The organism is Streptosporangium sp. NPDC051022, from assembly GCF_040683035.1.
Lineage (GTDB): Bacteria > Actinomycetota > Actinomycetes > Streptosporangiales > Streptosporangiaceae > Streptosporangium.
This window is the reverse complement of the sequence record NZ_JBFBCF010000010.1, coordinates 159,903-266,170: the sequence shown is the minus strand read 5'-3', so window position 1 is coordinate 266,170 and position 106,268 is coordinate 159,903. Positions and strand designations below refer to the sequence as shown.

The following is a 106,268-nucleotide window of genomic DNA, read 5'->3' as shown; positions in this document are numbered from 1 at the left end:
CCACCAACCCCTGGCTCGTCGGCCTGTCCCTCGCCTCCCTGGTCGGCGCGCTGGCCGTCGCCGTGTTCGCCGTCACGGGCGTCGTGTCCGGCGGGTGGGCGTCTTCCGTTTCCCGTGTTTCGCGTGGGGGTGAGTCCGATTACTGGTCCGATGTCTCAAGCTCGTTGTCGAGCATGTCGAACAGCTCGCTGGCGGTCGCCTCCTTCAGTTCCCGCTCGGCGTCGGCCTCGTCCACGGGCCGGTGGATCTCCGCCCACTTCGTGGCCAGTCCCCTGAGCCTGGCCCCGATCCTGGTGTACTCGGCCTCGTCCGGCGTCGCCTCGGCCAGTGCGGACTCCAGCTTGGCCAGTTCCTCGTCCAGCGAGGGGCCCGCCTTCTCCCCCGCCAGCTCCGCCCGGAAGTACTCCGCGATCGCGAGCGGTGTCGGGTAGTCGAAAATCAGCGTGGCGGGCAGACGCCGGCCCGTGACCCCGCCCAGCCGGTTGCGCAGCTCCAGCGCGGCCAGGGAGTCCAGGCCGAGCTCCAGGAAGCCCTTCTCCGGCCCCACGGACTCCGGTCCGCCGTGGCCGAGCACCGCGGCGACATGCGTGCGGACGAGGGTCAGCAGGACGCGGTCCCGCTCGTTCTCCGGCACCCCCGTCAGCAGCTGCTCCAGTGACGGCCCTGCCGGGACCGCGCCGCCGGCGGCGGCCGCGCGCCTGGCGGGAACGCGTACCAGCTCGCGGAAGAGCGGCGGCAGGGACTCGCCCTGCGCGCGCAGTCCCGCGGCGTCCAGCCGCATCGGCACCAGGAACGGCTCGGCGGCGGCACGTGCCGCGTCCAGCAGGACCAGTCCCTCCGCCGAGGACAGACCGGCCAGGCCGGATCGCGCCATCCGCGCCACGTCGGCCTCCGTCAGCTCGCCGCCCATTCCGGCCTCGGTCCACAGGCCCCAGGCCAGGGAGGTGGCGGCCAGTCCGTGGGAGGCGCGGTGGACGGCCAGCGCGTCGAGGAAGGCGTTGGCCGCACCGTAGTTGGCCTGCCCGGGGGCGCCCAGGACTCCGGCGACCGAGGAGAACAGCACGAACGCGGTCAGGTCCAGGTCTCGGGTGAGTTCGTGCAGGTGCCAGGCGGCGTCCGCCTTGGGCCGCAGTACGGTGTCCAGTCGTTCGGCGGTGAGGGAGGCGATCACACCGTCGTCCAGCACCCCTGCGGCGTGGACGACCCCGGTCAGGTCGGGGATGCCGGCCAGCAGGGCGGCCAGCGCCTCCCGGTCGGCCACGTCGCACGCCGCGACCTCGACCCGCGCGCCCAGTCCCTCCAGCTCCACGCGCAGTTCGGCGGCGCCCGGAGCGTCCAGGCCCCGGCGACCGGCCAGCACCAGACCCCGCACCCCGTGCTCGGCCACCAGGTGCCGGGCGACCAGCGCACCCAGGCCACCCGTACCGCCGGTGATCAGCACCGCACCCGCGCCCCAGACCGGACCGGCCGCCACGTCCACCGTATCCGCGGTCACCCGGACCAGGCGCGGCACCCGGAGCCCACCCTCGCGAACCGCCAGCTGGGCCTCCCCGGCGGCGATCCCGGAGAGCACCACGTCCAGGGAAAGGCCACGCTCGTCCAGGTCGACCAGGACGAACCGGCCGGGACTCTCCTCCTGTGCCGCCCGGACCAGACCCCACACGGCGGCCCCGGCCAGGTCGTCCACGTCCTCACCTACGGCGGAGACCGCGCCCCGGGTCACCACGACGAGCTTCGAACCGGCGAACCGCTCGTCGGCCAGCCACTCCTGGGACAGGGCCAGCATCCGGTGGGTGGCCGACCGGACGGCCTCGGGGGTGTCGCCGCCGCTTCCGGACAGGCCCGGCAGGAGCACCACGTCCGGCGGCGCCGTATCCTCGCCCAGCTCCGCCAGACCGGCGTGCACGCCGGCGACCTCCGGCAGCACGCTCAGCCCGAACGCGTCCTCCCCGACCAGCACGCACGAGACGGGCGCGACAACCGGACCGCCCGCGAACGACCGCCACTCGACCCGGAACAGTCCGTCACCGCGCGTTCCGGCCGCCAGCCGGTCGGCCGCCACCGGGCGGGAGACCAGCGACCCGACCGACGCGACCGGCGCGCCCACCTCGTCGGCGACCTCCAGGGACAGCCTCTCCGAGCCGACCCCGGAGATCCGTACCCGCAGCGCCGAGGCTCCCGCGGCGTACAGCGAGACATCGGTCCAGGCGAAGGGAAGAAGCGTCCGCCCCCGGTCGTCCCCGGCGAGCAGGTCGGCGTGCAGCGCCGCGTCCAGCAGCGCCGGGTGCAGGCCGAACCCGTCCACCTCGGTTCCCTCGGGAAGCGCGACCTCTGCGAAGATCTCGTCGCCGTTCCGCCATACCGCCCGCAGGCCCCTGAACACCGGGCCGTAGTCGTATCCCTGGTCTGCCAGCCGTTCGTAGGCTCCTGCCACGTCCACCGGGGTCGCGCCGGCCGGGGGCCACTCGGCCAGGCCGTACGAGACCTCGGGCCGATCCGCCGTCAGGACGCCCCGCGCGTGCCGGGTCCACGTGCCTTCCGAGGCCGCCTCTCCCGGGTGCGAGTACACCTCGACCGAGCGTCGTCCCGCCTGGTCTCCCGCTCCCACCTCGACCCGTATCGTGACGCCGCCCCGCTCCGGGAGCACCAGCGGCGCCTCCAGCGTCAGCTCCTCGACCACGGCGCAGCCGGCCTCGTCGCCCGCCCGGATCGCCAGTTCCACGAACGCGGTGCCCGGCAGCAGCACGCTGCCGAGGACGTCGTGGTCGGCGAGCCAGGGGTGGGTCTCCACCGACAGGCGGCCCGTCAGCACCACCCCGTCCGAGCCGGGCAGCGCCACCACCGCCGACAGCAGCGGGTGGTTCGCCGCGGCCAGGCCCGCCGCCGTCACGTCCCCGCGTACGGCGGGCGCCTCCAGCCAGTACCTCTTGCGCTGGAAGGCGTAGGTCGGCAGGTCCACCCGGCGGGCTCCCGCCCCGGTGAAGAACGCCGGCCAGTCCACCCGCCCGCCCCGGGCGTGCACACGCCCCAGGGCCGACAACACCTCACGGGCCTCGTCACGGTCGCGGCGCAGCACCGGAACGAAGGCGGCCGCGTCCGGATCGGCCAGGCACTCGGCACCCATGGCCGACAGCACCGCATCCGGCCCCAGCTCCAGGAACGTGGCGACCCCCTGGCCCTCCAGGAACCGCACCCCGTCGTAGAAGCGGACGGCCTCCCGCACGTGCTCGACCCAGTAGCCGGCCGAGAAGGTCTCAACGAGCCGCCCGGTGACGTTGGAGACCACCGGGATCTTCGGCGGGGCGTAGACCAGACCTTCGGCCACCTCACGGAAATCGGCCAGCATCGGGTCCATCAGCGGGGAGTGGAAGGCGTGCGAGACCCGCAGCCGCTTCGTCCGCTCGAACCGCGCCGCGATCTCCAGCACCTCGCCCTCGTCACCGGAGATCACCACCGACGTCGGCCCGTTGACGGCGGCGATGCTCACCCGGCCGGTGAGCAGGGGAAGGACCTCCTCCTCGGTGGCGGCGACGGCGACCATCGCGCCGCCTTCCGGAAGGGCCTGCATCAACCGGCCGCGTGCCGCGACCAGCGCGCACGCGTCCTCCAGCGTCAGGACCCCGGCCACGTGGGCGGCGGCCAGCTCACCGATCGAATGCCCCGCCAGGAAGTCCGGCCTGACACCCCAGGACTCGGCCAGCCGGAACAGCGCCACCTCCACCGCGAACAACGCGCACTGCGTGTAGGCCGTCTGGCTCAGCAGTTCGGCGTCCTCGGCGATCACCTCGGCCAGCGGACGCTCCAGGTGAACGTCCAGCCGCGCCACGACCTCGTCGAACGCCCCGGCGAAGACCGGGAAGGCCGCGTGCAGCTCCCGGCCCATCCCCAGACGCTGACTGCCCTGACCGGTGAACAGCACCGCCGTACGGCCTCCGGAGCGGGCGGGGGCCGACGGGCTCTCGGCGACCGCGCGCAGGCCGTCCAGCGACTCCTGCCGATCACCGGCGACCACCGTGGCGCGGTGCTCCAGCGTGGCCCTGGTCGTCACCAGTGAGAAGCCCACGTCGACGGGACGCGGCTCCGTGTCGGTCTCCAGCAGGGAGCGCAGGCGATCGGCCTGGGCCCGCAGCGCCTCCGCGCTTCTGGCCGAGATCACCAGCGGCACCACCGGAGGAAGAACGGCGGGCTCCGCCCCGTCCTGTGACGCGGGCTCCTCGGGCGCCTGCTCGACGATCACGTGGGCGTTGGTGCCGCTGATGCCGAAGGAGGACACCCCCGCCCGGCGGGGACGGCCGGTGACCGGCCACGCGACCGGCTCGGTCAGCAGCTCCACGGCCCCGGCCGACCAGTCCACCTGCGGGGTGCGCTCACCCAGATGGATCGTCTTGGGAAGCATGCCGTTCCGTATCGCGAGCACCATCTTGATCACGCCGCCGACACCCGCGGCGGCCTGGGTGTGACCCAGGTTCGACTTCAGCGAACCCAGCCAGAGCGGCCGCTCCCGCTCCTGCCCGTAGGCGGCGATCACCGCCTGCGCCTCGATCGGGTCACCGAGACGGGTTCCGGTGCCATGCGCCTCGACGACGTCCACCTCGACCGGAGCCAGTCCCGCCGAGGCGAGCGCCTGGCGGATCACCCGCTGCTGGGACGGGCCGTTCGGCGCCGTCATGCCGCTGCTGGCACCGTCCTGGTTGATCGCCGAACCGCGCACCACGGCCAGCACCCGGTGACCGTTGCGCCGGGCGTCCGACAGACGCTCCAGCACCAGCACACCCACACCCTCGGAGCATCCGGTGCCGTCGGCGTCGGCGGAGAACGACTTGCAGCGGCCGTCGGCGGCCATGCCCCGCTGGCCGCTGAAGTAGACGAACATCTCGGGGGTCGCCATCACGGTCACGCCGCCGGCGAGCGCCAGGGAGCACTCCCCCTTGCGCAGCGCCGTCACCGCCAGGTGCAGCGAGACCAGTGAGGACGAGCAGGCCGTGTCCACCGTCACCGCCGGACCCTCCAGGCCGAGCGTGTAGGCGACCCGCCCGGTGACCAGGCTGCCGTCGCTGCTGCCCACCCCGTAGTCGTGGTACATCACCCCGGCGAACACCCCGGTACGGCTGCCGCGCACCGTGGCCGGGTCGATTCCCGCACTCTCCAGCGCCTCCCAGGACGTCTGCAGCAGCAGCCGCTGCTGCGGGTCCATGGCCAGCGCCTCACGGGGGCTGATCCCGAAGAAGTCCGGGTCGAACTCCGCCGCGTCGTGGAGGAAGCCCCCCTCCTTGGCATAGGTCTTGCCCGGCGCGCCCGGCTCCGGGTCATAGACCCCCTCGACGTCCCAGCCGCGGTCCCTGGGGAACGGCGAGACCGCGTCGGTTCCCGCCATCACCAGCCGCCAGAGATCCTCCGGCGAGCTCACGCCTCCCGGATACTGGCAGGCCATTCCCACGATCGCGATCGGTTCGGTGGCCGCCGCGGTGAGCCGCCCGTTCTGCTGGCGCAGGCGCTCGTTCTCCAGCAGGGACTGGCGCAGGGCCTCGACGATCTTCTCGACAGACGTGTCCACGGTAGGTTCCCATCACCTGGTCGGGTCGGAGTCACTGTGCGCGAGGGCGGCCCGTACGAGATCGTCGATGTCCATCGCCTTGATCGCGTCACTCTGGTCCGCGCCGTGTTCGGTCGGCTGGCTGTCGTCGGGGGCCGCCGCGAGCCGGAGCAGCGCGTCCAGCAGCCCGGCCTCGCGCATCCGGGCCAGCGGGATCTCCTCCAGCGTCTTGCGGATCGACGCCTCCTCCGGGTCGACGGTGGGAGCGGGTCCCAGGTCCGGGAGCAGCTCGGCCAGGAGGAAGGCGGCCAGTGCGGCAGGTGTGGGGTAGTCGAACATGAGGGTGGCGGGCAGCCTGAGCCCGGTCGCCGCGCCGAGCCGGTTGCGGAGTTCGATCGCGGCCAGCGAGTCGAGTCCCAGCTCGGTGAAGCCCCTGCCGGGTTCGATGGCTCCGGGGTCGTCGTGGCGTACGGCCGCGACATGGGTGCGCACCAGATCCAGCAGGACGCCGTCGCGCTCGGTCTCGGACAGTCCGGCCAGCCGCCGTTCCAGCGCCGCCGAGTCGGAGACGGCGCCGCCGGCGGGCACGCCGCGCCTGGTGGTCGCGCTCACCGTCTGGCGGGCGGCCGCGGGGGCCACTCCGCGCAGCAGCGCGGGAACCTCGTCGGACGACGACCGCAGCGCCGCCGGTTCCAGCCGGGTCAGCACCTGTACGGCCTCGCCGACGCGCAGCGCCTCGTCGAACAGCGCCAGGCCCTCCGCGGGCGACATGGCCGGCATCCCCAGCCGCTTCATCCGCTGCAGGTCGGCCTCGACGACGCCGCCGCCCAGGCCGGTCTTCACGGTCCACAGGCCGAAGGCGAGCGAGGTCGCCGCGAGGCCCTGTGCCCCGCGGTTGACGGCGAGCGCGTCCAGGAAGCGGTTCGCCGCCGCGTAGTTGGCCTGCCCGGCGCCGACGACCATGCCCGCCACGGAGGAGAACAGTACGAAGGCGTCCAGGTTCAGGTCGCGGGTCAGCTCGTGCAGGTGCCAGGCGGCGTCCACCTTCGGCCCGAAGACCGCGCCGACCTGTTCGGGCGTCAGCGCCCCGACCAGCGCGTTGTCCATCACGCCCGCCGCGTGCACCACACCGGACAGCGGATGCTCGGCGGGGATCTCGGAGAGCAGGCCCGCCAGCGCCCGCCGGTCGGCCACGTCGCACGCGGCCACGGTGACGCCCGCACCCAGCTCGGTCAGCTCGGCGTGGAGTTCCACCGCCCCCGGCGCGGCCAGGCCCCGCCTGCTGGTCAGCACCAGGTGCCGGACCCCGTGCTCGGCGACCAGGTGCCGGGCGATCACGGCGCCCAGGCCGCTCGTGCCGCCGGTGATCAGCACGGTGCCGGTCGGGCTCCACGGGGAGGCCTTGTCCGTACCGGGTGCGGCGGGCGCGCCGGAGGCCGCCTTCACCAGCCTCGGCACGAGGAGTCCGCCGTCCCGCACCGCGATCTCCGGCTCGCCGGAGGCCAGCGCCGCGGGTAGCGGCGATCCGGCCGTCCCCGCCGAGCCGGGCAGGTCGACCAGCACGATCCGGCCCGGGTTCTCCTCCTGGGCCGAGCGCACCAGACCCCACACCGGCGCCTGGTCCGGATCGACGTGCTCGCCCGGCCGTACGGCGGCCGCGTCGCGGGTCACCACGATCAGACGTCCACCGGCGAACCGGTCGTCGCCCAGCCAGGCCCGCAGCGCGTCGAGCACCTTGTTCGTGACGGTCCGCGCCGAGGCGGGGAGAGTCTCGGCTCCGGCGCCCTCGACGGGGAGGACCACCACGTCGGGCCGTGCCGTGCCCGGTGCGGCCAGGTCGGGCAGACGCAGGACACCCGCGCCGAGCGTTCCGGCCAGGCCGTGTTCGTCGGCGCCGGCGACCGCCCAGGCGCCCGCGGCGGGAGCCGGCACGGAGGCGGGCGCGGCGAGCGCGCTCCACTCGACGTGGAACAGCGACTCCCGCTGCCCGCTGCCCGCGACGGCGGCGGCGTTGACCTTCTCCGCGGTGACCGCCCGCACCACCAGCGACTCCACCGAGGCCACCGGGATGCCCGTCGTGGCGTCGACCAGGTCCAGCGAGCACGCGTGCGAGTGCGCCGCCGGGTCCCTGCGCGCCGAGACGATCCGCACCCGCAGCGACGACGAGCCCGCGGCGTGCAGAGAGACCCGCTCCCAGGCGAAGGGGAGCTGCGTGCCCCCGGTCGCCTCGGGACCGGCCTCGTCGAGGAAGTCGGTGGCGCTCAGCGCGGCGTCCAGCAGGGAGGGGTGGAGCCCGAAGTGGCTCGCGTCGGACTTGGCCTCCTCGGGCAGCGAGACCTCGGCGAAGATCTCGTTGCCGCGCCGCCACACCTTCTTCAGGCCCATGAACATCGGGCCGTAGCCGTAGCCCTGGCTGGAGAGATACTCGTAGACGTTGGAGATGTCCACGCTCTCGGCGTCCCTCGGCGGCCAGGTGTCGATGCCGAGCGACTCCATCGTCACGGGGGGCTTGGCGCCGGTGGCCAGCACGCCGGTGGCGTGCAGCGTCCACGGCGCGTGCGCCGAGACCTCCTCCCAGCGGGAGTGGACCGTGAACGACCGCCTTCCCGACTCGTCGGCCGCCTCGACCGCGACCTGGATCGCCACTCCGCCGCTCGGGGGCAGCGGCATGACGGCCTCGATGGTGAGCTCCTCCAGCAGGTCGCAGCCGACCTCGTCACCGGCGCGCATCGCCAGCTCCACGTATCCGGTGCCGGGAAGCACGACCACGCCCAGCACGTCGTGGTCGGCGAGCCAGGGGTGGGTCTCCACCGACAGCCGGCCCGTCACCACGACTCCGTCCGAGCCGGGCAGCGCCACCACCGCCGACAGCAGCGGGTGGTTCGCCGGGCTCTGGCCCAGCCCGGACGGCTCACCCGGTACGGCCACCGGCACGTCCAGCCAGTACCTCTTGCGCTGGAAGGCGTAGGTGGGCAGGTCCACCCGGCGGGCACCGGAGCCGGTGAAGAACGCCGCCCAGTCCACCCGGCCACCCCGGGCGTGCACACGCCCCAGGGCCGACAGCACCTCACGGGCCTCGTCACGGTCACGGCGCAGCACCGGAACGAAGGCGGCCGCGTCCGGATCGGCCAGGCACTCGGCACCCATCGCCGACAACACCGCATCCGGCCCCAACTCCAAGAACGTGGCGACCCCCTGACCCTCCAGGAACCGCACCCCGTCACAGAACCGCACCGCCTGACGGACGTGCTCGACCCAGTAGCCGGCCGAGAAGTCCTCAACGAGCCGCCCGGTGACATTGGAGACCACCGGAATCTTCGGCGCCCCATACGACAGTCCCTCGGCCACCCGCCGGAACTCGGCCAGCATCGGATCCATCAGCGGCGAGTGGAAGGCGTGCGAGACCCGCAACCGCTTCGTCCGCTCGAACCGCGCCGCGATCTCGGCCACCGCGTCCTCGTCACCGGAGATCACCACCGACCCCGGACCGTTGACCGCCGCGACGCTCACCCGGCCGGTCAGGAACGGGACGACGTCCTCTTCGGGTGCGGCGACCGCGACCATCGCCCCACCCTCCGGAAGGGCCTGCATCAACCGGCCACGCGCTGCCACCAGCGCGCACGCGTCCTCCAGCGACAACACCCCCGCCACATGCGCGGCGGCCAGCTCACCGATCGAATGCCCCGCCAGGAAATCGGGACGCACACCCCACGACTCCACCAGCCGGAACAGCGCCACCTCCACCGCGAACAACGCGCACTGCGTATAGGCCGTCTGGCTCAGCAGTTCGGCGTCCTCAGCGATCACCTCGGCCAGCGGACGCTCCAGATGAGCATCCAGCCGCGCCACCACCTCGTCGAACGCCCGCGCGAAGACCGGGAAGGCCGCGTGCAGCTCCCGGCCCATCCCCAGACGCTGACTGCCCTGACCGGTGAACAGCACCGCCGTCCGTCCCTCGGCGCGGGTGGAGGCCTCCGTCGCCTCGGCGACCGCGCGCAGGCCGTTCAGTGCCTCCTGCCGATCGGCGGCGACCACCGTGGCGCGGTGCTCCAGCGCCGACCGGGACGTCACCAGCGAGTAGCCGACGTCCAGCACGTCCAGCTCGGGCCGCTCCTCGACGTACTCCAGCAGCCGCTCGGCCTGCGCGCGCAGCGCCTGGGCGCTCCTGCCGGAGATCGTCCACGGGACGACGCCGCGCACCGACGGCAGGTCCGGCTTCGGAGCCTCGGGGGCCTGCTCGATGATCACGTGAGCGTTGGTCCCGCTGAGCCCGAACGACGACACGCCCGCGCGGCGGGGGTGGCCGTTCTGCGCCCAGCCGACTGGCTCGGTCAGCAGCCGCACGTTCCCCGCCGACCAGTCGACGTGGGGAGAGGGCTCGTCCACGTGCAGCGTCCTGGGCAGCAGCTCGTTTCGCAGCGCCATGACCATCTTGATGACGCCGCTGACCCCGGCCGCGGCCTGGGTGTGGCCGATGTTGGACTTGATCGAGCCCAGCCAGAGCGGCCGGTCCCGCTCCTGCCCATAGGTCGCGATCACCGCCTGCGCCTCGATCGGGTCGCCGAGACGGGTACCGGTGCCGTGCGCCTCGACGGCGTCGATGTCGGCGGGGGTGAGTCCGGCACCGGCCAGCGCCTGGCGGATCACCCGCTGCTGGGAGGGGCCGTTGGGCGCGGTCAGGCCGTTCGAGGCGCCGTCCTGGTTGATCGCCGAACCGCGTACCACGGCCAGCACGGTGTGGCCGTTGCGCTGGGCGTCGGACAGGCGCTCCAGCACCAGCATGCCGACGCCCTCGCCCCAGCCGGTGCCGTCGGCCGCCGCGGCGAACGGCTTGCATCGGCCGTCGGGCGCCAGACCTCGTTGCAGGCTGAACTCCAGGAAGATGTCGGGCGTCGACATCACGGTGACACCGCCCGCCAGCGCCAGCGAGCACTCGCCCTGACGCAGCGCCTGGGCCGCCAGGTGCATCGCGACCAGCGACGACGAGCAGGCCGTGTCCACCGTCACCGCCGGGCCCTCCAGGCCGAAGGTGTAGGCCACCCGGCCCGACACGATGCTGCCCGCGCTGCCGTTGCCGACGTATCCGGCCACGTCCTCGGGGACCTGGCGCAGACGGGTGCCGTAGTCGTTGTACATGACCCCGGCGAACACGCCCGTCCTGCTGCCCCGCACCGAGGCCGGGGCGATGCCCGCGTGCTCCAGCGCCTCCCACGAGGCCTCCAGCACCAGCCGCTGCTGCGGGTCCATGGCGAGTGCCTCGCGTGGGCTGATCCCGAAGAAGTCCGGGTCGAAGTCGGCGGAGCCGTAGAGGAACCCGCCCTCACGCGCGTAAGTCTTGCCCGGCACACCCGGCTCCGGGTCGTACAGGCCCTCGACGTCCCAGCCACGGTCCGTGGGGAACGACAGGACCGCGTCGCCTCCTTCGGCGACCAGTCGCCACAGGTCCTCCGGGGAGGACACGCCTCCCGGATAGCGGCACGCCATGCCCACGATCGCGATCGCCTCGTCGGTCTGCGCCGCGGGGGCGGCGGCGACCGGTGCGGGAGCCTCCACCCCGGCCAGCCGCTCCCACACGTACTCCGCGACCGCGAGGGAGGTGGGGTAGTCGAAGACGAGCGTGGCCGGCAGGCGCAGCCCGGTGGCCGTGCCCAGCACGTTGCGCAGTTCCACCGCGGCCAGGGAGTCGAATCCCAGCTCCTTGAAGGCCCGTCCGGGGGCCACGGCGTCCATCCCGTCGTGGCCGAGCACGGCGGCGACGTGCGAGCGCACCAGGTCCAGCAGCTCCCGGTCGCGCTCGGTCTCGGGCAGACCGGCGAGCCGCCGCAGGAGCTCGGAGGCCCCGGGAGACTCGTCTGCCCGCGCCACTCGCCGGGCGGGAACGCGGACCAGACCGCGGAGCAGGGCCGGGATCTCGTCGGCCCTCGATCGCAGTGCCGCGAGGTCGAGCCGGAGCGGGGCGAGCACCGGTTCGTCCCCGGCCAGCGCCGCGTCGAACAGGGCGAGTCCCTCGGCGGCGGACAGCGCGGGCAGCCCCAGGCGGTTCATCCGCTGCAGGTCCGCCCCGCTCAGCTCACCGCCGAGGCCGGTGTTCTCGGCCCACATCCCGTACGCCAGGGATGTCGCGGGCAGGTCCCCCGCGGCACGGTGTACGGCCAGCGCGTCCAGGAACGTGTTGGCCGCCGCGTAGTTGGCCTGCCCCGCGCCGACCACCATTCCGGCGGCGGAGGAGAACAGGACGAACGCGGTCAGGTCCAGGTCGCGGGTGAGCTCGTGCAGGTGCCAGGCCGCGTCGACCTTGGGCCTCAGCACCTTGTCGAGCTGTTCCCCGGTCAGGGAGCCGACCAGGGCGCTGTCGACCACCGCAGCGGCGTGGACGACCCCGGTCAGGTCGGGGATGCCGGCCAGCAGGGCGGCCAGCGCCTGACGGTCGGCCACGTCGCAGGCCGCGATCTCGACCCGCGCGCCCAGTTCCTCCAGCTCCGCCCGCAACTCGGCCGCACCCGGAGCCTCCAGGCCCCGGCGACCGGCCAGCACCAGACCCCGCACCCCGTGCTCGGCCACCAGGTGCCGCGCCACCAGCGCACCCAGACCGCCGGTGCCGCCGGTGACCAGCACCGTGCCCGCCCCGCTCCACGGCGAGGTCCGTTCCCGCACCGCCGCCCTGGCCAGCCTCGGCACGACGAGCCTGCCTTCGACCACCGCCAGCTCGGACTCTCCGGCGGCGATCCCGGCGAGCACGTCCTCGACCGGCAGGGCGTGCTCGTCCAGGTCCACCAGGACGAACCGGCCGGGGTTCTCCTCCTTGGCCGCCCGGACCAGGCCCCACACGGCGGCACCGGCCAGGTCGGTGACGTCCTCGCCCACGACCGAGACCGCGCCCCGGGTCACGACCGCCAGCTTCGACCCGGCGAACCGCTCGTCGGCCAGCCATGCCTGCAAAACGGTGAGGACGCGGTTCGTCGTCCTTCTGACGGCCCCGGGAACGTCGTCGTCGGCCTCGGACCGGTCGGCGAAGAGCACCACCTCCGGCACGGCCGTACCGGCGGCGAGTTCGGCCAGCGCGTTTTCGGGCCGTCCGTCCGCGTCGAGGTCCAGCTCCGCCCACGAAGGCGACGCTCCGGCGTACGGCGACGGCGCCACCCACTCCACCTTGAGCAGCGACTCGTGGCGTCCGCCACCGGCCGCGTGGAGCTGCTCCGCGGAGACGGGGCGCGACACCAGCGTCTCCACCGACGCGACCGGCGCGCCCGTCGAGTCGGCGACCACGATCGAGGAGACCTCGTCGCCCTTCACCCGCTGAATTCTGACCCGCAGCGCGGAGGCGCCGACGGCGTGCAGCCTGACCCCGGTCCACACGAACGGCAGCAGCGTCTCCCCCTGCTCGGCGAGCAGGTCCGCGTGCATGGCCGCGTCCAGCAGTGCCGGGTGCAGGCCGAACAGGGCCGCGTCCGCCCTGGCCTGCTCGGGCAGGGCCACCTCGGCGAACACCTCGTCGCCGCGCCGCCAGGCCGCCCGCAGTCCCTGGAACACCGGACCGTAGGCGTAGCCCCTGGCCAGCAGTTTCTCGTAGGGGCCGTCCAGCTCGACGGCCTGTGCCCCTCGCGGCGGCCACTCCGTCAGCTCGGCCGCTTCCCGCTGTGCTCTGCCGGCAGCGGGCCGTACCACGCCACCGGCGTGGCGGGTCCAGACGTCGTCCGCCGCGCCCTCGGGCCGCGAGTACACGTTCACCGCGCAGGCGCCCGATCCGTCGGGCGCGCCCACCACGACCCGCAGCGCGACGCCGCCCCGCTCCGGGAGCACCAGCGGCGCCTCCAGCGTCAGCTCCTCCAGCAGGTCGCAGCCGACCTGGTCTCCCGCCCGGATCGCCATTTCCACGAACGCGGTGCCCGGCAGCAGCACGCGGCCGAGGACGTCGTGGTCGGCGAGCCAGGGGTGCGACCGGTTCGACAGGCGGCCCGTCAGCACCGCCCCGCCCGAACCCGGCAGCGTCACCACCGCCGACAGCAGCGGGTGGTCGGTGGCCACCTGGCCGAACTCGGAGGCGTCGCCCGCCGAGGCCGACGCCTCCAGCCAGTAGTGCCTGTGCTGGAAGGCGTAGGTGGGCAGGTCCACCCGGCGGGCACCGGACCCGGCGAAGAACGCCGGCCAGTCCACCCGCCCACCCCGGGCGTGCAGGCGGCCCAGGGCCGACAACACCTCACGGGCCTCGTCGCGATCGCGGCGCAGCACCGGAACGAAGGCGGCCGCGTCCGGATCGGCCAGACACTCGGCACCCATGGCCGACAACACCGCATCCGGCCCCAGCTCCAGGAACGTGGCGACCCCCTGACCCTCCAGGAACCGCACCCCGTCACAGAACCGCACCGCCTGGCGGACGTGCTCGACCCAGTAGCCGGCCGAGAAGGTCTCAACGAGCTGGCCGGTGACGTTGGAGACCACCGGGATCTTCGGCGCCCCATACGACAGTCCCTCGGCGACACGGCGGAAGTCGGCCAGCATGGGGTCCATCAGCGGGGAGTGGAAGGCGTGCGAGACCCGCAACCGCTTCGTCCGCTCGAACCGGGCCGCGATCTCCAGCACCGCGTCCTCGTCACCGGAGATCACCACCGACGTCGGCCCGTTGACCGCCGCGACGCTCACCCGGCCGGTCAGGAACGGGACGACGTCCTCCTCGGGTGCGGCGATCGCCACCATCGCCCCACCCTCCGGCAGGGCCTGCATCAACCGGCCGCGTGCCGCCACCAGGGCGCAGGCGTCCTCCAGCGACAGCACCCCCGCCACGTGGGCGGCGGCCAGCTCACCGATCGAATGCCCCGCCAGAAAGTCCGGCCTGACACCCCAGGACTCGGCCAGCCGGAACAGCGCCACCTCCACCGCGAACAACGCGCACTGCGTATAGGCCGTCTGGCTCAGCAGTTCGGCGTCGCCGGAGATCACCTCGGCCAGCGGACGCTCCAGGTGAGCATCCAGCCGCGCCACGACCTCGTCGAACGCCCGCGCGAAGACCGGGAAGGCCGCGTGCAGCTCCCGGCCCATCCCCAGACGCTGACTGCCCTGACCGGTGAACAGCACCGCCGTACGGCCACCGCCCTCCACCGGCCCCGGCAGCCCACTCCCCCCGGCCAGCGCACGCAACCCCCGCACCAGCTCCTCACGGTCGGCACCCACCACCACCGCACGGTGATCCAGCACCGCCCGCGACACCACCAGCGAATACCCGACGTCCACCGGACGCAGGTCGGGGTCGGTCTCCAGCAGAACATCCAGGCGTTCGGCCTGGGCCCGCAGCGCCTCCGCGCTCCTGGCCGAGATCACCAGCGGCACCACCTCGGGAACCGGCGCCGTGGCCGGCTCGCCCCGGTCTCCGATCTCTGGGGCCTCCTCGATGATGACGTGGGCGTTGGTGCCGCTGATCCCGAAGGAGGACACCCCCGCCCGGCGCGGATGACCGTTACGCGGCCACTCCACCGGCTCGGCCAGCAGTTCCACGGCCCCGGCCGACCAGTCCACCTGCGGCGACGGCTCGTCCACGTGCAACGTCTTCGGCAGCACACCGTGCCGCATCGCCTCCACCATCTTGATCACACCCGCCACACCCGCGGCGGCCTGCGTGTGCCCCAGATTCGACTTCACCGACCCCAGCCAGAGCGGCCGCTCCCGGTCCTGCCCATAGGTGGCGATCAGCGCCTGCGCCTCGATCGGGTCGCCCAGCGTGGTCCCGGTCCCGTGTCCTTCCACGGCGTCGACGTCGGCCGGGGTGAGCCCGGCTCCGGTCAGCGCCTGGCGGATCACCCGCTGCTGGGAGGGGCCGTTCGGCGCGGTCAGGCCGTTCGAGGCGCCGTCCTGGTTGACCGCCGAACCGCGCACCACGGCCAGCACCGTGTGGCCGTTGCGGCGGGCGTCGGACAGGCGCTCCAGCACCAGCACGCCGACGCCCTCGCCCCAGCCGGTGCCGTCGGCCGCCGCGGCGAACGACTTGCAGCGGCCGTCGGCCGCCAGGCCGCGCTGCCTGCTGAAGTCGACGAACGTGTCCGGGGTCGACATCACGGTCACGCCTCCGGCCAGCGCGAGCGAGCACTCGCCCCGGCGCAGCGCCTGCATGGCCCAGTGCATCGCGACCAGCGACGACGAGCAGGCCGTGTCCACCGTCACCGCCGGGCCCTCCAGGCCCAGCGCGTAGGCCACCCGGCCCGACACGACGCTGGCCAGGCTCCCGTTGCCGAGGTAGCCCGCCACGTCCTCGGGGACCTGCCCCAGGCGGGTTCCCCAGTCGTGGTACATCACTCCGGCGAAGACGCCCGTCGCGCTGCCCCTGACCGACGCGGGATCGATTCCGGCGCGCTCCAGTGCCTCCCACGAGGTCTCCAGCAGCAGTCGCTGCTGCGGGTCCATGGCCTGTGCCTCGCGCGGGCTGATCCCGAAGAAGTCCGGGTCGAACTCCGCCGCGTCGTAGAGGAAGCCGCCCTCGCGGGCGTAGCTCTTACCGGACTTTCCGGGCTCCGGGTCGTACAGTCCGTCGACGTCCCAGCCGCGGTCGCCGGGGAAGCCGGAGACCGCGTCCACTCCCTCGGCGACCAGCCGCCACAGGTCCTCCGGTGAGGTGACCCCGCCCGGGTAGTGGCAGGCCATTCCGACGATCACGATCGGCTCGTCGTCCGAGACGGTCACCGTGGTGGTTTCCGCCTCGGCCTGCCGCTCGCCGGTGAAGGCCTGGGCGAGGATGTGTCCGGCCAGTGCCTGCGGGGTGGGGTAGTCGAAGATCAGCGTCGCGGGCAGGCGCAGCCCGGTCGCCTGGTTGAGGCGGTTGCGGAGGTCGACGGCGGCGAGCGAGTCGAAGCCGATCTCGCTGAACGCGCGACGTGGGTCGATCGCGTCCGATCCGTCGTGGCCGAGGACGGCGGCGATGTGGGTGCGGACCCATTCCAGCACGATCCTGTCGCGCTCCGCCTCGGGCAGGCCGGCCAGTTCCCGCGCGAACGACGGCGTCGCCGAGGTGGCTCCGCCCGTGCGTGCGGTACGGCGGGCGGGGGCGCGCACCAGGCCGCGCAGCAGCGCGGGTACCCCGTCGGTCCTGGCGGCGAGGGCCGCGGGATCCACCTTGACGGGCACCAGCGCGGCCTCGTCGGTGCCGAGGGCCTCGTCGAACAGCGCGAGGTTGTCGGCGGGTGACAGCGGGGCCAGGCCGAGCCGGTCGATGCGGCGCAGATCGGCCTCGGCCAGCTCGCCTCCCATCCCCGCCCCGGTCCACAGCCCCCAGGCGAGGGAGGTGGCGGGCAGTCCGTGGGAGGCGCGGTGGACGGCCAGCGCGTCGAGGAAGGCGTTGGCCGCCGCGTAGTTGCCCTGTCCGGCGCCGTCGACCAGCCCCGCCGTGGAGGAGAACAGCACGAAGGCGTCCAGGTCCAGGTGGCGGGTGAGTTCGTGCAGGTGCCAGGCGGCGTCCGCCTTGGGCCGCAGTACGGTGTCGAGTCGTTCGGGGGTCAGCGCGGTGATCAGGCCGTCGTCCAGCACCCCTGCGGCGTGGACGACCCCGGTCAGGTCGGGAATGCCGGCCAGCAGCGCGGCCAGTGCCTCCCGGTCGGCCACGTCGCAGGCCGCGACCTCGACCCGCGCGCCCAGCTCCTCCAGCTCCGCCCGCAGTTCGGCAGCGCCCGGAGCGTCCAGGCCCCGGCGACCGGCCAGCACCAGACCCCGCACCCCGTGCTCGGCCACCAGGTGCCGCGCCACCAGCACGCCCAGGCCACCCGTACCGCCGGTGACCAGTACCGTGCCCATCCCGCTCCACGGCGAGATCCGCTCACCCGCCGCGACCCTGGCCAGCCTCGGCACGACCACCTCGCCCTCGCGCACCGCCAGCTCCGGCTCACCGGCGTTCACGCCCGCGAGGACCGCCTCCAGCGACACGCCCTTGCCGTCCAGGTCGACCAGGACGAACCGGCCCGGGTTCTCCGCCTGGGCCGAGCGCACCAGGCCCCGAACGGCCGCCGCGGCCAGGTCCTCGATGTCCTCGCCGTCGGTGGAGACCGCGCCGCGGGTCACCACGACGAGCTTCGAACCGGCGAACCGCTCGTCGGCCGGCCAGTCCCGCAGCAGGGCCAGCACCCGGCCCGTGATCGACCGCACCGCCTGGGGAACGCTCTCCCCCGGCGTCGCCGGACCCGACAGCAGCACCGTCTCCGGCACCGCCGTGCCCTCGCCCAGCTCCGCCAGACCGGCGTGCACGCCGGCGACCTCCGGCAGCACGCTCAGCCCGAACGCGTCCTCCCCGACCAGCACGCACGAGGCGGGCGCGGCAATCGGACCGCCCGTGAACGGCCGCCACTCGACCCGGAACAGTCCGTCACCGCGCGTTCCGGCCGCCAGCCGGTCGGCCGCCACCGGGCGGGAGACCAGCGACCCGATTGACGCGACCGGCGTGCCCGTCGCGTCGGCGAGTTCGAGGGAGTAGGTTTCCGTGCCCTCGGCCGAGATGCGCACCCGCAGCGCGGAGGCTCCGGCGGCGTGCAGTGATACCCCGGTCCACGCGAACGGGATCCAGGCCCGTCCGTCGTCCTGTCCGTCGCCCGCGGCGTGCAGTGCGGCGTCCAGCAGGGCCGGGTGCAGCCCGAAGCCCTCGGCGGCGGTTCCCTCGGGCAGGGCGACCTCGGCGAAGATCTCGTCGCCGCGCCGCCAGACCGCCCGCAGTCCCCGGAAGGCGGGGCCGTAGGCGTAACCCCGTGCGGCGAGGTCGTCGTAGAAACCGTCGACGTCCACGCTCCGCGCGCCCTGCGGTGGCCAGACCAGCGCTCCGGCGGGCTCGGGTGACACGTGGGGGCTCAGCACGCCCGAGGCGTGCCTGGTCCAGGTCTCCTCCTCTTCGGGCCGCGCGTAGAACTCGGCCGTCCGCCGTCCCGTTCCGTCCGCGGGGCCCACCACGGCCTGCAGCGCGACGCCGCCCCGCTCGGGCAGGACCAGCGGGGCCTCAAGGGTCAGTTCCTCCAGCAGGGCGCAGCCTGTCTCGTCTCCCGCGCGGATCGCCAGCTCCACGAACACCGTGCCGGGCAGTACGGTCACGCCGGAGATCACGTGGTCGGACAGCCAGGGGTGCGACGCGGGCGAGAGGCGGCCGGTCAGCACCACCCCGTCGGATCCGGGGCCGTCCGTGCCGGGCAGGGCGACCACCGCGGACAGCAACGGGTGGCCGGCCGCGACCTGTCCCAGCTCCGACACCTCGCCCCGCGAGACGGGCGCCTCCAGCCAGAACCTCTTGCGCTGGAAGGCGTAGGTGGGCAGGTCCACCCGGTGGGCACCGGACCCGGCGAAGAACGCCGGCCAGTCCACCCGCCCGCCCCGGGCGTGCAGGCGGCCCAGGGCCGACAGCACCTCGTGGACCTCGTCGCGATCGCGGCGCAGCACCGGAACGAAGGCGGCCGCGTCCGGGTCGGTCAGGCACTCGGCGCCCATCGCCGACAGCACGGCGTCGGGTCCCAGCTCCAGGAAAGTGGTGACCCCCCGTGCCTCCAGGAGGCGCACCGCGTCGTGGAAGCGCACGGCCTCGCGCGCGTGCCGGATCCAGTACTCCGGCGAGGTCAGTTCCTCGGCGGTGGCCGGCTCGCCGGTGACCGTCGAGACGATCGGGATCTTCGGCGCGGCGTAGGCCAGCGTCCGTGCGACGCGGCCGAACTCGGCGAGCATGGGATCCATCAGCGGGGAGTGGAAGGCGTGCGAGACCCGCAGCCTCTTGGTCCGCTCGAACCGGGCCGCGATCTCCAGCACCGCGTCCTCGTCACCGGAGATCACCACCGAGCTCGGCCCGTTGACCGCGGCGACGCTCACCCGGCCGGTCAGGAACGGGACGACGTCCTCCTCGGTGGCGGCGATCGCGACCATCGCGCCGCCCTCCGGCAGTTCCTGCATCAACCGGCCGCGTGCCGCGACCAGCGCGCACGCGTCCTCCAGCGTCAGAACCCCGGCCACGTGGGCGGCGGCCAGCTCACCGATCGAATGCCCGGCCAGGAAGTCGGGACGCACGCCCCAGGACTCCAGCAGCCGGAACAGCGCCACCTCCACGGCGAACAGCGCGCACTGCGTGTAGGCCGTCTGGCTCAGGGACTCCGCCTCGGCCGTGCCCTCCGCCGCGAACAGCACGTCCCACAGCGGAAGGTCGAGCTGAAGGTCCAGGTAGCCGGCGGCCTCGTCCAGCGCGCGGGCGAAGACGGGGAAGGCTCCGTACAGCTCACGCCCCATGGCCAGACGCTGGCTGCCCTGGCCGGTGAAGAGGAAGGCGAGTTCGCCGGGGGCCACGCCGGGCACGCCCTCGCCCTCGGTGATCGCGGCCAGGCCCAGGCGGGCGTTCTCGCGGTCACCGGCGATCACCACGGCGCGCCGCTCCAGCGCGGCCCGGGTGGTGGCCAGCGAATAGCCGACGTCGGTCAGGTCCAGTCCGGGGCTGTCGTCGAGGTGGGCGCTCAGCCGCCGGGCCTGCGCCCTGAGCGCCGAGTCGCTCCGCGCGGAGATCACCAGGGGGATCGCGGACGCCGGAGCCCGCTCCGGCCCGGGGTCGCCGGGCGACGTCGGCGGAGCCTGCTCGATGATGACGTGCGCGTTGGTGCCGCTGACCCCGAAGGAGGACACGCCCGCGCGCAGCGGGCGGTCGTCCCGTTCCCACGGCACCGCCTCGGTGAGCAGTTCCACCGCGCCCGCCGCCCAGTTGACGTGCGGGGAGGGCTCGTCCACATGCAGCGTCTTCGGCAGGACGCCGTGCCGCATCGCCATGACCATCTTGATGACACCGGCCGAGCCCGCGGCGGCCTGGGTGTGGCCGATGTTGGACTTGATCGAGCCCAGCCAGAGCGGCCGGTCCCGGTCCTGCCCGTAGGCGGCGATGAGGGCCTGCGCCTCGATCGGGTCGCCGAGGCGGGTGCCGGTGCCGTGCGCCTCGATCGCGTCGACCTCGTCCGGGGTCAGCCCGGCGTCGACCAGAGCGTGGCGGATCACCCGCTGCTGGGAGGGGCCGTTGGGGGCGGTCAGGCCGTTCGAGGCGCCGTCGTGGTTGATGGCGGAGCCGCGCAGTACGGCGAGCACGGGGTGCCCGTTGCGGCGCGCCTCGGAGAGACGCTCCAGTACGAACACGCCCACGCCCTCGGCGAAGCCGGTGCCGTCCGCCGCGGCGGCGAACGCCTTGCAGCGGCCGTCGGCCGCCAGGCCCCGCTGCCTGCTGAACGCGGTGAAGGTGCCGGGGCTGCCCATCACCGCCACCCCGCCGGCCAGCGCCAGCGAGCACTCGCCGCGCCGCAGGGCCGTCGCCGCCAGGTGAAGCGCGACCAGCGAGCCCGAGCAGGCCGTGTCCACCGTCAGGGTGGGTCCCTCGAGGCCGAGGGCGTAGGAGACGCGTCCCGAGACGACGCTGGGGGCGTTGCCGGTCAGCAGGTAGCCGTCGAGGCCGTCGGGGGCCTCGTGCAGGCGGACGCCGTACTCCTGGGGTTCGGCGCCGATGAACACCGCCGCCCTGCTGCCGCGCAGCGAGGCCGGGTCGATTCCGGCGCGCTCCAGCGCCTCCCAGGAGCTCTCCAGCACCAGCCGCTGCTGCGGGTCCATGGCGAGGGCCTCGCGCGGGCTGATCCCGAAGAAGTCGGCGTCGAAGTCGGCGGCGTCGGGCAGGAAGCCGCCCTCCCTGGCGTAGCTCGTGCCGGGGGTGTCCGGGTCCGGGCTGTAGAGCCGCTCGAGGTCCCAGCCCCGGTCGGTGGGGAAGCCGGAGATGACGTGGCGGCCCTCGGCCACCAGCTCCCACAGCTCCTCCGGCGAGGTCACCCCGCCCGGGTAGCGGCAGCCGATGCCGACGATGGCGACGGGCTCGTCCTCGACGGCCGTGGCCGGGACGGGGGCGGGGGCCTCGTCCGGCAGCCCCAGCAGCTCGGCCCGCAGGTAGGCGGCCAGCGCCGCCGGAGACGGGTAGTCGAATGCGACCGTGACGGGAAGCTCGACCCCGGTGACCGCGGTCACCCGGGTCTGCAGCTCGACCGCGGCGAGCGAGTCGAATCCCATTTTCTGGAAGGGCTGCTCCGCCTGGACCGAGGTGGTCGTGCCCGGCTGGACGACCCTCATCACGGCCAGGGTCTGCGCGCGCACCAGGTCGAGCAGGACACGGCCCTGCTCGGGGGCCGGCAGATCTTCGAGGCGCCGGATCAACGCCGATCTCTTGGTCATTTTCTCATTCGCTATGTTCGCGTTCTCAGAATCGAAGTTTCCGGACCCACTCATCCGCTTACTCCATTGCTCCGGCGGCCACAATTCGCATACGAAACCAGGTCCGAGCGTAAACCGGACGAAAAATCCGGCACCACCCCTGCGAATCCCCTATCAACCTTCCGGGAATTCCCCTAAATCGACTGGAGCCAGTTCTCGATGGCCTTGGCCGTCGTCGGCGCCTCGTCCTCGACGATCGTGAAGTGGTCGCCGGGGACGTCCACGACGGTGTGGGCGGTCTCCCAGCTGGTCCGCCACTCGCCGATCCCGGAGACCGCCTCCTCGCTGTCGCCGTTGAGCCACGTCTCCGGCCTGACGAGCAGGATCGGCGCGGCGAGGCCGTTCAGCTCGAAATCGTGGATCATGCCGATGTAGCGGCCCATGGCCGACAGGCGCGCGCTGTCGAAACGGCCGAACGACGCCTCCCGGTCGAGCAGGTTGACCGCCATCTGGCCGACGACGGCCTCCATGGCGATCTCGTGCTCGGGCGGGTAGGTGTCCAGCAGCACGACGCCCGCGGGCCGTACCCCCCGGCTTTCGAGGTGTTCGGCGGTCGCGTGCGCGAGAATTCCTCCCGAGGAATGGCCGACCAGCACGAACGGTTCGCCCTCGGCGGCCCGCAGGACGCTTTCCGAGAACACGTGGAGCACCACGTCGACGGAATTGGGCAGGCTTTCTCCGCGGGAGAATCCGGGGATGGGCAGGGCGGAGACGTTCCGCACTCCCCGCCAGTTCGCGGCGAACTTGGCGTGCTGGTGGACGCCGCCCATGGCCATGGGGGTGCTGAAGAGGATCAGGCGGGGCTGCCGCGGCCCCTGGGCCAGCTTCTTCGGCACGGGGATCTCGTCGACGGTCAGCACGGGCCTGATGTTGGCGGCGGCGACCAGGAGGGCCTGCCCCTCCTCCACCTTGCCGCCGCGGACCGCCTCGCCGAACAGCGCGCCCAGGGTGTCGGACGCGGGGCCGGTGGAGACGGCCGGCTGGGCGGCGCTCTCGCTCTCCGCGGGGGTCGCGGCCAGCTCGGCCCGCAGCTGGGCGGCCAGGGCGACCGGGTTCCCGCAGTCGAAGACGACGGTCGTGTCGAGACGCAGGCCGGTGGCCGTGTTCAGGCTGTTGCGCAGTTCCACGGCGGTGAGCGAGTCGAACCCGGACTCCAGGAAGTCCTGTTCGGGGTCGACGGCCTCCGGGCCGGGGTGTCCCAGCACGGTGGCGGTGTGGGACCGTACGAGGTCCTGCAGCGCGCGCAGCCGCTCGTCGTCGGAGAGCGCGGCGAGCTGGGCCCTGAGCACCTTCGGGTCGACGAGGCCGGCGGCGCTGCGCCGCTCCGCCGGTGCCAGGCCGCGCAGGATGGGCGGCACGTTACCGGTCAGGTTCCGCCGTTCCAGCTTCATCGGGACCAGGACGGGTTCGGCGGAGCCGAGGGCGGCGTCCAGCAGCGCCAGTCCCTCCGCCGCCGACAGCGCGGGGATGCCCTGCCGGGCCGAGGAGCCCATGCCGCCGGATCCGGCCCACAGTCCCCAGGCCAGCGATCGGGCGGGCAGTCCCAGCGCCCGCCGGTGCAGCGCCAGGCCGTCCAGGAACGTGTTGGCCGCGGCGTAGTTGCCCTGTCCTGGGCCGCCGAGCACCCCGGCCGCCGAGGAGAACAGCACGAAGGCGTCCAGGTCCAGGTCTCGGGTCAGCTCGTGCAGGTTCCAGGCCGCGTCCGCCTTCGGCCGCAGCACCGCGTCGAGCCGCTCCGGGGTGAGGGAGGCGATCACGCCGTCGTCCAGCACTCCGGCCGCGTGCACCACGGCGGTCAGCGGGTGCTCGGCCGGAATCCCGGCCAGCGTCGCCGCCGTGCTCTCCCGGTCGGCCACGTCGCACGCCACGACGCGGACCTCCGCTCCCAGCTCGGCCAGGTCGGCGGCGAGTTCAGCGGCGCCCGGCGCGTCGAGTCCTCTACGACTCGTCAGCAGCAGGTGGCGGACGCCGTACTCGGTCACCAGGTGCCTGGCGACCAGGGCGCCCAGGGCTCCGGTGCCGCCGGTGACGACGACCGTGCCGTCCGCGCCGAACCGGGTGCGCCCGTCGTCCGCCCCGTCGCGGGTCCGCGCCAGCCGGGCGCGGTGGGCGACGCCGTCGCGGACGACCGCCTGCGGCTCACCGGAGGCCAGGACGTCGGCGAGCGGCCCGCCGTAGGAGGCGTCGTCCGGGTCGGCGGGGTCGGCGTCCAGGAGCACGATCCGGTCCTCGCCCTCCGCCTGGGCGGAACGGACGAGTCCCCAGACGGCGGCGCCGGCCAGGTCCGTCACGTCCTCCCCCGTCTCGACGGCCGTCGCGCCGCGGGTGAGCACGACCAGCGTCGAGGAGCGGAACCGCTCGTCGGCCGACCAGGACCGCAGCGCCGTCAGCGCGCGGTGGGTGGCCGCGTTGACCGCGCTGACCGCGCCGTTCCCGCCGCCCTCGCCGCCGCAGCGCAGCACCACCACCTCCGGTGCGGGCTCCGTCACCTCCTCCAGGGAGCCGACCTCCGTGTGGGAGACCGGTGCGGTCGCGGTGCCGGTGATGGGGGTCCACTCGACGCGGAACAGCCAGTCACGGTGGGCGCCCCGCGCGGTGGCGGTCCGCACCGCCGAGATCGGCAGCAGCTTCAGCGTGTCGACCGACGCGACCGGCGCGCCCGTCGCGTCGGCCACGTGCAGCCGTACCCCGCCGGAGGCGGACGGCGACAGCCGGACCCGCAGGGCGGAGGCGCCCGTCGCGTGCAGGGTGATGCCCGACCAGGAGAACGGCACGGTCGCGGACTCGTCGCCGGTGTCCGAACCGGCGAGGGCCAGCGCGTGCAGTCCCGCGTCGAGCGCGGCCGGGTGCAGTCCGAACCTTGTGGCGTCCCCGCCCTGCCCGGCGGGCAGGACGACCTCGGCGAAGATCTCTCCGTCGCGGCGCCAGGCCCGCCGCAGGCCCTGGAACACGGGGCCGTAGACCAGCCCGACCGTGGCCATGTTGTCGTAGAGCCCGCCGAGTTCGACCGGTTCCGCGTCCTGCGGCGGCCACTCGGCCAGTGAGAAGGACTCCTGCGCGGTTCCGGGAGCCAGCACGCCGGTCGCGTGCCGGTTCCACCGCGGTGCCTCCCCCTCCTCGGAGGCTTCCTCTTCGGCGCGCGAGTAGATCCCCACCGAGCGCAGCCCCGACTCGTCGGGCGCGCCGACCACGACCTGCAGGTGAACGCCGCCGCGCTCGGGCAGGACCAGTGGCGTCTGCAGGGTCAGCTCCTCGATCCTGCCGCACGCCACCTGGTCGCCGGCCCGTACGGCCAGCTCGACGAACCCCGTTCCCGGGAACACGACGGAGCCGCCGACCACGTGGTCCGCCAGCCACGGGTGCGTCGCCAGCGAGAGCCTGCCGGTCAGCACGGCTCCGTCCGAGTCGGCCAGCGCGGTCGCCGCGGCGAAGAAGGGGTGGTGCGCCGCGCTGAGTCCCGCGGCCGTCACGTCCGAGGGCGTTTCGGTGACCTCCTGGGAACGTCCCGCCGACAGGTTCGTCCGGTTGAGTCCGACGCCGCTGACCCGGAGCCGGGCCAGTGCGGTGGTGACGGCGTATGTCTCGGGCTGCGTCCTGCTGAGCACGGGGACGATCACCACGCCGTCGGCGGTGTCCGCGCCGTCCAGGCAGTCGTGCGCCGCGCCGGTCAGCACGGCGTCCGGGCCCAGCTCGACGAACCGCAGCGCGCCCTGGGCACGCGCGTGACGGACGGCGTCGCGGAAGCGCACGGTCCCGCGCACCTGACGCACCCAGTACTCCGGCGTCGCGACCTCGTCCGTCGCGGAACCGCCGGTCAGCCCGGACACCAGGGGGATCCGCGGGGCCCGGTAGGACAGTCCCTCGGCCACCCTCCGGAACTCCGCCAGCATCGGTTCCGTCGACGGCGACTGGAACGCCTGCCGTACCCGGAGCCGCTGGGTCCTGTGCCCCTCCCGTTCGAGGCGCTCGGCGAGCTCCAGCACCGCGGCCTCGTCGCCGGAGACCACCACGGACCGGGGGCCGTTGACCTCGGCGACGGAGACCCGCTCGGTCAGCCACGGTTCGACGTCGGCTTCGGCGGCCCTCACGGCGACCATCGCGCCCCGGCCGGGCAGTTCCTGGATCATCCTGCCCCGCGCGGCCACCAGCGCGCAGGCGTCCCTCAGCGAGAGCACGCCCGCGACGTGCGCGGCGGCCAGTTCGCCGATCGAGTGCCCCACGAGCAGTTCGGGCCGTACGCCGGAGGACTCCAGCAGCCGGAACAGCGCGACCTCCAGGGCGAACGTCGCCGCCTGCGCGAACGAGGTCTGCTCCAGCAGGGCGGCCTGCGCCGATCCCTCCTCGGCGAACATCACCTGCCGCAGCGGCCGGTCGAGGTGCCGGTCGAACTGCGCGCACACGGCGTCCAGCGCCTCGGCGAAGACCTCGGAGACCTCGTACAGCTCCCGGCCCATGCCTGCCCGCTGGCTTCCCTGGCCGGTGAACATGAACGCGACTCCCGGCGCGGGGCCGGTGGGTGCTTCCCGCTCGGCGTCCCGGGGAGTCTCGTCCCGGACCTCGGCGGCCGTTCCGGCGTCCTCCAGGTCGTTCCTCCAGTACGGCCTGCGCTGGAAGGCGTAGGTGGGCAGGTCCACCCGGCGGGCACCGGAGCCGGCGAAGAACGCCGCCCAGTCCACCCGGAGGCCGGAGGCGTGCAGCCGTCCCACGGCCGAGGCCAGCGTGGCCGCCTCGCCCCGGTTGCCGCGCAGCGCCGGGACCAGGATCGCCCGGTCCGCGTCCAGGAAGCCCTGGGCCATGCCGGTCAGCACCGCGTCCGGTCCCAGCTCCAGGAACCGGGTCACCCCCTGTTCCTGGAGGAAGCGCACCCCGTCGCAGAAGCGGACCGCCTCCCGCACGTGCCGCACCCAGTAGTCCGGCGAGCACACCTCCTCCGCGGAGAGCGGGCCGCCCGTCACGTTCGACACGATCGCGATCTCCGGCGGGGCGTAGACCAGGCCTTCGGCCACCCGGCGGAACTCGGCGAGCATGGGGTCCATCAGCGGGGAGTGGAAGGCGTGTGAGACCCGCAGCCGCTTGGTCCGCTCGAACCGCGCCGCGATCTCCAGCACCTCGCCCTCGTCGCCGGAGATCACCACCGAACGCGGCCCGTTGACGGCGGCGATGCTCACCCGGCCGGTGAGCAGGGGAAGGACCTCCTCCTCACCCGCCACGACGGCGACCATCGCGCCGCCCTCGGGAAGGGCCTGCATCAACCGGCCGCGTGCCGCGACCAGGGCGCAGGCGTCCTCCAGCGACAGCACCCCCGCCACGTGGGCGGCGGCCAGCTCACCGATCGAATGCCCCGCCAGGAAATCCGGGCGCACACCCCACGACTCGACCAGCCGGAACAGCGCCACCTCCACCGCGAACAACGCGCACTGCGTGTACTCCGTCCGATCCAGCGCCCCGGCGTCCTCGGCGATCACCCCGGCCAGCGGACGCTCCAGCGCCCCGGCGAAGCCCGCGCACACCGCGTCGAACGCCTCGGCGAAGACCGGGAAGGCCGAGTGCAGTTCCCGGCCCATCCCGAGACGCTGACTGCCCTGACCGGTGAACAGCACCGCCGTCCTGCCCGCGGCGCGGACCGTACCGCGTGTCGCCCCGGGGCCGGTGCCGTTTCCGGCCAGCGCGGTGAGGCCGCGCAGGAACCCCTCCCTGTCCTCGGCCACGACCACCGCGCGGTGCTTCAGCGCCGCCCGTGACGTCGCCAGCGAGTATCCGACGTCCAGCGGGTCCAGCTCGGGACGGGCGGTGACATGTGCCAGCAGCCGTCCGGCCTGGGCGGACAGCGCCTCCTCGCTCCGCGCCGACAGCGTCCAGGGCACCGGCGACGCCGAGAGCGGACGCTCCCGAACCGGCTCCGCCTCCTCGGGCGCCTGCTCGATGATCAGGTGCGCGTTGGTCCCGCTGATCCCGAAGGACGACACCCCCGCCCGGCGAGGATGACCGTTACGCGGCCACTCCACCGCCTCGGTCAACAGCCGTACCGCACCCGCCGACCAGTCCACCTGCGGCGACGGCTCGTCCACGTGCAGCGTCCGGGGCAGCACGCCGTGCCGCATCGCCTGCACCATCTTGATCACACCCGCCACACCCGCGGCGGCCTGCGTGTGACCGATGTTGGACTTGATCGAGCCCAGCCAGAGCGGCCGCTCCCGCTCCTGCCCGTAGGCGGCAATCAGCGCCTGCGCCTCGATCGGGTCGCCCAGCGTGGTGGCCGTTCCGTGCGCCTCCACCGCGTCGACCTGGTCGGCGGCCACCCTCGCGTTGGCGAGCGCGCTGCGGATCACCCGGTGCTGCGAGGGACCGTTGGGGGCGGTGATCCCGTTCGAGGCGCCGTCCTGGTTGACCGCGCTGCCCCGGATGAGCGCCAGGATCGTGTGACCGTTGCGCCGGGCGTCCGACAGACGCTCCAGCACCAGCACGCCCACGCCCTCGGCGAATCCCGTGCCGTCGGCGGCCGCCGCGAACGCCCTGCACCGGCCGTCCCTGGACAGGCCCCGCTGGCGGCTGAACTCCACGAACGTGCCCGGGGTGGCCATCACGGTCACACCACCGGCCAGCGCCAGCGAGCACTCCTCCTGGCGCAGCGCCTGGGCCGCCAGGTGCAGGGAGACAAGGGACGACGAGCAGGCCGTGTCCACCGTCACCGCCGGGCCCTCCAGGCCCAGCGCGTAGGCCACTCGGCCCGACACGATGGCGCCCGAGCCATGGCTGTCGGGATAGTCGTGGTACATGACGCCGGCGAACACGCCGGTCGCACTGCCCTTCAACGAGACCGGATCGACCCCTGCGTCCTCCAGCGCCTCCCACGAGGTCTCCAGCAGCAACCGCTGCTGCGGATCCATGATCGAGGCCTCGCGCGGCGAGATGCCGAAGAAGCCCGGGTCGAACTCGGCGGCGTCGTGCAGGAACCCGCCCCTGCGGGTGTAGGAGGTGCCCTCACGCTCGGAGTTCGGGTCGTACAGGCGCTCGATGTCCCAGCCGCGGTCGGCGGGGAAGTCGGAGATGCCGTCGCCTCCGGCCGCCACGAACTCCCACAGCTCGTCCGGTGACGTCACACCTCCCGGATAGCGGCACCCCATGCCGACGATCGCGATGGGCTCACGCAGCGCCGCGGAGAGCTTCCGGTTCTGCTCGCGGAGTCTCTCGGTCTCCTTGAGCGCCGCGCGGAGAGCCTCGACGACCTTTCCGTCAGACGTGGCCATCAGCCCCACACCTCCACGTCGTCGCTGCCAGCCGAGCCGTTGAGCGCCATATCGATCATCCTTTCGGTGTCCATCTCGTCGATCGAGTCCTGCTCGTCCGGTTCGGTCCTTTCGGTGCGGACCCCCGCGAGTTCGAGCAGGCTGTCCATCAGTCCGGCGTCGCGCAGGCGCGCCAGCGGGATGGACGACAGGATCCGGCGGATCTGCTCCTCGCCGGAGGCGGAGTCATCGTTCTTCGGGCCGAGTTCGGTCGCGAGGTGGTCGGCCAGCGCCCGCGAGTTCGGGTAGTCGAAGACCAGGGTGGACGGCAGGCGCAGCCCGGTCGCCGCGTTGAGCCGGTTGCGGAACTCCACCGCCGACAGGGAGTCGAAACCGAAGTCGCCGAACGCCCGGTCGGGGTCGATCGCCTCGGATCCCGCGTGTTCCAGTACCGCCGCCGCCTGGGCCCGGACCAGGTCCAGCAGCGTCTCGTGACGCTCCCGCTCGGACAGGCCCGTGAGATGCCCGGTGAGTGTCGCCACCTCGGCCACCGCGCGCCGAGAGGAGGTCCTGACCAGGCTTCGCAGTACCGTGGGCACCTCGTCCCCGTGCGCGCCGAGCGATCCGAGGTCCAGTTCGACCGGCACGAGCGCCGGGTGGCCGAGGGCGGTGGCGTCGTCGAAGAGCGCCAGGCCCTCCCGCCGGGAGAGCGCGACGATCCCGCCCCGGGAGGTCCGCCGGTCGTCCTCCGCGTGCCCGCCCATGCCGGGTCCGGCCCACAGGCCCCAGGCCAGGGAGGTGGCGGCCAGTCCCTGGGAGGCGCGGTGGACGGCCAGCGCGTCGAGGAAGGCGTTGGCCGCCGCGTAGTTGCCCTGCCCGGGGGCGCCCAGAACCCCGGCGACCGAGGAGAACAGCACGAACGCGGTCAGATCCAGATGGCGGGTGAGTTCGTGCAGGTACCAGGCGGCGTCCGCCTTGGGCCGCAGTACGGTGTCCAGCCGCTCCGGGGTCAGCGAGGCGAGCACACCGTCGTCCAGCACCCCGGCCGTGTGCACCACCCCGGTCAGGTCGGGGATCCCGGCCAGCAGGGCGGCCAGCGCCTCCCGGTCGGCCACGTCGCAGGCCGCGACCTCGACCCGCGCGCCCAGCTCCTCCAGCTCCGCCCGCAACTCGGCCGCACCCGGAGCCTCCAGGCCCCGGCGACCGGCCAGCACCAGGCTCCACACCCCGTGCTCGGCCACCAGGTGCCGCGCCACCAGCGCACCCAGACCGCCGGTGCCGCCGGTGACCAGCACCGTGCCCGCCCCGCTCCACGGCGAGATCCGCTCACCCGCCGCGACCCTGGCCAGCCTCGGCACCACCACCTTGCCCTCGCGCACCGCCAGCTCGGACTCACCCGCGTGCACGCCCGCGAGCACCGCCTCCAGGGAAAGGCCCCGCTGGTCCAGGTCGACCAGCGCGAACCTGTCGGGGTTCTCCGCCTGCGCGGCCCGGACCAGGCCCCAGGCGGCGGCCCCGGCCAGGTCGTCCACGTCCTCGTCTGTGGTGGAGACCGCGCCCCGGGTCACCACGACGAGCTTCGAACCGGCGAACCGCTCGTCGGCCGGCCAGTCCCGCAGCAGCGCCAGCATCCGGTGGGTGACCGAGCGCACCGCCTCGGGAACGTCTCCCGGCACCGGGGCGACCGACAGCAGCACCACCTCCGGTACCGCCGTCCCCTCGCCCAGCTCCGCCAGACCGGCGTGCACGCCGGCGACCTCCGGCAGCACGCTCAGCCCGAACGCGTCCTCCCCGACCAGCACACACGAAGCGGGCACGACGGCATGACCCGCCGCGACCGGCCGCCACTCGACCCGAAAGAGCGAATCCCGCCCTCCGGTGCCGGACAGCTGTGCCGGGGAGATCGTCCGTGTCACCAGCGACGCCACCGACGCCAGGGGGGCACCGCTCGCGTCGGTCAGTTCCAGCGCCACCCGGTCGGGACCGAGCCGGGAAATCCGTACCCGCGCCGCCGAGGCGCCCGTCGCGTGCAACGACACCCCGGACCAGGCGAACGGGAGCCGCGTCCCGTTCTCGTCCTCGCCGAGAAGAGCCGTCCCGTGCAGCGCCGCGTCCAGCAGCGCCGGATACAGCCCGAACCCCTCGACGGAGGTCCCCTCGGGCAGGGCCACCTCGGCGAACACCTCGTCACCGCGCCGCCAGGCCGCCCGCAGTCCCTGGAACACCGGCCCGTACGTCAGTCCGGCCTCGGCCAGCTCGCCGTACAGGCCCGCCACCGCGAGCGGTTCCGCGCCGGCGGGCGGCCACTGTGCCGGAGCGGGCGGGATGCTCCGATCGGCGGCTCCGAGCAGGCCGGTGGCGTGGCGGGTCCACGGCACGTCCGCGAGACGCGCCCGCGCAGGTCCCGCGTGCTCCGGCCGCGAGTACACGGCGACGGAACGCGCACCCTCCTCGTCGGCACCGCCGACCACGAGCTGGACCTGGACCGCGCCTCGCTCCGGAAGCACCAGCGGCGCCTCCATCGTCAGCTCCTCCACCACGGCGCAGCCGACCTGGTCACCCGTCCAGATCACCAGCTCGACCAGCGCGGCCCCGGGCACGACCACCGCGTCCAGCACGACGTGCTCGGCCAGCCAGGGGTGGGTCTCCACCGACAGGCGTCCCGTCACCACGACCCCGTCGGAATCGGGAAGCCGCACCGCCGCGCCGAGCATCGGGTGGTCGGCCTCCGCCAGGCCCGCCGCCGTCACGTCCCCGCGTACGGCGGGCGCCTCCAGCCAGAACCTCTTACGCTGGAAGGCGTAGGTGGGCAGGTCCACCCGGCGGGCACCGGAGCCGACGAAGAACGCCGCCCAGTCCACCCGGCCACCCCGGGCGTGCACACGCCCCAAGGCCGACAACACCTCACGGGCCTCGTCACGATCGCGGCGCAGCACCGAAACGAACACGGCCGCGTCCGGATCGGCCAGACACTCGGCACCCATCGCCGACAACACCGCATCCGGCCCCAACTCCAAGAACGTGCTCACGCCCTGGCCCTCCAGGAACCGCACCCCGTCACAGAACCGGACGGCCTGACGGACGTGCTCGACCCAGTAGCCGGCCGAGAAGTCCTCAACGAGCCGCCCGGTGACATTGGAGACCACCGGAATCTTCGGCGGGGCGTAGACCAGACCTTCGGCCACCTCACGGAAATCGGCCAGCATCGGATCCATCAGCGGGGAATGGAAGGCGTGCGAGACCCTCAGCCGCTTGGTCCGCTCGAACCGGGCCGCGATCTCGGCCACCGCGTCCTCATCGCCGGAGATCACCACCGACCCCGGCCCGTTGACCGCCGCGACGCTCACCCGGCCGGTCAGGAACGGGACAACGTCCTCCTCGGGTGCGGCGACCGCCACCATCGCCCCGCCCTCCGGAAGGGCCTGCATCAACCGGCCGCGTGCCGCGACCAGGGCGCAGGCGTCCTCCAGCGTCAGGACCCCCGCCACGTGGGCGGCGGCCAGCTCACCGATCGAATGCCCCGCCAGGAAATCCGGGCGCACACCCCACGACTCCACCAGCCGGAACAGCGCCACCTCCACCGCGAACAACGCGCACTGCGTGTAGGCCGTCTGGCTCAGCAGTTCGGCGTCCTCAGCGATCACCCGGGCCAGCGGACGCTCCAGGTGAACGTCCAGCCGCGCCACGACCTCGTCGAACGCCCCGGCGAAGGCGGGGAAGGCCGCGTGTAGTTCCCGGCCCATCCCCAGACGCTGACTGCCCTGACCGGTGAACAGCACCGCCGTACGGCTTCCCGAGCGCGCCGGACGTGTGCCGGATCCGCCTTCCACCAGTCCGCGCAACCCGCGCGCGAGCTCCTCACGGTCGGCGCCCACGACCACCGCGCGGTGGTCCAGCACCGCCCGCGACGTCGCCAGCGAGTATCCGACGTCCAGCGGGTTCGCCTCGGGCGACCCGTCCATGTACTCCAGCAGCCGTCCGGCCTGGGCGGACAGCGCCTCCTCGCTCCGCGCCGACAGCGTCCAGGGCACCGGCGCCGAAACCGGACGCTCCCGAACCGGCTCCGGCTCCTCGGGCGCCTGCTCGATGATCAGGTGGGCGTTGGTGCCGCTGATGCCGAAGGAGGACACCCCCGCCCGGCGCGGATGACCGTTACGCGGCCACTCCACCGGCTCGGCCAGCAGCTCCACGGCCCCGGCCGACCAGTCCACCTGCGGCGACGGCTCGTCCACGTGCAACGTCTTCGGCAGCACACCGTGCCGCATCGCCTCCACCATCTTGATCACACCCGCCACACCCGCGGCGGCCTGCGTATGCCCCAGATTCGACTTCACCGACCCCAGCCAGAGCGGCCGCTCCCGCCCCTGCCCATAGGTCGCGATCACCGCCTGCGCCTCGATCGGGTCGCCCAGCGTGGTCCCGGTCCCGTGCGCCTCGACCACGTCCACGTCCGACGGCGCCAGCCCCGCGGCGGCCAGCGCGCTGCGGATCACCCGCTGCTGGGATGGGCCATTCGGGGCGGTCAGACCGTTCGAGGCGCCGTCCTGGTTGACCGCGCTGCCCCGGATGAGCGCCAGGATCGTGTGACCGTTGCGCCGGGCGTCCGACAGACGCTCCAGCACCAGCACACCCACGCCCTCGCTCCAGCCGGTGCCGTCGGCCGCCGCGGCGAACGACTTGCACCGGCCGTTGCGGGAGAGCGCCCCCTGCCGGCTGAACTCCACCAGCGTCTCCGGGGTGGCCATCACGGTGACACCGCCCGCCAGCGCCAGCGAGCACTCGCCCTGACGCAGCGCCTGGGCCGCCAGGTGCATCGCGACCAGCGACGACGAGCAGGCCGTGTCCACCGTCACCGCCGGGCCCTCCAGGCCCAGCGTGTAGGCCACCCGGCCGGAGACGATCGCCCCCGTACTACTGCTGCCGGTGTAGTCGTGGTACATCACCCCGGCGAACACGCCGGTCGCACTGCCCTTCAACGAGACCGGATCGACCCCGGCGCTCTCCAGCGCCTCCCACGAGGTCTCCAGCAGCAACCGCTGCTGCGGATCCATCACCAGCGCCTCACGCGGCGAGATCCCGAAGAAGCCCGGGTCGAACTCGGCGGCGTCGTGCAGGAACCCGCCCTGCTTGGTGTACGACGTGTCCGGCCGCTCACCCGACGGGTCGTACAGCCGCCCGACGTCCCAGCCCCGGTCCTCGGGGAACTCCCCGATCGCGTCGCCCCCGGCGCTCACCAGACGCCACAGGTCCTCCGGCGACGACACCCCTCCCGGATAACGGCATCCCATTCCCACGATCACGATCGGCTCGCCGTCCACCACCGCGATCGCCCTGTCCGCCCGCGCCTCCGGGGCGGCCGAGCCGGAGACCTGCGCCAGCAGGTAGGCGGCGAGCGCGTCCGAGCTGGGGTAGTCGAACACCAGCGTGGGCGGCAGCCGCAGGCCGGTGGCCGTACCCAGCACGTTGCGCAGTTCCACGGCCGCCAGCGAGTCGAATCCGAGGTCCTGGAACGCCCGGCCCGGCTCGATCGCCTCGGGCGCGCCGTACCCCAGAACCGCCGCCACGTGCACCCGCACCAGCCGCAGCACCGCGTCGAGGCGCTCGGCCTCGGGCAGTACGGCGAGCCGCTCGCCGAGCGACGAGGTCGTGGACACGCCGGTCGAGGCGGCGCGCCGGGGGGCGCGTCCCACCAGGCCGCGCAGTACGGGGGGTAGCGCGTCGCCCTGCGCGCGCAGCGCCGAGGGCTCCAGCCTGGCCGGGACGACCACCGGGTCGCCGAGAGCGGTGGCGGCGGTGAACAGGGCCAGCCCCTCGGCCACCGGCAGCGGCGCGATCCCGCCCTTGGAGATGCGCCTGCGGTCGTCTTCGGCCAGTTCCCCACCCATGCCAGGCCCGGCCCACAGACCCCACGCCAGCGACTGCCCGGCCAGTCCCCGATCGCGCCGGTGGACGGCCAGCGCGTCGAGGAAGGCGTTGGCCGCCGCGTAGTTGCCCTGCCCGGGGGCGCCCAGAACCCCGGCGACCGACGAGAACAGCACGAACGCGGTCAGATCCAGGTGAAGGGTCAGCTCGTGCAGGTACCAGGCGGCGTCCACCTTGGGCCGCAGCACCGCGTCCAACCGCTCCGGGGTCAGCGAGGCGATCACACCGTCGTCCAGCACCCCTGCGGCGTGGACGACCCCGGTCAGGTCGGGGATGCCGGCCAGCAGGGCGGCCAGCGCCTCCCGATCGGCCACGTCGCAGGCCGCGACCTCGACCCGCGCGCCCAGTCCCTCCAGCTCTACACGCAGTTCGGCGGCGCCCGGAGCTTCCAGGCCCCGGCGACCGGCCAGCACCAGACCCCGTACCCCGTGCTCGGCCACCAGGTGCCGGGCGACCAGCGCACCCAGGCCACCCGTACCGCCGGTGATCAGCACCGCACCCGCGCCCCAGACCGGACCGGCCGCCGGACACGCCGAGCCCGCCGTGATCCGGACCAGCCGCGGAACCCAGACCTCGCCCTCGCGAACCGCGAGTTCCGGCTCCTCCAGCGCCAGCGCGGAGGCCAGCAGCCCTCCCGGGACATCGGAACCGTCCGTACCGACCAGCACTAGACGGCCCGGGTTCTCCGACTGCGCCGAGCGCGTCAGACCTCGCACCGCCGCCCCGGCGAGATCGGCCGCCTCCTCGCCCACCGGGTCCGGCGTCACGAGCACCAGCTTCGCCCCGGCGAACCGCTCGTCGGCCAGCCAGTCCTGCAGCAGGGCCAGGGCACCGCCCGTCGCGGCACCCGCGACGGAACCCTCGTGCTCACGAACCGGTACGCCGTCCACGACCACGACATCCGGTACGGCGGCGCCCGCCTCCACGGCATCGACCAGTGCCGCCATATCCGGATATGACACGACTTCGTCAATAAAGACGGCACCTCCGCCGCCGACGACCGCCCAGCCCTCGCCGACCCGGTCCGCCGGTTCGACGGAGAGCGGGCTCCACTCCACCCGGAACAGCGACTCCGCACCGGCCGTGGCTCCCGCCACCCGGTCGGCCGACACGGGCCTGGCGACCAGCCTGTCCACCGATGCCACCGGACGGCCCGTCGCGTCGGCGACCTCGACCGAGACGCCGTCTCCGGCCGCGGGAGACAGCCTCAACCGGAGGTTCGAGGCCCCTGTCGCGTGGAGCGAGACCCCCGCCCACGAGAACGGCACCCGCCCCGATCCACCGGTCTCCGAAGCGCCGGGGGCCTCGAGTCCCATGGCGTGCAGCCCCGAGTCGAACGCCGCCGGGTGCAGCCCGAACCGGTCCGCCTCTCTGGCGGCGGCCTCGGCCAGGGTGACCTCGGCGAATACGTCCTCCCCGCGCCGCCAGGCCGCCCGCAGTCCCCGGAAAACGGGACCGTAGACCAGTCCGGCACCGGCCAGCTCGTCGTAGAGGTGCTCCACCTCAAGGGGTACCGCGCCGGACGGCGGCCACGCGACCAGGTCGAAGGACGCCCCGCGCTCCCCCACGACCAGCACTCCGTCGGCGTGCCGCGTCCAGGGCTCCTCGCCGAACGCCTCGTCGGCCGTCCGCTCAGGTCGCGAGTACACCCCCACGGAACGGGCTCCGCGCTCGTCGGGCCCGCCGACCACGACCTGGATCTGGACCCCGCCGTAGGCGGGCAGCACCAGCGGCGCCTCCAGCGTCAGCTCCTCCACCAGGGCGCAACCGGCCTGGTCGCCCGCGCGGATCACCAGCTCCAGCAGGCCCGTGCCGGGGAAGACGACCGCGCCGCCGACCACGTGGTCGGCCAGCCACGGATGGGTCCGCAGGGACAGCCGGCCCGTGCACACGACTCCGCCCGAGCCCGCGAGCCTGACCGCCGCTCCCAGCAGCGGGTGGTCCGCCGCGGCCAGGCCCGCCGCCGTCACGTCACCGACCGCCGGAACGTCCAGCCAGTACCGCTCTCGCTGGAAGGCGTAGGTGGGCAGCTCGACCCGCCTGGCGCCGCTGCCGCCGTACACCGCCCGCCAGTCCACCCGCACGCCTTGGAGGTGCAGGCGGCCCAGGGCCGACAGCAGTTCGCGGGCCTCGTCACGATCGCGGCGCAGCGCCGGAACCAGAACGGCCTTCGCGGGATCCACGAAGTCCCGAGCCATACCGGTCAGCACGGCGTCGGGTCCCAGCTCCAGGAACGTGGCGACTCCCTGGCCCTCCAGGAACCGCACCCCGTCGTGGAAACGGACGGCCTCCCGCACGTGCCGCACCCAGTAGTCGGCCGAGAAGTCCTCAACGAGCCGCCCGGTGACGTTGGAGACCACCGGGATCTTCGGCGTCCCATACGACAGTTCCTCGGCGACACGGCGGAACTCGGCCAGCATCGGATCCATCAGCGGCGAGTGGAAGGCGTGCGAGACCCGCAGCCGCTTGGTCCGCTCGAACCGGGCGGCGATCTCGGTCACCGCGTCCTCATCGCCGGAGATCACCACCGACGTCGGCCCGTTGACGGCGGCAATGCTCACCCGGTCCGTCAGGAACGGGACAACGTCCTCTTCGGGTGCGGCGACCGCGACCATCGCCCCACCCTCCGGAAGTGCCTGCATCAACCGGCCACGTGCCGCGACCAGCGCGCAGGCGTCCTCCAGCGTCAGGACCCCCGCCACATGCGCGGCGGCCAGCTCACCGATCGAATGCCCCGCCAGGAAATCCGGGCGCACACCCCACGACTCCACCAGCCGGAACAGCGCCACCTCCACCGCGAACAACGCACACTGCGTATAGGCCGTCTGGCTCAGCAGTTCGGCGTCCTCGGCGATCACCTCGGCCAGCGGACGCTCCAGATGAACGTCCAACCGCGCCACCACCTCGTCGAACGCCCCGGCGAACGCGGGGAAGGCCGCGTGCAACTCCCGGCCCATCCCCAGACGCTGACTGCCCTGACCGGTGAACAGCACCGCGGTCAGGCCGTCGCCCACGATCCCTCGCGACACGTCGGCGGACGGCTCGCCCGCGGCCAGCGCGCGCAGTCCGCGCACCAGTTCCTCACGGTCGGCGCCCACGATCACGGCGCGGTGTTCCAGCGCGGCCCGTGACGTCGCCAGCGAGTGGCCCACGTCGACCGGACGCAGCTCGGGCCGCTCCTCGACGTACTCCAGCAACCGTCCCGCCTGCGCCGACAGTGCCTCCCCGCCGCGCGCCGAGACCGGCCACGCCACCGGAATCCCGGCGGCCCGGTCCGCGACCGGGGCGTCCGGCTCGGCGGCGGTCTCCTCCCCCGGCTCGTCCACCGGGGCCTGCTCGACGATCACGTGCGCGTTGGTGCCGCTCACCCCGAACGAGGAGACTCCCGCCCTGCGGGCACGTCCGCCGTCCGGCCAGGGCCTCGCCTCGGTGAGCAGCCGGACGTCGCCCGCCGACCAGTCGACGTGCGAGGTCGGCGCACTCACGTGCAGCGTCTTCGGGAGCAGCCCGTGCCGCAGCGCCATCACCATCTTGATCACACCGCCGACACCGGCCGCCGCCTGCGCGTGACCGATGTTCGACTTCAGCGAGCCCAGCCAGAGCGGCCGCTCCCGGCCCTGCCCGTAGGTGGCGATCACCGCCTGCGCCTCGATCGGGTCGCCCAGCGCCGTACCGGTGCCGTGCCCCTCGACGGCGTCCACGTCCGCCGGCGTCAGCCCCGCGGCGGCCAGCGCCTGGCGGATCACCCGCTGCTGCGAGGGGCCGTTCGGCGCGGTCAGGCCGTTCGAGGCGCCGTCCTGGTTGACGGCGGACCCGGATATGACGGCCAGCACGTCGTGCCCGTTGCGTCTGGCGTCCGACAGGCGCTCAAGCAGCAGTATGCCCGCGCCCTCGGCCCAGCCGGTGCCGTCCGCGTCGTCGGAGAACGCCTTGCAGCGGCCGTCGGCCGCCAGGCCCCGCTGGCGGCTGAAGGCGATGAACGGGCCGGGGGTGGACATCACCAGCACGCCACCGGCCAGCGCCATCGTGCACTCGCCGCGGCGCAGCGCCTGGCACGCGATGTGGAGCGCCACCAGAGAGGAGGAGCACGCGGTGTCCACCGTCATGGCGGGGCCTTCGAGGCCGAGCGTGTAGGACACCCGGCCCGAGATCACGGCGGCCGAGCCGCCCGTGCTGATGTAGGCCTCCGTGACCTCCGGCATCGCGGCCATGAGGCCCATGTAGTCCTGGCCGCCGGAACCGGTGAACACGCCGACGCTCGTGCCGCGCAGGGACTCCGGGTCGATGCCCGCGCGCTCGAACGCCTCCCAGGACAGTTCGAGCGCCAGCCGCTGCTGCGGGTCCATCGCCAGCGCCTCACGCGGCGCGATGCCGAAGAAGCCCGGGTCGAACCCGGCCACGTCGTCGATGAAGCCGCCCTCGTGGACGTAGCTCGTGCCGCGCCGTTCCGGATCGCCGCCGTGCAGTTCCTCGGGGTCCCAGCCCCGCTCCCAGGGGAACTCTCCGATGGCGTCCACGCCCTCCGCCACCAGCCGCCACAGGTCCTCGGGCGAACGTACGCCTCCGGGGTAGCGGCAGCTCATCGCGACGATCGCGATCGGCTCCCGCTCCTCGGCCTCGACCTCGCTCAGGCGTCGGCGTGTCTGGGCGAGGTCGGCCGTCACCCGCTTGAGGTAGTCGAGAAGCTTGTCCTGATCCGCCATCTGAGCCTCGCAGTCGTCTTTTGTCCGGGCCCCTGGTCAGGCCAGCCCGAGCTCTCTGTCGATGAAGTCGAAGACGTCGTCGGCCGTCGCGTCCTCCAGCCGGTCGGCGACGACCGCCCCGTCGGCCGGGCCGAGCCGCGCCAGGATGGTCCGCAGCCGGGCGGCGAGCCGGGTGCGTTCGGCCTCCGCGTCGGGAAGGGCCGCCACCATCGCCTCCAGGCGGTCGAGCTCGGCCGTGACCGGGTCGCCGTCCTCCGGGCAGAGTTCGGCGCGCAGGTGGTCGGCCAGCGCGGCGGGGCTGGCGTAGTCGAAGATCACGGTGGCGGGAAGTCTTCTGCCGACCGCAGCGCTCAGCTGGTTGCGGAAGTCGACGGCGGTGACGGAGTCGAAACCGAGTTCCTTGAACGCCCGCCGCGGCTCGACCGTGCCCACGTCGTCATATCCGAGGACGGCGGCGACCTGGGTCCGCACGAGGTCGAGCAGCACGCGGTCCCGCTCGGACTCCGGCATCGCGGCCAGGCGCTCCGCCAGTTCCGAACCCTCGGGACGGGCTTCCGAGAGGTCGTCGTCGACGATGGCGCGCACCTCGGGCAGCGCGTCCAGCAGCGGGCGCGGGCGGGAGAGCACGTACGTGGGCACGAAGCGCTCCCATTCGATGTCGGCGACGACGAGGTGGCTCTCGTCGTGGTCGAGGGCCTGCTGGAGCAGGCCGATCGCCGAGTCCGGGTGCATGGTCCGCAGCCCGAGCCTGCGGGCGTGTGTCTCGACCTCCTCGTCGACCATTCCGCCACCGCCCCAGGTGCCCCACGCGATCGAGGTCGCGGTGAGCCCCCGTGCCCTGCGCCGCTGGGCCAGGGCGTCCAGGAAGGCGTTCGCGCCCGCGTAGGCCGCCTGGCCCGCGCTGCCCCACACCGCCGCCCCCGAGGAGAACAGCACGAACGCGTCCAGGGGACGGTCGGCGAGCAGTTCGTCCAGGTTCAGCGCGCCCGCGATCTTGGCTCTGCCGATCTCGGCGTACTCCTCGGCCGGGATCCGCGTCAGCGGTACCGGGTCGTGCATGACACCGGCGGCGTGCACCACCGCGGTGAGCGGCTCGGGCAGCGACTCGATCAGCCGGCCCAGCGCCTGCCTGTCGGCGACGTCGCAGGCGGCGACCGTCACCTCGGCGCCGAGAACGGCCAGTTCGTCGGCCAGCTCGGCCGCGCCCTCCGCCGCCCGGCCCCTGCGGCTGGTCAGCACCACGTGCTCGGCGCCGTTGGCCGCCAGCCATCGGGCCACGTGCGCGCCGACCCCGCCGGTTCCCCCGGTGACCAGTACGGTTCCACGCGGCCGCCAGGAACGCGGTGCGCTCGCCCCACCGAGTGGAGCGCGGACCATGCGGCGGGCGAACACCTCGCCGTCGCGCAGGGCGACCTGGTCCTCGGCCCCTGTCAGGACGCCGCACAGCAGGTCGGCCACATGTTCGTCGGCGTCGTCGGGCAGGTCGATCAGGCCGCCCCACGTGTCCGGCTTCTCCAGGGCCAGTACCGTGCCGAGGCCCCACAGCACCGCCTGGAACGGGTTGGCGGGCTCTCCCGCCCAGGCCACCGCCCGCGAGGTGACGCACCACAGGGGCGCGGGTACGGCTGCGGCCTCCAGCTCCCGCACCAGGGCGATCGTGGCCATCGTTCCCCGGGAGAGCGTGGGATGCGAGGGGTGCGGCCGGTCGTCGAGCGCCAGCAGGGAAAGTACTCCGGCCACCGGCTCGGCGGGCAGCGTGTCACGGAGCCGTACGGCGTCGGCGTCGGCGATGTCGACCGTGACGACCCGGGCGCCGTGCGCGGCGAGTCCACGGGTGACCGTGCCGACCAGGGGGTGGTCGGCGTGTCCGGGGGGAAGCGCGAGCACCCACGTACCGGTCGGGCCGGTGACGGACACGGGGACCGGCTGCCAGGTCACCCGGTACCGCCACGTGTCGAGCCGCGAACGCTCACGGTGCCGGAGCCGCCACGACGACAGCGCGGGCAGGACCTCTTCGAGAGCCTGCGGCCCCACTCCCAGCTCGGCCGCGAACGACGGGAGATCACCACCCTCGACCGCCTGCCAGAACGCCGTGTCCACCGGGTCCGTACCGGTTTTCGAGGCGTATGCCAGGAAGTCCGGCGACCAGTACCTCTTGCGCTGGAAGGCGTAGGTCGGCAGGTCCACCCGGCGCGCACCGGAGCCGGTGAAGAACGCCGCCCAGTCCACCCGGCCACCCCGGGCGTGCACACGCCCCAGGGCCGACAACACCTCACGGGCCTCGTCACGATCGCGACGCAGCACCGAAACGAACACGGCCGCGTCCGGATCGGCCAGACACTCGGCACCCATCGCCGACAACACCGCATCCGGCCCCAACTCCAAGAACGTGGCGACCCCCTGACCCTCCAGGAACCGCACCCCGTCACAGAACCGCACCGCCTGACGGACGTGCTCGACCCAGTAATCGGCCGAGAAGTCCTCAACGAGCCGGCCGGTGACGTTGGAGACCACCGGAATCTTCGGCGCCCCGTACGACAGTCCCTCGGCCACCCGCCGGAACTCGGCCAGCATCGGATCCATCAACGGGGAATGGAAGGCGTGCGAGACCCGCAACCGCTTCGTCCGCTCGAACCGGGCCGCGATCTCGGCCACCGCGTCCTCATCGCCGGAGATCACCACCGACCCCGGCCCGTTGACCGCCGCGACGCTCACCCGGCCGGTCAGGAACGGGACAACGTCCTCCTCGGGTGCGGCGATCGCCACCATCGCCCCACCCTCGGGAAGGGCCTGCATCAACCGGCCGCGTGCCGCCACCAGGGCGCAGGCGTCCTCCAACGTCAGCACCCCTGCCACGTGGGCGGCGGCCAGCTCACCGATCGAATGCCCCGCCAGGAAATCCGGCCTGACACCCCACGACTCGGCCAGCCGGAACAGCGCCACCTCCACCGCGAACAACGCGCACTGCGTGTACTCCGTCCGATCCAGCGCCCCGGCGTCCTCGGCGATCACCCCGGCCAGCGGACGCTCCAGCGCCCCGGCGAAGCCCGCGCACACCGCGTCGAACGCCCCGGCGAAGACCGGGAAGGCCGCGTGCAGTTCCCGGCCCATCCCCAGACGCTGACTGCCCTGACCGGTGAACAGCACCGCCGTACGGCCACCGCCCTCCACCGGCCCCGGCAGCCCACTCCCCCCGGCCAGCGCACGCAACCCCCGCACCAGCTCATCCCGACCGGCACCCACCACCACCGCACGGTGATCCAGCACCGCCCGCGACACCACCAGCGAATACCCGACGTCCACCGGACGCAGGTCGGGCCGCTCCTCGACGTACTCCAGCAGTCGCTCGGCCTGCGCGCGCAGCGCCTGGGCGCTTCTGGCGGACAGCGGCCAGGGCACGGTTCCGGGGATCCGCTCCGTGTCCCGCTCGCCCGGCTCACCCGGCTCGTCCTGTTCTCCGGACGCGGCGGTCTCCTCGGGCGCCTGCTCGATGATCACATGCGCGTTGGTGCCGCTGTATCCGAAGGAGGACACCCCCGCCCGGCGCGGATGACCGTTACGCGGCCACTCGACCGATTCGGTCAGCGGTTCCACGGCCCCGGCCGACCAGTCGACGTACGGCGACGGCTTGTCCAGGTGGACGATCCTGGGCAGCATCCCGTGCCGCATCGCCATCACCATCTTGATCACGCCCGCGATGGCCGCGGCGGCCTGGGGGTGCCCGATGTTGGACTTGATCGAGCCCAGCCAGAGCGGCCGGTCCCGGTCCTGCCCGTAGGTCGCGATCACCGCCTGCGCCTCGATCGGGTCGCCCAGCATGGTCCCGGTCCCGTGCGCCTCGACGGCGTCGACGTCGGCCGGGGTGAGCCCGGAGGCGGCCAGCGCCTGCTCGATCACCCGCTGCTGGGAGGGGCCGTTCGGCGCGGTCAGACCGTTCGAGGCACCGTCCTGGTTGACCGCCGAACCGCGTACCACGGCCAGCACGGGGTGACCGTTGCGGCGGGCGTCGGACAGGCGCTCAAGCAGCAGCACGCCCACGCCCTCCGACCACACGGTGCCGTCGGCGTCGGCGGAGAACGAGCGGGCGCGTCCGTCGGGCGACAGCCCGCGCTGCCTGCAGAACTCCACGAACATGTCGGGCGTGCCCATCACCGCGACGCCTCCGGCCAGGGCGAGCGCGCACTCTCCGCGGCGCAGCGCCGCCGTCGCCAGGTGCAGGGCGACCAGCGACGACGAGCAGGCCGTGTCGACCGTCACCGCGGGGCCCTCGAGGCCGAAACTGTAGGCGACCCGTCCGGAGACGAGGCTGCCGCCCGGCTGGCCGCCCGAGTAGTCGTTGTACATCAGGCCGGTGAACACGCCGGTCTGGCTGCCTTTGACGGTCTCCGGGTCGATGCCGGCGCGTTCGAAGACCTCCCAGGCCGCCTCCAGCAGCACCCGCTGCTGGGGGTCGGCCACCGCCGCCTCCCGCGGGCTGATTCCGAAGAAGTCGGCGTCGAAGTCGGGGGCGTCGTGCAGGAAGCCGCCCCGGCGGACGTAGGTCTTACCCGGCTGATCGGGTTCGGGGTGGTATATGCCGTCGATGTCCCAGCCGCGGTCGGCGGGGAACTCCGAGGTCGCGTCCCGGCCCTCCGCCACCAGCCGCCACAGTTCCTCCGGGGAGGTCACCCCACCGGGGTAGCGGCAGCTCATCGCGACGATCGCGATCGGCTCGCGGTCCCTGTCCTCCAGGGCGCGCAGGCGTCCGCGGGTCTGCTGCAGCTCGGCGGTCGCCCGGCGGAGGTAGTCGCGGAGCCTGTCGTCGCCTGCCAGTGATTCGTTCATCGGATACCCAGTTCGTTGTCGAGGACCGCGAAGAGTTCGTCGTCGGTGGCCGCAGTCAGGTCCTGGCTCGGTACGGCCTGCGCCGTCCTGTCACGGGTGTCCCGCCAGTTCCGCAGCAGGGCTTCGAGCCGAGCAGTGATCTTGGCGTGGTCGCCGTCCGTCGGGGTGACCCCGGACAGAGCCGCCTCCAGCCGGTCGACCTCGACCAGCAGGGGGCGTGTCGGGTCGGCGGGTCCCACGTCGATCCGCGCCTTGATGTGCTCGGCCAGGGCGACGGGGGTCGGGTAGTCGAAGACCAGGGTCGCGGGCAGGCGCAGCCCGGTGGCCGTGCCCAGCATGTTGCGCAGCTCGACCGCCGACAGCGAGTCGAAGCCCAGCTCCTGGAAGGCGCGCCGGGGATCGATCGAGGCGGCCGAGGCATGCCCGAGCGCGGCGGCGACGTGCTTGGCGACCGTCTCCAGCAGGAGCTGGTCGCGGTCCTCCTCGGAGAGCCCGGCCAGCCGCTGCGCCAGCGGCGGTTCGCCCGCGGCGGCACCCGCCGTACGGCGCAGCGGCGCACGGACCAGGCCGCGCAGCATCGCGGGCACACCGTCGGCCCGGCCACGCAGCGTGGCGAGGTCCAGCCGGATCGGCACCAGGACGGCCTCGGGGACGGTGAGGGAGGTGTCGAACAGCGTGAGTCCCTCGTCCGGGGAGATCGGCGGCATGCCCATCCGGTGCATCCGCTGACGTCCCGCCTCGTCCAGCAGCCCGGCCATGCCGCGTTCCTCCGCCCACAGTCCCCAGGCGAGCGACGTCGCGGGCAGCCCGGCCGCCCCGCGCTCCTCGGCCAGGGCGTCCAGGAAGGCGTTCCCCGCCGCGTAGTTGGCCTGTCCGGCGCCGAGCACCAGCCCGGCCGCTGAGGAGAACAGCACGAACGCGGTCAGGTCCAGATCGCGGGTGAGTTCGTGCAGGTGCCAGGCGGCGTCCACCTTGGGCCGCAGCACGGCCTCCATCTGCTCGGGGGTCAGCGAGGCCAGGAGCGCGTTGTCGACCACTCCGGCCGCGTGCACCACCCCGCGCAGCGGGTGTTCCGGGGTGATCGCGGCGAGCACTCCGGCGAGGGCCTTCCTGTCCGCCACGTCGCAGGCGGCGACCGTCACCTCGGCGCCCAGTCCTCGCAGTTCCTCAGCCAGTTCGGCGGTACCGGGCCCGCTGAGGCCCCTCCTGCCGACCAGCAGCAGGTGCCGTACGCCGTGACCGGTGACGAGGTGCCGGGCGACCAGCGCGCCGAGCCCGCCGGTGCCGCCGGTGATCAGGACGGTGCCCTCCGGGTCCCACACCGGACCGGCCGGATCGGGGACGTCGGAGACCGGGACCAGTCTCGGGGCGTGGAGCCCGCCGTCGCGCACCGCGAGTTCGGGTTCCCCTGAGGTCAGCGCGGCCCGCAACGAGCCAAGGTCCACAGTGCCGAAAGGAGTGCCGGAAGGAGTGCCGGAAGGAGTGCCGGAGGCGGCGCCCGGGTCGCCACCCGGCGCGGTCTCCGACGCGGTGTACGACGTACCGTCCGATGCGGCGTCCAGGTCGATCAGCGTGAACCGCCCGGGGTTCTCCTCCTGCGCCGCCCGCACCAGGCCGCGTACCGGCGCGTGCGCCAGGCCCGCGGCCCGCCCGCCGGTCACGACCACGAGCCTGGCGGCGGCGAAACGCTCGTCGGCGAGCCACTCGCGCAGCGTGGTGAGGACGGTGTCGACCGAGGTCCGCACCGCGGCGGGGACGTCGGCCGGAACGCCGGCCGGGACGGGGACCGGCAGGAACACGACCTCGGGCACTGTGTTCCCGCCGTCCCCGCCGTTCCCGCCGTTCCCGCCGTTCCCGCCGTTCTCGCGCGAGGCCAGCGCGGCCAGGTCCGGGTGGCGGGGGACGTCCTCGCCCAGGTCCGGTCCGTCGCCGAGGACCGCCCAGTCCCGTGTGGACGGAGCCGTCCCGTCGCCCTGGACCGGCTGCCATTCGAGCCGGAACAGCGAGTCCCCGCCTCCGGCCGCCGCGCCCAGTTGCTCGGCCGAGACCGGCCTGGCCACCAGGGACTCGACCGACGCCACCGGTGCGCCGGTCGCGTCGGCGAGCTCGACGGAGACGGAGGCGGGGGTGGGCGAGGAGATCCGGATCCGCAGCGAGGAGGCGCCCGCGGCGTGCAGCCTCACCCCGTTCCAGGCGAACGGCAGCATCGGCCGGTCCAGATCATCGCCCAGGAGGTTGGCGTGCAGGGCGGCGTCGAAGAGAGCGGGGTGGAGGCCGAACCGGTCGGCGTCCACGGCCTCGACGGCGACCTCCGCGAACACCTCGGTTCCGCGTCGCCAGGCGGCCCGCAGGCCCTGGAACGCCGGGCCGTAGCCGTAGCCCAGGTCGGCCAGCCGCCCGTAGAGGTCCTCCAGTTCCACCGGGACGGCTCCCGGCGGCGGCCATTCGGCGAGTGCGGCCGGGGGCTGCCGGTCGTCCTCGGCCAGCACGCCGGTCGCGTGCCGGGTCCAGCCGTCCTCGCCGGTGTCGTCGTCGCCTCGCGCGTACACCGCCAGCGAGCGGCGTCCCGCCTCGTCCCGGGCTCCGACCACGACCTGGAGCGCGACGCCTCCCCTGGCGGGCAGTACCAGTGGCGCGGAGAGGGTGAGCTCCTCCAGCAGGCCGCACCCGGCCTCGTCACCGGCGCGGATCGCCAGCTCGGCGAAGGCCGTACCCGGCACGACCACCCGTCCCATCACGGTGTGGTCGGCCAGCCACGGCTGCGCGCGCAGGGAGAGCCGTCCGGTCAGGACGACCCCGCCCGAGTCGGGGAGCGTCACGACGGCGCCGAGCAGCGGGTGTCCGGCCGCGACCTGGCCGTACTCGGCGGCGTCCGCGCCGGTCGCGGTCGCGTCCAGCCAGAAGCGGCTGCGCTGGAAGGGGTAGGTGGGCAGTTCCACCCGGCGGGCCGCCGTACCGGCGTAGAAGGTCTCCCAGCCGACGGGGACGCCGCGCACGTGCAGCCGGGCGAGCGCCGTCGTCAGCTCCCGCGCCTCGGGCCGGTCGCGGCGGAGCGCGGGCACGAACAGCGCCTCCGCGGCCCCGTCCCCGTCGCCCGGCAGGCAGTCGCCGCCCATGGCCGACAGCACCGCGTCCGGTCCCAGTTCGAGGAAGGCGGTGACGCCCTCGGCGTGCAGCGTGCGGACCGCGTCGGCGAAGCGCACCTCGGTGCGGACCTGCCCGGCCCAGTAGTCGGGCGAGCCCAGCTCCTCGGCCGTGGCGATCCCGCCGTGGACGGTGGAGACGACCGGGATCAGCGGCGGCCCGTACGACAGGCGGGCGGCCACCTGCCGGAACTCGGCCAGCATCGGCTCCATCCGGTGCGAGTGGAAGGCGTGGCTGACCCGCAGCCGCCGGGTCTTGCGCCCCCGCGCCTCCAGGGTGGCGGCGAGTTCGGTCACCGCCTCCTCGTCTCCGGAGACGACGACGGAGCGGGGGCCGTTGACGGCCGCGATCCCCACCCCTTCGTTCAGGAGGGGAAGGACCTCCTCCTCTGCGGCCACGACCGCGACCATCGCCCCGCCCTCCGGCAGGGCCTGCATCAGCCGGCCGCGCGCCGCGACCAGCGCGCACGCGTCCTCCAGCGACAGGACCCCGGCGACGTGGGCGGCGGCCAGCTCGCCGATGGAGTGCCCGGCCACGAGGTCGGGGGTGACGCCCCAGGACTCGACCAGCCGGTACAGCGCCACCTCGAGCGTGAAGAGCGCGGCCTGGGTGTGGACCGTCCGGTCCAGCGCGTCCGCGTCGTGCAGGACGTCGGCCAGCGTGACGCCGAGCGCCGGGTCCAGGTGCGCGCACGCGGCGTCGAAGGCCTCGGCGAAGGCGGGGAAGGCGCCGTACAGCTCCCGCCCCATGGCGGCCCGTTGCGCGCCCTGGCCGGTGAACAGGAACGCCAGCCTGCCGCCGGTCACCGAGCCGGAGACCACGTGGGGGGCGGTCTCGCCGTCGGCCAGCAGCCGCAGGCCGAGCACGGCCTCGGCGCGGTCGGCGGCGACCACGGCCGCGCGGTCGGCGAAGGCGGTGCGGGAGGTCGCCAGGGACAGGCCCAGGTCGGCCAGGTCCGGCCCGTCCGGTGCCTGCGCGAGGGGGATGAGCCGCGCGGCCTGCGCCCGCATGGCCTCGGCGCCGTTCCCGGTGACGATGAGCGGTACGGCGGGCGGCTCGGCCGCCGGGACGCTCTCCCCCTCGGCGGGCGGCTCGTCCGCCGGGGGCTCCTCCAGGATGACGTGGGCGTTGGTGCCGCTGATCCCGAAGGAGGACACCCCGGCGCGGCGGGGACGGTCGTCGGCCGGCCACTCGACCGGCTCGGTGAGCAGTTCGACGCTTCCCTCCGACCAGTCGACGTGCGGTGTCGGCTCGTCCACGTGCAACGTCCTGGGCAGCACTCCGTGCCGCATCGCCTGCACCATCTTGATCACACCCGCCACACCCGCGGCGGCCTGTGTGTGACCGAGGTTCGACTTGACCGAGCCCAGCCAGAGCGGCCGGTCCCGGTCCTTTCCGTAGGTGGCGATGAGGGCCTGGGCCTCGATCGGGTCGCCCAGCGTGGTGCCGGTCCCGTGCGCCTCGACCACGTCGACGTCGGCGGGTTCGAGGCCCGCCCCGGCCAGTGCCTGGCGGATCACCCGCTGCTGGGAGGGGCCGTTGGGGGCGGTCAGGCCGTTCGACGCCCCGTCCTGGTTGACGGCGCTGCCGCGGACGACGGCCAGGATCCGGTGGCCGTTGCGGCGGGCGTCGGAGAGTCGTTCGAGCAGCACCAGGCCGGCTCCCTCCGACCAGCCGGTGCCGTCGGCCGCGGCGGCGAACGGCTTGCAGCGGCCGTCGGCCGCCAGGCCCCGCTGGCGGCCGAAGTCCAGGAAGGCGTCGGGGGTGAACATGAGCGCCACGCCTCCGGCCAGCGCGAGCGAGCACTCGCCCCGGCGCAGCGCCTGCATGGCCCAGTGCATCGCGACCAGCGACGACGAGCAGGCCGTGTCCACCGTCACCGCGGGGCCTTCGAGCCCGAGGGCGTAGGCGACGCGCCCGGAGACGACGCTGCTCAGGCTGCCGTTGCTGAGGTAGCCCGCGAGGCTGTCGGGCACCTGGGTGAACCTGCTGCCGTAGTCGTGGTACATGACGCCGACGAACACCCCGGTACGGCTGCCGCGCAGCGACACCGGGTCGATCCCGGCGCGTTCGAACGCCTCCCAGGAGGTCTCCAGCACCAGCCGCTGCTGCGGGTCCATGGCGAGGGCCTCGCGCGGGCTGATCCCGAAGAAGTCGGGGTCGAAGTCCGCGGCGTCGTAGAGGAATCCGCCTTCGCGGGTGTAGGTCTTGCCTGGTTTGCCGGGTTCCGGGTCGTAGATTCCCTCGACGTCCCATCCTCGGTCGTCGGGGAACACCGAGATGGCGTCGCCCCCCTCGGCGACCAGCTGCCACAGCTCGTCCGGGCTGGTCACGCCGCCGGGGTAGCGGCAGCTCATGGCCACGATCGCGATGGGCTCCCCGTCCACCGGCGCGGGCGTCGAGTCCTCGGGCTCCTCGGCGATGCCGAGCAGTTCGGCCTCGAGGAAGCGCGCCAGCGCGGCGGGGGCGGGGTAGTCGAACACCAGCGTCGACGGGAGCCGGAGACCGGTCACCGTGTTGAGCCGGTTGCGGAGCTCGACGGCGCTGAGCGAGTCGAATCCCATCTTGGCGAACGCGCGGTCCGGGTCGACGGCGTCCGCGCCGTCGTGGCCGAGCACGGCCGCGATCTCCGCCCGGACCAGCTTGATCACGGTCTCGGTGCGCTCGGCCGCGGAGAGCGCGGCGAGCTGGGTTCCCAGGGACGATCCGCGTGCCGGGCCGGTCGCGGCGGCCCTGCGGGCGACGGGCCCGACCAGCGCGCGCATCACCGGCGGCAGCGACTCGCCCTGCGTCCGGAAGGCCGCGAGGTCCAGGGCGACGGGCAGCAGGACCGGGTCGTCCGTCCGCGTCGCGAGGTCGAAGAGCGACAGGCCCTCCCGCTGGGAGAGCGGTGCGATCCCGCCCCGGGAGATCCGCTTGCGGTCCTCATCGGTCAGTTCGCCGCCCATGCCGGGTCCGGCCCACAGGCCCCAGGCCAGGGAGGTGGCGGGCAGTCCCCGATCGCGCCGGTGGACGGCCAGCGCGTCGAGGAAGACGTTGGCCGCGCCGTAGTTGCCCTGCCCGGGGGCGCCCAGGACGCCGGCGACCGAGGAGAACAGCACGAACGCGGTCAGGTCCAGGTTGAGGGTCAGCTCGTGCAGGTTCCACGCCGCGTCGACCTTGGGCCGGAAGACCGTGTCCAGCCGTTCGGGGGTGAGGGAGGCGATCACGCCGTCGTCCAGCACTCCGGCCGTGTGCACCACCCCGGTCAGGTCGGGGATGTCGGCCAGCAGTACGGCCACTGCCCGGCGGTCGGCCACGTCACAGGCCGCGATCTCGACCCGCGCGCCCAAGTCCTCCAGCTCCGCCCGCAGTTCGGCCGCGCCCGGCGCGTCCAGGCCTCGACGGCCGGCCAGCACCAGGCTCCGCACCCCGTGCTCGGCCACCAGGTGCCGCGCCACCAGCACGCCCAGGCCACCGGTGCCGCCGGTGACGAGCACCGTGCCCGCGTTCTCCCATGGCGAGTCCAGCTCCCGCACCGCCGCCCTGGCCAGCCTCGGCACGACCACCTTGCCCTCGCGCACCGCCAGCTCCGGCTCACCGGCGTTCACGCCCGCGAGCACCGCCTCCAGCGACACGCCCTTGCCGTCCAGGTCGACCAGGACGAACCGGCCCGGGTTCTCCGCCTGCGCGGCCCGGACCAGACCCCACACGGCGGCGCCCGCCAGGTCGGAGGTCTCCTCACCGCCGACGGAGACCGCGCTCCGGGTCACCACGACGAGCTTCGAACCGGCGAACCGCTCGTCGGCCGGCCAGTCCCGCAGCAGGGCCAGCACCCGGCCCGTGACCGACCGCACCGCCTGGGGAACGCTCTCCCCCCGCCCCGCCGGGCACAGCAGCACCACCTCCGGCACCGCCGTACTCTCGGCCAGCTCCGCCAGACCCGCGAACACGCCCGCGACCCCCGGCAGCACGCTCAGCCCGAACGCGTCCTCCCCGACCAGCGCACACGGCGCGGGCACAGTGGCCGAAACACCGGCCGAAACAGCGTCCGAAACACCGGCCGGGCCGCCCGCGAACGGCCACCACTCGACCCGGAACAGCGACTCCCCTCGTCCCGCGGCGCGCAGTTGCTCGGCCGCCACCGGGCGGGAAACCAGCGACCCGACCGACGCCACGGGCACGCCCGTCTCGTCGGCCACCTCGATGGACGAGGCCGTGCCCGAGCGCGCTATCCGCACCCGCAGGGCCGAGGCCCCGGCGGCGTGCAGCGACACCCCGGTCCACGCGAAGGGCAGCTGTGTCTCCTGCCCGCCGTCGTCGGCGACCAGCGCCGCGTGCAGCGCGGCGTCCAGCAGGGCCGGGTGCAGCCCGAACCCCTCGGCGGAGGTCCCCTCGGCCAGGGCGACCTCGGCGAAGATCTCGTCGCCGCGCCGCCAGACCGCCCGCAGTCCCTGAAACTCGGGGCCGTACTCGTAGCCCTGCGCGGCCAGGTCCTCGTACACCCCGGTGATGTCCACGCTCACGGCGCCGCGCGGCGGCCAGACCACGAGCGAGGCCGGTTCCGGCGAGGCGTCGGGCCCGACCACGCCGGAGGCGTGCCGGGTCCACGCCTCCTCCGCCGAGGCGTCCACCGGGCGTGAGTACACCTCGATGAGCCGCCGCCCGTACTCGTCCCCGCCTCCCACCACGACCTGCAGCGCGGCCCCGCCCTTCGGCGGCACCACCAGGGGCGCCTCCAGGGTGAGCTCGTCGAGGAGGCCGCAGCCGACCTCGTCGCCCGCGCGGATCGCCAGTTCGACGAAGGCGGTGCCGGGCAGCACCGTCACACCGGAGATCACGTGATCGGCCAGCCACTGGTGCGAGCCCAGCGACACCCGGCCGGTCAGCACCACCCCGTCCGCCCCCGGTCCGTCGGCGCCCGGCACCGCGACAACCGCCGACAGCATCGGGTGGTCCGCGGAGGCCAGGCCCGCCGCCGACACCTCGCCCGGCGAGGCCGGTGGCTCCAGCCAGTACCGCCTGCGCTGGAAGGCGTAGGTGGGCAGTTCGGCCCGGCGGGCGCCGCTGCCGGCGTACACCGCCTGCCAGTCCACCCGCGCGCCCGCCACGTGCAGCCGGGCCAGCGCCGACAGCAGTTCGCGCGCCTCGGGGCGTTCCTTGCGCAGTGCCGGGATCAGGGCGACCTTGGCGGAGTCCACGCATCCCTGGGCCATGGCGGTCAGGACGGCGTCCGGCCCCAGCTCCAGGAAGCGGGTCACCCCCCGCTCCTCCAGGAACCGCATCCCGTCGCAGAAGCGCACGGCCTGGCGGACGTGCTCGACCCAGTAGCCGGCCGAGAAGGTCTCGACGAGTTGCCCGGTGACGTTGGAGACGACCGGGATCTTCGGCGCCCCGTACGACAGTCCCTCGGCCACCCGCCGGAACTCGGCGAGCATCGGGTCCATCAGCGGGGAATGGAAGGCGTGCGAGACCCGCAACCGCTTGGTCCGCTCGAACCGGGCCGCGATCTCCAGCACCTCGCCCTCGTCACCGGAGATCACCAGTGCCTTCGGCCCGTTGACGGCGGCGATGCTCACCCGGCCGGTCAGGAACGGCGTGACCTCCTCCTCGGTGGCGGCGATCGCGACCATCGCGCCGCCCTCCGGCAGTTCCTGCATCAACCGGCCGCGTGCCGCGACCAGCGCGCACGCGTCCTCCAGCGTCAGAACCCCGGCCACGTGGGCGGCGGCCAGCTCACCGATCGAATGCCCCGCCAGGAAGTCGGGACGCACGCCCCAGGACTCCACCAGCCGGAACAGCGCCACCTCCACCGCGAACAACGCGCACTGCGTGTACTCCGTCCGATCCAGCGCCCCGGCGTCGCCGGAGATCACCTCGGCCAGCGGACGCTCCAGGTGAGCATCCAGCCGCGCCACCACCTCGTCGAACGCCCCGGCGAAGACCGGGAAGGCCGCGTGCAGCTCCCGGCCCATCCCCAGACGCTGACTGCCCTGACCGGTGAACAGCACCGCGGTCAGGCCCTCGTCGGCCACCCCGTAGCAGACCCCGGCGGACGGCTCCCCGGTGACCACCGCCGCCAGACCGCGCGCCGCGGCGTCCAGATCCTCGGCGAGGATCGCCGCGCGGTCCTCGAGCGCGGCCCGTGACGTCGCCAGCGCGTAGCCGACGTCCAGCACGTCCGCTTCCGGCCGCTCCCGGAGGTGCTCCAGCAACCGTCCCGCCTGCGCCGACAGCGCCTCTCCGCCGCGCGCCGAGATCACCCAGGGCACCGGAACGCCGGCGGGCCAGCCGGCGACCGGGGAGTCCAGCTCCTCGGCGGCACTCTCCCCCGGCTCGTCCGCCGGGGCCTGCTCGACGATCACGTGGGCGTTGGTGCCGCTGATCCCGAACGACGACACCCCCGCCCGGCGGGGACGGCCGGTGACCGGCCACGCGACCGGCTCGGTCAGCAGTTCCACGGCTCCGGCCGACCAGTCCACCTGCGGGGTGGGCCGGTCCACGTGCAGCGTCTTCGGCAGCACGCCGTACCGCATCGCCTGCACCATCTTGATCACGCCGCCGACGCCCGCGGCTGCCTGGGTGTGACCCAGGTTCGACTTCAGCGAACCCAGCCAGAGCGGCCGCTCCCGCTCCTGCCCGTAGGCGGCGATCACCGCCTGCGCCTCGATCGGGTCGCCCAGCGTGGTCCCGGTCCCGTGCGCCTCGACGGCGTCCACGTCCGACGGCGCCAGTCCGGCGGCGGCCAGCGCGCTGCGGATCACCCGCTGCTGGGACGGGCCGTTCGGAGCGGTCAGGCCGCTGCTGGCGCCGTCCTGGTTGACCGCGCTGCCCCGGATGAGCGCCAGGATCGTGTGGCCGTTACGGCGGGCGTCCGACAGACGCTCCAGTACCAGCACGCCCACGCCCTCGCCCCAGCCGGTGCCGTCGGCCGCCGCGGCGAACGACTTGCACCGGCCGTTCGCCGCCAGGCCGCGCTCCCGGCTGAAGTCGACGAACGTCTCGGGGGTGGCCATCACGGTCACCCCGCCCGCCAGCGCCAGTGAGCACTCGCCCTGGCGCAGTGCCTGGATGGCCCAGTGCATCGCGACGAGAGAGGACGAGCAGGCCGTGTCCACCGTCACCGCCGGGCCCTCCAGGCCCAGCGTGTAGGCCACCCGCCCGGAGACGATCGCCCCCGTACCGCTGCTGCCCGCGTAGTCGTGGTACATCACCCCGGCGAACACGCCGGTCGCACTGCCCTTCAACGAGACCGGATCGACCCCTGCGTCCTCCAGCGCCTCCCACGAGGTCTCCAGCAGCAACCGCTGCTGCGGATCCATCACCAGCGCCTCACGCGGCGAGATCCCGAAGAAGCCCGGGTCGAACTCGGCCGCCTCGTAGAGAAAGCCGCCCTCCCTGGCGTAACTCTTCCCGGCTTTTCCTGGCTCGGGGTCGTATATCCCCTCGACGTCCCATCCGCGATCCGCGGGAAAATCCGAAACGGCGTCGACGCCCGCTTCGACCAGCCGCCACAGATCCTCCGGTGACGACACCCCTCCGGGATAGCGGCACCCCATTCCGACGACGGCGATCGGCTCGTTGTTTCGCTGCTCGACTTCGCTCAGCCGCCGGCGGGCCGTGCGCAGATCAGCGGTCGCACGCTTGAGGTAGTCAAGAAGTCTCTGCTCGTTGTCCATGCGTCGCCCCACTGAACTCATGTATTTCAATGACGTTTCGATGCCTTGGACGAAATTCCCCGGGACCGACTCGTGGGGCGCGAAAACCGCACGATGGCATCGATATATCTGGCTACACGCTACGAAAAGCGGATATTTGGAAGAACCCCTAGCTCACCCCTGAGCTCCGGGGACTCACTGTCGAATTTCCGCTGCACATACGACAGCGCCTCGAGCAGTCCGGCCGAGGTCATCCGCCCCGTCCTGCCGCCCCGCACGACGTGGGACAGCGGAAGCGAGCCGATCTCGGCCCACCGGAGGCGGCCCTCCTCGTCGATGTAACTGCGGGTCCGCCCCCTGTTGTCGGGGTGGACGCAGTAGGGGATGTCGAGGTAGCCGTGGCTGAACGCCCGGAGCAGCGCGCGCCCGATGTCCGGATCGAGGTTGAGCACGGCCTCGACGAGGGCGCGGGCCTCCCGGTAGGTCTGGGTGTCCTCGGCGGTCGCGGGAGCGCGGGCGGGAAGGCCGGAGGCCCGGGCCTTGGCGGCGACGGCCGAGGCGAACTCCAGCGCGGCGACGTTCTCGGCGACCGTGGGGATGCGGTGCGCCTCCGCGACAGTCTTGACGATGAGCCGCTCCGAGCCCGTCGCGACGGCCAGCTCGGCCGCGCGGGCCAGCAGTTCGTGGGCCCCCTCGGGGGTCGTCGGGTAGACGCCCATGTAGGCGTAGACGACGACGTGCCAGGCGGCCTCGGGCAGCAGTTCGGCGCAGAGCGCGCGCAGCGCGAGGATCGCCTCCCGGTCCTGCCCGGCGTTCGTCTGCTGGGCGTAGCTGACCGAGATGCTGCGCAGGCCGTACCGGTAGAAGAACAGCGCCTCCAGCACGCTGATGGCCACCAGCTGGCTGGGCGGGCACAGCTGCCCCATCATGCAGCCGCCGAACGTCTCCAGGTGCGGCTCCCGCCCGGCCTCGCGCAGCCGGGCGAACACCTCGCAGCACCGGGTCCAGTTGCGCACCGACTCCGCCAGCGGCACCCGCCCGTACGGCAGGCAGTAGGAGACCGGGCCGCCCTCGGTGGCGTCGATGCCGGACTCCATGAGAGAGGCGAAGATGGCCAGCGGCGTGGCCGAGCCGTGCCGGACCTGGATCGGGAAGTCCTCCCCCTGGACTCCGTCGAGCACCAGCCGGGTCGTCTCCGGGCCGTGCTCGACGATCGGGTACCCGTTGAGCCGGAGACCGGCCCGCAGCGCCGTGCGCGCCGCCTGCCGGTCCCCCACCCTGGTGTAGCTGTCGAGCGTGAGCGTGCCCACCGTGGTCGCCGCCGCCTGCCGGGTGGCGAGCAGTCCGGCCCGCATCTCGGCGGGGTCGCTGAACCCCATGCGCGGTTGCACGACGAGCGCGCCCGCGGCGTGCGCGCGCAGCACGAAGCCCCCGAAGCCCCCGAAGCCGCCGGCATCGCCGGGGTCCCCGGAGCCACTGTGAGCCCCGGGGGCCCCGAGGACCACGCGGGCCGTGTCCCGGCCCGCGGCGGGCACGACGCCGCTCACGGCAGCGCCCGCTGCGGCAGCGAGTCGAGGAAGTGCCGGAACGCGCCCGCGCCCGCGCTTTCCTCGAAGACCATGTCGAACCCCGCCGCCATCAGCTCCTCGATGTGCGCGACGTTCTCCGCTCCGGCGACCCCGAGCTTCCCGCCGATCGTCACGGGAAGGTCGACGAGCTCGCTGTGCGCCCGCAGCTCCCTGATGACCCGCAGCCCCTCCTGGTAGCCGTGGCCGTTGACGCTGCTGATGACGAGCAGGTCGGGCCTGCGCGCCCGGCACTCCTCCACGAGCAGGGCGTCCGGCACGCAGGGGCCCAGGTTCACCACGTCGTAGCCGAGTTCCTCGAGGAACAGCTGCAGGAAGACGAGGTTCCAGGTGTGCGCGTCGGAGGCCACGGTGGTGACGATCACGGTCTGGCCGCGCCCCGCCGGGGAGCGGTCGTGCGCCTGTCCCGCGGCGCCCCGCCCGGTCTGCGAGGTCAGCTCGGTGGACTCGCTCATCGGGCCGCGGTCGCCTGGTAGGCGCGCCGGTGGTCCAGCCGCGAGACGGACACGATCTCGCCGCCGCGCACCGCCACCTCGACCGGCGCGGGCCTGCCGAGGAACATCAGCAGGCTGGAGGTGACGCCGTAGGCGCCCGCGTTGGGGACGGCGATGACGTCGCCGATCTCCAGCGGGGGAACCTTGACCTCCCTGCCGATGACGTCGCCGGGGGTGCACAGCGGGCCGACGAGGCTCGCCGTCTCCTCTGCGGGCGCGGCGGGGCGGGCCAGCCGTACGGCGGGCGGCAGCAGCCGGCCGAGACCGGCCATGCCGCCGAAGGTGTTGATCCCGGCGTCCAGAATGACGAACTTCCTGCCCCTGCTCTCCTTGATGTTGACGACCTCGGCCAGCAGGTGACCGCAGTCGCCCGCCAGGTAGCGCCCCGACTCGCAGGCGACCTCGGGAGTGCCGTCGCGCCAGCGCGGGAAGTGCGTGTCGAGCGCCGCCTCCAGCTCGCCGCACAGCTTGCCGTAGATCGGCCGCTCCCCGGGGACGGCGTAGGGGGCGGAGAAGCCGCCGCCGATGTCGAGGAGCTCCATCGGCACGCCGAGCTCCTCCTGGAGCCCGGCGGCCACGGCGATGGTGTGCTGCAGCTCGGCCGTGAGGCTCGCCTCGTCCCTGGCGTTGCTCAGCGAGAACAGGTGCGCGCCCGCGACGCGCGTTCCGGGGGTGTTCAGCAGCTCGGGCAGCACCTCGGCCAGGGTCTCGCTGTCGAAGCCGAACTGCGAGGGGGTGCCGGTCATCCGGATACTGGTCGTCGAGCTGGAGGTGGCGCTGTTGATCCGCAGCAGGCACCGGGCGACCACGCCGTGCGAGGCGGCCACCGTGCCGATCCTCCGCAGGTCGGTGACGGACTCGACGGAGAAGGTGCGGACCCCCTTGCCGATGACCTCGTGCAGCTCGGCCGTCGTCTTGCCGGGGCCGGTGTAGAGGCAGTCGGCGCCGGAGAAGCCCGCCTCGAGCGCGGCGGCCAGTTCCCCGGTCGAGCTGATCTCCGTCCGGCAGGCGGGGCCCTCGCCCTCGCGCATCGCGCGCACCACGTCGGGGTGCGGGTTGGCCTTGATCGCGTAGTAGAGCGCGAACCCCTCGGGCAGCGTGGCGAACAGGTCGCGGCGCGCCGCGGCGACGCGGTCCAGGTCGTAGACGTAGAGCGGGGTGCCGAACCGGGCGGCGAGCTCGTCGTGGTCGATCACCGAAGGCTCCCTTCGAACAGCTCGGCGAGCTTGGCCCGCTCGTTCTTGCCGTGCAGCGTGAGGGGAAGGTCGCTCACGGTACGGCACAGCGCGGGCACCTTGGCGGGCTCCAGGCGCCGGGCCAGCTCCCGCAGCACGATGTGGGGCGCCAGGTCGGTCTCCACGCACAGCGCGAGGTCGCGCTGCGGGGTCGGCGGCAGTACGGCGGCCGCCCGCACCCCGGGCAGGTCCATCGCCGCGGCCTCGATCTCGACGGTGCTCATCCGGATTCCCTTGCGTTTGAACATGTCGTCGCGGCGGCCCTCGAAGTAGAGGTAGCCCTCCTCGTCGAGGGAGCCGTAGTCGCCGGTGTGCAGGCGCAGCTCGCCGGTGCTCTCGTCACGGCGGAAGGTGCGTGCGGTGACCTCGGGGTTACGCCAGTAGCCGGGCATCACGTGGGGGCCGGTGACCACGATCTCGCCGACCTGCCCGTCAGGCACGGGGGCGCCGTCATCGTCCAGGATCAGCACCCGGGTGCCCGGCAGCGGGCGGCCGACGGAGTCCGGCTTCTCCCTGTCCTGCTCGGGAGGCATGATCGAGATGCGTTTGCACTCCGTCTGGCCGAACTGCCGGACCACCCGGACGCCGGGGAAGGCTGCGCGCAGCGCCTCGATCGTCGGCGCGGGCAGCGCGGCGCCGGTGTTGGTGAACATCCGGACCGGCGGCGGGGCCTCGACCTCGCGCCGCGCCAGTGTGGCGATCATGGTGGCCAGGGACGGCACGATGGGCACCACGGTGGCGCCGGTCTCGCGCATGCGGCGCAGCAGTACGAGGTCGGAGTCCCCGTCGGCGAGGACGATCTCGGCGCGCGCGACGCAGGTCATCAGCACCTTGTAGAGGCCGTAGTCCCAGGACAGCGGGAAGCGGCAGAACACGACGTCGTCGGGGCGGTAGCCGAGCTCCCCGGTGATGGCCCGGGTGGCGAACGTCACCTGGGCGTGCGGGCACACCACCGCCTTGGGCACGGCGGTGCTGCCCGAGGTGTAGACCAGCACCGCGACGTCGTCCGGCTCGACCTCGACCGGTTCCGCGCCGACCTCCAGCCTGGCCAGCGTCTCGACCTCGGCCCAGACGGACTCCAGGGCGTGCACCGGCACCGAGCTGAGCTCCGCCAGGTCGGCGACCCGCTCGCCGGTGGTGATGATCAGGCGGGGTTCGGCGTTCGCGACGACGGCGCTCAGGTGGAAGGCCTTCATGGCGGGGTTGATCGGCACGAGGATCGCGCCGCGCCGGGAGGCCCCGTACAGCAGGGCGACCGTCTCCCGGGTGCTCGGCAGCTGGACCAGGACCCGGTCGCCCCGTTCCACGCCCTGCCCGTGCAGCCACGCGCCGACCGCGTGGCTCAGCTCGCCGAGCCGCGCGTAGCTCCACTCGCCGGCCGCGTCGCGGACGGCCCGCGCGGAGGGCGCCTCGGCCACGGCCTCGTCCAGCAGGGAATGGATAAGTGTGCCCGGCCGCGCGCCGGGTTCGGAATTCGTGTGTGTTACGCCCATCGAGCTCTCCACAGCCTCGAGGAAAGGACAACGACCTAAACCATAAAGGCGGAAATATCCCCCTTTAAAAGGCTACGGTGCCGCCCCTGCGCGCCACACCCCTAGGAAACCCCTTGAATAAGCTCGACCGCCTTCCCCCTGAGTGCCGACCGGTCGATTTTCCGATTGGAGTTAAGGGGCATTTCCGCTAAATGCCGGAAATGTCGGGGGATCATCTGGTCGGGGAGGATCTTCCGTAGTTCCCTGGCGAGCACCGCGGGCGGCGTGCCTCCCCCGGTGTGGAAGGCGTACAGCTCGACGCTCCCGTTGACGGGGACGCCGACCGTCACCGCCTCCTCGACCCCGGTGCAGGCCCGCAGGGCGTGGTCGACCTCGGCCAGCTCGATCCGCAGCCCCTGCACCTGCACCTGGGCGTCCAGCCGCCCGATGTAGGCCAGCTCGCCGCCGGCGGTCCGGCGCACCCGGTCACCCGTGCGGTACCAGTCGCGGGAACCGCGCCGCAGGAATCGCCCCAGGTTGTCGGCCGGGTCGAGATAGCCGGGGGTCAGCTGCGGACCGCTGATGCACAGCTCGCCCTCCGTCCCCTCCCTCGTCCCCTCCCCCGTCGTCTCCTCGGATCCGGTCCCGTCAGCCCCGTCACCGGCCTCGGCCTCGCCGTCGGCGAGGAGGAAGTGGTCGTGCCCCTCGTGGATCAGGCCGATCGGCACCACGCCGTTGACACCGAGCCCGGGCGACAGCTCCGCCGACCAGCGGTGGACGCTGACGGTGATGGTCAGCTCGGTCGGGCCGTACAGGTTCTCCACGATCGAGCCCGGCGCCGCCCGCTCCCAGTCGGCCGCGTCCTCGCACCTCAGCGCCTCTCCGGCGAAGAAGCTCCAGCGGAGCGCGGGAAACGCGCCCACGCCCAGGCCGCCCATGCGGCGGACCAGGGAGATGGCGCTCGGCGTGGAGAACCACACCGTGATCCCCTGGTCGGCGCAGAAGGCGGGAAGGTCGCGGTAGGCCGCCGGGGGGACGACGACCACGGTGGCCCCCGCCCCCCACGCGCAGAACAGGTCGAACATGGCGCAGTCGAAGTTCAGGTCGAAGACCTGCGAGAAGACGTCGGCGGGGGTGAAGTCGTAGCGCGCGTCCAGCAGCCGGAAGTAGTGGCCGGTGTTGCCGTGCGTGATCGCCACCCCCTTCGGCCTGCCGGTCGACCCCGAGGTGAACAGCACGTAGGCGACGTCCGAGGCGGCGACGGGACGCGGCGCGGCGAGCGCGTGCCGTTCCTCCAGGCGGATCTCCGGCCAGGGCGCGGCGCCGGTCCACTCGTGGCCGGGCGCGAGCACCCGCAGGCCGGGGTGCTCGCGCAGCAGCTCGGGCAGCAGCGCGTACCCCCGGTCGTCGGCGATGACGGCCGACGCGCCGGCGGCCTCCAGCATCCGCGCGGTGCGGGCGGCCGGGAAACCGGGCTGCAGCGGCACCACCGTCACCCCGGCGTACAGGCCCGCCAGGATCCCCACGTAGGCCCGGACGCTCTTGGCCGCCAGCACCCCCACCGCCCGGGGCGGCCCCGCCGGGTCCGCCAGGAGCGCGCCGGCCCACAGCAGCGCCAGGCGGTGCGCGTCCGCGTAGGTGACCTCCTCGGCGCCGGACCTGACCGCGATCCGGTCCGGCGACAGGGCGAGCCCGCGCAGGAAACGCGTGTACAGCGCACCCCCAAACGTTTCAGACATATTTCCTCCGCACAATTAAGGGGTTTATCTGGGGTTACCCGGGACGCCCTGCCCCGATAAATTCAACAATAAATTGCCAAGATGGGAGCCATCATGCTGGACCAGCAGTTCGAGGAGATCCTCCGCCCGTTCCTGCCCTTTCTTCCGGCCGACGAGAAGCTCGACGCCGATTCGGGACTCCGTGATTTCGGGCTCGACTCGCTCGGAATGGTGGAGTTGCTCGCCACGCTGGAGAGCGCGTACGACGTGCGTTTCCGCGACGACGCGCTGACCCTGGACACCTTCGCGACGCCCGGCCTGCTGTGGAGCGCGCTCACCGCGGTGCGGGAGCCGGTCGCCTGACGGCGACCGGCGGGCCTAGACGGCCCCGGCTCCCACGCGGGGCCGGGGCCGTAGCGCCAGCCTCGGGTTGACCGCGACGACCTCGAAGTTCCTCCTCGTGCACGGAACGCGGCCGAACAGACTGTCCTGGCCGCAGACGGCGACCTTCGTCACTCCCATGCGCTTCATCGACGCCACCACGTCCGGCCAGCGGAGCGGGCGGACGAAGCCGTCCAGGAGCATGGTCCGCATCCCCTCCGCGGTGGTCACCGGCGTCCCGTCCTGGTCGGCGATCACCGGGATACGGGGGGCGGCGAACTCCAGCCCGCCGATGACCTCGTCCTCGGCCCGGCGCCGCAGCGCGCCGAAGGCGCCGGAGTGCATCGGCGGCCGCATCGTGTACAGCGACATGGCGCCGATCCCGCGCAGCCGCCGCTCCAGCCACTCGAGGTTGCGCTCCCGCAGCGAGAGCATGAAGAAGTCCTCGTCCACGTAGCAGGAGATGTCGTACCACTCGCCGCGGGAGTCCATCTCGGCGAGCAGTTCCCGGAGCCGCTCCTCCGGGGCGCGTACGAACGAGTGCGTCACCACGTCCCGGTGCTCGCGGCTGAAGTAGTCGTCCATGCACCGGGCCAGGTTCGCGGTCATCCAGACGGCGTCGGACATCGACAGCGCGCCGGTGTAGGCCGCCGCCGCCTTCTCCCCGAAGCTCGGGCCGGTGCAGATCTCGGGGTCGATGCCCAGCGTGTGCTGCGCCCACTGCGCCAGGGCGACGCAGTTGACGAGGAAGGCGACCTGCGCGAACTCGCTGTAGTCGCCCTCCGTCTCGCGGAAGCGGTCGACGAGGGAGTAGCCGAGCCGTTCGTCGGCGACCGCGACGAGCCGCCGGGCGAACGGGTTGATGACCATGAACCTGCCGACCTCCGCGAAGGCGGACGGGCCCATGCCGGGAAACACGAAGGCGGTCTCCGCAGCGGGCAGGGCGGCGGGCAGGGGGGTGGGCCGCGCCGTCATCCCCGCTCCACCTCCTTCAGGAAGTCCTTCATGACCGCGGTGAACCGCTCCGGCTCCTCCAGGTGCGGGACGTGGCTCGACTCCTCGAAGATCTCCCAGCGCGCGCCCTCGATGCCCTCCTGGAAAGGCCGTACGGTCGCCTCGGTCGCCTCGTCGTGGCGGCCGGACAGCAGGAGGGTCGGTACGGCGATGCCGGCCAGGCAGTCCTCGACCGACCAGTCCCGCAGCGTGCCGATCACGTGGAACTCGGTCGGCCCGTTCATGCTGTGGTAGACGGTGGGATCGTGGTGGATCTCCATGAACGAGGCGAAGAAGTCACGCGGCCACGGCAGGACCCGGCACACGTGCTTGTCGTAGAAGACCCGCATCGCGGCGAAGTACTCGTCGGTGTCGGTGGTGCCGGCCTCCTCGTGCCTGCGGAGCGTCGCGTCCACGTCGGGCGGCAGCTGCTCGCGCAGCACCTTCATCTCCTGCAGCCACAGCGGGTAGGAGGCGGGTGAGTTCGCGATGACCAGGCCGCGCAGGCCGGGCGGCGCCGTCGAGGCGTGCTTGGCGGCGAGCATGCCGCCCCACGAGTGCCCGTACAGCACGTAGCCGTCGGCGATCCCGAGGTGCCGCAGCAGGTTGTCCAGCTCGTCCAGGAAGAGCTGGACCGTCCAGAAGTCGTCGCCGCGGTCCGGCAGCCGGGTCGAGCCCCCGTTGCCGAGCTGGTCGTAGTGGACGACCGCGTGCCCCGACTCGGCCAGCGCCGCCAGGCTCAGCAGGTAGTCGTGGGTGCTGCCGGGGCCGCCGTGCGCCACGACCAGCGGTGGTCTTCCCGAACGCAGGTCGCCGGTGACCCGGTACCACGTCCTGTGCTCGCCGAAGGGCGCGGTGCCCCTGGCGCTGGGAGGTGGGGCTGTGGACATGTCACTCACCTATCCGCACGTTGCGCAGCAGGACCACGGCCAGAACGGCCGTGACGATCACGACACCCGCGGCGGCGAACGCCGACAGGTGCATTCCCTCGGTGAAGGCCTGGCGGGCCACCCGCAGGAGTTCGCCCCCGGTGTCGGCGGGCAGCTGCCCCGCCACCTGGACGGCACCGCCCAGCGTGTCGCGGGCGGCGTCCGCGGCCTCCGCGGGCAGGCCCGGGGGAACGTGCTCGGCGAGCCGGGAACGGTAGACGGCGGTGCCGACGCTGCCGAGGATCGCGATGCCGAGCGCGCCGCCGAGCTCGCTGCCGGTCTCGGAAAGCCCGGAGGCGGCGCCCGCGCGCTCGGGCGGCGCGGCCGACAGGATCATGTCTGAGGCCAGGGTCAGCACCATGCCGAGGCCGAGCGTCATCACCGCCGAACCCGCGACGATCATGACGGGTCCCGAGTCCGTCTCCGCCTGGGTGATCAGCAGGAACCCGCCCGCCGCGATCAGCAGTCCCACGCCCACGATGTAGGCGGGCAGCACCGAGCGCACGAGCATCGGCGCCGCCGTGGCGGCGACGACCATGCCGACGACCGAGACCATCGACCACAGGGCCGCGGTGAACGGCCGCATGCCGAGCACCAGCTGCAGGTACTGCGCGGCGAACAGGCCCGAGCCGACCATGGCGAACAGGGCGAGCGTGTTGGTCGCCATCGACATGCCGAAGGCTCGGTCACGGAACAGGCTGACGTCGACCAGCGCGCCGGGGCGGCGCTGCCGGTGCAGGAACAGGACACCGGCGATCACTCCCACGCCGATGGCCGCCACCGGCACCGCGTCAAAGCCGTCCTCGGCCAGCCTCTTGATCCCGTAGATCACCGCCAGCACCGACAGCAGCGAGAGCGCCGCGCCGATCAGGTCGAAGCGACCGGCCTCGGGGTCGCGGAACTCCGGCAGCAGCAGCGGGGCCAGGACGAGCAGCAGCACCATCACCGGCACGTTGATCAGGAACACCGACCCCCACCAGAAGTTCTCCAGCAGGAACCCGCCGATGATCGGCCCGACCATGGCGCCGCCGCCGAAGGCCGCGGTCCACGCGCCGATCGCGGTGGTGCGCTGCTGGGGGTCGTGGAACATGTTGCGGATCAGCGACAGGGTCGACGGGGCGAGCGTGGCCGCCGCGATCCCCATCAGCACGCGGGCGCCGATGAGCATCTCGGGCGTGCGGGCGAACGCCGCCAGGAGCGAGGCCGCGCCGAACGCGGCGGCCCCCAGCACCAGCAGCCTGCGCCGGCCGATCCGGTCGCCGAGCGAGCCCATCGTGATCAGCAGGCCCGCCAGCAGGAACCCGTAGGAGTCCAGGATCCACAGCAGCTGGGAGCCGGTCGGTTCGAGGTCCGCGCTGAAGAACGGCATCGCGAGGAACAGGACGGTGTTGTCCATCGAGACGATCAGCGCGGGCAGCAGGAGCACGAGGAGCCCGATCCACTCCCGCCGCCCGGCCTTCACCGTCTCCTCCGCCGTGTCCTCCGCCGTGTTCCCGGGCTCCCGGCTCACGGCCTCCCGCGCGCCCTCGATGTTGTCAGTGCTCTCAGTCATCCCTGCCTCGCTTCTGCACCAGTTCCTCCAGTCGGCCGGCCACCTCGTGGGGGCTCGGGGTCGCCGCCATCTCCCGCTGCTCCCGTACGGCGTCCGCCCGGAACGACGGCTCCTCCAGCAGCCGGTGGAGCTCGCTCTTCAGCAGGTGGCCGGAGAGCCGCTCCGGATCGATCACCAGGCCGGCGCCCGACGAGGCCAGCGCCCTGGCGTAGACCGGCTCGCCCCAGATATTGCTGGGGACGATGAGCTGCGGCACCCCGTGGACCAGCGCGGTGCCCAGCGTTCCCGCGCCGCCGTGGTGGACGATGGCCGAGCAGCTGGGGACGAGCGCGTTCAGCGGCACGAAGTCGAACAGCCGGACGTTGTCCGGGATGCTCGTCCCGGGAGTCAGTTGGCTCGGGCTCACGGTCGCGATCACCTCGACGTCGAGGGCGGCCACGGCGTCGAGCAGCTCGGAGGTCGACACGCCGCCGCCGTGCACGCCGAAGGCGTTGCCGGTCACCCCCAGTGTGAGACAGACGCGCGGGCGCCGGGGCTCCCGCAGCAGCCAGTTCGGGATGACGGCGGTGCCGTTGTAGGGGACGTACCGCATCGGGAACCGCTCGACCGGGAGCGGGAAGCGGGTCCAGGAGGGCAGCGGGTCGATCGTCACCTGGCCGGTCACCGCGTCCTCGTCGAAGGCCGCGCCGTACCTGGCGAGCCTGCCCGTCAGGTAGTCGGTGAGCGGGTCGTTACGCGGCTCGTCGCTCAGCTCGTGGAAGAGGTCGCGCATCCGCGACCAGTGGTCCTGGACGACCAGTACCCGGGCGTGCGCCGCGCCGCAGGCCTTGGCGACCATCGGGCCCGCGTAGGTCAGCGAGTCCCAGACCACCAGGTCGGGGCGCCAGGCGCGGGCGAACTCCACGAGGTCGTCGACCATGGCCTGGTCGGTCAGATACTCGCAGACGGTCGAGGTGTAGGCCTCGAGCGCCCCGCGCACGTAGTCGAACGTCAGTATCTCGGGGCGCGTCTCGGCGAGGTCGAACCCCAGCCCGTACGGCGAGCCCGCCTCGTCGCCCCATGACTCGTCACCGGTCGCCTTCTGCATCTCCTCCCCCACGGCCACGGCGGTCAGGCCCGTCCGGGTGATCGCCTCCGTGAGGTTCGGCTGGCTGGCGACGCACACCTCGTGCCCGGCGGACCTCAGTGCCCACGCCAGCGGCACCAGGTTGTTCAGATGCGAGGTGGCCGCAAGGGTCGTGAAAAGGACACGCATAAAGCCTCCCGATAGCACAAGCAGTGACAGCCGCCGGCCTCCAGGCTATGGGCGCGTTGATCGCGGGAGAACCCCTGCATACGTGTTCAGGGGACATGTAGGGGTTGAGCCGGTAGCCCGCCACTGGCATTTTCGGCTGTGGGTGGCCACCGGAAAGGAACCACAATTATGACAATTGTAGATGGAAATAGCAGCCTGTGGCTCAGGCGTTTTAATCCGGCCGATCAGGCCCGCGTCCGGTTGATCTGCTTTCCGCACGCGGGCGGTTCCGCGAGTTTCTACTTCCCGCTCTCCCAGACCATGCCGCCGTCGGTCGACGTGGTGGGGATCCAGTACCCGGGCCGGCAGGACAGGCGGCACGAGCGGCCCATCGGCGACGTCGGCGAGCTGGCTGACCGGATCGCCGCCGAGATGGAGCCGTGGACGGACCTGCCGGTCGCGCTGTTCGGGCACAGCCTGGGCGCGACGCTCGCCTTCGAGGTCGCCAGGAGGCTGGAGCGCGGCGGGACGGTACCGCTCGCCCTGTTCGCCTCGGGACGGCGCGCCCCCTCCAAGCACCGGGACGAGAGGGTGCACGAGGGCGACGACCGCACGCTGCTGGCCCAGCTGAGGAAGCTGAACGGCACCGACGCGCAGGTCTTCGGGGACGAGGAGGTCGTGCGCATGATCCTGCCCGCGCTGCGCAGCGACTACCGGGCGGCGGAGACCTACCGCTACCGCCCGGGCCTGCGGCTGAACTGCCCGATCTTCGCCCTGACCGGCGACGACGACGCGATGGCGACCGTCGAGGAGGTGACCGCCTGGGGCGAGCACACGACCTCCTCCTTCGAGCTGCGGGTGTTCTCCGGCGGCCATTTCTTCCTCACCACGCACGCGGCCGCGGTGCGGGACCTGATCTCACAACACCTCGCGAACATCTGAGAGAACGGCGGAGAACCCATGAAATCACGCAGGCTCGCGGTCGAGGGCGCATTCGAGTTCACCCCGAACGTCTTTCCCGACGAACGGGGGCTTTTCGTTTCCCCGTTCCAGGAGGCGGCGCTCGTCGAGGCGCTCGGCCACCCCCTTTTCCCGGTCGCGCAGAGCAACCACAGCAAGTCCCGGCGCGGTGTCATCCGCGGGATCCACTTCACCGTCACCCCGCCCGGGACGGCCAAGTACGTCTACTGCGCGAACGGCAGCGCGATCGACATCGTCGTCGACATCAGGGTCGGCTCCCCGACGTTCGGCCGCTGGGACTCGGTACTGCTCGACCAGAAGGCGTTCCGCGCGATGTACTTCCCGCCCGGCGTCGGGCACGCCTTCATCGCGCTCGAGGACGACACCGTGATGTCCTACATGCTCTCCGAGCCGTATGTCGCGGAGAACGAGCTCGCGCTGACGCCGTTCGACCCCGCCATCGGCCTGGAGATCCCCGAGGGGCTGGAGACGATCCAGTCCGAGCGGGACACCGCCGCGCCGACCCTCGCCGAGGCGCGGGCCGCGGGCCTGCTGCCCGAGTACGACAAGTGCCTGCGCATCGAAGACACCTTCCGGCGTCTGTGACGGGCGCTCGGCGTGACTGACATCGGAGGAGAGATGCCCTCATCACGCGTCGCCGTACTGGGCGCGACCGGCTGCGTCGGAAGGCAGGTGTGCGCCGCGCTGTCGCGCGACGGGCACGAGGTCGTCGCGGTCGCCCGCAACCACGCCCCGCACGTCTCCGCCTACCCGTTCCTTCTCATGGACGTCGCCGCGACCCCCGCGGAGAAGATCGCGGAGGTCTTCCTGACGCACGGCGTGGACGCGGTCGTCAACGCCACCGGGGGGTGGGCGAAACTCGAGGAGGAGATGGCCTACGCCCACGTCCGCCTGGTCGAACGGCTTGTCGAGGCCCTGACCTTGACGGCCTCGGCCGGCCACCGGCCCCGCCTGGTGCACGTCGGCTCGATCCACGAGTACGGCCCGGTCCCGGCGGGCGTGCTCATCGACGAGTCCGTCGACCCGCGTCCGGCCACGCCGTACGCCCGCACGAAGCTCGCCGGATCGCAGGCGGTGCTGGCCGCCGGAGAACTGGACGGCGTCGTGCTGCGGGCGGTCAACGTGTGCGGGCCGTACACGACGCAGGCCAGCTTCCTGGGCATGGTCGCGGCCAGGCTCCGTGACACGACCGCCGCCGAGGGGCTCGAACTGAGCATCGCCGACGCGCAGCGTGACTACCTCGACGTCAGGGACCTCGCCGACGCGGTGGTCAAGGCCCTGTCCGCTCCGGCGGCCGGCCGGGCCGTCAACATCGGGCGGGGCGTCGCGACCGACATGCGCGAGCTGGTGGCGCTGCTGGTGGCCGCCGCGGGGTTCCCTCCGGAGGCGTTGAAGGAGCAGGACCGGCAGGTGGAGAGCAAGGGCGGCGACTGGACCCGGGCCGACATCACCCTCGCCGGGCGGCTGCTCGGCTGGCACCCCCGCATCGACCTGCCGGACTCGATCCGGGACATGTGGCTGTCATTGATCCGTTAAGGAGTTTTCCATGCCTGCGCTTTCCCTCCAGCCCAAACAACTGAGAATCGCGGAGTCCACCCTTTCCAGAGGCGTCCAGTTCGCGGACGTGACGGATTTCCATCGCTGGCTCGCCGGAGTCGCCGAGCGCAACTACATGAACGTTGAGAAGATCGCGCTCGACGATCTGGTCGGCTGGGGCCATGACGGCCTGACCGGCAACATCGGCCACCAGAGCGGGAAGTTCTTCACCGTCGAGGGATTGGACGTCAGTTTTCCGGAGAACGCGGTCACCGACTGGACCCAGCCGATCATCAACCAGCCCGAGGTCGGCATCCTGGGCATTCTGATGAAGGAGTTCGACGGGGTCCTGCACTGCCTGATGCAGGCGAAGAACGAGCCCGGCAACCACAACGGCCTGCAGTTGTCGCCCACGGTGCAGGCGACCCGGAGCAACTACACGCGGGTGCACCAGGGCAGGCCGGTGCCCTACCTGGACTACTTCCGGGACACCTCGCGGCACGGCGTGATAGCCGACGTGCGCCAGTCGGAGCAGGGGTCCTGGTTCTACCAGAAGCGCAACCGGAACATGATCGTCGAGGTCACCGAGGACGTCGAGCTCATGGAGGGCTTCTGCTGGCTGACGCTCGGGCAGGTGCACGAGCTGCTCCTGGTGCCGGATCTGGTGAACATGGACGCCAGGACGGTGCTGTCCTGCATGCCGTTCTCCGGCGCCGACCTCACCGGGACGTTCGGCACGGTCACCGGCGACGGGTTCCGTTCCGCGCTCATCCGCTCCTGCGACCCGGGCGCGGGCGCCCTGCACGACGGTGACGAGATCCTGAGCTGGATCACCGAGATGCGCAGCGGGGTCGACGTCCACGCCCGCCGGATTCCCCTCAACGGGCTGCGGCGCTGGCACCAGGCCGACGGGCGGATCTCGCACGACACCGGCAGGTTCTTCGACGTCGTCGGGGTGAGCGTGGAGGCCGGCGGCCGCGAGGTCAGCAGCTGGACGCAGCCGATGATCGAGCCCTTCGGCACGGGGATCATCGCGTTCCTGGTCAAACCGATCGACGGGGTGCTCCACGCGCTGGTGCACGCGCGCGTCGAACCGGGGTACGCGGACGTGGTCGAGCTGGCCCCGACCGTGCAGTGCACCCCGGAGAACTACGACCACCTTCCCGCGGCGGCGCGCCCGCTCTTCCTCGACGAGGTGCTGGGGGCCCGCCCCGGGCAGGTCAGGTACGAGACGGTCCTGTCCGAGGAGGGCGGGCGTTTCTACAGCGCCCGCAACCGCTACCTCATCATCGAGACGGACCGGGACCTCGGCCACCCCGACTTCCGCTGGATGGCCGTCCACCAGCTCGGCGAGCTGCTCCGTCACAGCTACTACCTGAACGTGCAGGCACGCAGCCTGGCCGCGTGCCTGCACGGTCTTTCCACGGTCCCTACAGCCTGGACAGGACCTCGCGCACAGCGCTGATCACCTTGTCCTGAACGCCACTGGACAGCGACGGGTACATCGGCAGGGAGAAGATCTCATCGGCCAGCTCCTCGGTCACGGGGAGCTGGCCCTTGGTGTATCCGAGGTGGGCGAAGCCGGTCATGGTGTGGACCGGCCACGGGTAGCTGATGTTCAGGTGGATGTCGTAGGCCTTGAGCGCCTCGATGATGTCGTCACGCCTGGGGTGCCGCACGACGTACACGTAGTACACGTGGTCGTTGCCCTCGGCCAGCGCGGGCAGGACGAGCTCGGTGTCGCCGAGGCCCTCGGCGTAGCGGGCGGCCACGGCGCGCCGGCCCGCGATGTAGTCGTCGAGCCTGCGGAGCTTGCGGCGCAGGATCTCCGCGTGCACCTCGTCGAGCCTGCTGTTGTGGCCGGGCGTCTCGACGACGTAGTAGGTCTTCTCCATGCCGTAGTAGCGCAGCCTGCGCAGGTTCTGCTCGGTCGTGTCGTCGGAGGTGATGGTGGCGCCGCCGTCGCCGTAGGCGCCGAGCACCTTGGTCGGGTAGAAGGAGAAGGCCGCCGCCTTGCCCATGGTGCCCGCCAGCCTGCCGTGGTGGCGGGCGCCGTGCGCCTGCGCGCAGTCCTCGAAGATGGTGAGGTCGTGCTGAGCGGCGAGCGCCTCCAGCGGGGCCATGTCGACGCACTGGCCGTAGAGGTGGACGGGCAGCAGGCAGCGGGTCCTGGGCGTGATGGCGGCCGCCACCTGCTCGACGTCCATGAGGTAGTTCTCCCGGTGCACGTCCACGAACACCGGCGTGGCGCCCACCGCGTCGATCGCCAGCACCGTCGGCGCCGCGGTGTTCGACACGGTGATCACCTCGTCGCCCGGCTTGACGCCGATCGCCTGCAGGCCCAGCTTGATGGCGTTGGTGCCGTTGTCGACGCCGACGCAGTGCCCCACGCCGTGGTAGGCCGCGAACTCCTCCTCGAAGCCCCGCACGCTCTCGGCGAGAATGAGCCGGCCCGAGCCGAAGACCGTCTCGACGGCGTCGAGAATGTCTTCCCGCTCATTCTCGTATTCCCGCAGGTATTCCCAGACAAGAGTGGCCATGACTTTCCTTTCTAGGGTTTCCTGACCAAAGGTAATCTTGGCGATCACAAAGTCACAACCCCTAAACAGGCCACCGCCACCCCGGTTGCCGGCCTCCTCCCTTGCACCTCGGAAGCTCAAATGGATAGCGTTATTCATATTCCTAGAATGGGGGTTTTATTCAATGAAAGGAATCATCCTCGCAGGCGGCTCGGGGACCAGGCTCCATCCGATAACCCTGGCCGTCTCGAAACAGCTTCTCCCGGTGAGCGACAAGCCGATGATTTACTATCCGCTTTCCGTTCTCATGCTCGCCGGCATCAGGGACATTCTGATCATCTCAACTCCGGTCGACCTTCCCCATTTCCAGCGCCTGCTCGGAGACGGCTCACGTCTCGGGCTGCGCATCGACTACGCCGAGCAGAGCGAGCCCGAGGGCATCGCGCAGGCCTTCGTCATCGGCGCCGACCACATCGGCACGGACACGGCGGCCCTGGTGCTCGGCGACAACATCTTCCACGGCCACGCCTTCTCCGACGTCCTGGAGGAGAACGCCAGGGACGTGCGCGGCTGCGTGCTGTTCGGCTATCCGGTCCGGGATCCGGAACGGTACGGCGTCGGCGAGGTCGACGCCGAGGGCCGTCTCGTCTCGATCGAGGAGAAGCCCGCCCGCCCCCGTTCCAACCGTGCCGTCACCGGCCTCTACTTCTACGACAACGACGTCGTCGACATCGCCAAGAACCTCCGGCCCTCCCCCAGGGGCGAGCTGGAGATCACCGATGTGAACCGGGTCTACCTGGAGCGCGGACAGGCGAAGCTGGTCGATCTCGGCCGGGGGTTCGCCTGGCTGGACACCGGGACGCCCGAGTCGCTCCTGCAGGCGGGCCAGTACGTCCAGACGCTGGAGGAGCGCCAGGGCGTGCGGATCGCCTGCGTCGAGGAGGTGGCCCTGCGCATGGGGTTCATCGACGCCGAGGCGTGTTACCGGCTGGGCGCGGAGATTCCCAAGTCCCGCTACGGCCAGTACGTGATGAGCATCGCGGCGAGCGTCTGATCCCCGGTCCAGGCGAGAGCGCGGCGGGTGCGCCGGTCCGAGAGGCCCGGCCCGCCCGCCGTTCCGCGTTTCGGGAGAGCCCGGCGCGGAAGGTCCGGCGCGGAAGGTCCGGCGCGGGAGAGCCGACGCGGGAGAGCCGACGCGGGAGAGCCGACGCGGGAGACGGACGTTCGGCGAGGGGACGGGAGATCGGGGACGAGGTCCCGGGCGGGAGATCTCGGGGAAAGCCGAGCGCCCCTGCCTGTCCGGCGGGGCGCTCGGCGGTGTCGTGCGGTGCGGCCTTCCCCAAGGTCCCGTGGGTCCCGCGGAGTTCCCTGGGATTCCGCGTGTCCGGGCGGCACCCGGCGGCGCTACTCGGCGGCCATGGCCGCCTCCGCCGGGCGCGAGCGCGTGGCCAGCCAGGTGGGCAGCAGGGTGGCGACGACGGTCAGCGCGGTCGCGAAGCCGACCACCAGGACGTAGATCCACAGCGGCCCCGAGGGCAACGGGGTGTCGTCGACCGCGACGCTGTAGGGCACGAGCGTGATCAGCGAGGCGCCCGTGCCGAGCAGGACGCCGATCGCGGCGACCAGGACGCTCTCCACGGTCATCATCTGCATCACCTGCGCGCGGGTGGAGCCGGTCAGCCGTTGCAGGCCGAACTCCCTGCGCCGCCGCGCGGTCGCCATCACCTGGGTGTTGACCATCGAGATCGCGGTGTAGGCCAGGATCATGCCGACGAGCAGGTAGTTCACCCAGGCCTGCGCCTGCTGGCCCTCGGCGAAGCCCGCCGTCAGCGCGCCGCGGTCGGCCACCAGCACCCCCGGCTGCCCCTGGGCCACCCTGCCCAGTGCGGCCGTCAGGCGCTCGGTGTCCGCTCCCTTGGCCGCCCTGACCAGGATCTGGGAGGGCAGTCCCCCGGTGGTGTGCGCGGCCACCAGCCGGGCGGGCATCAGGAACTTCTCCGAGCCGGTCCTGACCGGGAACAGCGCGACCACCTTCAGCTTGACCAGGGCGTTGTCGCCCATGCGCACGCTGATCGTGTCGCCGATCCCGACCCCCTTGCCGATCGCCTTGGCGTGCTCCTCCGCCAGGGCCACCGTGTCGCCGCGCAGGTCGGCCAGCGAGCCGGCGCTCGGCGTGAGCGTGAGGTTGCGTGCCGCGCCCTCGGCGGTGACGCCCTGGATCGGCCAGCCCTCCTCCCGCTGCCAGTTGTCGTGGGGCTTCTCGACGTATCCCGTGCTCGTGGCGAACTCCGTCGCCCCCGCCGCGCCGACCTCCGGCAGGGCGCGGACCTTGTCGAGCACGTCGCCGGGCACGCCGCCGGTGACCGAGGTGACCACCGCGTCGGCCCGCAGGCTCTCGGTGAACGCCCGCTGGGTCGCGCTGGACTGCGTCGTCTGCATGTAGAGGTTGGCCGTGGCCATCCCGGTCGCCAGCATGACGGGCAGGATGGCGGCCGCCATCCTGGTCGTCCTGGCCTGCGCGTTGAGGACCGCGAGGTAACCGGCAGCACCGGTGAAGGCCTGGATCGGCCCGCCGAGCACCTCGGTCAGCTTCTTCGTGATCCCGGGGGCCAGGAACGCCAGGCCCAGTGCCCAGACCAGTACGGCGGGACCCGCCGTGCTCGCCGTGAGGGGGCCGCTCATGATCACCATCGTCACGAAGGCCAGCGCGAGGCCCGCGACGAAGCAGATCCCGGCGGAGATCAGGCGGACCGGGGTCAGCCCGCGGTACGGCTGCAGGGACGCCTCCGCGAGTGCCTCGGTCGGCCTGGTCAGCGCCGCGCGCCGCGCGGTGACGAATCCCGCGATCAGCGCGGTGAGCAGGGAGACCCCGATTCCGGCCAGGATCGGCACCAGGCCCTGGCGGAAGGCGACCTGCTCGGGGACCACACCGGCCCCGACGAGACGGTCGAACAGCCATCGCCCGAGGACGAACCCGGGAACGCAGCCGATCAGCGTGGCGGCCGTCGACACGGCCATCGCCTCGCCGAGCACCATCCGGCGCACCTGCCCCGGCGTCGTGCCGATCGCCCGCAGCAGCGCCATCTCGCGCTGACGCTGCTGGACCGACAGGCCCAGGGTGCTCGCCACGACGAACATGGCGACCATGATCCCCATGGCGCCGAACACCGCCGCCAGGACGATCAGGTTCTCGCTGCTGGGCAGAGCCTGCGGGAACTCCGCCAGCCCGCGGTCGTCGCCGGTCAGGGCCACCGCCGCCTGGCCGTCCAGCACAGGCTGGATCTTGCTTAGCAGCGTCTCGGCGTCGGTGTCCGGCGCGGCGATCAGGCCGACGGCGTCCACCTTGCCGCCCCCGGCGGCCAGCCGCCCGGTGTCGGCGGCGGAGAAGAAGAGCGCGGGGGTGAGGGGACCGCCGGACTCGGCGCCCGGCGCGGCGACACCGGTCACCCGGTAGGGCTCGGTGACCCCGCGGACCGTGATCTCGACGTCGTCGCCGACCTTCTTGCCGAACCGCTGCGCCGACGCGGCGTCGAGCACGACGTCACCGGTCTGCGCGGGCGCCGCGCCCGAGGAGAGCGAGTACGGCGCGAGCGCGGCGGAGGCCCAGCCGTGCCCCTCCAGCGGCTGCGCGACACCGCGCACCGTGGCGGGGAACGACACGTCCGGAACCGCCTTGGCCACCCCGGGCACCGCCGCGATCTTGGCGACCAGAGCGGGGTCGATCCGGACCCGCTCGGGCAGGGTGCCCCACTGGACGTCCTCCTCGTCGTCGTTCGGATCGGCCTTGGGCAGGGTGTAGGTCTGCTCACCGGTGACCACGACCGTCGCGGCGGCCAGCCGGTGCGGCGGCACGTCCAGCCGGATCCCGGTCTCCATCAGGCCTCCGCAGGCCGTGATGATGGCCGCCCCGAGGAAGACCGCGACGAAGCCGGCCAGGAAGGCGCTCCTGCGGAATCGGAGGGTGCTCAGGGCCAGGCTCCACATCAGTACCCACCTCCGGAACGGGAGGGGGCCTGCCGCCTCGGACGCTCGTCCCAGGCGCCGAGATGGGTGAGACGCTCGGCGACCGCCTCGGCCGTCGGATGCTGGAGCTCTCCCACCAGCCTCCCGTCGGCGAGGAAGACGACGCGGTCGGCGTAGGAGGCGGCGACGGGGTCGTGGGTGACCATCACCACGGTCTGCCCCGCCTGCTCGACCGACTCGCGCAGCAGGGTGAGCACCTCCAGCGCGGTACGGGTGTCCAGCGCACCGGTCGGCTCGTCACCGAAGATCACCGCGGGCTCCGTGACCAGCGCCCGCGCGATCGCCACCCGCTGCTGCTGGCCGCCCGACAGCTCGCTCGGCCGGTGGGAGACACGCTCCCTGAGCCCCACCCGTGCGATCACCTCGGCGACCTTCGCCTGGTCGGGCTCCCGGCCCGCGAGCTTCATCGGCAGCGTGATGTTCTGCAGCACCGTCAGGGCGGGAAGCAGGTTGAACGATTGGAAGATGAAGCCGATGCGATCCCGGCGGAGCCTGGTCAGCGCCACCTCGTCGAGTTGCGTGAGCTCCTCGCCGTCGAAGACGATCGAACCGGACGTCGGCTTGTCGAGGCCGGCCGTGCAGTGCAGGAAGGTGCTCTTACCCGAGCCCGAGGGGCCCATAACGGCGGTGAGGGTACCGCTCTGAAAACCGATCGTGACTCCGGCGAGTGCCTCGACGCTGCCGCTTCCCTTGCCGTAGGTCTTTCGCACCGAGTCCAGTCGGATTACATCACCGGATCGATCGACCCCACGTTGATTCCGCTGTCGATTCATGGTCAGCAGCATCTTCGAAGGGCATACCCCGGGTCAAGAAAAATAAGGGTGTTCCACGGGGTTTCAGGGGTACCGCCCCTCTTGAATTCCGGCTGCGCGTGCACGCCGTACGGCGTGGGGGGCGAACATCCTGCATAAGGGCTCGTAAGGGTAGGAATACGTTGCCCCGCCACCTTATCGTCGAAACATCGACACGTTTGAAGGCTTGCAGCCCCACTGAGAGGTGAAGCCCCTGGAGTCCGGATTATCCTCCGACCGTTTGACCCCTCTTCACAGATCTCGTGAAATCCCGATCCCCGCGGAGCCGCCGTGTGAATCCGTCACCGGCGGCTCCGGTGGTTCGAGCGGCAGCCGTCAAAGGAAGGCGACGACCGAAAATGAAAATACTCGTCACCGGCGGGGCCGGGTTCATCGGCTCCCACTACGTCCGGACCCTGGTGCGGGAGGGCGGTCCGGACGTCACCGTCCTCGACAAGCTCACCTACGCGGGCAACCTCGCCAATCTCGACCCGGTGCGGGGCCGCTTCACCTTCGTCCAGGGTGACATCTGCGACGCCGCCCTGGTCGGCGAGCTCGTCGCCGAGCACGACCAGGTGGTCCACTTCGCCGCCGAGTCCCACGTCGACCGTTCGATCACGAGCGCGGCCGAGTTCGTGCACACCAACGTGACCGGCACCCAGACCCTGCTGGACGCGGCGGTCCGCGGCGGGCTGGGGACGTTCGTGCACGTCTCGACCGACGAGGTCTACGGGTCCATCGCGGAGGGCTCGTGGCCGGAGACCGACCCGCTCAGCCCCAACTCCCCCTACTCCGCCTCGAAGGCCGCCAGCGACCTGTTCGCGCTCGCCTACCACCGCACCCACGGCCTGGACGTGCGGGTGACCCGCTGCTCCAACAACTACGGGCACCACCACTTCCCCGAGAAGGTCATCCCGCTGTTCATCACCAACCTGCTCGACGGGAAGAAGGTCCCGCTCTACGGCGACGGGCTCAACGTCCGCGACTGGCTCCACATCGACGATCACGTGCAGGGCATCGAGCTGGTGCGTACGGCCGGCCGCCCCGGCGAGGTCTACAACATCGGGGGCGGCACCGAGCTGAGCAACAGGGAGCTGACCGCGTTGCTGCTGGCCGCCTGCGGCGCCGACTGGGACATGGTCGACTTCGTCGAGGACAGGAAGGGGCACGACCGCCGTTACTCGGTCGACTGCACCAAGATACGGACGGAGCTGGGATACGTCCCCCGCAAGGACTTCGTGACCGGCCTGGCCGAAACCGTCGCCTGGTACCGGGAGAACAGGTCCTGGTGGGAGCCGCTCAAAGAGCGCGCGAGCCTCGTGCTGAACGGCTGACGGCCTCGAATCGAACGGCCCGCCCCCGCCAATGCGACATTCAGTACATCACTCTTAATCGGCGCGAAAATTCCACAGGAGATACTTCTCCCCAAAAATCTCACCTCGTCTGCCCGTTGAGGGAGACGCCGAATATCGCGGGGCGGTTCCGCTCTTTCCGTTCACCTCCGGGTACCGCCCGGCGCGGCGGCCGTTTCCCCACGGCTTCCCCACCGCTTCCCCACAGCGCGGGATCGGTAAGCCCCTCTTCTCCCCCGCCGTTTCTGTCGGAGGCGTCGTTCACAATCGTCTTTCGGCCCTCTGCCGACGGGAGCCGATGCGATGGCGAGCCGACGATCGACCGGAAAGAGACGGACGACCGGAAGAAAGCGCCGCCGCCAGGGACGTGAGATCAATGTGATCCTGTGGCTCGCCGGGGCCGCGCTCGCGTTCGTGGCGTTCAGGGCGGCGCTGCCCTTCCTTCAACGGCCGGCCGCCTGGCTCGACGGCGGCTCCCCGTTCCCGCTCTAGGCCTGTCTTCAAATCAGCCTCGGCCATGTGCCGGGACGTTCCGGCCGGGACCGTCGACGCGGTCCGGCCGGCCGATGGGACCTCCAGCCCGGCTGGACGAGAGGCCCCATCACCGCCGCGCGTCTGATGACCGAATCATCGACCGTCCGCTCTGTGTGCGTCGGCCGTCAGACGCGCTTGCCAGGGCATTACGCCGTCGTGGCGGAGTTGTCGGTGACTCTTTCGTCCCCGGTCCAGTCGGTGTTGAAGCCGGCCAGGTGGGGGTGGTACATCTCGTCACCCGAGTGCTGGGTGAATTCGACCTTCACCCACAGCGCGTCCAGTTCGAACATCTCCGTGCACGCGTCGATCAATGACTGGGCCAGGCGAGCCCGGGTCTGCACAGGCCGTCCACCCCGGATGTCGCACATGATGAGGGCCGAGGGAGTCGGGGGCGTGTCCTCGTGGCATCGCCACACGCCGCCCTCTCCGAGGTCGTGCACGGACACGGTGAGAAGGTCCATGCCGACCTGCATGATTTCCGCATAGATCTCACCGACACGCTGCGCGAGCTTTTGCTTGGTCGCAGCTGCGGTGGTCAGTGGCAGGTCGATTTGAATGGATGGCATCAGAGTTCCTTTTCGCCGGCGTTGGTGCCGCGATAGATCTGTCGAGGGTTCACCCCCGCGCAGCCGCCTCCAGCGCCTGCGCAGCGGTGAACAGGAGGCGCTCATCGCCCGGGGAGGTGACGAGTTGTACAGCGGCCGGCAGTCCGTCGCACAGACCCGCCGAAACGCTGATCGCCGGTACGCCGGTCATGTTCCACGGACTGGTCAGTGAGAGCAGCGCCGAGCGCACCTCGAGCTCGGTGCCGTCGACGTGCACGCTGCGCGCCCCGAGAGGGGGTGCCACGAACGGGACCGTTGGGAGAACAAGCAGGTCATGGGACCGCAGCAGCTCCCGAACGATCGCGCGTAGTTCCCCGCGCGCCTCGTCGGCCCGTTCGTAGCTCAAGGTCGAGACCTTCCCGCCGTTCTCGAGCCGCGCGAGGACTTCGGCGTCGATCAGCTCTCGATCTTCGTTCAGGTGATGCCGGTGCACCTCATATGCTTCTCGGCTCTGGAGGGTGGTGAACACGTCGAACAGGGTCTGTCGGCGGTCCCACCCCGGGAATCCGCGCACCGTGTCGGGGGCGAAGCCGGCACGTACCAGGAGGTCGTGAGCCAGTCCTTCGATGCGCGGGTCACACGGCGCGATGTCGTCGGCCTGGATCCGGCCGACCGTGATCGACCGTGGGTCGCGGGGAGGCCGGCTCATGGGCTGGTCGGTGAGAGCCTGGTAGCCGAGAAGGGCGTCTTCGACGGAGTTGGCGAACAGGCCGACGTGATCGAGCGTGGGTGCCAGTGGGTACACACCCGCGCTCGGGATGGCGTCGTATGCCGGTTTGAATCCGACGACTCCGCACAGGGCGGCCGGTACCCGGACCGAGCCTGCGGTGTCGGTTCCCAGCGACAGGGGGACCATTCCCGAGGCCACCGCCACCGCGCTGCCACCGCTGCTGCCGCCCGACATCCGGCTGGGATCGTGGGGGTTTCGTGAGGGACCGTGCAGCGAGCGGTCGCCGGTCGCGCCGTAGGCGAATTCGTGCAGGGTGGTCTTTCCGACGATGACCGCGCCGTGGTCACGCAGCCGTGTGACGACTTCGGCGTCGCGTGTGGCGACGGCCCCGAAAGACGTCGCCGACCCGCACGTGGTGGGTAGGCCTGCCACGTCGATGAGATCCTTGACGGCAACGGGTATGCCGTGGAGCGGGCCCCGGTCGACGCCCGCGGCCAGTTCCTGATCCGCTCGCCGTGCCGCCTCGTAGGCCCCGGGCTCGTCCACGAGGGCGAACGCGTTCACGGCTGGGTTGCGGTCTTGAATTCTCCGCAACACGTCCGCGGTCAGTTGAGTGGCCGAGATCTCTCGGCGGCGCAAGGCTCGTCCGAGGTCGGTGATCGTGGATTGGGAGCCAAGTGTCTGTGTCATGAGGCGATTTCCGGTACGAGGTTGAGCAACGGCACGATCAATGCGGTGGAGACGCTCATTGAGATCACATTGCCGACGAACGGATGGAAGCCCACCGGCAGACGGCGCGAGATCGCGGCCGCGAGAGGGGGACCGACAAGTGCGCCGGCGAGTGCTCCCGCGATGACGGACTGGAGGGTGCCGCCGAAGGCCAGCACGGTTGCCGGTGCGACCGACACCACGGGGACGAAGGTCGGGTAGAAGCCCAGCGCCTGCCACCTGCGCCGCCAGATCAGGACGCCGGCGAGCGCCGTGATGGCTTGGCTTGCGAGCACGGCCGGGAACAGACCGCTCCCGTAGACGAGCGTTGACGGGCTTGTCAGGTAGGCGATGACCGCGCCGGCGAGCATCGCCCCGCTCGCCCACTCGTTGCCGAAGAACTGCGCCTCGCTGAAGTCGGCCAGCGCCCGGCGGAGAACCCACAGGAACGACGTCGGCGGCGCGCCGGTCCGTACGGGGTCCTCTGCCTCGTGAGCTGCCCGCCAGGCGCCGGGCGCCGGCATCCAGGGTAAGAACCGGCATATCCCGAACGCCGCGAGAGCTCCGATCCACATGCCCGCCGTGGTGCCGACGACGAGGGGAAGATGGCCGGGCTTGCAGACGTAGTCGACCACAAGGATCGACGCGGGGGGCGTCAGCAGGGCCCCCGAGATGGCGGCGGTCACGCAGACCCGGAGAGCGGGCCCGTAAAGGACGACCATGGCGGGCGCCGTGGCGACGAGCGGCACGAAGAGGGGCTGCCATTCTCGGGGCTGCAGTGTCCATCCCCAGGCCAGGGCGCCCAGGACCAGGCTCGCAAGCGCACTGCCCACCACCGAGGGCCAGATCCCGGTGCCGCAGGCCTGGACGAAGCCCGCCCAACGTCGCGAGCCTCTCTGTGCCAGATGAGCGAACAGACCACCCAGAAGCAAGCCCAGGCTGGCGGAGGCCGCCGCGTAGAACTGCGGCTCGGTCATCGAGGTGATCAGCCAGGTGGCCAGACCCCGCGCGTCGGTGTAGGTGCCGTACCATGCCTGCCCTGCGGCGGGGTGGGTGGCCGCGGCAACCGCCAGGACCACGAACGTCACGAGAGCGACGCAGCCGGCCGCCGTGGCGACACGTGTGGTGATACGTAAAGCGGGAACGCTCCCGTTGGCGCGAGGGACCGTCATGACGTCACCGGGGCAACGCTGTGCCGCCGCGGTAGCCGAGCATCTGGTCGTATAGGTCGGTGCGACGATCGCGGTGCAGGTCGTTGAGCTGGTTCCAGATCGGGGCGGTCCGTGCCGCGGTGAGATCGACGTCGGCGTAGAGGATGGTGTCCTCGTCCGGACCGGCGATACGGCCGACGGGCCATCCGTTCGTGCCCGCGATGAGGGAGTTCCCCATGAATCCCGCGCCGCGCTCCTGGCCGATCCTGTCCGCGGTGGCGATGAACACGTTGTTCGCGTGCGCCGCCGTGATCGTCAGGTAGGCGGCCATGCACACGCCGCTCTCGTCGTACAGCGGCGGCGGGGTCCAGACCCAGCCGGTGGGAATACAGATGATGTCCGCACCCATCTGAGCCACGATCCGAGCCGTCTCGGGGAACCAGATGTCCCAGCACACCAGCAGCCCGATCCGCCCGATGCGGGTGTCGAACACCGAGAACCCTTCGTCGCCCGGCGTGAACCACAGCTTCTCGGTGTTCCAGAGATGGGTTTTGCGGTAGCGGCCGATGTACCCGTCGGGGCCGACGAGGACCGCGGTGTCGAACAGCTTCTGGCCGTCCTGCTCGACCACGCATCCCACGATGTACACGTTGCGCTCGGCCGCCAATCGGGCGAACGACTGCACGGTGGGGCCGTCCGGGACCGCCTCGGCGTGCGCGAAGGCTTCCTCGCGGGTCTCGAAGACATAGCCCGTGGTGGCCAGCTCGGGGAGGACGATGAGGTCGGCCCCGGCCTCTGCGGCGGCCGTCAGCCGCGCCTCCACCGCCAACGCGTTGGCCTTCAGGTTCTCGACACCCACGCGTGGCTCGAACTGCGCCACGGCAACCCGAACCGGGCTGACCCTGGTGTCCTTGCCAACGTCTTGCTGTTCCGTCATGACCTCTCCTCGGCCTCACTACCCGGAAATCTGGTTTCTTTTTAAAACCGGATTGCGGCGACTCTAGAACACTCGGTTTAAACTTGCAACCACCTTGGTGAGTCGTTTCGGACAGCCGGTCGGACAGGGGGAGCGATGCAAGCACGAGGCGTGAGCCACCAACAGGCGGAGTGTCCGGTCGCCAGGACCGTGGACGTGATCGGGGACCGGTGGTCCCTGCTCATCATTCGTGACATCTTGGACGGGATCCGCCGGTTCAGTGAGCTGCAGCGGAACCTGGGGCTGGCCAAGAACATCCTGACGAGCCGCCTCCGTGCGCTCGTGGCCCAAGACGTCTTGGAGGTCATCCCGGCAGCCGACGGGTCCGCCTACCACGAGTACGCGCTGACCGCGAAAGGCCGCGAGCTGTTCAGCGTCATCGTGGCCCTCAGGAAGTGGGGAGAGACGTACCTCTTCGAGGAGGACGAGCCCCGCTCGACGCTTCTGGACACCGAGAACGAGCTTCCCGTCAAGCTCCAGGTCACGAACGCCATGGGCCGTCCGATCAGTGCCGCCGACGCGTTCGTGCGCAAGGTGCCCGCAGGTCCGGCCTGAAATCGGGGGTGTTCACAAGCGAGCGCGACCTGGCCGGACAGGCCCCCTGGAAGATCGCTTCCCGTGCGAAAGAACAATGACGATCCCAGGGGGGCGGTGCACCACCACAGGCACCTCCGCGGCTGTGACCTGCCCGCGCTTCAACCGGCTGCACTCCACCTCGATCACCGCCCCGACCGTGGTGGAGCAGGCCGACGCCCGCGGTGACCGCACGATGTGGCTGTGACGCTCTGAAGAGAGACCCGGGGCACGGCACACCGGCCCTCGCCCCGGACGAAGGCCCACCGCGCGGCGACGACGGACACGACCGCCCAGCGGCCGAACGCCACACACCGGACACACCGATGATCGACGGCAGCCGGAACACCCCGACGACCACGAGCGCCGCCGAGAGACCGCGCCCCCGCCCGGCTCCCCGGCCGGACGCCGCCGCGCGGCCTCCGAGGCGGAGGCTAGCGCACGGTCAGGGGGAGGGTGAGGCCGTGGGTGAGCGGGCCGGAGGTGCCGGTGATCCGGAGGGTGGAGGTGCCGCGCGGGGTCGCGGAGGTGGTGCGGACGGTCAGCCGGGAGGTTCCGGGCGCACCCGCCGGGTTCGGTGAGAGGCTCGCCGTCGCCGCGGCGGGCAGGCCGGTGACCGCGAGCGTCACGTTCCCGGTGAAGCCTCCGGAGACCGGCAGCGACAGGACCGCGACGGCCGAGGCGCCCCGCGTGACCGACAGCGCGGCGGGGCTCGCGGACAGGGCGAAGTCACCCGTGGCGACCACGAGCGTGACCTGGGCCGAATGACCGGTCGAACCGTCGCCGCCGGAGATCGTCAGCGGGTGGGCGCCGGGCGCCGTCCCGGGGGGAACGGAGACCGTCAGCCGCGAGGTGCCCGATCCGGTGACGACGGGAGGGTCCCAGCTCGCGGTGGCCCCCGGCGGGAGACCGGAGACGGAGAGCGCGACCGGGCCGGCGAAACCGTTCATGGCGCCGACGGAGACGGTGTAGACGGCGGTGCCGCCCGTGGTCGCGGTGCGCGTCCCGGGAGCGGCCGTGACGGTGAAGTCCGGCGCGGTCGCCAGCCATCGGTAGGCGGCCAGGACGTCGAGCCGCCCGTACCCGGTGTCGTCGTCCCGGCCCGGCGCGCCGAGGTCGGCCGCCCCGTGCAGCAGCGCCGCCTCCTGCCGGTCGGCGTCCAGACCGGGATAGGCGCCGAGCAGCAGCGCCAGCGCCCCCGCGACGTGCGGCGCGGCCAGGGAGGTGCCGGAGACGACGGTGTAGAGCCCGTACAGGTCGGTCGTCCTGACGTCGACGCCGGGCGCGACCAGGCGGGGCGCGGTGGCGCCCGCGCACGCCGAGGGGCCCCTGCCGCTGAAGGGTGCGACGGTGTCCGCGGCGTCGGCCGCGCCGACCGCGAACGCCTCCGGGTTGTCCGCCGGAGAGCGGATCGAGCCCGGCAGCGGCCCCTGGTTCCCCGAGGCGAACACCGGTACCGTCCCCGCCGCGCGCAGGGCCACGAGGTCGGGCCGGAACTCCCGGTCGCATCCGCCCGCGGTCCCCTCCCACGAGCTGTTCACCACGTCGGGCGCGTCCGCGGTCTCCGGGTCGCCGTCGGGGTCGAGCAGCCACTGCATGGCCAGGTGGATCCCGCTGACGGTGGCGACGCCCCGGTCGTTGAAGATCTTCGCCGCGATCCACGTCGCGTCCGGCGCGACGCCGACCGCGCTGCCTCCCGCGTCTCCGCCGACCATGATCCCCATGGTCGCGGTGCCGTGACCGTTGACGTCGACGGGGGTGCCCGGGTGTTCGCCGTTCGGGTCGTACCAGCTGTTCACGCCCCCTCGGTAGCGGCTCGCGAGGTCGGGATGGGTGACGTCGACACCGGTGTCCAGGCTCGCCACGACCACCCCGCGCCCCCGGTACCCGAGGCTCCACAGGGCGGGGGCGTTGACGAGCGCGAGGTTGGGCTCGGCCGGTGCCCCCGAGACCTCCGTCCGGGGCGCGCCGATCGTCCGGTCGGGGCGGACCTCGCGGACGCCGGGCAGGGCGGCCAGTTCCGCCAGCACGGCGGGGGTCGCGGTCACGGCCACCGCGTTGACGATCCACAGCGGGCGCACGGCCGAGACCAGTCCCTGGGCCCGCCGTGACCGGACGCGCTCCAGGAGGTCCCGCTGGCTCGCGCTCGCGTGCGCCCGCAGCGTCCGTTCCAGGGCCGCCCTCCGCCTGTCTCTGCCGGGCTCCCGTATCGTGCCCGGGTCCACCTGGTCGTCGAGCGTCACGATGGCCCGGGTCATGGGCTCGGGCCGTACGGCCCCCGCCGCCCGCCCCGCGCTCACCGGGTCCCGCGCCACCGGGGTCGCGGGCCCCCGCGGTACGGCTCCCGCCCCCGCCGCCATCGGTACGGCTCCCGCCGGGCCCGCCCACGCCGCCATGACCAGGGCGAGAGCGGCCGCCACACCCGCCCGCCTCATCCGAGGCTCCAGGCGATGGGGATCTCCAGCCGTTTCCCGCCCCGCAGGACGACCACCGTCAGCCGGGTGGCGGCCGTCCTCCCCAGCTCTCCGGTGCCGACGTAACGGCCTGGTTCGAGCTGCCGCAGCGGTGTGCCGCCGGTGGGCGACTCCAGCACGACGGCGTCGATCGGCGCGGGCGGGGGACGGCGTGAGCTGGCGGCCGTGACGGTGAAACCGTTCACCCCCGCCCGGTTGGGGGTGACGGAGACCGCCACGACCAGGTCACGCACGGCCGCGCTGCGGGTGGCCGTCGCCGGGACGGCGGACGGCACCCGCGGCGCGGCCGATACGGGAATGACGGGAGTCGCGGACGGCGGTACGCTCCGCGCGAGGAGCGCCGCCCCGAGCAGCAGCGCGACTCCCGCGCATGCGGCCGTGGTCGCCACGGGGTCGTGACCGGTCACGACCAGCCCCGGGAGGCGGGGCCTGGAGACCACGACACGGCGCAGCAGCGCCACGACGGCGGCCAGTCCGGCGAGCAGGAACAGGCGCGCCCAGCCCCGCGTCGCGGCACCGCCCGTCGCGGGAAGCGCGGGGGCCGGTGAACCGCGCGCGGCGGACGCGGAGCCGACGGCGAAGGCCACCATGCCCTCGGTCCGGTGGCCGTCGCCCTCGGTGAGGACCCGCCAGGCGATGGTGTACGCGCCCGCCGGGAGTTCGGGGAGCCCGAGGGTGAGCCGGGTCCCGGCCGCGGCGGAGGCGACGCCGTCCAGGACGCGGCCCGAGCGGTCCACGAGCCGCGCGTGGCTGAGTCTCGGCACCAGCGCCTCGTTGAACGTCAGCGTGGCGGTGCGCGGGGCCCGCGCCAGGACCGCCCCGCTCGCCGGGTCCGAGCCCACCAGGACGCCGTGCGCCGCGGCCGGGGCGACCCACGAGAGCACGACGAGGGCCGCCAGGACCGCGCGGGCGAACCACGACGCCGCACGCGCCGCACGTGGGCGGTCGGTGGATTGTGATGGGACGGGCCACGACATCACACGCGGGCGGCGGGCGAATCGTGACGGGACGGGCCATGACGCGGACCACGACATGGCACGCGCGGCAGACGGGCGGCGGGCGGGCCATGACATGGGCCATGGCCGCGCCCGCCGGTCCCGGGCGGCCGCGCACCCCTCACGACACCGTGACATGCCGAACCTGCGCGTCGCCCAGCAGTACGGTGACCTTGCTTCCCGGCCGCACCCAGTTACCGGAGTTCTCGAAGACCAGGTAGTAGGTGACGGCGGGCTTCAGCTCCCCGGTGTGCGCGTGGCCCATGTAGAGCTGCCTGATCACCAGTCCCGAGGCCTCGTCGACGACGAGGGGCGGGGTGCTCTCCTGGTGCACGGCCTGTGCCCGTCCGGGGTCGACGACCTGGTACCGCACGTCGAGCAGCCCTCCGGCTCCGCTCGCCGAGACCCGCACGAGCCGGATCCCGGCCCGGTCGGCGAGCCGGTCGGCGGGGATCACCGGGCGGTCGAAGGCCGGCCCCGCGGCGGCCCGCGCGGGCGGGGACGCCGTCCGTGCGGGCGGGGAGCCGTCCTGGGCCGAGGGCGGGACGGCCTGAGCGGGTGTGGCGGCGACCCGGGTGGGCGGGGTCGCGGGCGGTACGGCGGCCTGGGCGGGTGAAGGGGCCGCGGACAGGCGCCAGACGAGGGCCGCCGCCGTCCCGCCGAGCCCCAGCACGGCCGCCAGAGCGAGCGCGACCGGCGCCGTCAGGCGGGTCCGGCCGCTCATGGCACCTCGACGAAGGTCAGCATCCCGCCGGGCGAGGAGGCGCCGTTGGTCAGGTGGAGTTGACGGTTGTAGAGCGCGAACCTGCTCCCCGTGGGCGGGACGGTCACGACGGCGTCCTCCGTACCGCCCGCCGGGATGGTCTCCGAGGTGGCCTCGAACGGGTTCCCGAGGGGATGCGCGTCCCGGGCGATCACCCGCTCGTACAGGCCGAGCAGGCGCATCGAGGTGTTGTCGAACCCGGCGTTGAGGTACCGCAGCAGCACGGTGGTGCCCGGAGGACCGCCGTGGACGGGGTCGGTGTCCGGGTAGGCCTTCCCGTTGATCAGCCAGTACTTCGGCGCGTACCTGTGGAGGTCGGCGGTCGCGGGCGAGGCATTGAACGCCGGGTCGATCGCCGACAGCACCAGCACCGCCTCGCGGTCGTAGGCGGTCGCGGCGGAGGCGTAGGCCCGGCCCGCCGTGGCGGGCCGTACGACCAGCGCGCCGTACAGCCCCATCGGCAGCTGCCGTTCCGTCCCCTGGTAGAGGTAGGTGCCGGGGGCGGAGGCGGTGAAGGTCGCGGTCGCGGCGGCGCCCGCCGCGGCGGTGACGCCCGCTCCCTGGTCGAGGGGCACGCCGGGGATCTCCAGCGAGACCGGTGTCGTCAGGGTGTTGTGCACGACCAGGGAGACCTCGTCGCCCTCGTGCACCGAGAGCACCGGTCCCGGCAGGGACGGGGTCGCGCCGGCGCACGAGCCCCCGGGGCCGGCCTGGGAGAAACCCCAGACGGCCGCGGAGGCGGAGCCGGGCAGCGACAGCGTGCCGGCCGAGACGCACAGGTCGATCGTCACACCTGCCGCCGCCGCGGACCGGCCGGGCAGGACGAGGCACGCGGCGATCAGGACGAGCACGAGAGTTCTGCGCATCTGGGCCCTCACGGTGCGTCGTAGGTCAGTTTGAGCAGGTTGCCCTGGGTGGTGAAGCCGGTCGTCGTGCCGGTGGTCAGCACGCGCACGCGCACCTTGCCCTGGTTGGCGCCCGTGCCCAGGAAGTCGGACTGCGGCGCGGGCAGGGTCCGGGTGACCGTGGTGTCGGACGTGCCGACGTCGGCCGCGGCGCCGAGCTGGACCCACGTGCCGGTGGACCACTTCCAGGCCCACAGGGTGGTCGGCAGCGCGGCGGTCGGGTTCCGCCCGGTGTAGGTGACGCCGAGGCCGCTCGCACCGGTCGGCACGCCGGCGAAGCCGCCGTACCAGTCGGCCGTGGGTGTCCCGCCGGAGGCCGAGTCGACCTGGTAGTAGGCGCTGTCCGCCGTCGCCAGCGCGGCGACGGCGCCCGATCTCAGGCTGCCCGCCAGGACGACGGAGCTGGCCGCCGCGGCGGCGCACCCTCCGGAGGGGTCGACCCGCAACAGGGTCGCCATGCCGCCGAAGCCCGCGTCGTAGTTGGTGAACTCGTTCAGGGCGTGGCTGTGCCAGGGGAAGTACCACTCGCCGCAGACGTTCTGCGAGGCCGTGCCGACCGGCAGCGTGCCCTTGGCGCCCAGGTAGGCGCTGCCGCTGGACCAGGTGTCGCCGTCCTTGAAGGTCAGGTTGCGGTAGTCCGGCGAGGCCACCGAGGCGGGCAGCGGGTTGCCCTGGGCGTCCCAGGAGTCCTGGTCCTTCCAGGTGAACAGGAAGTCCTGGGTCTGGCCCGAGGCGACGGTCTCGCCGAAGTGCTCGCCGGTGGCGTCGCCGCCGTCCGGCGTGCGCAGGGGCCTGCCGTCCTGGGCGATCTGCCGCACGTGGTTGCCGTGGGGGTGGAAGGGGTGGTTGAGCGCGCCGACGTTCGCCATCCGGATCAGCGCGGGCAGCGGGTTGCTCGTCGCGTCGTACGGTTTGACGCGGACCAGCGCGCCGTACGGCTGGGCGGGCAGCCACGAGACCCCGTTGTTCTGGAGCGTGTCGGGGAACTGCCTGCCGTTGATGGCGAAGTAGCGGTTGCGCAGCTTGGTGAAGTCGTAGGTGCCGCCCGTCTCGACCGCGTGGTGCAGGTCGGGGTCGATGTCGCTGAGCAGCATCAGGTACTCCCGTTTCGGGTCGAACCTGGTGGCCGCGTCGTAGGCGTAGTCGGGGTGCCCGGCGGGGCGCACGACGAGCGCGCCGTACAGGCCCATCTCGACCTGCTTGGACGGGTCGCTGCCGCTCTCGTAGACGTAGGTGCCGGGCTTGCCCGCGGTGAAGGTGTAGGTCGCGTCGCCCCCGGCGGGGGCCTCCTTGGCCAGGAGTCCCTGGGTTCCGGTCCCGCCGACGCCGAGCTGGCCGGGGAAGACGATCGAGACCGGTTCGGCGAGGTCGTTGTGCAGGCGCACCGTGACCTCGTCGCCCTGCTCGACGCACAGCACGGGGCCGGGGCTCTGGAAGCGGCCCTGGGCAGGGGCGTAGCTCCACATGAAGACGCTGTTGCCGTCGGGGGTCTCGGCGTATCCGCTCCTGGCGGTCAGGTCGAACGAGGGGCCGTCGGTGCAGACGAGGCCCTGTTTCGGCGCCGCCGCCTGTGCCTGTGCCTGCGCCCCGGGCACGGTCAGCGATGCCAGCACCATGACCACCGCACCGGCCAGCGCGATCGGCTTACGCATACGTCTCCCCCACCACGGTCTGGGCCGGCAGCGGCGACCCCTGGTAGACCCGGACCTCGGTCGCCATGCCGCCGAGGCCGGGGGCGCCGTGGTTCGACAGCCGCCGGAAGTCCCGATTCTTGAACAGGTAGGTGTTGTAGGAGCCGCGGGCGTCGGTGGACACCCGCGCCGACGGGTTGAAGGGCGGTGCGGTGAACAGCACGTCCCGTGCCTCTCCGGGGCCGATGTAGAGGGTGTTGGTCGTGTAGGAGGTGTCGGCCCCCGACGGGGAGCGGCGCAGGGTGGCGTCCTCGCCGACCACCTTCATCGGGATGCCGGGCAGCTGCATCGCGTGCTGCTCGTATCCCAGGTTGGCCAGCCTGAGCAGGGCCCGGTCCCCCGGGTTCACCTGGACGAGGGAGGAGACCGGCTGGCCGGGCAGCGACGGATGGCCGTTGGGCAGGACGGTCTGCGGGTAGACCCGGCCGTTCAGCGTGTAGTACTGCGGGTCGTAGTCGGTGAAGATGAACTCCTGGATCTGCTCGTCCGCGTCGTGCTCGCGCTCCTCGATCTCGTTGAGCAGGATCGCGAAGTGCCGGTCGTAGGCCGTGGAGCCGTCCCCGTCGTTGTAGGCGTAGGTCGTGGTCCGGTGCAGCGGGTCGAGGGCCGTGCCGCCGTCCTGGGCGGGCCGGACGAACACGATGCCCGTCATGCCCATCTGCACGTGCTCGACGTCCTCGAAGTGGCAGTGGTACATGTACGTGCCCGGGTCGTGCGGCCGGTAGAAGTAGGTGAACTGCCGCTCGATCGGGACCGAGACCGACACCTCGGGCACGCCGTCGAACACGGTCGCCGGGGTGCGGAAGCCGTGCCAGTGGATGGTGTGGGAGTCGACGAGGTCGGGCCTGCCGACCAGCCCGAGGTTGGTCAGCGTGATGTAGGCGTCCTGGTCCTGCTTGAAGTCCAGGACCGGCGCGACGTGCTGCGCCTTGCCCTTGTAGGTCGCGGTCAGGTCGGCGACGGACATCGTCGGCGGGACCGCGAGGAAGCCGAAGATGTACACCGGCGCCCTGCCGGGGATCGCGATGTATCCGTCGGTGCCCGCCAGGGAGATCCGGGCGGCGGGGCCGGGCACGGCTCGCGCCGTGCCCTCCGCTGTGCCCCCCGTTGTGCCCTCTGCGGTGCCCTCCAGCGCCCGCCCGCCGACGGCCAGCCCGGCGGCCAGGGCTCCCGCCTTGAGGAGGTCTCTGCGTCTCATGTTCATCGCACCTCGTCCGCGCCGAGATCGAATGGGGTGGGGCCCGTTCCCCTGGGCCGGGGCTGGCCGTCGTAGTCGGTCGCCGGCGCGCCGACGGCGGCGGGGGTCCGCGGCGCCGGGTAGGTGGAGTACGGCGCCCCCTTGTTGATCGCGGGTGAGGTCGCCGCCAGGTGGTAGTCGCCGGTGAGCCCGACGGGCGGATCCTGCCCGGTGATCGTGACGGAGGCCATCTGCGGGTCGAGCCGCGATCCGGCGACCGCCAGTTGCAGGGTGAACGGCTGGACGAACTGCGGGTTCTGCCCGAAGACGTTGCCCTGGCCCGCCGGGAGCGGATGGTCGGTCCCGTCGGAGCCGCGGATCGTGCTGGCCGTCAGCGACGAGTAGCGCGGGGTGAAGGTGTCGGTGCCGCTCGCGGTGCCGTGCACCTCCAGGTCGATGGCGCCGTGCGAGACGAGCGTCGCGCCCGGTCCCGGGTGGCTGAGGGTGAAGGCCTGGTTCTGCCAGAAGATGTTGTCGAACAGCGCCACCGGGTTGGCGAAGGTGGGCGATCCCGGGGGCAGGGTCTTCTGGAAGAGCGGGTCGTTGGCCTCGGCCGCCAGGCCCGCCGAGTGCGGGGTGTCGTCGCACGTCTCGCACGAGGCGGTCGAGACGTTGTTGGCCACGGTGTTGTTGACGATCGCCACGTTCGCGGAGTCGTCCATCATGATCCCGCCGCCGAGGTCGGCCGCGCCGTTGTCCACGATCATGTTGTTGCGGACGTTGACGCGGGCGGTGTGGGCGTTCTCGATGAAGAGCCCGCCGCCGTCGTCGCCCGAGTAGTTGCTCTGGATCAGGTTGCGGTCGATGTCCACGGCGCCCGAGCCGTCGCCGAGCGGGGTGGTGCCGTCGGGCAGCGGGCGCGGGATCTCCTGGGCGACGCTGATCCCGGCCCCGGAGTCCACCGAGTCGTTGTAGTAGACCTGGTTGTCGTGGATGGAGCCGCCGGGTGACAGGCCCCAGTGGGAGATGCCGGCGCCGTACTCGACCCCGAAGTTCCCGCAGACGATGCTCCGGGCCACTTCGTAGTCGTCGGAGCCGCGGAAGATCCCGATGCCGCCGGAGCGGGCGAGGCCGCCGCTGCCGAGGACCCTGTCGTTGAGGATCTTCACGCCGGTGTTGTGGCTGTCGGTGTGCGGCTGGCCGAGGCCGATGCCGCCCGCGAACAGGCCGCCGTCGCTCTCGAAGATGTCGTTGGTGATCTGCAGGTTGGCCGCGTAGGCCTGGAGCTGGACGCCGCCGGCCCCCTGGCCCTGGCCCGTGGTGATGCCGAGGCCGTCGATGCGGGCCGCCGTCAGGCCCGCGGGGAAGGCCGTGGTGGTCTTGGCCGCGACCGTGATGCCCGCCCCTTCGAGGACGGGGTGGTCGGCGTCGACCCCGGCCAGCGTTCCGGCGGCCGTCAGCGCCGCCGTCCAGGTCGGTTTGTTGTCGTGGAAGAACCGTCCGTCGACGACGGTGCCCTGGATGTTGGCCCGCGGGTCCTCCGGGGCGCGTTCCAGCAGTTCTCGGGCGCCGACGAGACCGCCGGGGCCGAGTCCCTGCAGCAGGAGCGGCTTCCACATGAGCACGTTCTCGTGGTAGACGCCGGGCTTGAGCACCAGCAGGCTGCCCGGGGCCGCGGCGTTGACCGCGCTCTGGATCGCCCCGGCGACGGTGGGCGGGGCCACGCCGACGACCGGGGGCTGGTAGTTCACCCCGCCCGCGTTGCCGCGCACGTGGAAGGTGAGCCCGTTGATCGAGGAGACGCCCGCCGCGGTGCGGACCGACAGCTGCTTCGGACCCGGCCGTATCTGCGCGGGAGTGGGGCCGACCGGTGGAACGCTGATCACGATCTGGCGGTCGCCCCAGCTGACGATTCCGCCGTTGGCGACGGTCAGGGTGCGGCTCTGCGGGACGGCCGGGTCGCCCAGCACCACGCTGCCCGCCGCGGTCCCGAAGAAGTCTCCCTGGACGGTGATCCGGCGGTCGGCCGCCGCGTCGCCCGCCGTGGTGTACGGCTTGGAGACCTCGAGCACCTCGGGGGTGTTCACCGGAAGCTCGCACGCCGTGCCGGAGATCGGGTCCAGCGGGGTGTCGAGCTGGTCGGTCTGGCCGGGCCACACGTCCCAGGCGAAGGACGCGGTCAGGTAGTTGGGGTTGAAGTTGGGGTTCGGGTGGGCCTTGTCACCGGGGTCGTTGACGACCACGACGTACATGCCCGGGCAGGTGCCCTGCGGGATCGGGCAGTTGTAGGTCTCGGTCGACGGCAGCAGCGCCTCGTAGCCGCCGTTCTCGCTGGTGCTCACCGTGCTGATCAGGCGCCAGTTGTAGTCGCGGATGCCGATGGGGATGTTGCCGATCGCGCGGGGCTCGCCGTACCAGATGGACTTGGGGTCGCGGTCGAAGTAGATGTCGTCGGAGACGAGACCGACGATGCGGCCCGGCTCGGCCACGTCGGGGCCGTTCTTGAAGTTGGGCATCAGGTAGAAGTCGGCGTTGGCGTTCTGGTTGTTCTGCAGCACGACCAGGCGTTTGTCGCACAGCGGCCGGGAGGGGCTGGGGTCCACCCCGTGGTACGGGCTGCGCGGGGTCAGCGTGGACTGGTCGATGACGTGCTGGTCCCCGGTGCACGGGGGCGGCGGGATGGCGGGGGTGAAGCGGTTTCCGAGGTCGACGTTGACGTCCTCCTCGCGGACCGGCCGGTACAGGCAGCCGTTCCCGCCGGGCCCGCTGACATACTTCTGGCCGGTGGGGTTGCACGGCCGGGAGTCGTGCGAGTCCGCCGGCATCACCGCGTGGGTGATGTAGGTGCCCGCGACCAGCGGGACCGGCGCGCTGCCGTCGCCGCAGACGGTCTCCCCCTCGTCGTCGAAGTGGCCGAAGCCTCCCGTCGTCGCCGGGCAGTAATCCGCGAAGGCGTAGCCGCCGTCGAAGGCCGCGTCTCTGGTCTCGTTGCCGGTGGCCGGCACCTCGACGCACTTGGGGCCGATCAGCGGGTTGAGCCGGCCGCTGATGTCGTCGCCCTTGTCGTCGAGGACGTCGCAGCCGGTCGAGGCCTTCCAGTGGTCGGTGACGTACTCGTTGAGCACGACGTCGTCGGCCGTGCCCGGCTGGTTGTCGGGCCCGGGCCCCTCCAGCCGCACCGTCACGCCGGGGATGCCGGGCTCGTAGGCCTCGTGGGCCTGCATGCGGGCGTCGAACTCGTTGCGGGTCGTGGCGAAGTAGGTGATGCCGATGATCTGTCCTGGCTTGTTGCCGTACGGGTACTTGCCCCAGTCGACCTCGCTGCGGTGTCCCTCGATGACGAGCTGGTTGGTGAGCAACCCGCCGCCCTCGTCGGTCGGCACGTGCGCGACCCGCGCCGGGTCGTACTCGCTGTGGACCGCGGCGCCCGTGGTGCCGAAGCGGGCGAAGCCCACCTCGCCGATGAACCACTTGCCGAGCGGGCCGCCCTCGGCGTTGGTGTACTCGTAGCGGCCCTGCGCGTCGGTGAACGTGGAGTCCTTGATGGAGCCGTCCCGCCAGCGCTGGTCGACGTCGGTGTTGGGGATCGCCGGTTCGCAGGTGGCCTCGTCGGCGGTGTCGGCGCAGTCGCGGACGCCGTTGCCCTTGCTGCCCGCGGGAAGGGCCGTCCCGTCGGCCGCCACGCCGGTGTCCTGGTAGACGTGGCCCGACAGCCAGCCGAACCAGCGGGAGACCCCCACGTCACCGAGGTCGACGTGCTGTCCCGCGGTCACCTCGACGGGCAGGAAGCGGATGATGTAGCTCAGCTGCTCGTCCCAGATCGACAGGATGTAGGAGCCCGCGGGCACCTTCGGGATGGTGAAGTTCCCCTCGCCGTCGCCCTGGCCGACGTAGAGCGTGGTGTCGTTGGCGCTGCTGGTCAGGGCCACGTAGGGGTTCTCGACCGGCTCGGCGGTCTTCAGCACCTCGAAAGGCGGCCACGCCTTCCAGTTCTTGGCCGTGCCCTTGATCGCGCCGGTGCCGGGGGTGGCGAAGTCGGTGGCGGTGCACACGAAGCCGAACCAGTAGCCGGTGCGGCGGTTCGGCGGCTCCCACAGCGACTCGCCCGGGGCCCCGGTGCCGTCGCTGCCCTCCTCCACGCCGGCCTGCAGGGAGACGCCACCGTCGATGGTGGTGGTCTGCGTCCACCTGCCGGATCCGTCCGCGCCGCAGCTGTCCGGTGGCACCACGTTGATGAAGTAGGTCGCCGGCCCCATGTCGTCGATCTGGACGAACCCGTCGGAGGCCGTACGGCAGTCGCCCTTGCACAGCGGCCGGTTGTGGTAGTCGACGGCGACCTGGGAGCCGGTCTGCTCCTTCAGCGTGACCTGGAAGCCGGCCAGTCCCGCCTCCCCGGTGTCGGGGGCGCCGTTGGCCCACTGGTTGTCGTTGAAGACGAACACGCGGATCTTGCCGAGCGGCAGCGGGTGGGCCTCGCTCGCCTCGGACAGGGCGATCGGCACCGTGCCCGCGTCCCTGGGCAGCGTGATGTGCCTGCCCCACATCTTGTGGTCGGCCGAGCGCACCGAGATGAGGTACCGCCCGGCGGGCAGGTCGAGCGTGGCCCTGCTCTGGTCGCCCTCGGCGACGATGGGGCTGTTGCTCTCGGTGGCCGCGACCCCGGTGCGCAGGGCGGGGTCCGGATCGTTGGGCACGCGCGTGTTGTCGACGTTGACGAGATACTGGAACGTCGACAGCGGATCACCGGTGGCCAGGTCGCGGGCCTGGACGGTGATCGAGCTGTCCTGCGCGGCCGCCGGGGGCGCCAGGGCCGGTGAAGAGAGCATGGCGGTCACGAGGGTGACCACGACCGCCCACGGGATGAACCTGGATCTACGACGACGCATGCCCGGATCATGGGTCACCCTCACGGGAGATGACCACGAGTCATGACGGACTTGTCATCCTCATGTCATCTCGCCCACCGGGCGGGGGCGGCGTCGGAGCAGGTGGAGCCGTGGTGCCGCCGGACCTCAGGTCGTCATCCGCGTCACCGAGAGCGGCAGGCCGCCCGTCGCGTCCACGGACGTCTCGGGGATCCACAGCGAGACCGTGGTGCCGGCGCCCGGCGCGCCGGTCACCGTGAGCCCGCCGCCCCATGCCTCGACGACGGCGCGCGCGATGGCCAGGCCGAGGCCGCTGCCGGTCGTGGTGCGGGTGAGCCGCATGGAGCCGGAGGTGAGGGCCTCGGCCTGCTCGCCGGTGACACCAACGCCGGAGTCGGCCACCTCGATCACCCAGGCGCCCGGCCTGGTGCTCCCGGTCACCTCGATCCGGTCGCCGGGGCCGGTGAACTTGACCGCGTTCTCCAGCAGGCAGTCGAGCGCGCTCTCGAGGCGTTCGGCGTTCACCGGTACCGGGCCGACGGCCGAGCGCACCGTCCACGCGCGGGGCGCGGTCGGCTCCCAGCGCCGCACGATCCTGACCAGCTCGGCGTCCAGATCCCTGATCTGGCGCTCGTAGGGGTCGTCCACCTGCATCAGCGTGATCAGCCGCTGGCTGATCCTGGCCAGCTTGTCGAGTTCCTCGATGACGATGGCCAGGTCCTCCCTGCCCGCGGGGCCGACGGTGCCACCGACCATCTCCACGTAGCCCCGGGCGACGGTTATCGGCGTGCGGAGCTCGTGGGAGGCGAACCTGACGAACAGCTGCCGCTGCTCCGCCCCGCGCCGCTCGGCGGCGGCCAGTCTCGCGACCTGGGCGAGCGCCTGCTGCCTGCGGTACACGTGCCAGACCATGGCCCCGAAGAGCATCGACATCAGCGGGACCTCGGTGGCCTCCTCCCAGCCGATCTCCCCCAGCTCCGCGTGGTGGAAGAACACGTAGCCGCTGCTCAGCGAGACCGCCGCCAGCGTCATGAGCATGGCGCCGGGGCGCCAGACGGTGAAGCCGTAGATGAGCGACAGGCCGATCCACACCAGGTGGAACGGGATCGTCTCACCGCCCGGCAGGAGGTACATCAGCGCGACGCAGATCACCGCGCCCACCGCCCAGACCCCGATCAGCAGGCGGCTAGTCCGCGACGAACCGGTAACCGACATGGCGCACCGTTTCCAACCGGTAGGGGCCGTCGAGTTTGCTGCGCAGTCTCCGTACGCACACGTCGACGACGTTGCTTCGGGGGTCGAAGGTCATCCCCCACACGTCGGCGAGCAGCTCGGCGCGGCTGCACACCTGCCCCGCCCTGCGCATGAGGTGCTGCAGCAGCAGGAACTCGCGAAAGGGCAGCTCCACCTGTCGCCCGGCCACCACGGCCCTGCGGAGACGCAGGTCGAGCCGGACCGGACCGGCTTCGAGCCACCGCTTGGCCGCGCCGGGCGCCTGCCCGCGCATCCGGGTGTGGACCCGGGCGACGAGTTCGGCGACCGCGAACGGCTTGCCGAGGAAGTCCGCAGCGCCCGCCTCCAGGCAGGCGACCCGGACGCCGACGTCCGACAGGGCCGACAGGACGAGCACGCGCTGGTCCGGGCGGGCCTCCACGAGGTGTTCGAGCACCAGGTCTCCACCGAGCCCGGGAAGCATCAGATCCAGCACCACCAGGTCGAAGTCCTGGGCTAGCGCCGCGCCCAGCCCCTCGTTCCCGGTGGCCGCCGTGTCCACGGTGTGACCGTCGTCCCGCAGGACACGGGCGATGAGCTTCGCGATCCTGTCGTCGTCTTCGACGACCAACACCCGTCCCACCGGTACCCCTTTCGCTCAAGTGCGTGGATCACTGGTCACTTGAGCATGAGGATCACACGGGGAAGCTGACAAGTCACATCTACATCTCAGATGACGAAATGTCATGTTCGGTGCCTTGCTGCGTTGGTCAGCGCCGCCCCAGAACCATGGGCCGGGAAGGCCGGGAGAGCGCGCCGGGCGTCGGGCCGCCGTGGGCCGGAGGCCCCGCCGCCCGTCGGCGCCCGGCGGCCACAACCGTCCTGACGCCCCAGGCGGTCGCCGCCACCAGGAGCACCAGGGCGGCGAGCGTCAGGCCGTCGGGGCGGAGCAGGGGCTGGCCGCGCAGCGCCTGCCAGGTCAGCAGCGCCAGCAGGCCCGCGTGACCCGCCGCGGCCACCCCGACCAGCGCCGCACGGGTCCGCTCGTCGCGCAGCACCGGTACCCGGGCCGCGAGCACGGTGAGCACCAGCGCCAGGATCAGCGTCACCTGCAGTCCGTGCAGGCCGACGAAGTGCGCGATCCGCAGGTCGCCCCCGGTGGTGCTCCATCCGACGACCGGCAGTCCGGGGCCGCCGTCGGGCACGCCCACGCTGTGGCCGCCCATCATCGGCACCGGACGGCCGTCGACGGTGTGTGCCACCTGGGTCTTGTGCTGCAACGGCATGAGATAGCCCAGCGCCATGCCGGTGACCGCCAGCCAGATCCCGGTGCGGATCGCCCGGCCGGTCGCCCTGTCGCCGATGCGCTGGAAGGCCAGGATCAGCGCGAGCAGCAGGTTGGCCAGCATGATGCCCGGAACGCCGAGCGCGAAGACCGCCTGGATGAACTGCTCCCGCGGGTCGTCGGCCAGGTTGAAGTGGCTGAGCGTGCCCCGCGCGGCCTGCAGGGCGATGATGCCGACGTCGATGACGGAGGTGACGGCGAAGACCGTCGCGATCCGCGACGTCCACCGGTGCCCCCGGTGCGGCAGTGACAGCATCCAGGCGAGGGTGAGGCCGTAGACGGCGAACGACACGGCGAACTTCAGCGGCTTCATCCAGACCGGGGCGCCGAGCAGCACCCGGTGGTCGAGTGCCAGCCCCGCGGCCGAAACGACCGCCAGGACCAGCATCAGGGTGACCATCACCATCAGCGGCCGGTGCGGGCGGCCCACCGGGCGCCGCGGATCGGGGAGCCTGGGCATCGCAACCTCCTGAGCACGGGAAGCGCTCGGCCTCCGGGGAGGCGGCCGAGGCGGCCGAACCGGCCGGAACACGCTCGATGCTCTCCCGCGGGCCGTTCCGGCCGCACTGCCGGGCGCACCCCTCCCCGTGGTGGGGCCGGCCTCACCTCTCCCGGCGGGTTCTCCCTCCCCTCGTTCCCGTCTCCCGTCCCCGTCCCGGCGTCCACTGCGCAATCCGAAAGATGCCCGGGAGGCGCCGCGGGTGCGACGGTCGAAGGGGCGGGCGTCCACGTGTCATCTGGTACGGCCCGCCGGCCTCGTGTTTCTCCGTGACCGCGCGCACAGGACGGCGGATCACGGCCCTCGGTCCCCGTTCGGCATTCCCCGGGAGGAAATGGTGTTGATCGCCGGTGCTCCGACGCAGGAGCGACGTGTCGGCCGCGCATCCGGACAGGCAGCGGTTCCACTGAAGGAGACCTCCCCGGCGGAGGACGCCGGGGACGCCGAGGAGTCCGACGGCGTGACCTGGACGGCGGCCGCCCCGGGCGGTGGCCGTACGGGCGCGCCGTGCGCACCCCGGCCGGCGGCGCCCGGCGCGTCCGGCGGGGCGGCGTGAGTCCCTCCCCGATCGTCTCCAGAGAAAGGAAGAGAGCATGACCGTCAATAGCCCCTCATCGACCGCGGCGCCCCTCTCCGACGCCGACAAGGCCGCCGTGGCGGCCCTGCCCCAGCGTGTCATCGCCGCCTGGGCCGACCACGACGCCGACGCGTTCGCCCAGATCTTCACCGAGGACGGGACCATGATCCTGCCCGGCCTCTACTGCAAGGGCCGTGAGGAGATCCGCGCGTTCATGGCGTCGGCGTTCGAGGGCCGGTTCAAGGGCACCCAGGTGACCGGGCGGCCCATCGACGTCAGGTTCCTCAACGGCGAGGCCGGGGTGGTGATCACCCAGGGCGGTGTGCTGGCGCCCGGTGAGACCGAGGTCGCCGACGAGCGCGCCATCCGGGCCTCCTGGGCCGTGGTCAAGCAGGACGGGCAGTGGTATCTCGCCTCCTACCAGAACAGCCCCGCCCTGGCGGCCTGACCGGTCCGGAACACCGGCCCCCGCGAAAACCGGACGCCGCCCCGATCCACCGGATCGGGGCGGCGTTCCGTGTCGAGGCCCGGCCCACGGGCGGCGCGCGCCCTCCCGCGTCCTCCGCGGGGCGGCCCGGCTCACGGCAGCCGTGCGAACGGCCCCGTGTCCTCCCCGGCGGGCAGCCAGGCGGTGCGGGATGACGGGGGCGGGCTGTCCGGGACGTGGACGGTGGCGTACGGCCCGCCGGCCAGGTCCAGCGCGTCGAACACCAGCAGCGCGCCGCACCGGTGGGCGGCGTCGTGCGTGAAGACGACGATCCAGCCGTCGCCCTCGGCGCCGTGACGGCCGTCGGGCGCCCCGGGAACCGGCCGCGGCACGAAGACCGGCCGCCCGGCGCGCCAGCCCGCGCCGAGCCCGTACTCCTGGCCCCCGCCGGTCAGGAGGTCGTCGTGGACGAGCACGGTTCCGGTGGCGTCCTCGCGGGAGCCGAACACGTGGCGGTGCTCACGGCCGCCCGCCCGCTCGTCGATCAGGGCCGTCTCCCGCGCGAGGAGCAGCGGCCGCTCGCGCACGGCGCCGGTGGCCGGCTCGAACGTCCAGCGCCGCAGGTGCGGCGGCTCCGCGGCGGCGGCGGGCGCGCCGCCGGGCGGGGGGACGAAGGCGGTGACGGGCCCGGTGTCGAAGGCCCCGTCGAAGGCCCTGTCGAAGGCCCTGGAGTGCCACACCGCGTCCAGGACGACGCGGTCCCCCTCCTCGTAGGCGTTGACCGCCTGGAAGACGTAGCAGGGATCGACGGGGAACCAGCGCGGCTCGGCCGCGCCCTCGCGGGGCAGCAGGCCGACGCGCGCGGGCCTGCCCGGCTGCCAGGCGTAGGGAGGGCGCGCACCGACCAGGGCGGCCGCGTGGCGGTAGACCACGGGCAGGTCGAAGACGACGACGTGGTGCCCGGTGAGCGCGACCGCGTGCATGAGCGGCGCGCCGTCCAGGGCGAACGGCTGGGCGTGCGAGACGACGCCGTCCGGCCCGGCGGCCAGGTGCTCGGCGTATCCCAGGCCGGGGTAGGCGGCGATCGTGTGCCACCCGCCCGTCGACGGGTCGCGGACCGGCCGGGCCATCGTGACGTGACCGGGAAGTTCCGGCGTCGCGGCTCCGGCGGGCCGTACCGGGGAGGCCGGCTCCGGCACCGGACCGAGCGGTCCGAGCGGGGTGAGCGGGGTGAGCGGGGTGAGCGGGGTGAGCGGGGTGAGGCCCGGCGCCCTCGTCCCGGCGCGGTAGCGGGCGGCGCCCCCCTTCCCCAGCCGGATGCCCGACAGGACGGATCCGCGGCCGGACCGGCCCGCGCCGGCCGGGTGCGGGAAGGCCTGCAGGAAACACCCGTCCAGGCCGGCCGGGAGCACGCCCTCGACGGACAGCCGTTCCTCCGACGACGGGCACTCCCCCACCGGGGCGGCCGTTTCCGTCGCCGGGGCGGACACGCGAGCTGGGGCGGCCATACGGCGCCTCCTCGGGACGAGGTCAGCAAATAACATAACAGTGTTGTGCTTAAAACATATCGCTGTTATGTAATACTGTCAAGATGAGTCCCCGTAGGGCCGATCCGAAGACACGGCCGGCGCTGGTCGACATCGCCGCCCGCCTGCTCGCCGAGGAAGGCCCCCAGGCCCTGTCCACACGGCGGCTGGCCACCGAGGCCGACAGCTCGACGATGGCGGTCTACACCCACTTCGGGGGAATGAGCGGACTGGTGCGCGAGATGGTGCACGAGGGGTTCGCGCGCCTGCAGCGGCACCTGACCTGCGTGCGGCAGACCGACGACCCGGTGGCCGACATGGCCCTGCTGGGCAGGGCCTACCGCTACAACGCGCTCGCCAACCCGCACCTGTACGCGGTGATGTTCGGCGGATCCTCACTGGCCGGGTTCTCCCTGACGGAGGAGGACCGCCAGCACGGGCGATACACCCTGGGCAACGTGGTCAAGTGCGCGACGCGGTGCTTCGAGGCGGGCCGGTTCCGCGCCGAGGACGCCGAGCTCGTCGCCCACCAGATGTGGAGCGCGATCCACGGGCTGGTCGCCCTGGAGCTGGGCGACTACCTGATCGAGCCCTACGACGCCGACCGCTGCTTCGAGGCCCAGCTCATCGGGCTGATGGTCAGCTCCGGTGACGCCCTGGACACCGCCGCCAGGTCGGTGGCGCTGTCCAGGGACCGGATGCGCGAGGAGGTCGAGACCGTGGGAGAGGGGCCGGAGACGGCCGGGTGACCACGACGGCCCACGACGGCCCATGCCGGCCCATGCCGGCGCGGTCACGCGCCGACGGGCGCGCCCCGCCTACAGCGGTATGTTCCCGTGCTTACGCTGCGGCGGCGTCTGACGCTTGTTACGCAGCATGGCCAGCCCGCGCGCCACCGCGGCCCGCGTCTGCGCCGGGTCGATCACGTCGTCGACCAGGCCCCGCTCGGCGGCGTAGTGCGGATGCATGAGCTGCTCGGAGTACTCGGCGACGAGCTCGGCGCGGAGCGTCTCCGGGTCGGCCGCGGCGGCCAGCTCCTTGCGGAAGATGACGTTCACCGCCCCCTCGGCGCCCATCACCGCGATCTCGTTCGTCGGCCAGGCGAGTGAGAGGTCGCTGCCGATGGAGCGGGAGTCCATCACGATGTACGCGCCGCCGTACGCCTTGCGCAGGATGACCTGGATGCGGGGCACGGTCGCCTCACAGTAGGCGTACAGCAGCTTGGCGCCGTGCCGGATGATGCCCGCGTGCTCCTGGTCCCGGCCGGGCAGGAAGCCCGGCACGTCGACCAGCGTCACCAGCGGGATGCCGAAGGCGTCGCAGAACCGCACGAACCGTGCCGCCTTCTGGGCGGCGGCGGCGTCCAGCACCCCGGCCAGGACCATGGGCTGGTTGCCGACCACGCCGACCACCTCGCCGTCGACGCGGGCCAGCACGCAGACGACGTTCGCCGCCCAGTCCTCCTGCACCTCGAGGAACTCCCCGTCGTCGACCAGCTCCTCGACGACCGCCCGCATGTCGTACGGCCTGTACGGGTCGACCGGCACGATCTCGGCGAACCCGGGCCGGTGATCGGTGGCCGCCTGACGCGAGGGGCCGCCGGGCGGCGGCTCCAGGTTGTTGCCGGGAAGCAGCGAGACGAGATAGCGGACGTCCTCCAGGGCGCTCTCCTCGTCGTCGTGCACGAAGGTCGCCACCCCGGAGCACCGGCCGTGGACGTCGGCCCCGCCGAGCTCGTCGTGGGTGTACCGCCGGCCGCTGACCGCCTCCACGACGTCCGGCCCGGTCAGATACATCTTCGCGGTGTCGCGGACCATGAAGGTGAAGTCGGCCAGGGCCGGGGAGTAGGCCGCTCCCCCGGCGCAGGGACCCAGGATGACGCTGATCTGGGGGATCACCCCGGAGGCCTGGACGTTGCGCCGGAAGATCCCGCCGTATCCGTCCAGGGCCATCACGCCCTCCTGGATCCGGGCGCCCCCGCTGTCGTTGAGCCCGATGAGGGGGGCGCCGGTGGCGATCGCCAGATCCATCACCTTGTGGATCTTCGAGGCGTGCGCCTGGCCGAGCGACCCGCCGAAGATCGTGAAGTCCTGCGCGTAGACGAACACCCGGCGGCCGTCGATCGTGCCGGAGCCCGTGACCACCCCGTCGGTGTGCGGGCGCTGCTCGCCGATCTTCAGGCCGTGGGCCTGGTGACGGCGGTACATGTCGATCTCGGTGAACGACCCCTCGTCCAGCAGGAGCTCCAGGCGTTCGCGCGCCGTACGCTTGCCGAGCGCCCGTTGCCGGTCGGCCGCGCCGCGGGAACCCTCGGCGATCCGGCCGCGCAGCCCCTCGTGCCGCTCGCGGAGAAGACTCATCGAACGCGCGGGAACGGGGGGCGGTTTTCGCGGGCCGTGCCCGTTCGCCCGGCCCGCGTGGCCGTCACCGGCGTTCCCCTCCTGCCCCTCCTGCCGCTCCTCCCGCTCCCCGAGCTCCCCGTGCTGCCCGTGCTGCCCGGGGGCGTCCGGGGCGGGTGCCCGCCGTTCGGTCCGCTGGCTCATGATGGCCTCTCCCGTCGTGGTGGCGTCTGCGGTCATGGCGCCGTCACCGGCGACAGGTCCTCGCCGGCGGTCCCCGCCTGCCGCGCGGACAGGTGCCCCCGCTCGCGCAGCCAGCGCACGGTGTCGCCGACCGTCTCCACGACGGGACGCGGGACGATTCCGTGCATGTCGGCGTTCTCGTCGATACGCGTGGCGCAGGCGCAGATGTAGAGGGCGCCGTACTCGGCCGGAATGTGCCACGGCCACGCGCGCTGCGCGAGACCGGCCAGCAGGCCGACCGGGACCATCGCGCGGGCGGGCAGGAAGACCGTCGGCAGCCGACGGCCCGTGACCTCCCGCAGCACCCGGACGTACTGCCGGGTGGTCAGGTAGTGGCCCGGTCCGAAGTAGCGGTTGAGGTCGTTCCCCGGTGAGGTGAGCAGTCCGGCGTGGAGCGTCGCGGTGTCCCGTACGTCGCCGAGTGGCAGCCCGCCGAGCGGCCACAGGGGCATCAGTCCGCGCAGGACGTTGCGGACGCGGGCGGTCTGGTCGCCGAGCCCGGGGTCGTGCGGGCCGAGCAGGGCGGGCGGGTAGGTGATCACCACCGGCGCCCCCTCGGCCTGGTGCCTGCGGGCGACCGCCTCGGCCGCGGCCTTGGTCGCCATATACGTCTCGCGGGGCCTGCCGACGGGCGTGTCCTCCCGGACGACCCGTCCCCGCGCGGGGAACAGCGCCGCGACGCTGGAGACGTGGATGATCGGGCCGGTGCCCGCCTTGCGCGCGGCCTCCAGCACGACCTCGGTGCCCCGCTCGTTGGTCCGCCGCATGCTCGCGTGGCGCCTGCTGTCGAAGGAGTACACCGACGCCGCGTGCAGCACCGCGTCCGCCCCCCGTACGGCACGGCCGACGGCCCCGTCGTCGACGACGTCGCCCACGACGATCTCGACCGCGTCCCGCCCGAGGCCGAAGGGGGCCAGGGCGCGGTCCACCCCGGACGGTTCGCGCACGAGCAGGCGGACCCGGTGTCCCGCCCTCACGAACGCGGCGACCGAGTGGGAGCCGACGAATCCGGTACCGCCTGTCACGCTCACCAGCATCAGAAAACCTCGCTCATGGGCGGAATCACTAGGCGCTTCACAGCAAGCGTGCACGGGCGGAGATCGTATTGTCTTCTCCCATTGTGCTTTCAACGGGCCGGGGTTATCGTCCGGCGTGAGGTGAGTTCGGCAATCCAGGAGAAGAAAGAACGGATTCCGGCCGTTACGGTTGACGATGATGCGACGGATATGTCCTTCGCCGGCGTTCGACGATGCGATCCGATAAGAGAGCAGAGGTTTCCGCATGGTGTCTGAAGCGGCTTCGGCAGGTCGCTTTCCGGGAAGAATGACGGTCATCAACGGCCCGCAGCACAGAACCTGGTTGAACGTCTTCCTCTTCATCGTGCTGGCCCACTGGACCGAGCACGTGGCGCAGGCCGTCCAGATATACGTCCTCGGCTGGCCGATCCCCCAGGCGCGCGGCGTGCTGGGGCTGCCCTTCCCCTGGCTGGTGACGTCGGAGTGGATGCACTACGGCTACGCGCTGCTCATGCTCGTCGGGCTGATCACGCTCAGGAAGGGCTTCACCGGACGTGCCCGGACCTGGTGGAACATCTCGCTCGGCATCCAGGTCTGGCACCACCTGGAGCACCTGCTGCTGCTCCTGCAGGCGCTCACCGGCCATCACCTGATGGGCAGGCCGGTCCCGACGAGCATCATCCAGCTCCTGGTCCCCCGGGTCGAGCTGCACCTGTTCTACAACGCGATCGTCTTCGTTCCCATGGTGGTGGCGATGGTCCTGCACCGCCGCCCGAACGAGTCCGAGCGCGCCGCCATGAGCTGCGGCTGCGCCCCGGCGCACGCCTGAGGAACGAGTGGCGTGTTTTCCGGGACGACCGCCCGCCGATTCGGCCCGGGATCCCGGAATTCACGCCACGTTTCTCCTCGCATTTCCCACTGGATATCGGCGGAACGTCGGGGGGGGGGGGGCGGGCGGGGCGCGGGGGGCCGGCCCGGTCTGGGGGGGAGG

Annotated in this window: 48 protein-coding genes; 13 read left to right on the top strand and 35 right to left on the bottom strand. The window is 72.5% G+C overall.

The features are described from left to right. Positions 1–139: 139 nt before the first annotated feature. The 11 genes from AB0N02_RS19195 to AB0N02_RS19145 all read right to left on the bottom strand — a co-directional run bounded on the left by AB0N02_RS19195 (position 140) and on the right by AB0N02_RS19145 (position 61,736). Entirely contained in the window at positions 140–5,554 is a 5,415-nt protein-coding gene (locus AB0N02_RS19195) for a type I polyketide synthase (RefSeq protein ID WP_363948006.1), read from the bottom strand. A 12-nt stretch (positions 5,555–5,566) separates the two neighbouring features. Continuing rightward, a complete protein-coding gene (locus tag AB0N02_RS19190) occupies positions 5,567–21,715 on the bottom strand; it encodes a type I polyketide synthase (protein ID WP_363948003.1) in 16,149 nt (5,382 codons plus the stop codon). 173 nt (positions 21,716–21,888) lie between these two features. Then, complete coding sequence (locus AB0N02_RS19185; RefSeq protein ID WP_363948001.1) at positions 21,889–29,001, bottom strand: SDR family NAD(P)-dependent oxidoreductase; 7,113 nt, start codon at positions 28,999–29,001, stop codon at positions 21,889–21,891. Continuing rightward, complete coding sequence (locus AB0N02_RS19180) at positions 29,001–39,605, bottom strand: type I polyketide synthase (RefSeq protein WP_363947999.1); 10,605 nt, start codon at positions 39,603–39,605, stop codon at positions 29,001–29,003. The genes AB0N02_RS19185 and AB0N02_RS19180 overlap by 1 nt, the downstream gene beginning before the upstream one ends. 36 nt (positions 39,606–39,641) lie before the next feature. Continuing rightward, a complete protein-coding gene (locus AB0N02_RS19175) occupies positions 39,642–44,429 on the bottom strand; it encodes a type I polyketide synthase (RefSeq protein WP_363947997.1) in 4,788 nt (1,595 codons plus the stop codon). Beyond that, the gene (locus AB0N02_RS19170; RefSeq protein ID WP_363947995.1) at positions 44,426–55,231 is read right to left on the bottom strand and encodes a type I polyketide synthase; all 10,806 of its coding nucleotides are present in this window, start codon (positions 55,229–55,231) and stop codon (positions 44,426–44,428) included. The genes AB0N02_RS19175 and AB0N02_RS19170 overlap by 4 nt, the downstream gene beginning before the upstream one ends. Before the next feature lie 119 nt (positions 55,232–55,350). Continuing rightward, positions 55,351–56,757, bottom strand: coding sequence for a methylaspartate mutase (locus tag AB0N02_RS19165; RefSeq protein ID WP_363947994.1), 1,407 nt, complete (start codon positions 56,755–56,757; stop codon positions 55,351–55,353). Beyond that, positions 56,754–57,251: a cobalamin-dependent protein gene (locus AB0N02_RS19160; protein ID WP_363947992.1), complete on the bottom strand. Its 498-nt coding sequence runs from the start codon at positions 57,249–57,251 to the stop codon at positions 56,754–56,756. Before AB0N02_RS19160 ends, AB0N02_RS19165 begins: the two co-directional genes overlap by 4 nt. Then, complete coding sequence (locus AB0N02_RS19155; protein ID WP_363947989.1) at positions 57,248–58,486, bottom strand: type III PLP-dependent enzyme; 1,239 nt, start codon at positions 58,484–58,486, stop codon at positions 57,248–57,250. Before AB0N02_RS19155 ends, AB0N02_RS19160 begins: the two co-directional genes overlap by 4 nt. After that, the gene (locus AB0N02_RS19150; protein ID WP_363947987.1) at positions 58,483–60,018 is read right to left on the bottom strand and encodes an AMP-binding protein; all 1,536 of its coding nucleotides are present in this window, start codon (positions 60,016–60,018) and stop codon (positions 58,483–58,485) included. Before AB0N02_RS19150 ends, AB0N02_RS19155 begins: the two co-directional genes overlap by 4 nt. A 101-nt stretch (positions 60,019–60,119) precedes the next feature. Then, positions 60,120–61,736 (bottom strand): AMP-binding protein, encoded by a 1,617-nt coding sequence (locus AB0N02_RS19145; RefSeq protein ID WP_363947985.1) that lies wholly within the window; start codon positions 61,734–61,736, stop codon positions 60,120–60,122. 81 nt (positions 61,737–61,817) lie between these two features. Between AB0N02_RS19145 and AB0N02_RS19140 the strand changes: the two genes are divergently transcribed. After that, positions 61,818–62,078, top strand: coding sequence for an acyl carrier protein (locus AB0N02_RS19140; protein ID WP_363947983.1), 261 nt, complete (start codon positions 61,818–61,820; stop codon positions 62,076–62,078). Positions 62,079–62,093: 15 nt separating this feature from the next. Here the strand turns inward: AB0N02_RS19140 and AB0N02_RS19135 are convergent, their stop codons facing one another. The 4 genes from AB0N02_RS19135 to AB0N02_RS19120 are packed head-to-tail and all read right to left on the bottom strand — an operon-like array spanning position 62,094 to position 66,825. Further along, positions 62,094–63,071: an acyltransferase domain-containing protein gene (locus tag AB0N02_RS19135; protein ID WP_363947981.1), complete on the bottom strand. Its 978-nt coding sequence runs from the start codon at positions 63,069–63,071 to the stop codon at positions 62,094–62,096. Next, positions 63,068–63,979 (bottom strand): proline iminopeptidase-family hydrolase, encoded by a 912-nt coding sequence (locus AB0N02_RS19130; RefSeq protein ID WP_363947978.1) that lies wholly within the window; start codon positions 63,977–63,979, stop codon positions 63,068–63,070. Before AB0N02_RS19130 ends, AB0N02_RS19135 begins: the two co-directional genes overlap by 4 nt. Position 63,980: 1 nt before the next feature. Continuing rightward, complete coding sequence (locus AB0N02_RS19125; RefSeq protein WP_363947975.1) at positions 63,981–65,570, bottom strand: MFS transporter; 1,590 nt, start codon at positions 65,568–65,570, stop codon at positions 63,981–63,983. Then, entirely contained in the window at positions 65,563–66,825 is a 1,263-nt protein-coding gene (locus AB0N02_RS19120) for an activator-dependent family glycosyltransferase (protein ID WP_363947972.1), read from the bottom strand. The genes AB0N02_RS19125 and AB0N02_RS19120 overlap by 8 nt, the downstream gene beginning before the upstream one ends. Before the next feature lie 168 nt (positions 66,826–66,993). Between AB0N02_RS19120 and AB0N02_RS19115 the strand changes: the two genes are divergently transcribed. Genes AB0N02_RS19115 through AB0N02_RS19100 form a run of 4 tightly spaced genes read left to right on the top strand, consistent with a single transcriptional unit; the run spans position 66,994 to position 70,786 of the window. Beyond that, positions 66,994–67,746, top strand: a complete 753-nt coding sequence (locus tag AB0N02_RS19115) for a thioesterase II family protein (protein ID WP_363947970.1) — start codon at positions 66,994–66,996, stop codon at positions 67,744–67,746. An 18-nt stretch (positions 67,747–67,764) separates the two neighbouring features. Continuing rightward, complete coding sequence (rfbC, locus tag AB0N02_RS19110) at positions 67,765–68,370, top strand: dTDP-4-dehydrorhamnose 3,5-epimerase (protein WP_363947967.1); 606 nt, start codon at positions 67,765–67,767, stop codon at positions 68,368–68,370. A 33-nt stretch (positions 68,371–68,403) separates the two neighbouring features. Further along, positions 68,404–69,321, top strand: a complete 918-nt coding sequence (locus tag AB0N02_RS19105) for an NAD(P)-dependent oxidoreductase (RefSeq protein ID WP_363947964.1) — start codon at positions 68,404–68,406, stop codon at positions 69,319–69,321. A gap of 10 nt (positions 69,322–69,331) precedes the next feature. Further along, positions 69,332–70,786 (top strand): NDP-hexose 2,3-dehydratase family protein, encoded by a 1,455-nt coding sequence (locus AB0N02_RS19100; protein ID WP_363947962.1) that lies wholly within the window; start codon positions 69,332–69,334, stop codon positions 70,784–70,786. Here AB0N02_RS19100 and AB0N02_RS19095 read toward each other — a convergent pair. Then, on the bottom strand, positions 70,752–71,861 hold the full coding sequence (locus AB0N02_RS19095; RefSeq protein WP_363947960.1) for a DegT/DnrJ/EryC1/StrS family aminotransferase: 1,110 nt from the start codon (positions 71,859–71,861) through the stop codon (positions 70,752–70,754). The genes AB0N02_RS19100 and AB0N02_RS19095 overlap by 35 nt on opposite strands. A gap of 163 nt (positions 71,862–72,024) precedes the next feature. On the opposite strand from AB0N02_RS19095, the gene rfbA reads away from it, so the two are divergent. Next, positions 72,025–72,894, top strand: a complete 870-nt coding sequence (rfbA, locus tag AB0N02_RS19090) for a glucose-1-phosphate thymidylyltransferase RfbA (protein WP_363947957.1) — start codon at positions 72,025–72,027, stop codon at positions 72,892–72,894. Positions 72,895–73,244: 350 nt separating this feature from the next. Here the strand turns inward: rfbA and AB0N02_RS19085 are convergent, their stop codons facing one another. Next, positions 73,245–75,824 carry an FtsX-like permease family protein gene (locus AB0N02_RS19085; protein ID WP_363947954.1) on the bottom strand — a complete coding sequence of 860 codons (2,580 nt, stop codon included), beginning with the start codon at positions 75,822–75,824 and terminating at the stop codon, positions 73,245–73,247. Beyond that, positions 75,824–76,636 carry an ABC transporter ATP-binding protein gene (locus AB0N02_RS19080; RefSeq protein WP_363947952.1) on the bottom strand — a complete coding sequence of 271 codons (813 nt, stop codon included), beginning with the start codon at positions 76,634–76,636 and terminating at the stop codon, positions 75,824–75,826. Before AB0N02_RS19080 ends, AB0N02_RS19085 begins: the two co-directional genes overlap by 1 nt. Before the next feature lie 377 nt (positions 76,637–77,013). On the opposite strand from AB0N02_RS19080, the gene rfbB reads away from it, so the two are divergent. Together rfbB and AB0N02_RS19070 are read left to right on the top strand one after the other, a co-directional pair. After that, positions 77,014–77,988, top strand: coding sequence for a dTDP-glucose 4,6-dehydratase (rfbB, locus tag AB0N02_RS19075; RefSeq protein WP_363947949.1), 975 nt, complete (start codon positions 77,014–77,016; stop codon positions 77,986–77,988). Positions 77,989–78,309: 321 nt separating this feature from the next. Then, entirely contained in the window at positions 78,310–78,498 is a 189-nt protein-coding gene (locus AB0N02_RS19070; protein ID WP_363947947.1) for a hypothetical protein, read from the top strand. Between the two features lie 188 nt (positions 78,499–78,686). On the opposite strand, the gene AB0N02_RS19065 is transcribed toward AB0N02_RS19070, so the two are convergent. From AB0N02_RS19065 to AB0N02_RS19050, 4 genes are all read right to left on the bottom strand, one after another. Then, positions 78,687–79,106, bottom strand: a complete 420-nt coding sequence (locus AB0N02_RS19065; RefSeq protein ID WP_363947944.1) for a hypothetical protein — start codon at positions 79,104–79,106, stop codon at positions 78,687–78,689. 49 nt (positions 79,107–79,155) lie between these two features. Then, positions 79,156–80,505 (bottom strand): amidase, encoded by a 1,350-nt coding sequence (locus AB0N02_RS19060; RefSeq protein WP_363947942.1) that lies wholly within the window; start codon positions 80,503–80,505, stop codon positions 79,156–79,158. After that, positions 80,502–81,611: a hypothetical protein gene (locus AB0N02_RS19055; protein ID WP_363947940.1), complete on the bottom strand. Its 1,110-nt coding sequence runs from the start codon at positions 81,609–81,611 to the stop codon at positions 80,502–80,504. Before AB0N02_RS19055 ends, AB0N02_RS19060 begins: the two co-directional genes overlap by 4 nt. 88 nt (positions 81,612–81,699) lie before the next feature. Further along, positions 81,700–82,611, bottom strand: a complete 912-nt coding sequence (locus tag AB0N02_RS19050; protein ID WP_363947937.1) for a nitrilase family protein — start codon at positions 82,609–82,611, stop codon at positions 81,700–81,702. Between the two features lie 150 nt (positions 82,612–82,761). On the opposite strand from AB0N02_RS19050, the gene AB0N02_RS19045 reads away from it, so the two are divergent. Continuing rightward, entirely contained in the window at positions 82,762–83,205 is a 444-nt protein-coding gene (locus tag AB0N02_RS19045) for a helix-turn-helix domain-containing protein (RefSeq protein ID WP_363947934.1), read from the top strand. 76 nt (positions 83,206–83,281) lie between these two features. Next, a complete protein-coding gene (locus AB0N02_RS19040; RefSeq protein ID WP_363947931.1) occupies positions 83,282–83,431 on the top strand; it encodes a hypothetical protein in 150 nt (49 codons plus the stop codon). Positions 83,432–83,657: 226 nt separating this feature from the next. Here AB0N02_RS19040 and AB0N02_RS19035 read toward each other — a convergent pair whose 3' ends face one another. The 10 genes from AB0N02_RS19035 to AB0N02_RS18990 all read right to left on the bottom strand — a co-directional run bounded on the left by AB0N02_RS19035 (position 83,658) and on the right by AB0N02_RS18990 (position 99,110). Then, positions 83,658–85,658, bottom strand: a complete 2,001-nt coding sequence (locus AB0N02_RS19035) for a S8 family serine peptidase (RefSeq protein ID WP_363947929.1) — start codon at positions 85,656–85,658, stop codon at positions 83,658–83,660. After that, a complete protein-coding gene (locus AB0N02_RS19030; protein WP_363947927.1) occupies positions 85,655–86,674 on the bottom strand; it encodes a copper resistance CopC family protein in 1,020 nt (339 codons plus the stop codon). The genes AB0N02_RS19035 and AB0N02_RS19030 overlap by 4 nt, the downstream gene beginning before the upstream one ends. A gap of 139 nt (positions 86,675–86,813) precedes the next feature. Next, positions 86,814–87,416 (bottom strand): hypothetical protein, encoded by a 603-nt coding sequence (locus AB0N02_RS19025; RefSeq protein ID WP_363947924.1) that lies wholly within the window; start codon positions 87,414–87,416, stop codon positions 86,814–86,816. Then, the gene (locus AB0N02_RS19020; protein ID WP_363947921.1) at positions 87,413–88,321 is read right to left on the bottom strand and encodes a multicopper oxidase domain-containing protein; all 909 of its coding nucleotides are present in this window, start codon (positions 88,319–88,321) and stop codon (positions 87,413–87,415) included. Before AB0N02_RS19020 ends, AB0N02_RS19025 begins: the two co-directional genes overlap by 4 nt. Positions 88,322–88,329: 8 nt before the next feature. Continuing rightward, positions 88,330–90,012 (bottom strand): multicopper oxidase domain-containing protein, encoded by a 1,683-nt coding sequence (locus AB0N02_RS19015; protein WP_363947918.1) that lies wholly within the window; start codon positions 90,010–90,012, stop codon positions 88,330–88,332. Continuing rightward, on the bottom strand, positions 90,005–91,249 hold the full coding sequence (locus tag AB0N02_RS19010; protein WP_363947915.1) for a multicopper oxidase domain-containing protein: 1,245 nt from the start codon (positions 91,247–91,249) through the stop codon (positions 90,005–90,007). Before AB0N02_RS19010 ends, AB0N02_RS19015 begins: the two co-directional genes overlap by 8 nt. 2 nt (positions 91,250–91,251) lie before the next feature. Next, positions 91,252–96,114, bottom strand: coding sequence for a choice-of-anchor Q domain-containing protein (locus tag AB0N02_RS19005; RefSeq protein WP_363947913.1), 4,863 nt, complete (start codon positions 96,112–96,114; stop codon positions 91,252–91,254). A gap of 126 nt (positions 96,115–96,240) precedes the next feature. Then, positions 96,241–97,308, bottom strand: a complete 1,068-nt coding sequence (locus AB0N02_RS19000; RefSeq protein ID WP_363947910.1) for a HAMP domain-containing sensor histidine kinase — start codon at positions 97,306–97,308, stop codon at positions 96,241–96,243. After that, on the bottom strand, positions 97,280–97,948 hold the full coding sequence (locus AB0N02_RS18995) for a response regulator transcription factor (RefSeq protein ID WP_363947907.1): 669 nt from the start codon (positions 97,946–97,948) through the stop codon (positions 97,280–97,282). The genes AB0N02_RS19000 and AB0N02_RS18995 overlap by 29 nt, the downstream gene beginning before the upstream one ends. 127 nt (positions 97,949–98,075) lie before the next feature. Continuing rightward, positions 98,076–99,110, bottom strand: coding sequence for a hypothetical protein (locus AB0N02_RS18990; RefSeq protein WP_363947904.1), 1,035 nt, complete (start codon positions 99,108–99,110; stop codon positions 98,076–98,078). Positions 99,111–99,742: 632 nt separating this feature from the next. On the opposite strand from AB0N02_RS18990, the gene AB0N02_RS18985 reads away from it, so the two are divergent. After that, a complete protein-coding gene (locus AB0N02_RS18985) occupies positions 99,743–100,174 on the top strand; it encodes an SgcJ/EcaC family oxidoreductase (protein ID WP_363947901.1) in 432 nt (143 codons plus the stop codon). A 131-nt stretch (positions 100,175–100,305) separates the two neighbouring features. Here the strand turns inward: AB0N02_RS18985 and AB0N02_RS18980 are convergent, their stop codons facing one another. Beyond that, a complete protein-coding gene (locus AB0N02_RS18980) occupies positions 100,306–101,661 on the bottom strand; it encodes a carotenoid oxygenase family protein (RefSeq protein WP_363947898.1) in 1,356 nt (451 codons plus the stop codon). Between the two features lie 83 nt (positions 101,662–101,744). On the opposite strand from AB0N02_RS18980, the gene AB0N02_RS18975 reads away from it, so the two are divergent. Continuing rightward, positions 101,745–102,428, top strand: a complete 684-nt coding sequence (locus AB0N02_RS18975; protein ID WP_363947895.1) for a TetR/AcrR family transcriptional regulator — start codon at positions 101,745–101,747, stop codon at positions 102,426–102,428. A 69-nt stretch (positions 102,429–102,497) separates the two neighbouring features. Here the strand turns inward: AB0N02_RS18975 and AB0N02_RS18970 are convergent, their stop codons facing one another. Both AB0N02_RS18970 and AB0N02_RS18965 read right to left on the bottom strand, forming a co-directional pair. Beyond that, the gene (locus AB0N02_RS18970) at positions 102,498–104,258 is read right to left on the bottom strand and encodes an acyl-CoA carboxylase subunit beta (RefSeq protein ID WP_363947892.1); all 1,761 of its coding nucleotides are present in this window, start codon (positions 104,256–104,258) and stop codon (positions 102,498–102,500) included. Further along, the gene (locus tag AB0N02_RS18965) at positions 104,255–105,298 is read right to left on the bottom strand and encodes an NAD-dependent epimerase/dehydratase family protein (RefSeq protein ID WP_363947889.1); all 1,044 of its coding nucleotides are present in this window, start codon (positions 105,296–105,298) and stop codon (positions 104,255–104,257) included. The genes AB0N02_RS18970 and AB0N02_RS18965 overlap by 4 nt, the downstream gene beginning before the upstream one ends. Positions 105,299–105,584: 286 nt before the next feature. Between AB0N02_RS18965 and AB0N02_RS18960 the strand changes: the two genes are divergently transcribed. Further along, positions 105,585–106,106 (top strand): hypothetical protein, encoded by a 522-nt coding sequence (locus AB0N02_RS18960; RefSeq protein ID WP_363947886.1) that lies wholly within the window; start codon positions 105,585–105,587, stop codon positions 106,104–106,106. Positions 106,107–106,268: the final 162 nt, after the last annotated feature.

What these genes read in the sequence shown, in the direction of transcription:
- rfbB (WP_363947949.1), top strand. Translation starts at nt 77,014, where the DNA reads ATGAAAATACTCGTCACCGGCGGGGCCGGGTTCATCGGCTCCCACTAC.
- AB0N02_RS19040 (WP_363947931.1), top strand. Translation starts at nt 83,282, where the DNA reads ATGACGATCCCAGGGGGGCGGTGCACCACCACAGGCACCTCCGCGGCT.
- AB0N02_RS19025 (WP_363947924.1), bottom strand. Translation starts at nt 87,416, where the DNA reads ATGAGCGGCCGGACCCGCCTGACGGCGCCGGTCGCGCTCGCTCTGGCG.
- AB0N02_RS19020 (WP_363947921.1), bottom strand. Translation starts at nt 88,321, where the DNA reads ATGCGCAGAACTCTCGTGCTCGTCCTGATCGCCGCGTGCCTCGTCCTG.
- AB0N02_RS19065 (WP_363947944.1), bottom strand. Translation starts at nt 79,106, where the DNA reads ATGCCATCCATTCAAATCGACCTGCCACTGACCACCGCAGCTGCGACC.
- AB0N02_RS19175 (WP_363947997.1), bottom strand. Translation starts at nt 44,429, where the DNA reads ATGAACGAATCACTGGCAGGCGACGACAGGCTCCGCGACTACCTCCGC.
- AB0N02_RS19150 (WP_363947987.1), bottom strand. Translation starts at nt 60,018, where the DNA reads ATGGGCGTAACACACACGAATTCCGAACCCGGCGCGCGGCCGGGCACA.
- AB0N02_RS19180 (WP_363947999.1), bottom strand. Translation starts at nt 39,605, where the DNA reads ATGGCGGATCAGGACAAGCTTCTCGACTACCTCAAGCGGGTGACGGCC.
- AB0N02_RS19060 (WP_363947942.1), bottom strand. Translation starts at nt 80,505, where the DNA reads ATGACACAGACACTTGGCTCCCAATCCACGATCACCGACCTCGGACGA.
- AB0N02_RS19050 (WP_363947937.1), bottom strand. Translation starts at nt 82,611, where the DNA reads ATGACGGAACAGCAAGACGTTGGCAAGGACACCAGGGTCAGCCCGGTT.
- AB0N02_RS18985 (WP_363947901.1), top strand. Translation starts at nt 99,743, where the DNA reads ATGACCGTCAATAGCCCCTCATCGACCGCGGCGCCCCTCTCCGACGCC.
- AB0N02_RS19125 (WP_363947975.1), bottom strand. Translation starts at nt 65,570, where the DNA reads ATGACTGAGAGCACTGACAACATCGAGGGCGCGCGGGAGGCCGTGAGC.
- AB0N02_RS19005 (WP_363947913.1), bottom strand. Translation starts at nt 96,114, where the DNA reads ATGCGTCGTCGTAGATCCAGGTTCATCCCGTGGGCGGTCGTGGTCACC.
- AB0N02_RS19070 (WP_363947947.1), top strand. Translation starts at nt 78,310, where the DNA reads ATGGCGAGCCGACGATCGACCGGAAAGAGACGGACGACCGGAAGAAAG.
- AB0N02_RS19135 (WP_363947981.1), bottom strand. Translation starts at nt 63,071, where the DNA reads ATGACGGCGCGGCCCACCCCCCTGCCCGCCGCCCTGCCCGCTGCGGAG.
- AB0N02_RS19035 (WP_363947929.1), bottom strand. Translation starts at nt 85,658, where the DNA reads ATGAGGCGGGCGGGTGTGGCGGCCGCTCTCGCCCTGGTCATGGCGGCG.
- AB0N02_RS19095 (WP_363947960.1), bottom strand. Translation starts at nt 71,861, where the DNA reads ATGGCCACTCTTGTCTGGGAATACCTGCGGGAATACGAGAATGAGCGG.
- AB0N02_RS18960 (WP_363947886.1), top strand. Translation starts at nt 105,585, where the DNA reads ATGACGGTCATCAACGGCCCGCAGCACAGAACCTGGTTGAACGTCTTC.
- AB0N02_RS18965 (WP_363947889.1), bottom strand. Translation starts at nt 105,298, where the DNA reads ATGCTGGTGAGCGTGACAGGCGGTACCGGATTCGTCGGCTCCCACTCG.
- AB0N02_RS19145 (WP_363947985.1), bottom strand. Translation starts at nt 61,736, where the DNA reads ATGTCTGAAACGTTTGGGGGTGCGCTGTACACGCGTTTCCTGCGCGGG.
- AB0N02_RS19030 (WP_363947927.1), bottom strand. Translation starts at nt 86,674, where the DNA reads ATGTCGTGGCCCGTCCCATCACAATCCACCGACCGCCCACGTGCGGCG.
- AB0N02_RS19190 (WP_363948003.1), bottom strand. Translation starts at nt 21,715, where the DNA reads ATGACCAAGAGATCGGCGTTGATCCGGCGCCTCGAAGATCTGCCGGCC.
- AB0N02_RS19105 (WP_363947964.1), top strand. Translation starts at nt 68,404, where the DNA reads ATGCCCTCATCACGCGTCGCCGTACTGGGCGCGACCGGCTGCGTCGGA.
- AB0N02_RS19010 (WP_363947915.1), bottom strand. Translation starts at nt 91,249, where the DNA reads ATGAGACGCAGAGACCTCCTCAAGGCGGGAGCCCTGGCCGCCGGGCTG.
- AB0N02_RS19140 (WP_363947983.1), top strand. Translation starts at nt 61,818, where the DNA reads ATGGGAGCCATCATGCTGGACCAGCAGTTCGAGGAGATCCTCCGCCCG.
- AB0N02_RS19100 (WP_363947962.1), top strand. Translation starts at nt 69,332, where the DNA reads ATGCCTGCGCTTTCCCTCCAGCCCAAACAACTGAGAATCGCGGAGTCC.
- AB0N02_RS19115 (WP_363947970.1), top strand. Translation starts at nt 66,994, where the DNA reads ATGACAATTGTAGATGGAAATAGCAGCCTGTGGCTCAGGCGTTTTAAT.
- AB0N02_RS18975 (WP_363947895.1), top strand. Translation starts at nt 101,745, where the DNA reads ATGAGTCCCCGTAGGGCCGATCCGAAGACACGGCCGGCGCTGGTCGAC.
- AB0N02_RS18990 (WP_363947904.1), bottom strand. Translation starts at nt 99,110, where the DNA reads ATGCCCAGGCTCCCCGATCCGCGGCGCCCGGTGGGCCGCCCGCACCGG.
- AB0N02_RS19120 (WP_363947972.1), bottom strand. Translation starts at nt 66,825, where the DNA reads ATGCGTGTCCTTTTCACGACCCTTGCGGCCACCTCGCATCTGAACAAC.
- AB0N02_RS19160 (WP_363947992.1), bottom strand. Translation starts at nt 57,251, where the DNA reads ATGAGCGAGTCCACCGAGCTGACCTCGCAGACCGGGCGGGGCGCCGCG.
- AB0N02_RS19130 (WP_363947978.1), bottom strand. Translation starts at nt 63,979, where the DNA reads ATGTCCACAGCCCCACCTCCCAGCGCCAGGGGCACCGCGCCCTTCGGC.
- AB0N02_RS19015 (WP_363947918.1), bottom strand. Translation starts at nt 90,012, where the DNA reads ATGCGTAAGCCGATCGCGCTGGCCGGTGCGGTGGTCATGGTGCTGGCA.
- AB0N02_RS19185 (WP_363948001.1), bottom strand. Translation starts at nt 29,001, where the DNA reads ATGGCCACGTCTGACGGAAAGGTCGTCGAGGCTCTCCGCGCGGCGCTC.
- AB0N02_RS18980 (WP_363947898.1), bottom strand. Translation starts at nt 101,661, where the DNA reads ATGGCCGCCCCAGCTCGCGTGTCCGCCCCGGCGACGGAAACGGCCGCC.
- rfbA (WP_363947957.1), top strand. Translation starts at nt 72,025, where the DNA reads ATGAAAGGAATCATCCTCGCAGGCGGCTCGGGGACCAGGCTCCATCCG.
- AB0N02_RS19080 (WP_363947952.1), bottom strand. Translation starts at nt 76,636, where the DNA reads ATGAATCGACAGCGGAATCAACGTGGGGTCGATCGATCCGGTGATGTA.
- AB0N02_RS18970 (WP_363947892.1), bottom strand. Translation starts at nt 104,258, where the DNA reads ATGACCGCAGACGCCACCACGACGGGAGAGGCCATCATGAGCCAGCGG.
- rfbC (WP_363947967.1), top strand. Translation starts at nt 67,765, where the DNA reads ATGAAATCACGCAGGCTCGCGGTCGAGGGCGCATTCGAGTTCACCCCG.
- AB0N02_RS19085 (WP_363947954.1), bottom strand. Translation starts at nt 75,824, where the DNA reads ATGTGGAGCCTGGCCCTGAGCACCCTCCGATTCCGCAGGAGCGCCTTC.
- AB0N02_RS19000 (WP_363947910.1), bottom strand. Translation starts at nt 97,308, where the DNA reads ATGTCGGTTACCGGTTCGTCGCGGACTAGCCGCCTGCTGATCGGGGTC.
- AB0N02_RS19170 (WP_363947995.1), bottom strand. Translation starts at nt 55,231, where the DNA reads ATGGACAACGAGCAGAGACTTCTTGACTACCTCAAGCGTGCGACCGCT.